Annotated in this window: 108 protein-coding genes and 2 pseudogenes (1 of these 110 only partly in view); 69 read left to right on the top strand and 41 right to left on the bottom strand. The window is 68.1% G+C overall.

Translation table 11 applies throughout. From position 1 onward, the window contains the following. The 5 genes from ACXC9Q_RS05730 to ACXC9Q_RS05710 form a co-directional block, all read right to left on the bottom strand. Positions 1-1,088, bottom strand: partial view of a glycine C-acetyltransferase gene (locus ACXC9Q_RS05730; protein ID WP_457055414.1) — the 5' portion only. Its footprint begins 97 nt before the window's first position; the window shows 1,088 of its 1,185 coding nt (coding positions 1-1,088); it begins with the start codon at positions 1,086-1,088; its stop codon lies beyond the left edge, outside the window. After that, positions 1,085-1,639 carry a cysteine hydrolase family protein gene (locus ACXC9Q_RS05725; protein ID WP_457055413.1) on the bottom strand — a complete coding sequence of 185 codons (555 nt, stop codon included), beginning with the start codon at positions 1,637-1,639 and terminating at the stop codon, positions 1,085-1,087. Before ACXC9Q_RS05725 ends, ACXC9Q_RS05730 begins: the two co-directional genes overlap by 4 nt. Next, positions 1,636-2,964: an MFS transporter gene (locus ACXC9Q_RS05720; RefSeq protein ID WP_457055412.1), complete on the bottom strand. Its 1,329-nt coding sequence runs from the start codon at positions 2,962-2,964 to the stop codon at positions 1,636-1,638. The genes ACXC9Q_RS05725 and ACXC9Q_RS05720 overlap by 4 nt, the downstream gene beginning before the upstream one ends. A 63-nt stretch (positions 2,965-3,027) precedes the next feature. Then, positions 3,028-4,743 (bottom strand): hydantoinase B/oxoprolinase family protein, encoded by a 1,716-nt coding sequence (locus ACXC9Q_RS05715; protein ID WP_457055411.1) that lies wholly within the window; start codon positions 4,741-4,743, stop codon positions 3,028-3,030. Continuing rightward, a complete protein-coding gene (locus ACXC9Q_RS05710) occupies positions 4,740-6,818 on the bottom strand; it encodes a hydantoinase/oxoprolinase family protein (protein ID WP_457055410.1) in 2,079 nt (692 codons plus the stop codon). Before ACXC9Q_RS05710 ends, ACXC9Q_RS05715 begins: the two co-directional genes overlap by 4 nt. Positions 6,819-7,067: 249 nt before the next feature. On the opposite strand from ACXC9Q_RS05710, the gene ACXC9Q_RS05705 reads away from it, so the two are divergent. The 3 genes from ACXC9Q_RS05705 to ACXC9Q_RS05695 are packed head-to-tail and all read left to right on the top strand — an operon-like array spanning position 7,068 to position 12,724. Next, a complete protein-coding gene (locus tag ACXC9Q_RS05705; protein WP_457055409.1) occupies positions 7,068-7,604 on the top strand; it encodes a hypothetical protein in 537 nt (178 codons plus the stop codon). Beyond that, on the top strand, positions 7,605-9,809 hold the full coding sequence (locus ACXC9Q_RS05700) for an MFS transporter (RefSeq protein ID WP_457055408.1): 2,205 nt from the start codon (positions 7,605-7,607) through the stop codon (positions 9,807-9,809). Then, entirely contained in the window at positions 9,806-12,724 is a 2,919-nt protein-coding gene (locus ACXC9Q_RS05695; RefSeq protein WP_457055407.1) for an ABC transporter permease subunit, read from the top strand. Before ACXC9Q_RS05700 ends, ACXC9Q_RS05695 begins: the two co-directional genes overlap by 4 nt. A gap of 12 nt (positions 12,725-12,736) precedes the next feature. Here the strand turns inward: ACXC9Q_RS05695 and ACXC9Q_RS05690 are convergent, their stop codons facing one another. Then, a complete protein-coding gene (locus tag ACXC9Q_RS05690) occupies positions 12,737-13,570 on the bottom strand; it encodes an SDR family oxidoreductase (protein WP_457055406.1) in 834 nt (277 codons plus the stop codon). A gap of 126 nt (positions 13,571-13,696) precedes the next feature. On the opposite strand from ACXC9Q_RS05690, the gene ACXC9Q_RS05685 reads away from it, so the two are divergent. The 8 genes and pseudogenes from ACXC9Q_RS05685 (at position 13,697) to ACXC9Q_RS05650 (ending at position 22,030) form a co-directional block, all read left to right on the top strand. After that, positions 13,697-14,224 (top strand): hypothetical protein, encoded by a 528-nt coding sequence (locus ACXC9Q_RS05685; protein ID WP_457055405.1) that lies wholly within the window; start codon positions 13,697-13,699, stop codon positions 14,222-14,224. A 46-nt stretch (positions 14,225-14,270) separates the two neighbouring features. Continuing rightward, complete coding sequence (locus tag ACXC9Q_RS05680) at positions 14,271-15,605, top strand: ABC transporter substrate-binding protein (RefSeq protein ID WP_457055404.1); 1,335 nt, start codon at positions 14,271-14,273, stop codon at positions 15,603-15,605. 52 nt (positions 15,606-15,657) lie between these two features. Continuing rightward, positions 15,658-16,503 (top strand): annotated as a pseudogene (locus tag ACXC9Q_RS05675) (serine hydrolase domain-containing protein); the annotation flags it as partial. Positions 16,504-16,640: 137 nt separating this feature from the next. Then, positions 16,641-16,898: a hypothetical protein gene (locus tag ACXC9Q_RS05670; RefSeq protein WP_457055403.1), complete on the top strand. Its 258-nt coding sequence runs from the start codon at positions 16,641-16,643 to the stop codon at positions 16,896-16,898. A 13-nt stretch (positions 16,899-16,911) separates the two neighbouring features. Continuing rightward, the gene (locus tag ACXC9Q_RS05665; RefSeq protein WP_457055402.1) at positions 16,912-18,255 is read left to right on the top strand and encodes a serine hydrolase domain-containing protein; all 1,344 of its coding nucleotides are present in this window, start codon (positions 16,912-16,914) and stop codon (positions 18,253-18,255) included. Positions 18,256-18,290: 35 nt separating this feature from the next. Further along, the gene (locus ACXC9Q_RS05660) at positions 18,291-19,451 is read left to right on the top strand and encodes a dipeptidase (RefSeq protein WP_457055401.1); all 1,161 of its coding nucleotides are present in this window, start codon (positions 18,291-18,293) and stop codon (positions 19,449-19,451) included. Next, positions 19,452-20,849, top strand: a complete 1,398-nt coding sequence (locus tag ACXC9Q_RS05655) for a hypothetical protein (RefSeq protein WP_457055400.1) — start codon at positions 19,452-19,454, stop codon at positions 20,847-20,849. It abuts the gene before it with no gap. Further along, on the top strand, positions 20,846-22,030 hold the full coding sequence (locus ACXC9Q_RS05650) for an acetyl-CoA acetyltransferase (RefSeq protein ID WP_457055399.1): 1,185 nt from the start codon (positions 20,846-20,848) through the stop codon (positions 22,028-22,030). The genes ACXC9Q_RS05655 and ACXC9Q_RS05650 overlap by 4 nt, the downstream gene beginning before the upstream one ends. A 24-nt stretch (positions 22,031-22,054) precedes the next feature. Here the strand turns inward: ACXC9Q_RS05650 and ACXC9Q_RS05645 are convergent, their stop codons facing one another. Next, a complete protein-coding gene (locus ACXC9Q_RS05645) occupies positions 22,055-23,293 on the bottom strand; it encodes an amidohydrolase family protein (RefSeq protein ID WP_457055398.1) in 1,239 nt (412 codons plus the stop codon). A 138-nt stretch (positions 23,294-23,431) separates the two neighbouring features. On the opposite strand from ACXC9Q_RS05645, the gene ACXC9Q_RS05640 reads away from it, so the two are divergent. Genes ACXC9Q_RS05640 through ACXC9Q_RS05610 form a run of 7 tightly spaced genes read left to right on the top strand, consistent with a single transcriptional unit; the run spans position 23,432 to position 32,415 of the window. Further along, positions 23,432-24,127 (top strand): TetR/AcrR family transcriptional regulator, encoded by a 696-nt coding sequence (locus tag ACXC9Q_RS05640; RefSeq protein ID WP_457055397.1) that lies wholly within the window; start codon positions 23,432-23,434, stop codon positions 24,125-24,127. Further along, positions 24,124-25,689: an AMP-binding protein gene (locus tag ACXC9Q_RS05635; RefSeq protein ID WP_457055396.1), complete on the top strand. Its 1,566-nt coding sequence runs from the start codon at positions 24,124-24,126 to the stop codon at positions 25,687-25,689. Before ACXC9Q_RS05640 ends, ACXC9Q_RS05635 begins: the two co-directional genes overlap by 4 nt. A 25-nt stretch (positions 25,690-25,714) precedes the next feature. Further along, complete coding sequence (locus ACXC9Q_RS05630) at positions 25,715-26,908, top strand: acyl-CoA dehydrogenase family protein (protein ID WP_457055395.1); 1,194 nt, start codon at positions 25,715-25,717, stop codon at positions 26,906-26,908. Between the two features lie 13 nt (positions 26,909-26,921). Beyond that, complete coding sequence (locus ACXC9Q_RS05625) at positions 26,922-27,968, top strand: dipeptidase (protein ID WP_457055394.1); 1,047 nt, start codon at positions 26,922-26,924, stop codon at positions 27,966-27,968. Beyond that, a complete protein-coding gene (locus tag ACXC9Q_RS05620) occupies positions 27,965-29,821 on the top strand; it encodes a CocE/NonD family hydrolase (RefSeq protein ID WP_457055393.1) in 1,857 nt (618 codons plus the stop codon). Before ACXC9Q_RS05625 ends, ACXC9Q_RS05620 begins: the two co-directional genes overlap by 4 nt. After that, positions 29,822-30,604 (top strand): enoyl-CoA hydratase-related protein, encoded by a 783-nt coding sequence (locus ACXC9Q_RS05615; RefSeq protein ID WP_457055392.1) that lies wholly within the window; start codon positions 29,822-29,824, stop codon positions 30,602-30,604. It begins immediately after the preceding gene. After that, entirely contained in the window at positions 30,601-32,415 is a 1,815-nt protein-coding gene (locus ACXC9Q_RS05610; protein ID WP_457055391.1) for an MOSC domain-containing protein, read from the top strand. The genes ACXC9Q_RS05615 and ACXC9Q_RS05610 overlap by 4 nt, the downstream gene beginning before the upstream one ends. Before the next feature lies 1 nt (position 32,416). On the opposite strand, the gene ACXC9Q_RS05605 is transcribed toward ACXC9Q_RS05610, so the two are convergent. Further along, the gene (locus ACXC9Q_RS05605; RefSeq protein WP_329477643.1) at positions 32,417-33,181 is read right to left on the bottom strand and encodes a pyrroline-5-carboxylate reductase family protein; all 765 of its coding nucleotides are present in this window, start codon (positions 33,179-33,181) and stop codon (positions 32,417-32,419) included. A 138-nt stretch (positions 33,182-33,319) separates the two neighbouring features. On the opposite strand from ACXC9Q_RS05605, the gene ACXC9Q_RS05600 reads away from it, so the two are divergent. Together ACXC9Q_RS05600 and ACXC9Q_RS05595 are read left to right on the top strand one after the other, a co-directional pair. Beyond that, a complete protein-coding gene (locus ACXC9Q_RS05600) occupies positions 33,320-34,087 on the top strand; it encodes a pyridoxamine 5'-phosphate oxidase family protein (protein ID WP_457055390.1) in 768 nt (255 codons plus the stop codon). Positions 34,088-34,155: 68 nt separating this feature from the next. Continuing rightward, positions 34,156-35,406 (top strand): PucR family transcriptional regulator, encoded by a 1,251-nt coding sequence (locus tag ACXC9Q_RS05595; protein WP_457055389.1) that lies wholly within the window; start codon positions 34,156-34,158, stop codon positions 35,404-35,406. On the opposite strand, the gene ACXC9Q_RS05590 is transcribed toward ACXC9Q_RS05595, so the two are convergent. Beyond that, the gene (locus ACXC9Q_RS05590) at positions 35,407-36,291 is read right to left on the bottom strand and encodes a proline racemase family protein (RefSeq protein ID WP_457055388.1); all 885 of its coding nucleotides are present in this window, start codon (positions 36,289-36,291) and stop codon (positions 35,407-35,409) included. Between the two features lie 170 nt (positions 36,292-36,461). Here ACXC9Q_RS05590 and ACXC9Q_RS05585 point away from each other — a divergent pair, with 170 nt between their 5' ends. The 7 genes from ACXC9Q_RS05585 (at position 36,462) to ACXC9Q_RS05555 (ending at position 45,565) form a co-directional block, all read left to right on the top strand. Continuing rightward, a complete protein-coding gene (locus ACXC9Q_RS05585) occupies positions 36,462-37,445 on the top strand; it encodes an ornithine cyclodeaminase family protein (RefSeq protein ID WP_457055387.1) in 984 nt (327 codons plus the stop codon). A gap of 13 nt (positions 37,446-37,458) precedes the next feature. Then, a complete protein-coding gene (locus ACXC9Q_RS05580; RefSeq protein WP_457055386.1) occupies positions 37,459-38,712 on the top strand; it encodes an NAD(P)/FAD-dependent oxidoreductase in 1,254 nt (417 codons plus the stop codon). A gap of 200 nt (positions 38,713-38,912) precedes the next feature. Continuing rightward, a complete protein-coding gene (locus ACXC9Q_RS05575; protein WP_457055385.1) occupies positions 38,913-40,145 on the top strand; it encodes a serine hydrolase domain-containing protein in 1,233 nt (410 codons plus the stop codon). A gap of 95 nt (positions 40,146-40,240) precedes the next feature. After that, positions 40,241-41,485 (top strand): PucR family transcriptional regulator, encoded by a 1,245-nt coding sequence (locus tag ACXC9Q_RS05570; protein WP_457055384.1) that lies wholly within the window; start codon positions 40,241-40,243, stop codon positions 41,483-41,485. 122 nt (positions 41,486-41,607) lie between these two features. After that, positions 41,608-43,938 (top strand): molybdopterin cofactor-binding domain-containing protein, encoded by a 2,331-nt coding sequence (locus ACXC9Q_RS05565; protein WP_457055383.1) that lies wholly within the window; start codon positions 41,608-41,610, stop codon positions 43,936-43,938. A 7-nt stretch (positions 43,939-43,945) separates the two neighbouring features. Continuing rightward, on the top strand, positions 43,946-44,422 hold the full coding sequence (locus ACXC9Q_RS05560; RefSeq protein ID WP_457055382.1) for a (2Fe-2S)-binding protein: 477 nt from the start codon (positions 43,946-43,948) through the stop codon (positions 44,420-44,422). Between the two features lie 6 nt (positions 44,423-44,428). After that, positions 44,429-45,565 carry an XdhC family protein gene (locus tag ACXC9Q_RS05555; RefSeq protein WP_457055381.1) on the top strand — a complete coding sequence of 379 codons (1,137 nt, stop codon included), beginning with the start codon at positions 44,429-44,431 and terminating at the stop codon, positions 45,563-45,565. A 4-nt stretch (positions 45,566-45,569) separates the two neighbouring features. Here ACXC9Q_RS05555 and ACXC9Q_RS05550 read toward each other — a convergent pair whose 3' ends face one another. Together ACXC9Q_RS05550 and ACXC9Q_RS05545 are read right to left on the bottom strand one after the other, a co-directional pair. Further along, the gene (locus tag ACXC9Q_RS05550; protein ID WP_457055380.1) at positions 45,570-46,409 is read right to left on the bottom strand and encodes an alpha/beta fold hydrolase; all 840 of its coding nucleotides are present in this window, start codon (positions 46,407-46,409) and stop codon (positions 45,570-45,572) included. A gap of 38 nt (positions 46,410-46,447) precedes the next feature. Then, a complete protein-coding gene (locus tag ACXC9Q_RS05545) occupies positions 46,448-47,869 on the bottom strand; it encodes an FAD-dependent oxidoreductase (protein ID WP_457055379.1) in 1,422 nt (473 codons plus the stop codon). 180 nt (positions 47,870-48,049) lie between these two features. Between ACXC9Q_RS05545 and ACXC9Q_RS05540 the strand changes: the two genes are divergently transcribed. Then, positions 48,050-50,161: an ATP-binding protein gene (locus tag ACXC9Q_RS05540; RefSeq protein WP_457055378.1), complete on the top strand. Its 2,112-nt coding sequence runs from the start codon at positions 48,050-48,052 to the stop codon at positions 50,159-50,161. A gap of 59 nt (positions 50,162-50,220) precedes the next feature. Here ACXC9Q_RS05540 and ACXC9Q_RS05535 read toward each other — a convergent pair whose 3' ends face one another. Beyond that, complete coding sequence (locus ACXC9Q_RS05535) at positions 50,221-50,802, bottom strand: dihydrofolate reductase family protein (RefSeq protein WP_457055377.1); 582 nt, start codon at positions 50,800-50,802, stop codon at positions 50,221-50,223. 143 nt (positions 50,803-50,945) lie between these two features. Here ACXC9Q_RS05535 and ACXC9Q_RS05530 point away from each other — a divergent pair, with 143 nt between their 5' ends. Genes ACXC9Q_RS05530 through ACXC9Q_RS05520 form a run of 3 tightly spaced genes read left to right on the top strand, consistent with a single transcriptional unit; the run spans position 50,946 to position 52,131 of the window. Continuing rightward, positions 50,946-51,281 carry an ArsR/SmtB family transcription factor gene (locus ACXC9Q_RS05530; RefSeq protein ID WP_457055376.1) on the top strand — a complete coding sequence of 112 codons (336 nt, stop codon included), beginning with the start codon at positions 50,946-50,948 and terminating at the stop codon, positions 51,279-51,281. Next, the gene (locus ACXC9Q_RS05525; RefSeq protein WP_457055375.1) at positions 51,278-51,736 is read left to right on the top strand and encodes an SRPBCC domain-containing protein; all 459 of its coding nucleotides are present in this window, start codon (positions 51,278-51,280) and stop codon (positions 51,734-51,736) included. Before ACXC9Q_RS05530 ends, ACXC9Q_RS05525 begins: the two co-directional genes overlap by 4 nt. Beyond that, complete coding sequence (locus tag ACXC9Q_RS05520; RefSeq protein ID WP_457055374.1) at positions 51,733-52,131, top strand: DUF6855 family protein; 399 nt, start codon at positions 51,733-51,735, stop codon at positions 52,129-52,131. The genes ACXC9Q_RS05525 and ACXC9Q_RS05520 overlap by 4 nt, the downstream gene beginning before the upstream one ends. Before the next feature lie 5 nt (positions 52,132-52,136). Here the strand turns inward: ACXC9Q_RS05520 and ACXC9Q_RS05515 are convergent, their stop codons facing one another. Beyond that, positions 52,137-52,604 carry a MarR family winged helix-turn-helix transcriptional regulator gene (locus ACXC9Q_RS05515; protein WP_457055373.1) on the bottom strand — a complete coding sequence of 156 codons (468 nt, stop codon included), beginning with the start codon at positions 52,602-52,604 and terminating at the stop codon, positions 52,137-52,139. A gap of 84 nt (positions 52,605-52,688) precedes the next feature. Between ACXC9Q_RS05515 and ACXC9Q_RS05510 the strand changes: the two genes are divergently transcribed. Both ACXC9Q_RS05510 and ACXC9Q_RS05505 read left to right on the top strand, forming a co-directional pair. Further along, positions 52,689-53,351, top strand: coding sequence for a hypothetical protein (locus ACXC9Q_RS05510; protein ID WP_457055372.1), 663 nt, complete (start codon positions 52,689-52,691; stop codon positions 53,349-53,351). Between the two features lie 149 nt (positions 53,352-53,500). Continuing rightward, a complete protein-coding gene (locus tag ACXC9Q_RS05505) occupies positions 53,501-53,788 on the top strand; it encodes a site-specific integrase (protein ID WP_457055371.1) in 288 nt (95 codons plus the stop codon). A gap of 82 nt (positions 53,789-53,870) precedes the next feature. Here ACXC9Q_RS05505 and ACXC9Q_RS05500 read toward each other — a convergent pair whose 3' ends face one another. After that, a complete protein-coding gene (locus tag ACXC9Q_RS05500) occupies positions 53,871-54,329 on the bottom strand; it encodes a hypothetical protein (RefSeq protein ID WP_457055370.1) in 459 nt (152 codons plus the stop codon). A gap of 113 nt (positions 54,330-54,442) precedes the next feature. On the opposite strand from ACXC9Q_RS05500, the gene ACXC9Q_RS05495 reads away from it, so the two are divergent. Beyond that, the gene (locus tag ACXC9Q_RS05495; protein ID WP_457055369.1) at positions 54,443-55,432 is read left to right on the top strand and encodes a phosphotransferase family protein; all 990 of its coding nucleotides are present in this window, start codon (positions 54,443-54,445) and stop codon (positions 55,430-55,432) included. Between the two features lie 47 nt (positions 55,433-55,479). On the opposite strand, the gene ACXC9Q_RS05490 is transcribed toward ACXC9Q_RS05495, so the two are convergent. Both ACXC9Q_RS05490 and ACXC9Q_RS05485 read right to left on the bottom strand, forming a co-directional pair. Further along, on the bottom strand, positions 55,480-55,611 hold the full coding sequence (locus ACXC9Q_RS05490; RefSeq protein WP_457055368.1) for a hypothetical protein: 132 nt from the start codon (positions 55,609-55,611) through the stop codon (positions 55,480-55,482). A 128-nt stretch (positions 55,612-55,739) separates the two neighbouring features. Continuing rightward, positions 55,740-56,714, bottom strand: a complete 975-nt coding sequence (locus ACXC9Q_RS05485) for a LysR family transcriptional regulator (RefSeq protein ID WP_457055367.1) — start codon at positions 56,712-56,714, stop codon at positions 55,740-55,742. Positions 56,715-56,821: 107 nt separating this feature from the next. On the opposite strand from ACXC9Q_RS05485, the gene ACXC9Q_RS05480 reads away from it, so the two are divergent. The 3 genes from ACXC9Q_RS05480 (at position 56,822) to ACXC9Q_RS05470 (ending at position 58,203) form a co-directional block, all read left to right on the top strand. Next, the gene (locus ACXC9Q_RS05480) at positions 56,822-57,133 is read left to right on the top strand and encodes an EthD family reductase (protein WP_457055366.1); all 312 of its coding nucleotides are present in this window, start codon (positions 56,822-56,824) and stop codon (positions 57,131-57,133) included. A gap of 109 nt (positions 57,134-57,242) precedes the next feature. Then, complete coding sequence (locus ACXC9Q_RS05475) at positions 57,243-58,088, top strand: PhzF family phenazine biosynthesis protein (RefSeq protein ID WP_457055365.1); 846 nt, start codon at positions 57,243-57,245, stop codon at positions 58,086-58,088. After that, complete coding sequence (locus tag ACXC9Q_RS05470; RefSeq protein ID WP_457055765.1) at positions 57,979-58,203, top strand: hypothetical protein; 225 nt, start codon at positions 57,979-57,981, stop codon at positions 58,201-58,203. Before ACXC9Q_RS05475 ends, ACXC9Q_RS05470 begins: the two co-directional genes overlap by 110 nt. Positions 58,204-58,316: 113 nt before the next feature. On the opposite strand, the gene ACXC9Q_RS05465 is transcribed toward ACXC9Q_RS05470, so the two are convergent. From ACXC9Q_RS05465 to ACXC9Q_RS05440, 6 genes are all read right to left on the bottom strand, one after another. Next, positions 58,317-59,795 (bottom strand): glycoside hydrolase family 3 protein, encoded by a 1,479-nt coding sequence (locus ACXC9Q_RS05465; RefSeq protein ID WP_457055364.1) that lies wholly within the window; start codon positions 59,793-59,795, stop codon positions 58,317-58,319. A gap of 39 nt (positions 59,796-59,834) precedes the next feature. After that, positions 59,835-60,515, bottom strand: coding sequence for a hypothetical protein (locus ACXC9Q_RS05460; protein ID WP_457055363.1), 681 nt, complete (start codon positions 60,513-60,515; stop codon positions 59,835-59,837). 132 nt (positions 60,516-60,647) lie between these two features. Then, a complete protein-coding gene (locus ACXC9Q_RS05455; RefSeq protein WP_457055362.1) occupies positions 60,648-60,848 on the bottom strand; it encodes a hypothetical protein in 201 nt (66 codons plus the stop codon). A gap of 157 nt (positions 60,849-61,005) precedes the next feature. Beyond that, positions 61,006-62,652 (bottom strand): APC family permease, encoded by a 1,647-nt coding sequence (locus ACXC9Q_RS05450; RefSeq protein WP_457055361.1) that lies wholly within the window; start codon positions 62,650-62,652, stop codon positions 61,006-61,008. A 20-nt stretch (positions 62,653-62,672) separates the two neighbouring features. Further along, positions 62,673-62,918, bottom strand: coding sequence for a hypothetical protein (locus ACXC9Q_RS05445; RefSeq protein WP_457055360.1), 246 nt, complete (start codon positions 62,916-62,918; stop codon positions 62,673-62,675). Between the two features lie 45 nt (positions 62,919-62,963). After that, complete coding sequence (locus ACXC9Q_RS05440; protein WP_457055359.1) at positions 62,964-63,890, bottom strand: HAD family hydrolase; 927 nt, start codon at positions 63,888-63,890, stop codon at positions 62,964-62,966. A gap of 182 nt (positions 63,891-64,072) precedes the next feature. Here ACXC9Q_RS05440 and ACXC9Q_RS05435 point away from each other — a divergent pair, with 182 nt between their 5' ends. From ACXC9Q_RS05435 to ACXC9Q_RS05415, 5 genes are all read left to right on the top strand, one after another. Next, positions 64,073-65,377, top strand: coding sequence for a hypothetical protein (locus tag ACXC9Q_RS05435; protein ID WP_457055358.1), 1,305 nt, complete (start codon positions 64,073-64,075; stop codon positions 65,375-65,377). A 32-nt stretch (positions 65,378-65,409) separates the two neighbouring features. After that, complete coding sequence (locus ACXC9Q_RS05430) at positions 65,410-66,234, top strand: bestrophin-like domain (protein ID WP_457055357.1); 825 nt, start codon at positions 65,410-65,412, stop codon at positions 66,232-66,234. Then, a complete protein-coding gene (locus tag ACXC9Q_RS05425) occupies positions 66,218-66,868 on the top strand; it encodes a hypothetical protein (protein WP_457055356.1) in 651 nt (216 codons plus the stop codon). The genes ACXC9Q_RS05430 and ACXC9Q_RS05425 overlap by 17 nt, the downstream gene beginning before the upstream one ends. A 131-nt stretch (positions 66,869-66,999) precedes the next feature. Next, the gene (locus tag ACXC9Q_RS05420) at positions 67,000-67,434 is read left to right on the top strand and encodes a DUF7144 family membrane protein (protein ID WP_457055355.1); all 435 of its coding nucleotides are present in this window, start codon (positions 67,000-67,002) and stop codon (positions 67,432-67,434) included. Further along, positions 67,421-68,140: a neutral zinc metallopeptidase gene (locus ACXC9Q_RS05415; RefSeq protein ID WP_457055354.1), complete on the top strand. Its 720-nt coding sequence runs from the start codon at positions 67,421-67,423 to the stop codon at positions 68,138-68,140. Before ACXC9Q_RS05420 ends, ACXC9Q_RS05415 begins: the two co-directional genes overlap by 14 nt. Positions 68,141-68,149: 9 nt before the next feature. On the opposite strand, the gene ACXC9Q_RS05410 is transcribed toward ACXC9Q_RS05415, so the two are convergent. Together ACXC9Q_RS05410 and ACXC9Q_RS05405 are read right to left on the bottom strand one after the other, a co-directional pair. Further along, the gene (locus tag ACXC9Q_RS05410; RefSeq protein WP_457055353.1) at positions 68,150-68,863 is read right to left on the bottom strand and encodes a hypothetical protein; all 714 of its coding nucleotides are present in this window, start codon (positions 68,861-68,863) and stop codon (positions 68,150-68,152) included. Between the two features lie 116 nt (positions 68,864-68,979). After that, entirely contained in the window at positions 68,980-71,331 is a 2,352-nt protein-coding gene (locus tag ACXC9Q_RS05405; RefSeq protein ID WP_457055352.1) for an arylsulfatase, read from the bottom strand. A gap of 176 nt (positions 71,332-71,507) precedes the next feature. Here ACXC9Q_RS05405 and ACXC9Q_RS05400 point away from each other — a divergent pair, with 176 nt between their 5' ends. Beyond that, entirely contained in the window at positions 71,508-72,776 is a 1,269-nt protein-coding gene (locus ACXC9Q_RS05400) for a cation:proton antiporter (protein ID WP_457055351.1), read from the top strand. 239 nt (positions 72,777-73,015) lie between these two features. On the opposite strand, the gene ACXC9Q_RS05395 is transcribed toward ACXC9Q_RS05400, so the two are convergent. Then, positions 73,016-73,495, bottom strand: a complete 480-nt coding sequence (locus ACXC9Q_RS05395) for a DUF6325 family protein (RefSeq protein ID WP_457055350.1) — start codon at positions 73,493-73,495, stop codon at positions 73,016-73,018. Positions 73,496-73,531: 36 nt separating this feature from the next. Further along, complete coding sequence (locus ACXC9Q_RS05390) at positions 73,532-73,831, bottom strand: hypothetical protein (protein ID WP_328521073.1); 300 nt, start codon at positions 73,829-73,831, stop codon at positions 73,532-73,534. A gap of 222 nt (positions 73,832-74,053) precedes the next feature. On the opposite strand from ACXC9Q_RS05390, the gene ACXC9Q_RS05385 reads away from it, so the two are divergent. From ACXC9Q_RS05385 to ACXC9Q_RS05375, 3 genes are all read left to right on the top strand, one after another. Beyond that, a complete protein-coding gene (locus ACXC9Q_RS05385) occupies positions 74,054-74,557 on the top strand; it encodes a DUF1269 domain-containing protein (RefSeq protein WP_457055349.1) in 504 nt (167 codons plus the stop codon). 14 nt (positions 74,558-74,571) lie between these two features. Continuing rightward, positions 74,572-75,051: a hypothetical protein gene (locus ACXC9Q_RS05380; RefSeq protein ID WP_457055348.1), complete on the top strand. Its 480-nt coding sequence runs from the start codon at positions 74,572-74,574 to the stop codon at positions 75,049-75,051. A 122-nt stretch (positions 75,052-75,173) separates the two neighbouring features. Further along, the gene (locus ACXC9Q_RS05375) at positions 75,174-75,656 is read left to right on the top strand and encodes a DUF7144 family membrane protein (RefSeq protein WP_457055347.1); all 483 of its coding nucleotides are present in this window, start codon (positions 75,174-75,176) and stop codon (positions 75,654-75,656) included. Here ACXC9Q_RS05375 and ACXC9Q_RS05370 read toward each other — a convergent pair. The 3 genes from ACXC9Q_RS05370 to ACXC9Q_RS05360 form a co-directional block, all read right to left on the bottom strand. Next, a complete protein-coding gene (locus ACXC9Q_RS05370) occupies positions 75,634-77,337 on the bottom strand; it encodes a SulP family inorganic anion transporter (RefSeq protein WP_457055346.1) in 1,704 nt (567 codons plus the stop codon). The genes ACXC9Q_RS05375 and ACXC9Q_RS05370 overlap by 23 nt on opposite strands. Before the next feature lie 15 nt (positions 77,338-77,352). Continuing rightward, positions 77,353-78,840: a DUF2252 domain-containing protein gene (locus ACXC9Q_RS05365; protein WP_457055345.1), complete on the bottom strand. Its 1,488-nt coding sequence runs from the start codon at positions 78,838-78,840 to the stop codon at positions 77,353-77,355. A gap of 143 nt (positions 78,841-78,983) precedes the next feature. Next, positions 78,984-81,338: an arylsulfatase gene (locus ACXC9Q_RS05360; protein WP_457055344.1), complete on the bottom strand. Its 2,355-nt coding sequence runs from the start codon at positions 81,336-81,338 to the stop codon at positions 78,984-78,986. 232 nt (positions 81,339-81,570) lie between these two features. On the opposite strand from ACXC9Q_RS05360, the gene ACXC9Q_RS05355 reads away from it, so the two are divergent. The 4 genes from ACXC9Q_RS05355 to ACXC9Q_RS05340 are packed head-to-tail and all read left to right on the top strand — an operon-like array spanning position 81,571 to position 84,140. Beyond that, complete coding sequence (locus tag ACXC9Q_RS05355; protein ID WP_457055343.1) at positions 81,571-82,869, top strand: diacylglycerol/lipid kinase family protein; 1,299 nt, start codon at positions 81,571-81,573, stop codon at positions 82,867-82,869. After that, a complete protein-coding gene (locus ACXC9Q_RS05350; protein ID WP_457055342.1) occupies positions 82,869-83,087 on the top strand; it encodes an amphi-Trp domain-containing protein in 219 nt (72 codons plus the stop codon). Before ACXC9Q_RS05355 ends, ACXC9Q_RS05350 begins: the two co-directional genes overlap by 1 nt. Positions 83,088-83,100: 13 nt before the next feature. After that, a complete protein-coding gene (locus tag ACXC9Q_RS05345) occupies positions 83,101-83,685 on the top strand; it encodes a phosphatase PAP2 family protein (protein ID WP_457055341.1) in 585 nt (194 codons plus the stop codon). Continuing rightward, positions 83,682-84,140: a DUF6069 family protein gene (locus ACXC9Q_RS05340; protein ID WP_457055340.1), complete on the top strand. Its 459-nt coding sequence runs from the start codon at positions 83,682-83,684 to the stop codon at positions 84,138-84,140. Before ACXC9Q_RS05345 ends, ACXC9Q_RS05340 begins: the two co-directional genes overlap by 4 nt. Here ACXC9Q_RS05340 and ACXC9Q_RS05335 read toward each other — a convergent pair. Next, positions 84,134-85,843: a SulP family inorganic anion transporter gene (locus tag ACXC9Q_RS05335; RefSeq protein ID WP_457055339.1), complete on the bottom strand. Its 1,710-nt coding sequence runs from the start codon at positions 85,841-85,843 to the stop codon at positions 84,134-84,136. The two genes, ACXC9Q_RS05340 and ACXC9Q_RS05335, sit on opposite strands and share 7 nt — an antisense overlap. A 149-nt stretch (positions 85,844-85,992) precedes the next feature. Here ACXC9Q_RS05335 and ACXC9Q_RS05330 point away from each other — a divergent pair, with 149 nt between their 5' ends. Next, the gene (locus ACXC9Q_RS05330; RefSeq protein ID WP_457055338.1) at positions 85,993-86,421 is read left to right on the top strand and encodes a DUF7144 family membrane protein; all 429 of its coding nucleotides are present in this window, start codon (positions 85,993-85,995) and stop codon (positions 86,419-86,421) included. Positions 86,422-86,432: 11 nt separating this feature from the next. Here the strand turns inward: ACXC9Q_RS05330 and ACXC9Q_RS05325 are convergent, their stop codons facing one another. After that, positions 86,433-87,047: a hypothetical protein gene (locus tag ACXC9Q_RS05325; protein WP_457055337.1), complete on the bottom strand. Its 615-nt coding sequence runs from the start codon at positions 87,045-87,047 to the stop codon at positions 86,433-86,435. Between the two features lie 9 nt (positions 87,048-87,056). Then, complete coding sequence (locus ACXC9Q_RS05320) at positions 87,057-88,214, bottom strand: AI-2E family transporter (RefSeq protein ID WP_457055336.1); 1,158 nt, start codon at positions 88,212-88,214, stop codon at positions 87,057-87,059. A 186-nt stretch (positions 88,215-88,400) separates the two neighbouring features. Between ACXC9Q_RS05320 and ACXC9Q_RS05315 the strand changes: the two genes are divergently transcribed. The 6 genes from ACXC9Q_RS05315 (at position 88,401) to ACXC9Q_RS05290 (ending at position 95,114) form a co-directional block, all read left to right on the top strand. Continuing rightward, positions 88,401-88,919 (top strand): hypothetical protein, encoded by a 519-nt coding sequence (locus tag ACXC9Q_RS05315; protein ID WP_457055335.1) that lies wholly within the window; start codon positions 88,401-88,403, stop codon positions 88,917-88,919. Positions 88,920-89,024: 105 nt separating this feature from the next. Continuing rightward, positions 89,025-89,435 carry a DUF7144 family membrane protein gene (locus ACXC9Q_RS05310; RefSeq protein WP_457055334.1) on the top strand — a complete coding sequence of 137 codons (411 nt, stop codon included), beginning with the start codon at positions 89,025-89,027 and terminating at the stop codon, positions 89,433-89,435. Positions 89,436-89,448: 13 nt separating this feature from the next. Next, positions 89,449-91,515 (top strand): phage holin family protein, encoded by a 2,067-nt coding sequence (locus tag ACXC9Q_RS05305; protein ID WP_457055333.1) that lies wholly within the window; start codon positions 89,449-89,451, stop codon positions 91,513-91,515. Between the two features lie 47 nt (positions 91,516-91,562). Beyond that, complete coding sequence (locus tag ACXC9Q_RS05300; RefSeq protein ID WP_457055332.1) at positions 91,563-93,158, top strand: phospholipase D family protein; 1,596 nt, start codon at positions 91,563-91,565, stop codon at positions 93,156-93,158. A gap of 1 nt (position 93,159) precedes the next feature. Then, positions 93,160-94,248: a hypothetical protein gene (locus ACXC9Q_RS05295; RefSeq protein WP_457055331.1), complete on the top strand. Its 1,089-nt coding sequence runs from the start codon at positions 93,160-93,162 to the stop codon at positions 94,246-94,248. A 77-nt stretch (positions 94,249-94,325) separates the two neighbouring features. Beyond that, entirely contained in the window at positions 94,326-95,114 is a 789-nt protein-coding gene (locus ACXC9Q_RS05290; RefSeq protein WP_457055330.1) for a YhjD/YihY/BrkB family envelope integrity protein, read from the top strand. 138 nt (positions 95,115-95,252) lie between these two features. Here ACXC9Q_RS05290 and ACXC9Q_RS05285 read toward each other — a convergent pair. Next, positions 95,253-95,390: pseudogene (locus ACXC9Q_RS05285) on the bottom strand (pentapeptide repeat-containing protein); the annotation flags it as partial. 474 nt (positions 95,391-95,864) lie between these two features. On the opposite strand from ACXC9Q_RS05285, the gene ACXC9Q_RS05280 reads away from it, so the two are divergent. Together ACXC9Q_RS05280 and ACXC9Q_RS05275 are read left to right on the top strand one after the other, a co-directional pair. Continuing rightward, positions 95,865-96,356, top strand: a complete 492-nt coding sequence (locus tag ACXC9Q_RS05280; RefSeq protein ID WP_457055329.1) for an RDD family protein — start codon at positions 95,865-95,867, stop codon at positions 96,354-96,356. A 2-nt stretch (positions 96,357-96,358) separates the two neighbouring features. Next, the gene (locus ACXC9Q_RS05275; RefSeq protein ID WP_457055328.1) at positions 96,359-96,796 is read left to right on the top strand and encodes a DUF7144 family membrane protein; all 438 of its coding nucleotides are present in this window, start codon (positions 96,359-96,361) and stop codon (positions 96,794-96,796) included. A gap of 13 nt (positions 96,797-96,809) precedes the next feature. Here ACXC9Q_RS05275 and ACXC9Q_RS05270 read toward each other — a convergent pair whose 3' ends face one another. Further along, the gene (locus ACXC9Q_RS05270; RefSeq protein WP_457055327.1) at positions 96,810-99,242 is read right to left on the bottom strand and encodes a LuxR C-terminal-related transcriptional regulator; all 2,433 of its coding nucleotides are present in this window, start codon (positions 99,240-99,242) and stop codon (positions 96,810-96,812) included. A 442-nt stretch (positions 99,243-99,684) separates the two neighbouring features. On the opposite strand from ACXC9Q_RS05270, the gene ACXC9Q_RS05265 reads away from it, so the two are divergent. From ACXC9Q_RS05265 to ACXC9Q_RS05245, 5 genes are all read left to right on the top strand, one after another. Beyond that, positions 99,685-99,951, top strand: coding sequence for a hypothetical protein (locus tag ACXC9Q_RS05265; RefSeq protein WP_457055326.1), 267 nt, complete (start codon positions 99,685-99,687; stop codon positions 99,949-99,951). Continuing rightward, the gene (locus ACXC9Q_RS05260) at positions 99,938-100,189 is read left to right on the top strand and encodes a hypothetical protein (protein ID WP_457055325.1); all 252 of its coding nucleotides are present in this window, start codon (positions 99,938-99,940) and stop codon (positions 100,187-100,189) included. Before ACXC9Q_RS05265 ends, ACXC9Q_RS05260 begins: the two co-directional genes overlap by 14 nt. 101 nt (positions 100,190-100,290) lie before the next feature. After that, positions 100,291-100,737, top strand: coding sequence for a DUF6325 family protein (locus ACXC9Q_RS05255; RefSeq protein ID WP_457055324.1), 447 nt, complete (start codon positions 100,291-100,293; stop codon positions 100,735-100,737). Positions 100,738-100,747: 10 nt separating this feature from the next. After that, the gene (locus ACXC9Q_RS05250; RefSeq protein WP_457055323.1) at positions 100,748-101,065 is read left to right on the top strand and encodes an SHOCT domain-containing protein; all 318 of its coding nucleotides are present in this window, start codon (positions 100,748-100,750) and stop codon (positions 101,063-101,065) included. Positions 101,066-101,074: 9 nt separating this feature from the next. Further along, positions 101,075-102,655, top strand: coding sequence for an MFS transporter (locus ACXC9Q_RS05245; RefSeq protein ID WP_457055322.1), 1,581 nt, complete (start codon positions 101,075-101,077; stop codon positions 102,653-102,655). On the opposite strand, the gene ACXC9Q_RS05240 is transcribed toward ACXC9Q_RS05245, so the two are convergent. Beyond that, complete coding sequence (locus tag ACXC9Q_RS05240) at positions 102,636-103,082, bottom strand: potassium channel family protein (RefSeq protein ID WP_457055321.1); 447 nt, start codon at positions 103,080-103,082, stop codon at positions 102,636-102,638. The genes ACXC9Q_RS05245 and ACXC9Q_RS05240 overlap by 20 nt on opposite strands. A 335-nt stretch (positions 103,083-103,417) precedes the next feature. Between ACXC9Q_RS05240 and ACXC9Q_RS05235 the strand changes: the two genes are divergently transcribed. After that, positions 103,418-104,833, top strand: coding sequence for a DUF2252 domain-containing protein (locus ACXC9Q_RS05235; RefSeq protein ID WP_457055320.1), 1,416 nt, complete (start codon positions 103,418-103,420; stop codon positions 104,831-104,833). Positions 104,834-104,985: 152 nt separating this feature from the next. On the opposite strand, the gene ACXC9Q_RS05230 is transcribed toward ACXC9Q_RS05235, so the two are convergent. Beyond that, positions 104,986-105,366 carry a PLDc N-terminal domain-containing protein gene (locus ACXC9Q_RS05230; protein ID WP_457055319.1) on the bottom strand — a complete coding sequence of 127 codons (381 nt, stop codon included), beginning with the start codon at positions 105,364-105,366 and terminating at the stop codon, positions 104,986-104,988. 160 nt (positions 105,367-105,526) lie between these two features. On the opposite strand from ACXC9Q_RS05230, the gene ACXC9Q_RS05225 reads away from it, so the two are divergent. Genes ACXC9Q_RS05225 through ACXC9Q_RS05215 form a run of 3 tightly spaced genes read left to right on the top strand, consistent with a single transcriptional unit; the run spans position 105,527 to position 107,949 of the window. Then, complete coding sequence (locus tag ACXC9Q_RS05225) at positions 105,527-106,090, top strand: HdeD family acid-resistance protein (RefSeq protein WP_457055318.1); 564 nt, start codon at positions 105,527-105,529, stop codon at positions 106,088-106,090. A gap of 51 nt (positions 106,091-106,141) precedes the next feature. After that, positions 106,142-106,738 (top strand): GNAT family N-acetyltransferase, encoded by a 597-nt coding sequence (locus ACXC9Q_RS05220; RefSeq protein ID WP_457055317.1) that lies wholly within the window; start codon positions 106,142-106,144, stop codon positions 106,736-106,738. Then, the gene (locus tag ACXC9Q_RS05215) at positions 106,735-107,949 is read left to right on the top strand and encodes a VOC family protein (RefSeq protein ID WP_457055316.1); all 1,215 of its coding nucleotides are present in this window, start codon (positions 106,735-106,737) and stop codon (positions 107,947-107,949) included. Before ACXC9Q_RS05220 ends, ACXC9Q_RS05215 begins: the two co-directional genes overlap by 4 nt. On the opposite strand, the gene ACXC9Q_RS05210 is transcribed toward ACXC9Q_RS05215, so the two are convergent. The 4 genes from ACXC9Q_RS05210 to ACXC9Q_RS05195 form a co-directional block, all read right to left on the bottom strand. Continuing rightward, positions 107,886-108,713 carry a metal ABC transporter permease gene (locus ACXC9Q_RS05210; RefSeq protein ID WP_457055315.1) on the bottom strand — a complete coding sequence of 276 codons (828 nt, stop codon included), beginning with the start codon at positions 108,711-108,713 and terminating at the stop codon, positions 107,886-107,888. The genes ACXC9Q_RS05215 and ACXC9Q_RS05210 overlap by 64 nt on opposite strands. Further along, positions 108,710-109,522 carry a metal ABC transporter permease gene (locus ACXC9Q_RS05205; RefSeq protein ID WP_457055314.1) on the bottom strand — a complete coding sequence of 271 codons (813 nt, stop codon included), beginning with the start codon at positions 109,520-109,522 and terminating at the stop codon, positions 108,710-108,712. The genes ACXC9Q_RS05210 and ACXC9Q_RS05205 overlap by 4 nt, the downstream gene beginning before the upstream one ends. A 35-nt stretch (positions 109,523-109,557) precedes the next feature. After that, the gene (locus tag ACXC9Q_RS05200) at positions 109,558-110,316 is read right to left on the bottom strand and encodes a metal ABC transporter ATP-binding protein (RefSeq protein ID WP_457055313.1); all 759 of its coding nucleotides are present in this window, start codon (positions 110,314-110,316) and stop codon (positions 109,558-109,560) included. 134 nt (positions 110,317-110,450) lie between these two features. Next, on the bottom strand, positions 110,451-111,401 hold the full coding sequence (locus ACXC9Q_RS05195; protein ID WP_457055312.1) for a metal ABC transporter solute-binding protein, Zn/Mn family: 951 nt from the start codon (positions 111,399-111,401) through the stop codon (positions 110,451-110,453). A 138-nt stretch (positions 111,402-111,539) separates the two neighbouring features. On the opposite strand from ACXC9Q_RS05195, the gene ACXC9Q_RS05190 reads away from it, so the two are divergent. Beyond that, complete coding sequence (locus ACXC9Q_RS05190) at positions 111,540-111,974, top strand: nitroreductase family deazaflavin-dependent oxidoreductase (protein WP_457055311.1); 435 nt, start codon at positions 111,540-111,542, stop codon at positions 111,972-111,974. On the opposite strand, the gene ACXC9Q_RS05185 is transcribed toward ACXC9Q_RS05190, so the two are convergent. Beyond that, entirely contained in the window at positions 111,951-112,547 is a 597-nt protein-coding gene (locus ACXC9Q_RS05185; protein ID WP_457055310.1) for a PRC-barrel domain-containing protein, read from the bottom strand. The two genes, ACXC9Q_RS05190 and ACXC9Q_RS05185, sit on opposite strands and share 24 nt — an antisense overlap. Positions 112,548-112,568: the final 21 nt, after the last annotated feature.

Here is a 112,568-nt window from a genome sequence, read left to right as displayed (position 1 = left end):
CGCTCCTCGCCCGCTGGTACGACCGGATGCGACAACGCGAAGGCGAGGACACCATCTCGCCGGAGAGCGGCTGCTACGTCGCGGGCGAGCGAGCCGCCGCCGAGCATCACCGGGATGATGGGGTGCTCACCGGGCAGTACGTCGTACCCGAGATCGCGCAATGCCCTCCGGAGCCAGGCCGAGTTGGCGGCCAGACGTACCCGAAGCTCGGGGTGTGCTCGCGCGATCCGGATCGCTGTCAGTGCCGCAGCGGCCAAGGGCGGTGACATCGCGTTGGTGAAGATGTACGGGCGTGAGACCTGGCGCAGTGTCTCCACGACGGCATGGGATCCGGCGACGAAACCGCCGGCGCCACCGCCGAGCGCCTTGCCCAGCGTCCCTGTCAGTACGTCGACACGGCCGTCCAGTCCGTAGTACTCGGCTGTGCCGGCACCGGTGGCGCCAAGTACACCCGTGGCGTGGGAGTCGTCGACCATGAGCGCCGCGTCGTAGTGCTGCGCGAGTTCGGCGAGCTGCGGCAAGGCGGCGATGTCGCCGTCCATGCTGAAGACTCCGTCGGTGACGATGAGCCGGTGGCGGGCATCCGCGCAGGCGGCGAGTCGGCGTTCGAGCTCGCCGAGGTCGGCATGGCCGAAGACGTGCCGCCGGGCCGACGTCAAGCGGATGCCGTCGATCAGACTGGCGTGGTTCAGCGCGTCACTGAAGACGGCGTCGTCCCGACCGAGCAGGGCGTCGAACGTGCCGAGGTTCGCATCGAAGCACGAGCTGTACAGCACTGCGTCCTCGGCTCCGACCAGGTCCGCGATGGCCGCCTCGAGCTCGCCGTGGATCTCCCGGGTGCCGCACAGTACGCGTCCCGCGGTGACACCGAGTCCCAGATCGCGCAGCGCCCGCTGCGCCGATTCGAGCACCTCCGGGTCGGCGGCGAGCCCGAGATAGTCGTTGGAGGCGAAGTTCACGAGAATCTCCCCGCCGACGCGCAGGGTGGATCCTTGGATGCCTGAGGCAACGAGATCGCGGCGCAACCCGGTGGTCTCCCGGCGTACGTCGAGGTCGGTCCGGAGCCGGTCCAGCAACGTGGCGTTCACGTGTCCAACCCCTTCCAGTCGGTGGAATCGACGACCTCGAATCCGCGGCTGGGAAAGACAGCGTCCATGAAGAAGTCGTGCATCGCCTGGTCGCCGTCGGCGCAGCCGTCTCGCAGTACGGTCACCTGGTAGCCGCGGTCGGCGGCGTCGTAGCACGTCGCGGCCACCATCGCGCTGGTCGCGACGCCGGCGACCACGAGCCTGTTGACACCGGCCGCGCGCAGCACCAGGTCGAGATCTGTGCCGGCGAAGGCGCTCGCGCGGCGCTTGAGTACGACGACGTCCCCGTCGGCGACCGGTAGGTCGACCTCAGTTCCGGGAGATCCCTCGTGGAAGGCGTCCCCGGCCTCGTAGAACGATCTCAGCAACGCACTGTCCGGCGGTACGTCGGTCCCGTTCGCCCGGAAGGCGAAATGCACGAACACCACGAGAACTCCGGCCGCACGGGCGCGGGACAGCACTTCGGTGACGGGCGGGACGACTTGCCGGGCGAACGGATAGTTGCTCGTGATCCCCTGTTGGAGATCGCCGATGATCAGTGCAGTGGTCAAGACCGGCTCCCGTCCAGCCGCTCGATCCGGCGCCCTGTGGTCAGCAGGACACCCATGGCGGCGAGCATGATGATTGCGATGGTCAGTAGTGCGTAGGAGAAGCTACCGGTCGCATCCGCGATGGCCCCGGTGATGTAGGGACCGACGAATCCGCTGAGGTTGCTGACGGAGTTGATCAGCGCGATCCCGGAGGCGGCGGCCGCGCCGGTCAGGCCGATCGCCGGGATCCGCCAGAACTGGGGCATCGCGGAGATGATCCCGGCGACACTCAGGCAGACCGCGAGGACGAACGGGACGCCGCTGCTGGTGAAGGTCGCGAGCACGAGCCCCGTCGCACCACAGGCCAACGGTACGGCCGTCGCCGTGACAGCGGTCTTGCGGCCAGCGAAGTGAGCCCAGGTGAGCAGGGCCACCACGGACACTGCCCACGGGATCGCGGACAGCAGCACGCTGCTGACATCGCCGGCCGGACCGATGCTGTGCGTGATGGACGCGATCATCGTGGGCAGGAAGTACGCCAGCGGATACAGTCCGAACGCGATCGCGAACCACGTCACGGCCATCGCCCAGACCCGGCCGCTGGTCAACGCCTCGCGCAGCCCGGTGAGCGCCCCGTTGGCGCGGTGTTCGGCGGCCTCGGCGGCCAGCGTGTTCTCGATGCCGGCCTTCTCCCGGTCGTCGAGCCAGCGTGCGTCGCCCGGGCGGTCCGGCAGCAACGAGAAGATCAGGACGCTGACGACGACGGTCAGCGCGCCCTCGATGAGGAATAGCGCCCGCCAGCCGGTGATACCGAGCACCTGCTCTCCCCACTTGAGCACCGCGGCGGCCAGGGGGGAGCCGATGATCGCCGACACCGGGGTCATCAGGATGAAGAGCGACAGCGCCCAGGAACGCTGGCGGCGCGGGAACCAGTACGTGATGTAGAGCAGGATTCCGGCGCCCAGACCGGCTTCGGCGAACCCGAGCAGGAGCCGTGCGACGTACAGCGTGGCCTCCGAGTCGACGGCCGCCGTCGCGGCGGTGATCAGACCCCAGGTGATCATGATCCGGGCGATCCAGATCCGTGCGCCGAACCGGCGCAGCATCATGTTGCTCGGCACCTCGACGAGGACGTAGCCGATGAAGAACAGGCCGGCGGCGAGGCCGAGCTGCGACTTGGTCAGGCCAAGGTCACGCGACATCGGTGCGGCGATGTAACCGAGGTTCGCGCGGTCGGTGAAGCTCACTACGTAGGCGAGGCCGATCAGCGGGGTGATCCGGAGGCTGACTTTGCGCCAGGTCTGAGGTGCGACGGAGTTCTGGGTGGTAGCGGCGGTTGAACTCATCAGAAGTCCAATTGGTCGGTGGGGATGATGTTTCCGCGACCCTGGTCGGGCCGCAACGACGCATCAGGGCGTCTTGCTGCGCAACCTGGAGGTGGCGGCGGCATCGATGACGCCGCCTTCGCTGACGACGACGCCGTAGTCCCGGGCGGCCCCCGCGTGCGTGACCTTGCCGTCGAGGACGTCTTCGAGGACCCTTTCCGGGGCGCGCTCAAAGGCAGGACCGTGCCCACCGCCGCCGGCGGTCACATGCCGGTGACGGTCTTCTGCTGTCATCACGAAATGCGGTTTGGAGGCCAGCATTCGTTCGTCCGGACCGTCGGGGTCGAGGATGTTGAGGGATGGTGTCCCCGGCGCGCCGCCGGCCAGCCCGTAGGGCAGGAATATCCGCCGGTCCGACCTGATCTGCACGGTGGCTTCGGGTGCCAGCAGCGTCATGTCCCGGAACGTCGCCAGGCCGCCACGCCAGCGACCTGCTCCACCGGAGTCCGGGAGGTAGCCGTAGCCGTCGATGCGGAGGTGACCTGAGCGTTCCAGTTCCTCGATCGGGGTGTTCGTCAGGTTGGAGCCCAGCGCGCTGATCCCGTCCACACCGTCCCGATCGGGCCGCGCGCCCCAGGCTCCGGCCAACGGATCCCACAGGACGGTGGAGTCGCCGTCGGCCTCGACGATGCCGATCGCGATCCCGTTGGGCCCACCGTCTCCGGCGGCGGGCACCCGGGTGGGGAAGACCGGGGCGAGCGCCCCGAGCACCGCGTCGACGATCCGGAAGCCCACGAGGCCACGGGCAGCGCGTGCGGCCGGCCGCTGTCCGTTCAGGATCGAGGCTTCGGGGATGACGAACGTGAACGGCCGGTAGAAGCCGCTGTTGGCCGGGATGTCCGAGGAGAGGACACCTTGCAGGGCGGCATAGCCGGCGGAGCGGGTGAAGGACTCCGTGGCGTTGAGCGCGGAGTTGACCTGCGGCGCGGAACCGGTGAAGTCGAGCTCGATCCCGGTCTCGGACAGCGTGGCCACCACCCGGATCGGGATCGGGTCCGAGCCGAGGCCGTCGTCGTCGATGTGGTCGGTGAACTCGTAGGTGCCCGGGACCGCCTCGGCCAGCGCGGCTCGCAGCAACGTCTCGGAGTAGTCGAGCAACTCGTCGATGAGGGAGACGAGTCGTTCGGTACCGTGGCGTGCCGCGAGCGCGCGCAGACCTTCGGCCCCGGTGTGGCAGGCCGCCAGTTGGGATTCGAGGTCCCCGCGCAGCAGTTCGGGTTCGCGGACGTTGCGCAGGATCAGTTGCAGGAAGGTCTCGTTCAGGACGCCGGCGTCGAGCAGCCGCGACGGCGGGATCTGCACACCTTCGGCGAAGATGCTGGTCGACTGCACGGCCATCGAACCGGCCGCCCACCCGCCGACGTCGGTGTGGTTGACGACCGTGACCGAGAAGCCCAGCAGGTCTTCGCCGGCGAAGACCGGGGCGACCGCGAAGATGTCCGGCAGGTGCATGCCACCCAGGGACGGGTCGTTGAGCAGGTAGAGGTCCCCTGGCCGGATCGCGCCGCCGAACGCGTCGAAGATCGCCTCCATCGCGCCCGGAATGGACCCGAGGTGGAGCGGCAGGGTGTTGGCCTGGGCGATCACCCGGCCCTGCGCGTCACACAGTGCGGCGGAGAAATCCATGCTGGAGGCAACAAGCTGCGAGTGCGCCGTGCGCAGGATCGTGATCGCCATCTCGTCGGCGAGTCCGGTGACGGCATTGCGGAAGACCTCGAAGGTCACGGCGTCGCGGATCATTCGGGACTCCAGGTGATGACGATGTTGTTGAACCGGTCACGGTGTACTCGCGCACCTGGCGGGACGAGAGTGGTGGCGTCCATGTCCTCGATGATCATCGGACCGTCCACGGGCTCGGTGCCGAGATCGGAGCGCGACACCACCGGCGTACGCACGGTCTCGGCGAACCGGCAGTCGCGGGTCGTGGGCTCGTGCGCCCGGACGACGGGGGAGTCCAGCACGTCGGCGATCGACACGTCGGTCAGCAGCCGGCCGCGGACCCGGAGATTGACCAGCTCGACCAGTTCGTCCGAGCCGGCCCTGCCGTACGTGCGTTTGTGCTCGGCGTGGAACCGGGCCCGTACCTCGGCGAGGAGGTCGTCGGTGAGGTCGCCGTCGGGCACCCGGATGCGGAGCTCGAAGCGCTGGCCGTGATAGCGCATGTCCAGCAGCCGGTCCACGACGGCGCCGGGTCCGAGGTCTGCGCTCACCTTCGTTGCCAGCAGCCCGAATTCCGCGGCGAGCGCGCTCACCTCGGCGAACTCCTCCCGGTACGGCGTGAGCTCGTGGCGTTCGGTGTCGGCGACGAGCAGGCCGAGGCTGCTGAACAGGCCCGGATACACGGGCACGATGACGGTCGAGATCCCCAGCTCCTTGGCCAGGGCGGCGGCATAGAGCGGACCGGCGCCACCGAAGGCGACCATGGTCGCCTCGCGAGGGTCACGGCCACGTTCGCTGGTCACCGCTTTGACCGCGGTCGTCATGCTCGACACGGCCACCTGGTACGCACCGCGCGCCGTACCAGGTACGTCGCCACCGAGCTGCTCGGCGACCGGCGACAGCGACTTCACCGCGAGCTCGGGATGAATCGCGACCCGGCCACCGGCGAGGTCGTGCGGGCTGAGATATCCCAGCGTCACGTTGGCGTCGGTCAGAGTCGGCAGCTCACCGCCCTGGCCGTAGCAGGCCGGGCCGGGCCGCGAACCGGCGCTGGCCGGTCCGACATGGAGCGCGCCGGCGGCGTCGACGGAGATGATGCTGCCGCCGCCGGAGCCGACCTCGGCGATGTCGATCGATGGCGCCCGCACCGGATACCCGGCGCCGGAACTGATGCCACGGGCAACATTCATCCCGCCGCCGACCTCGTAGTCGGCCGAGACGAACGGTTCACCGTGCTCGATCAGGGACGCCTTCGCGGTGGTGCCGCCCATGTCGAACGCGACCACTGTCGACAATCCGATCAGCTGGGCGAGCTTCTGTACGGCGGTGACCCCGGCCGCCGGCCCGGACTCGATGATCTGCACCGGCCGGTGGGCGACGGACGCCGCATCGAGCAGTCCTCCGCTGGACTGCATGACCATCAGCGGGGCGCTCACCTTCACGGCTCGCAGCCCTTCCTCCAGCCGGGTGAGGTAACCGTGCACCGCGGGACCGACGTACGCGTTGACCGTCGCGGTGCTCGTGCGCTCGAATTCGTGCGGCTGCGGGGACACATCGACCGATGCTGTGACATAGACACCGGGCAGCTCGGCCCGCAGCAGTTCGGCGACTCGACGCTCCTCGTCCGGGCGGACGTAGGAGTCGATCAAGCAGAGGGCGACTGCTTCGATGCCGTCCGCTCGCAAGCGCGCGGCCAAGGTGCGGACCTCCTCGTCATCGGCCGGTGGCTCGAGACGCCCGTCGGCCGTGATGCGCTGGTCGAGTTCGTACCGATGCCGGCGTCGCGCGAGCGGCTCGGGCTTGGACCACGACAGGTCGTACAGCACCGGCCGTCGCAGGCGCCCGATCTCCAGTACGTCGCGGAAACCGCGCGTCGTCACCACCGCGGTGCGGACACCGTTCATCGCCAGGATCGCATTGGTGGCCACGGTTGTCCCGTGCAGCATGCCGACGACGGATTCCGGCTCAGCCGACGCCGACGAGAGTACGCCGATGGTCGCCGCCACGACGCCGGAGCCGAAGTCGGGAGGAGTGGACGGGACCTTGATCGGCACGACCTCTCCGGCCGGCCCCAGCGCGATGACGTCGGTGAACGTGCCGCCGATGTCAGCGCCCACTCGCCAGCCGGCCAGTTGCTGATCAGGACTGGGACGCACTGGGATCTCCTTCGCTCGCCGACCAATTGAAATCACAGTAGGAGCGAGTTGAGATATCAGCAAGACCTAGTTGCTGTTTTTCTTCAGACGTGTGATAGACGCTGCGCACCCTGGTCCGATCGCGGGTCTTGCGGGAACCGTTGCGTACCACCATAGTGTATCTGCATACATCAGTGTGCCGATGCGGGCACTGCGCACCACCGGATCACCGAAGACGAAGCTAGATGGTCACCGACGCGGAGGTGCACAGTGGCTGGCGGACGATGGCTTGCGCGGGGTGCGATGGCGATGGCCGCCGTCGTCGCACTGGCCGGATGTGGACTCACCCATCTCGACGACCTGAACTTCCGCGTCGACGACCGGCTCGACTTCGTCAGCCCCGGAGCCCGGTCCACCGTGCAGGCCCCGGTCACCGTCGCGTGGACGATGAAGGACTTCCGGATCGAGGCGCAGGACAGCGAGCCGCCGTCGCGCGAGGCCGGCTACTTCGCGGTCTTCGTCGATCAGTCGCCGATCGAGCCCCGCCACACGCTGGCCGACGTGGCCGACGGCGACGACTTGTGCGAAGGACGGCCGGGCTGCCCGGACAAGGCCTACCTCGTCGATCACGGCGTCTACACGACGACGGCGATGTCACTCGAACTCCCGGTGATCTCAGACATCCCCGGCAGCGAGGAGGAGTTGCAGTTGCACACCATCACGATCGTGCTCATGGATACCTCCGGCCATCGCATCGGCGAGTCGGCCTGGCAACTCGACCTCCGGGCGCGAAAGGTGGGTGCCTGAATGTCCGAGCCGAGGCGGGCTGTCGAGGAGGCCGTGCTCGCAGAGGTCGAGCAGACCAGTACGGCGTTGCGCGACAAGGCCCGCGCCACGCTGGGCGTCACCGGCGACAAGGACACCGAGAGCTTCCGGACCCTGGTGCGGGAGCACGGCCTGAGCTACTACCCGGTCATCGCGCTGGGACTGTTGCTGGCGGCGGTCTCGTTCCAGAGCTATGCGTTCACGGTTCTGACGCCGGAGATCAGCGGCTCGCTGGGCATCTCGATCGCGGCCCTCGCCGGTGCGCGGGCGCTGTACCAACTCGCGATCGCGATCGCGCCGCTGCCGATCGCGGGGCTGTCGCAATCACGCGCCTGGCGGGCGATGATCTGCGTCGGCACCGGGATCGTGTGGAGCGTCATCACCTTGACGACCGGCTTCGTGACCTCGTTGGTCAGCCTCATCGTCATCATGTGTCTCGACGGCCTTTCCACCGGGTCGGCGTACGCGCTGCACGCGCCGTTGGTCGTCGACAGTTACCCTCCGTCGACCCGGGTCCGCGCGCTGTCGGCGTACAACGCGATCGGGACTTTCGGTCAGGCGCTCGTGCCGCTGCTGGTGGGCCTGCTCGCCTCGATCGTCGGCCTGACCTGGCGTGGTGTCTTCCTGGCGCTGGGGTGTGCGTCGATCGCGATGGCCCTGGCTGCCATCGGGCTGCGCGACCCGGGCTTCGGGAAGTGGGACACCGAGCGGTTGCGCGCCGAGGTGCAGGAAGAACACGCTGAGGCGGCAACGACCGGGCTGTCCGCCGACGACGTCGCGCTCGGCTTCTGGGAGATCTGCCGCCGGGTCCTGCTCATCCCGACGAACCGGCGGGTGTATGCCGGGTTCGCCGTGTACGGCGTACTCACGGTGCCGCTCGGGACCTTCATCTCGGTGTTCCTGGACTACCGGTGGAACCTCGGTCCCGGGCAGCGCGGTCTGTTCTTCTCGGCCTTCTTCGGGATCGGTGTCGTCGCGCTGGTCGTCTACGGCGGCCGCGGCGAGAAGCAGTTCCGGCAGTCGCCGGCGCGAGTACTGCGGTCCGCCGGTCTGCTCCTGGCCGTGGCGGTGGTCTTCATCGCGCTGGGCGGGGTGATGCCGGTGCTGGTGCTGATGCTGATCTGCTTCGGAATCGCCGGCGGCTGTATCGGGTTGCTGCACCCGATGCTCGGCATCTCGATGCTGTCGATCGTGCCGGCGCAGATGCGGCCGCACGCACAGGCGCTCGCCGGGATCTTCGTCGCCGTCGGCGGCTCGGTCGGCGCCCTGCTCCTCGGTGGCGTCCAGGATCAGTACGGCGTCGGCGGCACGATGGTCGCCATCGCGATCCCCGGGGTGATCGGTGCGTTCATCATCGCCAGCGCGGGACGGTTCATCGAGGCCGACCTGGACCGGATGATCGACGAGGTGGTCGAGGAGGAGGAGATCCGCCGGATCAGGCGCAGCGGTGGGCGCTTGCCGATGCTGGCCTGTCGCGGCGTCGACTTCTCCTACGGCCAGTTGCAGGTCCTGTTCGACACGAACTTCACCATCGACGACGGGGAGATGGTCGCTCTGCTCGGCGTCAACGGCGCCGGAAAGTCGACGCTGCTCAAGGTGATCTCCGGCGTCTGCCTGCCGAGCGCGGGCAGCGTGCGCTACCGCGGGCAGGAGATCACATATCTCGACGCGGAGCGGCGGATGCGGCTGGGCATCACCCAGATCCCGGGTGGCCGCGCGGTCTTCGGGCCGATGACGGTCGTCGAGAACCTCCGCAGCTACGGCTACACGATGGCCAAGGAGCGGGGGTCGGTCGGGCGCGCGATCGAGTCCTGCTTCGAGGCGTTCCCGCGGCTCTACGAACGCCGCAACTCGCTGGCATCGACGTTGTCGGGGGGTGAGCAACAGATGCTCGGGCTGTCCAAGGCGTTGATGCTGCGTCCGGAGCTGCTGCTGATCGACGAGCTCTCGCTCGGCCTGGCGCCGGTGATCGTCGGTCAGCTCCTCGACATGGTTCGCCGGATCAACGCCGACGGTACGGCCGTGGTGCTGGTCGAGCAGTCGGTGAACATCGCGCTGAACCTCGTTGACCACGCCTACTTCATGGAAAAGGGCGAGATGCGTTTCGACGGCCCTGCCGATGACCTGCTGGCTCGTGACGACCTGCTGCGCGCGGTCTTCCTCCAGGGTGCGGGAGCGGCGCGGTGAAGGCCCGTAAGCCGCTGCTCCACCTCGTGGCCTTCGTGGTCGCGGTCGTCGTGGCGAAGATCGTCTCCGCGATCCTGGCCGGCCACGACGTCATCAAGGCCGAGACACCGATGCCGGTCATCCTGCTCGGCACGATCGTCGGGATGACGTACGGTCTGCTGGCGGTCGGCATCGTGCTGGTCTTCCGGAGCAACCGCATCATCAACTTCGCGCACGGCCAGATCGGCGCGTTCGGGGCGGCGTTCTTCGGTGTCGCCGCGGTGAAGTGGCACATCCCGTACTGGCTCGCGTTCGTGCTGGCGGCGGTCGTGTCCGCGGTGACCGCGGCCGGCGCCGAGGCCGGCGTCGTACGACGACTCCGTAACGCGCCGCGGATCGTGTCCATCGTCGCGACACTGGGCGTCGGCCAGTTCCTGGTCGTCTTCGCGTCGCTGATCAACTCCACCGCGTCCGGGCCGTTGTATCCGCAGCCGACGTGGCTGCCGGTCTTCAACGTCGGCCAGTTGCGCGTGACGCCGGCGTACTCCGGGATGCTGTTCCTGTCGCCGTTGTTCGTGCTCGCGATCGCGTTGTTCCTCAAGCGATCGCGGTTCGGTCTGGCGATCCGCGCGGCGGCGGCGAACCCGGAAGCCGCGCGGATGTCCGGCATCTTCGCCAGCCGGATGTCGACGCTGGCGTGGGCGATCGCCGGCGCGCTCGCGGCGTTCACCGCGATCCTCACCGCGCCGACCCAGGGCTTCGTCGGGGCGGACAGCTTCGGTCCCGCGTTGCTGCTGCGCGCGTTGACAGCCGCCGTCATCGGCCGGATGCAGAGCCTGCCGATCGCCCTGGCCAGCGGCATCGGTCTGGGCATCCTCGAGCAGATCCTGTTGTGGAACTATCCGCAGTCGGGCCTGGTCGAGGTGGCGATGTTCGTGATCATCCTGGTGGCGCTGCTGGTGCAGCGCCGGCGTGGCGGCCGCGACGAGGAGAAGGGCAGCTGGGCCGCGGTGCAGGGCCTGCGCCCGATCCCGGACCGGCTGCAGAGGCTGTGGACAGTGCGTGCGCTAGGCCCGGTCTTCGCCGTCGTGACGATCGCGGTACTCGCGCTCATGCCAGTGTTCATCTCCAACGGTCAGTCGGTGACGCTGACCGGCATCATCGCCTTCGCGATCGTCGGGCTGTCGATCAGTGTCCTGACCGGCCTCGGTGGACAGCTGACGCTCGGCCAGTTCGCCGTCGCCGCGATCGGCGCCGTCGTCTCCTACAAGGTGGCGACCAGCGCCGGTGGTTTCCCGCTCGCACTGCTGATGGCCGGTCTGGCGGCCGGTCTCGTCTCGGTCGTCATCGGCCTGCCCGCGTTGCGCATCCGCGGTCTGATGCTCACCGTGACGACCCTCGGCTTCGCGCTCGCCACTCCCATCTGGCTGCTCGCGCAGCCGTGGATGCTCGGCGATGGCAAGGATCCCGGCAAGCCGGTCGGCTGGCCGCTCAAGGGTCCGCTCGACACCGGCCGCGAGTACTACTACTGCGCGCTGGTGCTGTTCACGGTGGCCCTGGTCCTGGTGTGGAACATCCGGCGCAGTGGCTTCAGCCGCCTGCTCGTCGCGATCCGCGACAACGAGGACAACGCACGCGCGTTCGCCGTCCGGGCGAGTGTCGTCAAGCTCCAGGGTTACATGGTCGCCGGGTTCATCGCGGGCATCGGCGGCGCGACGTACGGTCATTCGCTGTCCACCATCAGCGCCGGGTCCTTCCCGGCGTCCGCCAGTATCGACGTGGTCGTCATGACGGTACTCGGTGGCGTGTCCACGCTAGGTGGTCCGCTGCTCGGTGCGGCCTGGGTCCTCGGTCTGCCGCTGCTGGACATCGGCAACATCGGGCTGGCGGCAACGAAGTTCGGCGCGCTGCTCCTGGTGCTGTGGAAGCCCGGCGGTCTGATCCAGGTCGTCGCGCCGATCCGGGACTGGATCGTGAAGTTCATCGCCCGCCGGCACGGCATCGATCCCGACCCGTTGTACGCCGGCGAGGACGCGGGGGAGACCGGCGCGACCGCTCAGGGGGTTCGGATCAGCGACCTGCGCGTCAGCGAGCCGGACACCGCTGCCTCGAAGCGGGCAGTTGTTCCGGCGGGCACGCCACTGCTCGAAGCGCGCGACCTACGCAAGAGCTTCGGGGGCGTGCGTGCCGTGCGCGGTGTGTCGTTCGAAGTCGCTGCCGGCGAGACGGTCGGACTCATCGGGCCGAACGGGGCCGGCAAGACGACGACCTTCGAGTTGCTCGGCGGCTTCACGAAACCGGAGACCGGCCAGGTGTTCTTCAACGGTGAGGACATCAGCAAGGCCGGCCCGGAGGGACGCGCGCGGCGCGGTCTGATCCGGTCGTTCCAGGATGCCGCGCTGTTCCCGACGATGACCGTGAAACAGACTGTGATGCTGTCACTCGAGCGCGTCCGGCCGACCAGCTTCGTGACGTCGACGCTCGGGGTGACTCTGGGCGAGCGAACGAAGGAACGCCAGGCCCGTGCACTGATCTCCGCGATGGGCCTCGACCACTACCGGGACAAGGCGATCCAGGAACTGTCGACCGGGACCCGCCGGATCACCGAGATCGCCTGCCTGGTGGCATTGCAGCCCTTGTGCCTGTTGCTCGACGAACCGTCCAGCGGCGTCGCCCAGCGCGAGACCGAGGCGCTGGGTCACCTGCTCGCCGAACTCAAGAGCGAGCTCGACCTGACGCTCGTGATCATCGAGCACGACATCCCTTTGATCATGGGGATCTCGGATCGGATCATCGCGATGGCCGACGGCAACATCATCGCCCAAGGTACGCCGGACGTGGTGCGGACCGACCCGCAGGTCGTCGACGCCTATCTCGGCGGCAGCATCACCGCGATCGAACGCTCGGACGTGCGACTGGCCGCGGCCGACCGATGAGGGTGCGCGGGTCTACTCGGTCGGTACGGCGGCCAGCAACGCTTCCATCCGGGCCCGGATCGGGGCGGCGTTGTCCGCGGCCGTGAGGATGTACGGGCGGTCGCGAAGGATCGCGTCGACGACGAGCTCGCCCACGACGGACGGCTGGACGCCCTGATCGCGGACGATGTCCTGGGCCTGGTCCAGGATCGCCGCGATCTTGGCCGAGTGTGCCGGCGCATCTGCCGGACGCAGGCGCCGGGCGTTCTCCACACCGTCGGTGGCGACCGGTCCGGGGCACAGGACGCTCACCCCGATGTCGTGCGGAGCCAACTCCACGCGCAACGATTCGCTCAGGCCGACGACCGCGAACTTCGAAGCATGGTAGAGAAATCCCGACCGGTACAGGAACGAGGTGCTGTCGACGAAGAGACCGGCCGCCGAGGCGGTGTTGACGATGTGGCCGCCGAGCCTGCGCCGGATCATCCGCGGTACGAAGGCCTGGACGCCGTTGTAGACGCCGTTCGCGTTGACGCCCATCACGTAGTCCCACATCGTGTGGTCCATCCGCGACGGCGTGACCGAATCGAGGACGCCGGCGTTGTTGACGACGATGCTCACCGGGCCGAGCTCCGCCTCCACGGTCTCGGCGATCTCGCCGTACCGCTGCCGATCGCGGACGTCGAGCCGGTAGCAGCGCGCGCTGGTCAGCGCCGACAACTCGGCCTCGGCCTGTTCGAGGGCCGGACCGTCGAGGTCGGCCACTGCGACCGCGACCCCACGGCCGGCGAGCGACCGCGCGACGGCCAGCCCGATGCCGCGAGCTCCGCCGGTGATGAAGGCCGTGCGCCCTGCGAGGGAATCCATGGTCTCCTCCTGATTCGCAGCTTCTCGCGGCGCGGATTGCTCGCGAGGCCTTGCGTTCACCCCAGGCGTATCAGCATAGTGTATGTACGTACGACATCGCGTACACCGACTGAAGGAGTTGCGCCCATGCGGATCCGTATCGGTCTCCCCGGGGCTCTCCTCGTCGTCGCACTCGTGCTTTCCGGGTGTGGAGGCAACGATTCGGCCGGGGCCACGAAGGTCACCCCTTCCGCCTCGGCCGGCGGCAAGAGCGAGGGTTCCTGCACGCTGCTGACGCAGGCCGAGCTGGAGGCGAAGTTCGGCACCGCCTTCGGCGACGGCGTGCCGACCCACCAGGAGACCGGTGCCGACCTGTGCGTCTGGACGAGCACGAATGCCTCGCCGGCCAAGACGTTCTCGATCACCGTGCTGCGCCAGGACAGCCTCGACGGCGCGCTCAAATCCAGCGGCCAGACCGTCGCGGAACTGTTCGCGCAGACCAAGGCGGCGTACCCGAAGGCCGTGTCCGTCGACCTCGGCGACCAGGCGTACGCGTCGCCCAGCGAGGTGCAGGTGCTGGACGGCGACACCTGGTACTCGTTCTCCGCGTTCCTCGGCACCGGAAGCGGCGCGCTCGACATTCTGAAGGACCTGGCCGCCCGAGTGGTCGGCTGACCCCGCCGTGCGCGAGTCCGGCGTTGAGATGAAGGAGTCAGGAACCATGATGCGTATTCGGAACGCCGCGCTCGCGGTGTGCGGCGTTGTTCTCCTCGCCGCGTGTGGCGGGGTGCAAGGCAGTGCAAGTCCCCAGGGCGGTGGCTCCGGCTTCACGCCGACGACCTCCGGACCGATCCAGGTCGGGGTGCTGATCACCGACACCCGGGCCGAGACCGCACGGAACGGGGTCGGGATCGTGAGCCCGTACCGCGATGCGGCCCACGCCATGATCGATGCGATCAACGCCCGCGGCGGTGTCAAGGACCGGAAGCTGGAAATCGTCGACGAAGCCATCGACTTCAGCAGTCCCAACCACGACACGGCGTTCGAGGCGATCTGCCAGCGGTTCACCAAGGACAAGAACGTGCAGGCCGTGGTCTACGACGGCCTGATCTACAACGACAGCTTCAACGGCTGCCTGTCGAAGGCGGGCGTGCCGATCGTGTTCATGGGCCAGATGGGGTCGCCGGTGGGCGATGAGACCGATCTCAAGAACTACCCGGGCCTGATCGCCGCGAACGCCGTCAGCGTCGACGACCGGGTCAAGAGCATCATGAACAAGGCCATCGCGGCCAAGTACCTGCCGCCGGGCAGCAAGATCGGTGTGGTCATCGAAGACTGCCCCTACAACGATCGCGTCTACGACGCGACCCTCAAGCCGATCGCCGACAAGGCCGGCATCGAGCTCGTCAAGGCCGGCGTCAAGTGCGCACACGGGTACGCCGACAACGGGCCGACCCTCGCCCTGATCCAGTCGCTCGCACTGAAGTTCAAGTCCGAGGACATCGACAGCGTCATGTTCCTGACGTTGTACGAGAACGGCCTGGTCTACTACTTCGCCCAGGGCGCGCACACGCAGAAGTGGTCGCCGCAGTACCTGCTCTTCCACTCGCAGGGCGGCGCCGGGAGCATGAAGATCTACCCGGTCGACCAGCTGACCAACATGCGCGGTTTCGGCGGCTTTCCCGACCTCGACGTGACCCAGCCGCCGGCGCCGTCCGCGGCCCAGGCCAAGGTGCGCAACGACTGCCTGACGGACGCCCGCAGTGCCGGCCTGGCCGTGCAGAAGATCACCGATCAGATCACCGTCTTCCAGGCCTGCGACGCGATCCGGCTGCTGCAGCAGGGCCTGATCAACAGCGGTGGGCTGGGTGGGACCGAGAAGCTCGTACCCGGGATCGAGAAGATCGGCACGAGCTTCGTCAGCGCCCTCACCCTGAACGGTGCCACCAAGTTCGGGCCCGGCCGGCACACCGGCATGGAACTCACGGCCGTCTCCAGCTACGACCCCGGCTGCAAGTGCTTCACCTACTCGACTCCGCCGGCGCCGATCGGGTGACGCCCACGACGACCGGACTGTCCGCACAACTCTCGAAAGGCGGAGCACCACGATGACCACGACGAGCGAGGCAGCAGTGCACGGACACGTCGAGGAGGGCTGGGGGAAGGTCGCGGACGAGTTCCGGGCGAACTTCGAGGGAACCCCCGGGGAGGTGGGCGCCTCGTGCTGCGTCTACGTGGGCGGTCGTCCGGTCGTCGACATCTGGGGTGGCCTGGCCGACAGCGACACGAACCGGCCATGGAACGAGGACACCATCGCGATCGTCGCATCGACGACGAAGGGCGCCACGGCGATCTGCGCGCACATGCTGGCGCAGCGCGGCGAGCTGGATCTGGACGCGCCGGTGGTCGACTACTGGCCCGAGTTCGGTGCAGGAGGCAAGGAAAAGATCCTGGTGCGGTGGCTGCTGTCGCACCAGGCGGGCCTACCGGTGGTCGACACGCCGTTGACGCTGGAGGAGGCGTACGCCTGGGATCCGGTGATTCGTGCGCTCGAGGCGCAGAAGCCGCTGTGGGAGCCGGGGACGGAGCACGTTTACCACAGCATCACGTTCGGCTACCTGGTCGGTGAGCTCGTACGCCGGATCTCCGGCAAGTCACTCGGCACCTTCTTCGCCGACGAGGTGGCCGGCCCGCTCGGGCTGAACGCCTGGATCGGGTTGCCCGAGGAGCAGGAGGAGAAAGCGGCCCGGATCGAGTACACCGGGCCAGTCACCCTGGAGGTGCTGACCGCCGGGCTGATCGAGGCCACCGGGCTCGATGCCGACACGGTCGCCAGGTGGATCCAGGCCGTCTGGGGCGAGGGCTCGGTCCAGGCTCGCGCCGGCGTGCTCGGCGGCGCGTTCGAGTACAAGGATGACCTCAACGCTCAGCGTGCGTACCGAGCGGCGGAGATCCCGGCCGGGAACATGCTCACGGACGCGCGGTCGATGGCACGGATGTACGCGCCACGGTGGGCGACGTCGACGGCGTCAGACTGCTCGATCCGGCCACTCTCGGGCGGGCGATCGAGGTCCAGACCGACAAGACCCGGATGCACTCGCTACCGGCGGATCTGGACGTGCCGGCCAACCGCTCCTTCTACATGTCGCACGGGTTCTGGCGCTCCTGCCCCCCGCTGCCGATGGCCGGGCCGAACTCATTCGGCCACCCGGGCTCCGGTGGATCGGTCGCCTTCGGCGACCCCGATGCCGAGCTCGGCTTCGGCTACGTCATGAACCTCTGGTCCTATCAGGCCGGCGAGCGGCGGGCACGCAATCTGACCGATGCCGTCCGGGCGTGCCTCGGATGACGGGAGACCTCGCATGACGGACCTTCAGGAGACGGTGCAAGAGCTGGTCGCACGGCACGGGATCCCGGGCGCCGTGGTGGGTGTCCTCGAAGGCGGCCGGATCGAGGCGGCGGCCGCCGGCATCGCGAATCTGAACAGCGGCGTGGAGATGACGCCGGACACACTGTTCCTGACCGGCTCGATCACCAAGGTCTGGACCACGACGCTGCTCATGTCGCTCGTCGACCAGGGGCTGGTCGACCTCGAGGCGCCGGTCAAGCGCTACCTGCCGGACTTCGCCCTCGGCGAGCCCGGCGCCGCGGACGCCCTGCTCGTACGTCACCTCGTCACACACTCGTCCGGCATGGATGCGGCGATCTTCCTCGCCGACGTGGGCGACGGCGACGAAGCGATCGCGAACTTCGTCGACCTGCTGAGCGACAAGGGCCAGTTGTTCGAGCCGGGGGAGTACTTCTCCTACAACAACGCCGGCTTCGTGCTGGCCGGCCGGATCATCGAGGTCGTCACCGGCGAGGGCTTCTCGGACGCGATGCGGCACCGCTTGTTCGCGCCACTGGGTCTGGAACGCAGCATGTTCACGGCCAAGGAGGCGATCCTGCACCGGATGGCCATCGGGCACTATCCAGGTGAAGGCGGCTATGTACCGACGAAGCGGTTCTTGCTGCCCGAGTGCCTCGGCCCGGCGGGTACGACCTTCATCACCACGGTCCAGGACACGCTGACGTTCGTACAGACCCATCTGCCGAAGGGGCCACGCTTCCTCACCGACGAATCGGTCGACCGGATGGCCGCGCATCACCTCGACTTCCCGGTGCCCGCCACCGGCTCGTGCGGGCTCAGCTGGCTGCGCAAACAGCACGGGCCGCGCGTCGTACTCACGCACGGCGGCGGTTCGTACGGCGGCGTCGCGATGGTTGCCGTCGTTCCCGACCAGGGCACCGCGTACGTCGCGTTCGCGAACGGCGGAGCCGGTTCGATGCCGTTTCATCAGGAGCTCGCCGAGGCGATCCTGGAGAAGCGGTTCGGCCTGCCGCCGCAGGACTCGCCCGATCTGTCCGGGCCCGCTGCCGATCCGTCCCGCTACCACGGCGTGTACCGGAGCTGGGGTGGCGAGGTCCGGATCACCGACGACGGCGACGCGCTGTCCTGCGCGCCGAGGTGGACCGAAGAGATTCTGCAGCGGGACCGGCCCGGGTTCCCGGTCGTACGGCTCCGGCCGGCCGGACCCCAGGCCCTGGTCCTGGCCGACCACGCCGGCCAACCGGCATTCGCCTACGGCATCGGCGACGACGGTGCGGGTCACCCGAAGTACCTGTTCGCGATGGACCAACTCACTCGCCGTATCGGCGACATCTGAGATCACTACGGCATACGAGGCTCTGGAGGATATTGATGGCGGAACAGTTCGGCACGTTCGACTTCGGGTTGGACGAGGCCCAGGAGGAGCGTGCCGCGCGGCTGCACCGCGAAAGCGTCATCGTCGACGTCCTGTTCCAGGGCCCGGTCGGGTACCGGGTCTTCGACGACGAGATGAACAAGGAGCTGCGAGCACGGCTGAAGGAGACCCACGACACCCTGGGGACCTTCTCCTACGGTCTCGAGGCGCCGATCCGGCGTGCGTTCGCGGGCCGGATGGACGAGGTGAAGGACCACTGGGACGCCAGCGGCATCACCTGTGGGAACCGGCAGGTGGAGATGTCGGACGTCCGCCACATCCGTGAGCGCAGCTTCGCGTTCGTGCAGAAGCAGTTCGACTACTTTCCCTGGCTGGCCAAGGCCCTGACCGCCGGTGACATCCGTCGTGCGCACGAGACCGGCACCCATGCCGGCCTGATGAGTTCACAGGTCATGCTCGGGCCGTGGCGCGATCTCGACGCGCTGGCCTGGGCACATGACTCCGGGCTGCGGATGTGCCAGCTCACCTACAACAACATGACAGCGGTCGGCGTCGGCTCCACCGAGCGCACGGACGCGGGGCTGTCGGCGTTCGGCGTGGCCAGCGTCAAGGCGATGAACGAGCTCGGCATCATCGTCGACACCGGTCACGTCGGCCGGATGACCACGCTCGACGCCTGCGAGGTGTCCGAGGCGCCGGTCGTCGCCTCTCACACCGCGGCGCAAGGTGTGTTCAACCATGCGCGTGGCAAGAGCGACGAAGAGTTGCGCGCCCTGGCCGCCACCGGAGGTCTGATCGGCATCGTGACCGTCCCGTTCTTCCTGGGCGCCGGACCCTCCGTCACCATCAACGCGATGCTCGATCATGTCGAGTACGTCGCCGACGTCGCCGGCGTGGACCACGTCGCCATCGGTACCGACTGGCCGATGCAGCTGCCCCAGTGGATGCTCAGCGATCTCCTCCAGCCGATCTTCGCCGAGACCGGCTTCCGGCCGGAGGACAAGTTGGTCGCGACGCAGCAGCTGGCCGGGTTCGACGACTACCGGGACTTCCCGAACATCACCCGTGGCCTCGTCGGACGTGGCTGGTCGGACGAGGACATCGCCAAGGTGCTCGGCGAGAACTTCGTGCGCGTGATGGAGGCGGTCTGCGGCTGAATGACCAAGAGACTGCTCGCCTACGCGACCTACCTGCCCCACTACCGACTCACCCGCGGCACGATCAACGCCGCCCTCACCGGTATCCCTCGCGGCTCCGGGGCACGCACAGTGGCGGGATACGACGAGGATGCGGTGTCCATGGCCGTGGCGGCCACTCGTGCACTCGGCGCAGGGGTCGGCGAATCCGATCACCTGTACTTCGCCACGACCAACACACCGCTGCTGGACAAGTCCTGCTCGCTGATCGTGCACGCCGCCAGTGGGATGCACGGTCGAGCCTTCACGTTGGACCTGACCGGGCTGCGGTCGGGCTTCGGTGCTCTCAAGGCTGCCTCCGAGTCCGGGGGCGTCGCGGCAGCCGCGGATCTGCGGACCGGCAGGCCGGGATCCGCTGAGGAGGCCGATGGCGGTGACGGAGCCGCCGCCTTCCTCTTCGGTGACGGTGACAGTGACGGTGACGACGTGATCGCCGAGGTCCTCGGATCGGCGTCCGTGCCGAAAGAGGTCATGGATGCGTGGCGGACGCCCGGGACCAGCTACGCGCTGATCGGCGAGGACCGCTTTGTCGACCACGTGCTGGCACAGGCGGTTCAAGAGGTCGTGACCGAGATCGGCAAACGCTCTGGGCACACCGAGACGCCGACCACGTCCGTGGTGTCTACGCTGAACCGGCGTCTCGCGCGCTCGCTGAGGACTTCGATCGGTTCCGAAGGTGGCTCGGAGGCGCAGGATGCCCACCGCGAGAACACGGGATACTGCGGGGCGGCGGACCTAGGTCTGCTGCTGGCGAGCGCTCTCGACACGGCCAAGGCCGGCGACACGATCCTGGTGGTGTCGGCCGGCGGGGGAGCCGATGCGTTGCTCCTGCGAGTGCTGAAGGACGGCCCGTTCGCCGGTGATCGGAGGCCGGGCGGGGTGGGAAGAGAGATCGGGTATCACCAGTACCTCACGTGGCGTGGCCTGGTCGCGCGAGAACCTGCTCGTCGTCCCGAACGGCCCTCGGTCGCTCCGCCACCGGCGTACCGCAACAGTGGATGGAAATTCGGCCTGTTGGGCTCGCAGTGCCTGGAGTGCGGGAAGGTCTACCTCCCGCCCGCGAGGGTGTGCGCGTGCGGAGCGGTCGATCAGACCAAGCCGTTCAGCATCGCTGATCTCACCGGGACGATCGTGACGCAGACGACCGACTGCGTGTCCGACAGCCCGGCGCCGCCGGCATTGGCAGCACTGATCGACTTCGGTACGACCGGACGTCTCCTGCTCGAACTCACCGACGCGTCACCGGCCGACGTCGCCAACGGCACCGAGGTCGAGATGTCCTTCCGGCGTACGTACGCCGTCGACGACGTACCCAACTACTTCTGGAAGGCCCGGCCCAAGGACAGGAGACCGCAGTGACCGGAAGCATGCGCGACCGCATCGCCATCGTCGGGATGGGGTGCACCAGGTTCGGTGAGCTGTGGGACAAGTCGGCCGACGACCTGCTGATCGAGGCCTCGCTCGATGCGATCGCGTCCGTCCCCGGCCTGCGCAAGAACGACGTCGAGGCTTACTGGTACTCGACCGTGGCCTCGGGCCACGCCGGACTCCCGCTGGCCAAGGCCCTGAAGGTCGAGCGCCCGGTGACGCGAGTGGAGAACTTCTGCGCGAGTGGCTCGGACGCCTTCCGCAACGCCGCCTTCGCGGTGGCGGCCGGGGTGTACGACGTGGCGATGGCCGTCGGCGTGGAGAAGATCAAGGACAGCGGGTACTCCGGCCTGACGCTGAACGTGCCACCAGGCGACAACACCGCCACCGAGGTCAGCAACCCGGCCGCCTATGCGATGCTGCCGGCGGCCTACAGCCGGGCGTACGGCGTGGACCCGGGTGACGTCCGCAGGGCGCTCACCCACATCGCGTGGCGCAACCACGCCAACGGCGCCAAGAACCCGGAGCGCGCGCAGTACACCTCGGTCGTGCCGAAGGAGAAGATCGAGAAGGCACCGAGGATCGCCGGCGACCTCAGCGTGTTCGACTGCTCGGGTGTCTCCGACGGCGCCGCCGCGGCGATCATCGTGCGTGCCGAGGATGCGCTCCAGTACACCGACACGCCGATCTACCTCAAGGGCATGTCCCTGTACGCCGGGATGAGCAACGGCGCAGCCACCGCGGGCGTGCAGCACGCGTCCTTCCCGGAGGTGGTGCAGTGTGCGGCCTCGGCGTACGCCGACGCCGGGATCATCAATCCCCGCGAGCAGATCTCGCTGGCGGAGGTGCACGACTGCTTCACCCCGACCGAGATGATCCTGATGGAGGACCTCGGCTTCTCGGAGCGTGGCCGGGCCTGGCGGGATGTCCTCGACGGTGACTTCGACCTCGACGGCGCCCTGGCGGTGAACCCCGACGGCGGCCTCAAGTCGTTCGGCCACCCGGTCGGCGCGAGTGGCCTGCGGATGATCTTCGAGCTGTGGCTGCAGTTGCGCGGCGAGGCCGGCCCGCGGCAGGTGGCGTCGCCGCGGCTCGGCCTCGCGCACAACATGGGTGGACTTCCCGGCGAGTTCATCTCGTTCGTCGGTATCTTCGGCAACGAGCTGGGCTGAGCCCGCCGGCCGGCGGGCCCGGCCTCAGGCTGCTCGTTCGTCCTTCGCGACCACGCCGTTCTGCAGCACGAGGACGACGCTGTCCGGATCGGCGAACAGCTTCGGGTCGTCCAGCGGATTCCCTGCGAACGCGACGATGTCCGCCCGCTGCCCGACCTCGAGGGTGCCGATCTCGCTGTCGAGTCCGAGCAGGCCGGCGTTCACCCGGGTGGCCGCGATCAACGCCTCCATGGGCGATTCGGCCGCGGCGCGCAGGGTGAGCTCCGCACCCCGACCGGTCTGATCGGGGCCGATGACGTCGGACCCGAGTCCGACCCGGACACCGGCGGCCTTGGCCGCGAGGAGTCCGTCGACCATGGCCGCGCGTACCCGCACCGCTCGCTCGGCGAAATGGCTGGGCAGGCCGAGCCCGTCGACATTCGTGATCAGCGCCTCGACGGCGGCGAGCGTGGGCACGAGGGAGACCTGGCGTTCGGCCATCAGCGCGGCGGTCTCCTCGTCGATGCCGGTGCCGTGCTCGACGCACCGCACGCCCGCCAGGACAGCAGTGCGGATGCCCTCGACGTTGTGGGCGTGGACGGTGACATAGGTGCCTCGGGCCGCGGCCTCGGCGACGGCCACCGCGATCTCCGCGGAGCTGAACTGGGTGTCGGTGAGCTTGTCGTGATTGGAGATCACGCCGCCGGTGACGCAGAGCTTGAGGAACTGAGCGCCGCGCCGGAACGACTCGCGCGCGTTCCTGCGCATCTCGTCCGGCCCGTCCGAGAGCATCGCCATCGTGCGCAGGCCGGGAATCTCCTGGCCCCGCCAGACCTCGGTGGGCTCCCATTCGGGGGCGTAGTGGCCGTGTCCGCCGGTCTGGCAGTGGATCGGGCCGCACTGCACGATCCTGGGTCCCGGAATCTTGCCTGAGGCAACGACGTTGGCGATGCCGGCGTCGATGCCGCCGCAGTCCCGGACCGAGGTGAAGCCCGCGCGCAGCGTATGCGCACAGTTGGCGAACATGTCGGCGGCGAGCTCCGCCACGGACATGCCGTACCCGATGCTCTGCAGGAGCGGGCTGGACAGGCCGAGGTGGACGTGTGCATCGATCAGGCCCGGGGTGAGCGTGAGGCCGGTGCAGTCGACGACTTCGGCCTCGCGCGGTGCGGACCCGCCGATCTGGGCGATCCTCCCGTCGTCGACCAGGATCCCGGCCGGTTCGGGGTCGTGCCCGGTCGCTGTGATGAGGGTGGCGCCGTGCAGCCAGTGGGTGGAGGTCATGGGCAGGGTGCTCCTTCGGCGTTGCGGCGTACGGATTCCTGACGGTCGAACCATTCGCTTACGTACACACATACACTATGCTGATACGCAAAGAGCGGTGCAAGAGGTATCCAGGCAGGACCGGACAGGAGGAAGGCCGTGGCGACACAGCCCAAGGTGCAGAAGTCAGCGCGGTTGGCGCGCGGGGCGCTCGACCGGGAGACAGTGGTCGCCGCGGCGCTCGAGATCGCGGACCGCGACGGTCTCAGCGGAGTCACGATGGCCCGGGTGGCGGAGGCGCTGGGCGGCAGCCCGATGTCGCTGTACCGGCACTTGAGCGACAAACAGGAGTTGCTGGACGCCGTGGCCGATCTCGCGGTGTCCGAGATCCCCGCCATTCCCAAGGACGGGCGATCCTGGCGGGTCCGCCTCGAAGAGTTCGCGCTCGCCTCGCGGACCTGCGCATTGCGCCATCCGGCCTTGGTCGAGATCGTCCTCGAGACCTACGTCCGCGGCCCGGGCGCGGCCGCCGTCGGGCTCGACATGATCGCGATGCTGCAGGAGGCCGGGTTCGACGAGGACTCGTCGATCCGCGGCTTCATGTCACTGCGGAACCACATCATCGGCGCCCTGGCCTGGGAGGTCTCGCGCTTCCGCCGTGGCAGCGAGGAGTTCGCCCGCGAGGTGGACGTCAACTTCGTGCACGAGGACACGCCGGAGGACTCGCCGATGCGGCGGCTGAGCGAAGTGGTCTCCGAGGACCCGGAGGCGCAGTACATGTTCGGCGTCAGCCGCCTCCTCGACGGTTTCGAGGCGGAGCTGCGGCGGATCCGGCGACGGGCCGGGCAGCAGTGATCGCGGAGACGAGTGACCTGTACCGCCGGCCGACCTTCGTCGACCTGGTCTCGCGCTCGCTCCAGCGGTATCCGGACCGGATCGCCTTCGTCACGCCGAGCGGTGAGACGTCGTACGACGAGTTGCGGCGGCTGATCGCCCGGATCGCGGCCGCCCTGCAGGACGGCGGGGTGAAGTCCGGAGACGGCCTGGCCCTGCTCTCGCCGAACCGGCCCGAGGCCTTTGCCGCGCTGATCGCAGCTCAGTCGCTGGGTGCGCACTACACACCGCTGCACCCGATGGGATCGATGGCGGACCACGTCACGGTGTGCGCCGACGCGGGCATCACCGCGGTCATCGCCGACGAGCCGCAGTACGCCGAGCATGCGAAGGCACTTGCCGCACAGTTGGAGACAAGCCCGCAGGTCTTCCTGCTCGGCGGGGGATCGCCGTCCGACGTCCTGGCGGCCCGTGACTCCGACGGAGACATTCCCACCCTGGCACGCGAATCCGACCTCGCCCTGCTCGGGTACACCGGCGGGACGACCGGGCGGCCCAAGGGAGTGATGCTCTCCCACCGTTCGCTGGTCACCCACCTCTTCCTCACGATCGCGCATTGGGAGCTGCCGACCGATCTCCGGTTCCTGGGCTCGACGCCGTTGACCCATGCGCTCCTCGGCATGGTGCCGCCGGTGTTCCACCAGGGCGGCACCGTCGTACTCACCAGGGGCTTCGATCCGGCCGAGTTCTGCGAGCTCGTGCAGACTCACCGGATCACCGCGACCTTCCTCGTTCCGAGCATGATCTACGTGCTGCTCGACTACATCGCCGAGCACTCGGTGGACCTGTCCAGCCTGCAGACGATCCTGTACGGCGCGGCACCGATGGCACCCGACCGGCTCAAGCAAGCGCTCGACGTGTTCGGGCCCGTGTTCGTCCAGTTCTACGGTCAGAGCGAGGCGCCGAACACGGTCACCACGCTCTCGAAGGAAGACCATGACCTGGCACGACCCGAGCGGCTCGCGTCTTGCGGCAAACCCCATCCGGCGTTGGATGTCGCCGTACTCGACGACGACGACCAGCCCTGCGCGGTCGGTGAACTGGGGGAGGTCTGCGTCCGCGGTCCGCTCCTCATGGACGGGTACTGGCAGCAGCCAGAGGTGACCGCGGAGACGCTGCGCAACGGGTGGCTGCACACCGGTGACGTCGGCCGCTTCGACGAGGACAACTTCCTGTATCTCACCGACCGCAAGAAGGACATGCTGATCACCGGCGGGTTCAACGTCTACCCGCGCGACGTCGAGGACGCGCTGGTGACGCATCCGGAGGTCGCGGCCGCGGCCGTGATCGGTGTCCCCGATCCGAAGTGGGGCGAGGCGGTGACGGCCTTCGTGGTCCGAACCCCTGACGCGACCGCGACGCCGGCCGAGCTCATCGCTCTCGTCCGTGAGCTCAAGGGACCGGTGCACGCCCCGAAGCGGCTGGAGTTCGTGGACGCCGTACCGCTCACGCCGCTGGGCAAGGTCGACAAGAAGCAGCTGCGGGCGCGGTTCTGGGCCGAGCACGACCGGGCCGTGAACTGAACCCCCTTTCCCTGAAGGAGAACCGATGAGCACCGAAACCGTCGGGCGGCCCGTCGAGGCCGGCACCCCGCCCGGGCACGAGGGACGGCCGCGCTGGATGGACGACGAGGCCGTCGCACTGGGCGCGGTCGCCCGCCGCTTCTTCTCCGACGAGGTCGTCCCGCACCTCGAGCGCTTCGACCAGCAGAAGCATGTGGACCGCGAGGTGTGGCGCAAGGCCGGCGCGCTCGGCCTGATGTGCTGTGAGGTCCCCGCGGAGTTCGGTGGGGGCGGCGGTACGTTCGCCCACGACGCGGTCGTGTTCAGCGAGCAGGCGCGCTGCGGCGACACCGGGTTCGGCAACATGGTGCACAGCGGGGTGGTCGCGCACTTCCTGGCGGCGTACGGCACCGACGAGCAACGAGCGCGCTGGCTGCCGGGGATGGCGACCGGAGAGGTGATCGGCTCCGTCGCGATGAGCGAACCCGACGCCGGCAGCGACCTCAAGAACATCAAGTCCCGTGCCGTCCGCACCGGCGACCACTACGTGCTCAACGGGTCCAAGACGTTCATCAGCAACGGCGGGCAGTGCGATCTCGTCATCGTCGTCGCCAAGACCGATCCCGCGGCCGGACGGGACGGGATCTCCCTGCTCGTCCTGGAGACGGCCGACGCACCGGGGTTCCGGCGAGGACGTGTCCTCGACAAGCTCGGCCAGCGCGCGCTGGACACCGCGGAGCTGTTCTTCGACGACGTGGTGGTGCCGGCCGGGAACCTGCTCGGGGACGAAGGTGCGGGCTTCCGCATCCTGATGAGCGAGCTGCCCCGCGAGCGGCTTGTCATCGGCGTCGCCGCAGTGGCGGCCATGGAGCGCGCGCTGGAAGAGACGATCGCCTACACCAAGACCCGCCACGTCTACGGTGCGCCCTTGTTCGCCATGCAGCACGTCAAGCTCGAGCTCGCCGAACTGGCCACCGTCGTCCGGACCTCGCGTGTCTTCCTGGACGACTGCATCGAGCGGTTCATCGCCGGCACCCTCGATCGAACGACCGCGTCGATGGCGAAATGGTGGCTGACCCAGAACCAGTGCGACGTCATGGACCGCTGCCTGCAGCTGTTCGGTGGCTACGGCTACATGCGCGAGTACCTCATCTCCCGTCTGTATGCCGACGCACGGGCCCAGAAGATCTACGGCGGAACCAACGAGGTCATGAAGGACCTCATCTCCCGATCGCTATGAGCAGGGGTTGCGTATGACAGATCCGCACTGGCTGCACGACGACGCTGTAGTCGTCGACACGCACAACGACCTGATCGTCCTGGTGGACCATTTCGACCGCAGGGACCAGCCTGATCACTTCGCCCGGTTCTGGCTGCCGGAGCTGCGGGCCGGTGGCGTCGACGTACAGGTCCTGCCCATCTGTATCGAAGAGCAGTTCCAGTCCGAAGGAGCGCTGCGCCGGACGCTGCTGCTCGTCGAACGGATCCATCAGCTCGCCGCGGAGCACAGCGACGACGTGGCGTTGTGCCTGACCGGCGCGGACATCGACGCCGCCACCTCGTCGGGGCGGATCGCCCTGGTGATCGCGCTCGAGGGAGCCCACGGCGTCGGGCAGGACCCGGAGCTGGTGCGCACGATGGCGCGGGTCGGCGTCCGGGTGACCTCGATGGCGCACTTCGGCCGGACCTTCCTGGCCGACGGAAGCGGGCTGGACGAGACCTCGCGCGGCCGCCTGACTCCAGAGGGCATCACCGCGCTCCGCGAGATGGAGGAGCTCGGCATCGTCTTCGACATCAGCCATCTCGGGATCGCGGGTGTCGAGGACGTACTCTCGCTGGCGACCCGGCCGTTCCTGGCGACGCACTCGGCCTGTCTCGGCATCACCGACATCCACCGCAACCTCGGCGACGAACAGCTCAAGGCGATCGCCGAGCTCGGCGGAGTCATCGGAGTCGCGGCGGCCATCCCGTTCTTCATCGATGCGGACGCGCCGACGGCCGATCGCGTCGTCGACCACATCGAGCACATCATCGGGGTCGCCGGCATCGATCACGTCGGCCTGGGCCCGGACTTCATCGACGACTACTACCAGAACGTGTACGGCGGCTGGCTCGGCGAGTGGGCGCTGCCGACCGGCGACCTGGCCTACCGGCCCGCGGAGATCTCCCGCCCGTCGGACCTGCCGAAGATCACCGAGGTGATGGAGCGCCGCGGGTTCGAGGAACAAGACATCCGCAAGGTACTCGGCGAGAACGTCCTGCGCGTTCTCCGTGACGTGATGGGACGCCCGGCCAGATGACCGTGTCAGCTGATCTCCAGTTCGCATTGAGGAGCAAGGACGTCCGGACACCGGCCGAGTTCGCCGCGACCGACATCCGGCTCGAAACGGTGCAGGTGCCGATGCGGGACGGCGTCCGCCTCGCCACCGATCTCTACCTGTCGCCGCGGCTGCCCGCTCCGGTGATCGCGGTGCGTACGCCGTACGGACGCGACGGCGACGCTCTCGTGGCGCCCTTCATCTCGTTCGCACGCCGGGGCTATGTCGTGGCAGTGCAGGACCTTCGCGGTACGGGTGACAGCGAACCCGAGGACCACGACTTCTACATGTTCGAGCCGCAGGACGGGTACGACTTCGTCGAGTGGGTCAGCGCGCAGGACTGGTGCGACGGGTTCATCGGCTCCCTCGGTGGCTCGTACGTCGGTCAGGTGCAGTGGCCGATGGCACGGCATCCGAAGATGACCACGATCGTTCCCGAGGTCAGCGGGATCGGGGTCGGCACCAAGACCGCATCCCTCCACATGGTGGTCAATGCGCTCGCGCACACGATCGGCCACGGCGAGGAGAAGACCGAGGTGCCACACTGGCAGCTCGAGCCGATGATGCTGGACGAGACGTTGTCGACCGGCTTCTTCAACGAGCCTTTCGTCAGTCCGATGCTGGCCGAGCTGGCGGAGTCCTTCCCCGCGATCAAGGACCTGTCGCCGGTGGAGGCGCAGGCATGGTTGTGGGCGCACTACTGCTCGCTGACCTGTGCGGAACGGGCCGAGTTCGTCCGTGGTATCACGGGGTCGGCCCACGTCACCATCGTCGATGCCGAGAACATCGGGCCGCTCTTCGGTCAGGGCATCTCGCTCGACCGGCACACGTTGCCTGCGGTCGACCCCACGCGGCAGGTCGCCGACTTCCAGGCGATCCCGCTACTGCGCACCGGTTGGTACGACTGGTTCATCAACGACGCGCTGGCCACCTTCGAGCTCCTGCGCAAGCACGCCCCCGAACCGCTGCGCTCCAAAGCCCGGATCATCATCACTCCCTCCTCCCACAACTCGATCGGCTACAAGGAGCGGATGGGGGAGCACCCGGAGCTGCAACACAACCACTGGTCCAACGTCGACTTCACGCTGCGCTGGTACCAAACCGTGCGGGACGACGCGGTCGACGAGTGGCCGCGCGTCATCTACTACCTGATGGGCGCGAACGAGTGGCGGAGCGCGGACGACTGGCCGCTGCCCGAAGCCGTCGACACCCCCTTCTATCTCGGGGCCGACGGAATGCTGAGCAGCACGCCTCCGCCGGAGCAGCAGGCTGCGGACGCGTACGTCTACGACCCGCTCGACCCTACTCCGACCGTGGGCGGCAGCATCGTCTCCTGGGTCTATCCGCCCGGGAGCGTGGATGTCAGTGCGGTCCAGCAGCGCGGCGACGTGCTCACGTACTCGACGGAGCCGCTGGAGCACGACGTCGATGTCGTGGGCAAACTTCGCGCAGTGCTCTACGCGAGCTCGTCCGCGGTCGACACCGACTTCGCCGTACGGCTGAGTGACGTAGGGCCGGACGGGCGGGCTGTCCAGCTGCAGAACGGTCTGCTGCGGGCGAGGTACCGCGACCTCGATCGAGGCGCCGAGCCGCTCGTGCCCGGTGAGATCTACCCGCTGGAGATCGACATGTGGGTGGTTGCGAACCGGTTCAAGGCCGGCCATCGGATCCGGATCGACGTCAGTTCGGCCGACTTCCCGCGATTCGACCGGAACACCAACCTGGGCGGCGCGCCGGGAGATCCGGTGCCTGCGACCCAAACCATCTATCGGGATGCGTCGCACCCCTCCCACGTCGTCCTGCCCATCTGCCCGGCCCGCTCATCGGAGCAGTAGATGTCCTACGAGTTTCTGTGCACCGAGGAACGTGGCGCGACCACCGTCGTGACGCTGAACCGGCCACCCGTCAACGCGGTGAACCTCAGCATGTACGAGGAGATCCGCGACCTCTTCGGCCGCTTCGACGAGACGCTGCCCGGTGCGAAGGCGGTGGTGATCACCAGCGCCGGCAAGCACTTCTGCGCGGGGAACGAGCTCGAGGAGTTCCTCACTCTCACCGAGCTCAACTCCGCGGGGCGGATGCGGCTGGTCCGCGATGCCTTCGCCTCGATCTACGACTGTCCGGTACCGGTGGTCGGCGCCGTCCGTGGAGTGGCGCTGGGGACCGGTCTGGCGATCGCCGCATCGTGCGACGTCGTCGTGGCCGGTGAGAGCGCCCGGTTCGGTACGCCGGAAGTGAGCGTCGGTGTGATGGGTGGAGCTGCGCACCTGGCCCGTCTGATTCCCCAACCGATCGTGCGCGCCATGTACTTCACGGCCGAGCCGTGGCCGGCGGCGGATCTGGTCGGGTTCGGGTCCGTACTGCGGGTCGTCCCGGATGGCGACGTACTCGACAGCGCGCTCGAATTGACCGAGAAGATGACGCGGCACAGCCTGGCCGCGCTTCGCCATGCCAAGGAGGCCCTGAACACCGTCGAGTTCATGGACCTCAAGGCCGGCTACGAGTTCGAGCAACGAATGACCGGGCGACTCGCTGCCGAGGCAGACTCCAAGGAGGCGGTGGCGGCGGTCCGCGAGAACCGGGCGCCGGTCTACAGCGACCGGTTGGGACGGTCGTGAGTACGCCGACCGGTCTCGTCGACTCGTTGTGGGTGTACCCGGTCAAGGGTGCCGTGGGTGTGGCGGTCGATGAGGTCGACGTCCTGCCCGGCACCGGCGCGCTGCACGACCGTTCACTGGCGATCGCGCGCGGCGACCAGCCGGTGCAGCCCCGGACGAAGTGGCTGGCACGATCGGCCTTCAAGCAAGTGGCACGCGATCCCGACATGACACAGGTGACGGTGGCGATGCCCGGGCCCGGCGTGGTCGAGCTCCGCCATCGCGCTCACCCAGGCGGGCGGTCGGTGCGTTCAGACCAGGCGCAAGCGGACCAAGAGGCCGTCCTGCGCCAGTGGTTCGGCGAGCCAGGGCTGCGCCTCGTCCACGCCGATGCGGCGGCGTTGTGGGACCTCTCCGACGCCGAACTCTCGCTGATCAACCTTGCCTCGGTCCGCGCCCTCGAGCGGCTCACCGGATGCACGCTCGATCCTCGGCGATTCCGCGCAAACGTCTACCTCGACGGCCTGCCCGCGTTCGCGGAGCTCTTGTGGGTCGGGCGACGCGTCCGGCTCGGCGACTGCGAGGTCGAGGTGATCCGGCCCACCGCCCGCTGCCGCGCGACGTCCGCGAACCCGGCCACCGGAGAGCGGGACATCGAGTTCCCCTCCCTGCTCGCCCGAGCCGTCGGCCACCCGAACCTCGGCGTGTACGCGCGTGTGCTCAAGCCCGCCCGGCTGCGCGCCGGCGCGCAGGTGGTCGTGGGCGGCCGGCCCGATCCGGCTCAGCTCGTCGACGGGCTGCGGGAACGCCGCGAGGTGCCGCAGGCGTGGCCGCGGGAGGCGGAGATTCTCGAGACGGTACGCGAGGACGCCCGGACGATCAGCTTGTGGCTCCGCGACCCCTTCGGTCTACCGGTAGTGGCCGGCCAGCACATCCGGGTGCATTTGCCCACCGCGAACGACGGCCTGACCTGGCGCGCGTACAGTGTCTCCGGCCGGCAGGACGACCGGATTCGGATCACGGTGCGGCTGCGTGGCGAGGTCTCGAAGCGCCTCGCGTTGGTGGCCGGCGGAGACCGCCTGCTCGTCTCGGGCCCGTTCGGAGTCCCGGCGCTCTCCCGGGAGCAGCGGCCGTTGTACCTGGTCAGTGCCGGCATCGGCATCACCCCTGTGGCTGCGGCGTTGCAGCAGCTGGTGGCGGCTGCCGACCGGCGCCCGGTCTCCGTGCTGCACGTCGACGTCAGTCAGCCGAGCGCGACGCTGTGGCCCCAGGTGGCCGAGCACGCTCGGCTGTCCGGCGGGACGGCCGCGCTCTTCGAGACCCGCCCCTCGAACGCGGCCGCACGACGTCCCACCGCGCGCGACCTACTCGACCACCTGCCCAACGAAGGCCATGCCGACGCAGAGGCGCTGGTGTGCGGCTCGACCGAGTTCGTGACGATGGCGTCCACAGCGCTCAGAGCAGCGGGAGTGGACCGGGATCGAATCCATGCCGACCCATTCCTCTCGCCGGCGACCGATCCGCCGGTCCGACGGCCCGCACCGGGTCCCGGCCCGTACTCGGTGACCTACCTGCCCGACGGCACCGCAGCGACGTGGACGGACGCTGATGGCACGCTGCTCGAGCTGGCCGAGCAACACGGGGTGCCCGTGCTCTCCGCCTGCCGGTCCGGCGCCTGCGGCAGCTGCACACTCGACCTCGTGCGCGGCGAAGTCTCGTACCTGATCGAGCCGGCACTCCCGCCGGGTTCGCGCGCGGTACTGGCCTGCTCCGCGGTGCCGACCGGGCGGGTCGTGCTACGGCGGCGAACGCTCGCCGACGACGTGTCGTAGGTCAGTCCACGACGACGGACCCACCCAGGTACGGACGGCTCAGGCGGGTCAGGACGTCGTGGAAGGCGTCCATGAACGCCGTACGGACGTTGTTCCGTTCGAGCGCGGCGACGCCACGGACCGTCGACTCACCCGGTGTGCCGACCTCTCGGCGTACGGCGAGAGTGTCGCCGTCCCGCTTGATCAGGAGCTCGGCCGTGCCGGCCATCGTCTCGAGAAACATGTCTCTCGCGGTTTCGAAGTCAAGACCGTGGCAGACCGCGGCATCGATCGCTGCCTCGGCAAGGACGGCGATGAGGGCGGGCATCACCCCGGCCGTCGCCGTGGCCAGATCCATCTGGCGCTCGGGCAGAACCACGACCGTTCCGAGCCTGGAGAGAAGGTCGACAGCGGGCTCGCCACCTTCGGCTACGGCCACCACGCCTCTGCGGACCTCGACCGGCGTGTTGGGCATCGTCCGTACGACGGTGGCGCCCGGGTAGGCGTCCTGGAGTTGAGCGATGGTGGTCGGGCCCATCATCGAGATCACCAGTTTTCCGGTGGCGTCGATGCCTTCGGCGATCGCCGCCAGCTGGTCGGGACGATGCCCCAGGAAGATGGTGTCCGAACGCCGGAAGAGGTCGGCGTTGGAGGGCATGACCTCTCCGCCCAACTCGGCCACCAGGGCCGCCGCTCGCCCGGAACCGTTGTCTGTCGCGTAGATCGGCTCACCGAGCCCGCGCGCGATCGCACCGGCCATGTTTCCTGCACCAACGAAGCCGAGCATGGGGAATCCTCTGTCAGGCGGAACGAATCGGTCACTGGAACCATAGGTCGCCCGAGCCGCTGCCGACTCCGACAGATGCCGAGCAAGCGGGCGCACTCTTGCGACCGCTGTCGTTGGCATTCGTGGGTGGGGATGTCGATGATCGATGCAGGGACGACGCTGCTGCGAGCGTCGTCCGTCACGCGACCAGATCGCCGTACGACGATCATGAGGAAGGCCGCCCAGATGTCGAGAAGTGATGCGATTGTGGGGCCCGCGAGTCCGCGGGTCCGGGTTCGGCGCCGTCCCGCCCGAGCCTCCTACGACCTCGACAGGGTCCACGAGATCCTGGACGAGTCTCTCATGTGTCACGTCGGCATCGTCGTCGAGGACCAGCCGTATGTGTTGCCCACGCTTCATGTGAGGGTTGGTGATTCGCTGCTCATCCACGGCTCACGCCGGAACCGGATGTTCAACCTCATCGCCGACGGCGCGCCGGTCTGTGTGGAGGCCACAGTTCTCGACGGCCTTGCGATGGGGCGCTCCGTCCTGCAGAACTCGGTGAACTACCGGTCGGTCGTAGTCCTGGGTACAGGTACGGCGGTGGAGGATCCCGACGCCAAGCTGGAGCGAATGCTGGCGCTCGTCGAGAAGTGCATCCCGGGCCGGCTGCCCGACTTGCGACCCCTGACGGATGCCGAGCTGGCCAGTGTCCTGCTGGTGTCCATCCCCCTCGACGAATGCTCCGTCAAGGTGCGCACCGGCGACGGCGACGACGCTGTGGCGGATCGAGGCCTGCCGGTCTGGGCGGGCGAGCTCCCGCTGCGCGTCGTACCTGGTCAGGCGGTCCCGGACGAGCACGTGCCGGCCGGAACGGCCGTCCCCGAGTACCTGCGGTCGTGGGGGCTGGGCAGAACGGGCGTGTGACACACAGCCACGGTTGATGGCGGGGGAGTCCGATGCGACGCCGGCCCGCGGAGGATATCGTCAGCGGTATGACGTCAGAGCTCCAACGGTTGGTTGATGCTCTCGGCCACAAGATTCAGCGCAACGTGACGGTCGACGATGCCCGGATGCGCCAGCTGGCCTTCTCTTCCCACGAGTACGGTCCGGTCGACCGGCTCCGCCGGCAGTCGATCTTCCAGCAACGCGATGTCCGCCCCGAGGTCCTGGCCTGGACGCAGGCGGCCGGGGCACGGACCGCGGTGGAACCGTTCCGGCCCCCGCTCGATCCTCAGATCGGTTGCACCGAGCAACGGCTGGTGGTCCCCATCCGGCGACAGGGCGCACTGATCGGGTATGTCTGGATCGTCGAGGGCGCGACCGGGCTCACCGATACCGAGCTCGAGACGGTTCTGAAGACGATCGACCCGTTGGCCGTCGCCTTGTATCGGGACCAGCTGGCAGAGGAGTTCAGCAGAAGCAAGGCCCGCGAACTGGCGCAGGAGCTGATGGTGGCCGGTGACCCGGCCGCCCGTCAGCACGCCGCCGGCGAGCTCGTGGACGCCGGCTACTTCGTGGCGTCCGAGCCGGTGTGCGTCGTACTGGTCACGCTCGATGCCGACGGTCGTGGACTGTCGGACAGTGAGCGAGACGTGCTGGGTGGTTGGCTCGACCGCACGGGGCGCCGACTGAGCGATCGTCGGCACGTCTGCCTGGTTCGGCGCGAGCATGGGCTCCTGCTGCTGTCGGACAAGGATCCGATGTTCGGCGGCAAGGAGAAGGTCTCGCTGGCGCGCGATCTGGTGTCGAGCATCCTGGCGGATCTGCCCGACAGAGATCCGTACGCCGGAATCGGCAGCCTGGCCGGCGATCTGGCCGATGCGCACAGGTCGTACGAGACAGCACAACGAGCCGTGCGGGTGGCGCGCAGCATGGGCGGCCCGGATCGCGTGGTGTCCCACGAGGAGCTCGGCGTCTATGGACTGCTCACCAGGATCCCGGACCGTGAACTCGACGAGACGTGCCTGCCGCCCGGCCTGCTCCGGTTGATGCGATCAGGTCCGAAAGGGGCCCAACTGGTCGACACCCTCGAGGCGTTCCTGGAGAACGCGGGAGACGTACAAACAACGGCGGAGCAACTGTTCGTGCATCGCACCACGCTGTACTACAGACTCCAACGCATCGAAGAACTGACCGGCGCGCGGCTCTCCGACGGGGAAGACCGCCTCATGTACCACCTGGGCCTGAAGATCGCGCGGCTGATCGGTGTCAGACATCCCCGTGGCGATGATCCAGAGGCTTGACTACACCATCTCGACAACGCCGCTGAGCACGATGTTCAGCCCGTCGGTCGTGCTGTCGGCTCCCTCCGCGATCGAATGCGCTTCGAAGGAATAGCCGAAGAGACTTTCGTGCACCAGGTGCGATCCCGGCCTGACGTCGTCGTCTTCGACGGCGAGGACGTAGCGAACGCAGGTCCCCGTTCCACAAGGACCACGGTTGAGCACCGAGTCACCCCAGATGACGGCGCTGCGGGTCGACGATCCGGCCACCGGCTCGGTGATGAGCAGCATGTCCGGCGCTTGCAGCTCGCTCGACGTACTGGCGTGCCGACGGAGCCAGCGCAGTAGGTCGCTCCCGGTCACCGTGAGCTCGTCGAGCGAAGATTGCTCGAACCGGATGCCGAGGTCGTCGGCGCTGACGGCTGCGAAGCGGTTGCCTCCGGCTGTGACTGACCTGATCCGAAGGAACTCGTCCTCGTATTCGACCTGCTGAACCACCGATGCGGGCACCACTGCCGGCATCTGGATCGCGATCCGCCCGGACCCGAGATTGCTTCCCACGATCTGACCGCCCGACGTCTCGAACGTGACCGAGGGGTACACGTCCGGATTGGTGCACGCGTACGTCGCGAACAGCGTCGCCTCGCCGCATCCACCGAGCGGCCCTGCCGCGGCGACGAATCGCAGCCCGTAGTCGGCGCAGCTCGTCGATGGCGCGACCACCACCGCGACAATCGCTGACGGGTCACTTCCTCGCGTCTCGAAGTAGTCGACGCGGATCAGCTCCAGCCACCGTGCGAGCTCGGCGGCTTCATTGTGCTCCGGCGGGGTCAGGTCGTAGCAGGCGACGGGCTGTCCCTCACTGGTGCCCTCGGCAACGAATTTGGCACTGGTCAACTCGGTCACGCCCCGAGTCTGGGCCGGTGCCTCCGGACCCGCGACCTACAGAACGAGGAGAGCGGGTCGCCGGCTTACGACGAATGGAGAATGCCTCGTCGCGGGCGGACGAATAGCGTGGTCAGCTGGGCAACCGCCGGCTCTCGTGCTCGGCGGCGATTCGAGATGGAGACGTCGGGATGCTGGTACTGACCGCCGCGGACGTACGCAGGGCGTTTCCCCTGCGCGACGCCGTCGAGTTGATGCGCTCGACGATGGTTGCGCATGGCATGGGAGAGGTGTTTCAGCCGGCTCGGGTGGTGCTTCAGCCGCCGGCCCTCGATGGGTCCGTGTGGCTCAAGCCCGCATCGGTTCAGGGGGATGCGGGCGGTCTCGGGGTCAAGGTGCTCACCATCTTTCCTGGGAACCAGCACCGTGGCCTGGAGGTGATTCAGGCGTTCGTTGCTCTCCTCGATCCCGCGACGGGCGTGCTGCTCGCGCTTCTCGAGGGCGGCGTCGTGACCGAGCTCCGGACGGCCGCCACCTCGGCAGCCGCAACCGATCTGCTGGCCACCCCGGACGCAGGCGATCTCGCCATCATCGGCGCGGGAGTCCAGGCGCGGAGCCATCTGCTGGCGATGGCCGAGGTCCGCGAACTCCGACGGATTCGCCTGTGGAACCGTACCGAGGAACGGGCGCTCGAGTTCGTCCGGTGGGCTGAATCTCACGACTTCGATGTCGAGGTGTGCCGCACCGTGCAGGCTGCTGTGGACGGAGCGGACCTGATCTGCTCCGTGACATCGTCCACGGACCCCTTGATCGACGGAGACTGGATCTCACCGGGGACCCACCTGAACGCGGTCGGCGCCTTTCACCGGGACGGTCGCGAACTCTGCTCCAACCTGGTTCGTGATGCGGCTGTGTTCGCCGTAGACAGCCGCGAAGGCGCCTTCGCCAATGCCGGCGACATGCTGATCCCGCTCGCCGAAGGCGCACTGGCCGAGTCGTTCGACCCTCCCGAGCTCGGCGAGTTGCTCGTCGGTGCCCGGGCCGGGCGGACAGCCAAGGACCAGATCACCGTGTTCGAGTCGCTGGGACTCGCGATCCAAGACGTCGCGGCGGCGGCATCGATCGTCGCGCGTGCGCAGCGTGAGGGCGTCGGCATCGTCATCGACTTCTCGTGAGAAGCAGACGACCGTGACCAAAGAGGTGACCGTGGTCGGCGGCGGGGCCATCGGCCTCGCCACTGCCTACTACCTCGCGCAGGCGGGCGCGGCGGTCCGGGTGATCGAGGCCCGTCGAACCGGGAGCGGGGCTTCGTGGGGCAACAGCGGCTGGATCGCGCCCTCGTTCGCTGGACCGATACCCGCGAAGGGTCTGGTCAGCTACACGATGAAGTCGCTCCTGGACCCTGCATCGCCGATCTACTTCGCCCTGCGAGCGGACCGCGACTTCGTCCACTGGTCCTGGAAGTTCTGGCGGCACTGCAACGACGGAGCCTTCCAGCGCGGAATGCATGCGACGGCCAAGCTGGGCGAACGCACCCATGCCCTGTACTGCGAGCTCACCGCTCGCGGAATCGACTTCGGAATCCAGCGGGCGGGGATCCTGATGGTCGCCCTGAACGCCGCGTCTCTCGAGGGTGACCTCGACCGGCTGAGGGTCTTGTCCGCCTACGGGTACCCGTTGCCCGACGCAATCCTGACCGGAGACGAGCTTCACGAGGCTGAACCGTTCCTCTCCGACGATGTCGCCGCCGGGTTCGTCATCGAGGGCGAGGCGCACGTCGACCCGGCGCGGATAGCCGGCGGATTCGCGGACGGCCTCGTCCGGGTCGGGGGAGAGATCCTCGAGGGCACCGAGGTCATCGGGATCGACCACCGCAATGGGCGAGTGACCGCGTTGCGCTCTTCGTCGGGAAGACTTGAAGTCGACGACCTGGTGCTCGCTGCCGGGGCCTGGACCGAACCGCTGGCGCGGATGCTCGGCGTCAAGCTCTTGATGCAAGCCGGCAAGGGCTACAGCTTCTCTGTGCGTCCCCGGACTCAGCCGCTGCGGCCCATCCATTTCGGTGAGTCCAAGGTGGTCGTCACGCCGTTCTCCGACGGCAAGGTGCGCGTTTCCGGAACGATGGAACTGAGCGGCATCAATCTGAACCTGGACCGGCGCCGCCTCCGCGCCATCCAGGTCGGGGCGCGCAAGTACATGGCGGAGTGGCCCGACGGCACCGTCGACGACGAGTGGGTCGGAATGCGGCCGCTCGCCGCCGACGGCCTGCCGATCCTGGGACGCCTGCCGGGTTTCGAGAACGTCTACCTGGCCACCGGGCACTCGATGTCGGGCATCACCTTGGCCCCGGCGACTGGCTTCTTCCTGTCCGAACTCATCATGACTGGCCAGGCGGCCGACCTGCTGAAGCCTTTCGCACCCGGACGCATCACGCGTCGCTGAGATCGTGGGGTGCTTGTTGAGAAAACTTGATGCCTCTGCGTTGAGATCTTAAGAAGATCATGATGAATCTCAACCACGCTCCGTAGGGACCACCAGTGAGCTGACGCCGTGTCAGTGCGGTGACTGCTCGGCGTCAGGGCGGCTGACGATCGTGGTCGCCAGGAAGACCGAACAACTCTCGAAAGGGCGGTAATAGCAGCATGAACACACCGAACGTGCACGGGCACGTTGAGGACGGCTGGGGGAAGGTCGCGGACGCGTTTCGCGCCAACTTCGAGGGAAACCCCGGCGAGGCGGGCGCGTCGTGCTGCGTCTACGCGGGGGGTCGCCCGGTCGTCGACCTGTGGGGCGGCTTCGCCGACAGCGCGTCCAAGCGGCCGTGGAACGAGGACACCATCGCCCAGGTCGCCTCCACGACGAAGGGTGCCACCGCGATCTGCGCACACCTGCTGGCGCAGCGCGGTGAGCTGGACCTGGACGCCCCGGTGGTCAAGTACTGGCCGGAGTTCGGGGCAGCGGGCAAAGACCAGATCCCAGTGCGCTGGCTGCTGTCGCACCAGGTCGGTCTGCCGGTCATCGACGGACCGTTGACGCTCGAGGAGGCGTACGCCTGGGATCCGGTGATCCGGGCGCTCGAGGCACAGAAGCCGCTGTGGCAGCCGGGCACGGAGCACGTCTACCACGCGATGACCTTCGGCTACCTGGTCGGTGAGGTCGTGCGCCGGATCTCGGGCAAGTCGCTCGGCACGTTCTTCGCCGACGAGGTGGCCGGTCCGCTCGGTCTGCACGCCTGGATCGGGTTGCCCGAGGAGCAGGAAGAGAAGGTGGCCACGATCGAGTACGCCGCTCCGTTCACGCTGGAGGAGATGACCGAAGGGATCATCGAGACCACCGGACTGGACGCGGACACGGTCAACGCCTGGATGACCTCGGTGTGGGGCGAGGGCTCGGTCCAGGCCGCCGCCGGCACTCTCGGCGGCGCGTTCGACCCGACCTCCGACTACTTCACCAAACGTGCCTGGCGGGCGGCCGAGGTTCCGGCCGCGAACATGGTCGCCGACGCGCGGTCGGTGGCCCGGATGTACGCCGCCACGGTGAGCGACGTCGACGGCATCCGGCTGCTGGAGCCGGCCACGGTCGAGCGGGCGATCGAGGTCCAGACCGACAAGACGCGGATGTACGGGCTCCCGCCGGGCCTGGACATCCCGGCCGACCGCTCCTTCTACATGTCGCTCGGGTTCTGGCGGTCCTGCCCGCCGCAGCCGATGCTCGGACCGAAGTCGTTCGGCCACCCGGGCTCCGGCGGATCGATCGGCTTCGCGGACCCCGACGCCGGGGTCGGCTTCGGCTACGTGATGAACCTCTGGTCGTTCCGCATCGGCGAACCGCGCGCGTCGAGCCTGGCCGCCGCAGTCCAGGCCTGCCTCGGCTGAACCGCCGTACGGCGTACCGCGACGGGGCTCCGGCGGTGTCCGGAGCCCTGTCCGGGCTGTGAGGTGTGGCGACGGTGTGCGATGCTGTGCCGACTATGAGTGAGGTGGCACGGCGGTACGTCGCGCGGCCGGTGGCGCCGCGGACTGCGGAGTCATTGGCTGGGAGCGTCTTGCTGCAGCTGAATGCGGTGACCGACGCGCTGGTGCGAACCATCTATGAGCAGAACCCTGCCTATCGTGAGGTGAACTCGGTTCCGCCGGATGACCTGTGGCAGTCATGTCATGACAACGTCGCCCGGGTTGTGCAGATGGTCGCCGACACGGACTGTTGCCCGAGCCGGTCCGCGACCGACGACTACTTCGACGCGGCGCGGGAGACGGGACGGCGCCGGGCCGAGCAGCGGATGCCGCTGGATGACGTGCTCCGCTCGTTCCGGCTCGGCGGGCGGCTGGTCTGGGAGGCGCTGATCGACGAGGCCCGCGCGCAGGGCGTGGTCGACTCCGATGCGCTGCTGGATGTCGCGAGCAAGGTCTGGGAGGTTGTCGACAACACGTCCTCGCAGGTCGCGGCCGCCTATCACACCGCGGAACGCCAGCTCGTCCGCGCCGACGAGCGACGCAGATCGACGCTCTGGGAAGGCTTGCTGCACGGCCGAGGGAAGGACCGGGCTTTCATCCAGGAAGCGGCAACGGTCCTCGACGTCCCCGTGGCCGGCCCGTACGCGGTGGTGGCGATCGACAACCTCGTCGACGACGACTGCACGACCGCTTCGCTCAAACGGCGGCTGGCCGGCGTCCGGGTCGGCTCGGCGTGGCAGGTACGGGCCCACACGGTCGTCGGATTGCTTGCCCTGGGCACGGAAGTTCCGGACACAGTACTCCGGTCGCTGCGCGCCGCCGTACGCGCGCCTGCCGGCGTGTCTGGCGTGGTATCCGGGCTTGCCAACGTGGGCGTCGCGTACCGTCAGGCGATGCTGGCCCGGCGAACTCTACCGGTTGGCCAGGTCGGGGTTGCGTCGCTGACCGAGCGGCTACCAGAAGCCTTGCTGCTCAGTGCCCCGGAGCTGGCCGAACAACTCGTCCAAACGTGGCTGGTGCCGCTCATGGAGGTGCCGCCGGCCGAGCGGGAACTACTGCTCGACACCCTCGAGAGGTGGGTGGCGGCAGGCGGTTCGGTCCGCGGCACAGCAGAGTTGGCGCATTGCCACCGCAACACGGTGATCAACCGGCTCCACCGGATCCACCAGATCACCGGACGCGACCTGACCGACGCCGCCTACCACCTGGACCTCGGCCTCGCGCTCCGTGCCATCAGGCTGTTTCCGCCGCAGAGCAGCTGATCCCTCCGCTGTGCGTTGTGCACAGTCAGGCTGGGCCAAACGTAGGCGTTGTGGCCATGCCGCGACGGCTTCCGCGCTGTCAGACTGCGTTCCCAGCATTGGTCGAACACGGAGGAATCTTCATGGCCGAACACCGTCGGTCGCCGGACGAGTCAACAGAGCAGCGCGGCCGGCTGGGCCGCCGTCGGGTCCTCGGGTACCTCCTCGCCGCGCCGACCCTGGCGGTCGGGGTGAGCTGGATCGCCGACTCGGCCGACCCGCGGCCGGCGGATGCCGCGGTTCCCTCACTGCCGCAGCCCGAGGACATCTTCGACCTCGGCGATCTGCAGAACCTCGCGGCCGCGCCCACGTCCGGCCTGATCTCGGTTGAACTGAAGACCGACGGCACCGCGTTCTTCGCCGTACCCCGGGCAGAGGTCGGCCAGGGCGTGACCACGTCGATCGCGATGATGGTCGCCGAGGAGCTGGACCTGCCGATGGACAAGATCACCATCGGGCTCGCCGACGCCCGGCCGGAGTTGCTGATGAATCAGCTGACCGGCGGTTCGAACTCGATGCGCAGTATGTACATCCCGGTCCGCACGGCCGCTGCGATCGCTCGGCAACGCCTGGTGGAAACGGCCGCCGCGCAGTGGAGTGTGGCCGCAGGCAAGCTGACCACTCGCGATGGTGTGGTGAGTGGGCCGAGCGGACGGACGGCGACGTACGGATCGTTGGCCAAGGCCGCGGCCAGTTCCCGGACGATCACGGTGTCCGCCGAGCTCAAACCCCAGTCCGAGTTCACCATCCTCGGGCGCCCGCACAACCGCGTCGACGCTCTCGACATCGTCACCGGCCGCAAGCAGTTCGGAATGGATCTGCAGGTCCCGAACGCCAAGCCGACGATGGTGGCCCGGCCACCGACGATCAACGGCACGGTGAAGTCGGTCAACAATCTCGCCGCCGTCCGCGCGATGCCCGGCATCACCGACGTGGTCGCCATCACCCACGGCGTGGCGATCCGGGGCGAGACGTTCGGTCAGTGCATCGACGCCATCCAGGTGGTCGATGCGACCTGGGGCCCGGGGACGGTGGACGACGAGTCCGATGCCACTGTGCTGGCGAAGCTGCGCGCGGCTCAGCTGCCGATGGCCGTGCCGCCGCTGCTGTCGAGCACGATCGACGCCGAGTTCGTCTTCGCCTTCGCCAGCAACAGCCCGCTCGAACCGGACTGCGCGATTGCCGACGTCCGCTCGGACAGCGCGGAGATCTGGGCCAGCCTCAAGGTGCCGATCGTCGCCCAGGAGGACATCGCCAAACGGCTCGGCCTGCCGATCGACGCGGTGAAGGTGCACGTGATCCAGGGCGGTGGCTCGTTCGGCCGGCACCTCTTCCACGATGTGGCCGCCGAGGCGGCGGAGATCTCCCAGAAGATGGGCAAGCCGGTCAGATTGTCCTGGTCGCGCACGGACAACTTCCGCCAGGGACGCGTCCACCCGATGTGTACGTCGCGCGTGCGGGTGAACTACCTGGCCGGCAACGTGCTCAGCTACGAGCAGCGGCACACCAGTGTGCAGACCGAGTTCGGTCACGGCCTCGGCGAGATGATCACCTCGACCGCCGCGCATCTGCCGGTCGGCGGGAACCTCTCCTTCGCCGAGACGATCTTCGCGCTCAGCCAGTCCTCGCAGTACAACTTCGGTGTCACCACGCAGTTGCTGAACGAGATCCCGTTGAAGTTCAACACCGGCAGCATGCGCAACATCTACTCGCCGAACGTGGTGTGTGCCGAGGAACTCGTGGTCGACCGGCTCGCGGCGAAGCTGGGCCAGGACCCGGTCCGGCTCCGGCGCAACTTCCTGAAGGACCAGCGATTGCTGGCGGTGCTGAACAAGGCTGCCGAGGTTGGCGACTGGGGCAAGACGATGCCGAAAGGCATGGCGCAGGGTGTCGGGCTGCACGCGGAGTACCGCGGCGCGGTCGCGACCCTGGTCGAGATCGACTGCCGGCCGGAGACGGTGAACAGGCCGATTCCGGACGGCGTGAGCGGCCCGCGAGTGACGAAGGCGCTGATCGTGGTCGATCCAGGTTTCTGCATCAACCCCCGCGGGCTGGAAGCCCAGATGATCGGTGGCCTGCAGGACGCCATCGCGCTGGCGCTGACGTCGAGCCTGCACATCAAGAACGGCATGCCTCTCGAGGGCAGTTGGGACAACTACTTCTACACCCGGCAGTGGAACACGCCGCAGGACGTCCAGGTGATCATCATGCCCAACACCAGTGACAATCCCAGCGGCGCCGGCGAGCTGGCGGTGGCGCCGGCCTTCGCCGCGATCGCGTGTGCCTACGCCCGCGCCACCGGGACCATGCCGACGTACTTCCCGATCAACCACGGCACGCTCGGCTTCGAGCCGCTGCCGCTGGAGCCGTCCACCCCGCAGTCACCGACCGACGGTCTCGACCACACCTTCTGAGGAAGTCATGGCAACGCACACTTTCAAGCTCAACGGCCAGCAGATCAGCGTCGAGGCCGAAGGCAACGTTCGACTCCTGTGGGTTCTGCGCGACCTGCTCGGCGTCACCGGCCCGAAGTACGGATGCGCGCTGGAGGTCTGCAAGTCCTGCACCTCGCACATCAACGGCAAGGCGTTCAACCCGTGCTCCGTGCAGGTCAAGGACATCGAGCCGGCCGACGAGATCACGACCATCGAGGGCCTGCCGGCGACCGTCGGCAAGGACCTGCACCCGATGCAGCAGGCCTGGCTCGACCATGACGTGGCCCAGTGCGGCTACTGCCAGCCCGGCCAGATCATGGCGGCCGTGGCCAAGGTCAAGCAGGCCCACGCGGAGGGCCACGAGATCACCGACGCGGACCTGGACGAGCTGCGCAACATCTGCCGGTGTGGCACTTACTCCCGGATCCGTGAGGCCGTCAAGGCCGGCGCCGAGAACATGTGAGGCGACGTGCGTGACCTGCTCCCGCACCTGCGGCAGTGGTACGCCGATGGCGCGCCGTTCGCAGTGGCCACCGTGATCGACACGTTCCGCTCGGCGCCTCGCCAACCGGGCGCGGCGATGGCGGTGTCTGGCGACGGCGTTGTGGTAGGCAGCGTGTCCGGCGGCTGTGTTGAAGGCGACGTGTACGAGGTGGCTCGTGAGGTCATCAAGACCGGCCTCCCGACTGTGCGGCGGTACGGCGTCTCCGACGATGACGTATTCGCTGTGGGCCTGACCTGTGGGGGAGTGATCGAGGTCTTGGTGCAGCCGGTCGACCTGGCCGCGTTCGCCGAGTTCGATGCGGTTGCCGACGCGGTCGGCTCAGGTCGGCCGGTCGCTGTCGCGACCGTGGTCACGCCCGGAGAGCGCCTGGGGCAGCGATTGATCGTCTGGCCGGACGGAGTGACTGGCAGTCTCGGTGACTCGGGCCTGGACGCCGCCGTTGTCGAGGACGCCGTGGCCATGCTCGATCAGGGGGCCACCGCGATCCGGTACTACGGCGCGCAGGGGGAGTGTCAGCGTGCCGAGATCGCAGTGTTCGTCCAGGCCTTCACGCCCCCGCCGCGGATGTTCGTGTTCGGCGCGATCGATTTCGCTGCCGCGGTGGCTCGGGTCGGCAAGTTTCTCGGCTACCACGTGACGGTGTGTGACGCGCGCGGGGTGTTCGCCACTCGGCAGCGCTTCCCCGAGGCGGACGAGGTGGTGGTGTGCTGGCCCCACCGTTTCCTCGCGGAGGCGCTCGAACAGGGCCTCGTGGATCGGCGCAGCGTGTTGTGCGTGCTGACCCACGACCCGAAGTTCGACGTGCCGTTGCTGGAAGTGGCGTTGCGCACCGAAGCCGGCTACATCGGCGCGATGGGATCGCGCCGTACTCACGAGGATCGGCTGTCCCGGTTGCGAGCGGTGGGTGTGACCGACGCAGAGCTCGCCCGGCTGTCGTCACCCACCGGTTTGGATCTGGGCGCCCGGACCCCTGAGGAGACCGCGATCTCCATCGCGGCGGAGATCATCGCAGCCCGATCGTCGGCCAGCGGACAGCGCCTGTCGACGACCACGGGGCGGATCCACGGCGAACCCGCGGGACGGGCCGCAGGCGTGGCCTAGACGATCACGAGTACGCCGCTGTGGGAGCCGGGAGGCTGGTCAGGAAGTCGAGCAGCAGGCTGTTCACCTGGCCGGGTGCATCGAGTTGTGCCCAGTGGCCGATGCCGTTGATCCGCTCGTACCGCCAGGGGGCGTCGATGAAAGCTGCGGTGCCGGTCAGCGCCTTTTCGGTGATGGCAAGATCTGCGCTGCTCCAGATCCCCATGGTCGGTGCCTGGATGCGCGGGAGCTCGGTCGACGGCCGGATCAGCGATTCCGGCGGCAGGATCGCCCGGTACACGGCGAGACTCGCGGTGAGGGCCTCGGGGTCGCGGAGGTGTGCGATGACGGAGTCGATGTCCGGGTGCCGGCTCCAGTTGCGCAGGTTGGCGAAGTCGTTGGCCGCGAGCCAGCGTTCGGCGATGCCCGGGAACTGGAACAGCAGCATGTACCAGGACTTCTCGCGTTGTTCCCAGCCTGCGGCGGCGAACGCGGCCGGGTGGCCGACCGACAGGCAGGTCAGGCTGGCGACCCGTTCGGGCGACACTGCCGCGAGTACGGCGCCGATCGCACCACCCCAGTCGTGGCCGACGACGTGGGCCGGGCCTGTCCCGAGGACGTCGAGGAGACCGATCAGGTCGCTGACCATCGGCATCATTCCGTAGCTCGCGACGGTGCCGGGTTTGTCGGACTGACCGAAGCCGCGGAGGTCGGGCGCGATGGTTCGATAGCCGGCCTCGCCAAGGGCGGTGATCTGGTGACGCCAGACCTCGTGGCAGTCGGGCCAGCCGTGGAGCAGGAGGACGGGCTCGCCGTCGCCGACGTCCGCTACCTCGAGGATTGTTCCGTTGATGTCCAAGCGCATGGCGAGCTCCTTGCCGGGTTCAGTTGGGTGCGGTGGCGTCAGCGTGGGGCGGCGATCGTGGCGAGGAGTTGTGCGCGGTTGGGGCCAGGGGTTGGGTATTGAGGGGCGTTGGCGCCGAGCGTGAGGACCTTGGCGACCATGCCGGGTGCTGCCAGGGCCTCCGGGGGAGTGCAGAGCATCGACGCGACGGACCCGTAGGCACGCAGTACGTCGGGATCTTGTGGTGCGGCCGCGTACAGCGCTTTGGTCATCGCCCAGCTCGCGTCGGATGTCTGATAGGTCTCGCCGGCCACGTCGGCCGCGATCTCGTTCAGGCGGTGCCGATCGAAGGCGAGGGTCATCCGGTACAGCGGGGTGACTGTGCTCTCGGTGACCTCGTCGAACCGGCGTACCAGCTTCTCCGGCTGGTCCGGGCCGACGTCGCGGAGCAGGTCGCGGAGTGCGCAGGCGTGCAGCATCCCGATCGACGCGCCGCGCCCGAGCGACGGGTTGGTGCACGCCCACGCGTCGCCGATCGCGACGAGCCCGGTGACCACCGGTTCGCCGTCGACGACGTACCGGTGGTAGCGGTCCTCGATGCCGGCGATCACCTGGACGTCGGTGATCGGGTCGGCCTCGCCCCACTGTGCGGCGGTCGGGTAGAGCTTCAGCGCGGCCTGCCAGGCGGCGGCGTCGCGCAACCCGCGCAACTGCTTGTCCCGGGCGGACGTGGTGAACCCGACGCCCCAGGTGCCGTTGTCCGCGGGGAGGGTCAGGACGGACAGGCTGTCGAAGTGCTGGAGTAGTGGGCCCAGGACCGCGGGACGGGACCCGTCCGTCGAGCGGAAGTGGCGGGCGTAGTACACGAATCCTGAATCTTCGCGCCCCTCGTGGGGGCGGCGGCCGCCGGCGGACTCGATCATCGCGCCGACCGGCGACCGCCGGCCGGTGGCATCGACGACGAGATCGGCACGCAGTACTGCGCCGCCGTCGATCATGACACCGGTCACGTGTGGTGCCGCTGCGATGATGGCCGGCCCGGTGAGCAATCCGGTGACCTTGATACCGCGGCGGATCGAGACACCGTGGGTCCGCTCCGCGACGGTTGCGGCTGCTGCCTCCAGGACCGGGCGTCGGGCGGTCACCGTCTCGAACCGCTCGTCGCCGTCGCGCCGGCCGCCGGTCATGGCGGCGGGCAGTTGGTCGAACACGTTCACGCGGGAGCCGCCGAAGGCGATCAACTGCTCCAGCACGGCCGGCAGTTCGCGCTGCATCAGCGTTCGCCAGCGCGGCAGCATGTAGTGCAACTGGCGGAACTGGTTGACGCCGGGTCGTTGCCACTCGAGCCAGACGTTCTCGGCATCGTCGCCGGGCGGGGCCTCGTCGCGTTCCAGGATCGTGACGCTGTGGCCGTCGCGGGCCAGGAGCATCGCGGTGACCAGGCCGTTCAGGCCGGCGCCCAGTGCGAGGATTTCCGCCATGTCGCACCTCCGGAGCTGTCTCAGTGCGGGCAGCGTGCGGCATCGACCTGCTCACCTTCCAGACCAATCACTGTCCAATCGCTGTCCGAACGCCGTACGAGCTGTCCGTCCGTCTTGACCGCCGGCCAGGCGAGGGGCAGGTTGGACTGAGGGTGCTCGGAGTGCCGGAGGGGGTAGCGCATGACGAGCCGTGGCAAGTCGACGCCGGCGGCACAGCTCGGTGCGATCACGGTTGCCGATCGGCTTCGGCAGGCGCGCCGCCGCCGGTTCGTGGGGCGGACCGGTGAACTCGAGTTGTTCCGGACTGCGTTCAAACCGGGCGAGTCCGGCTTCACCGTGTTGTTCGTCCACGGTCCGGGAGGGATCGGGAAGACGACCTTGCTGAGCGCTCTCGCTGAAGCCGCCGAGGAGGCGAATGCCACGGCAGTGCGGCTGGACGCCCGGACGATCGAGCCTTCGCCGCCCGCGTTCTACGCTGCACTCGGCGCGGCTCTCGGCGTACCGGACCGAGGAGCACCCCTGGAGAGCCTCGCCGCGCGCCCGCGCCCGATTCTCTTCATCGACACCTACGAGCAGTTGATGCCGCTGGACAACTGGCTGCGGGAGGAGTTCCTGCCGGCGCTCCCCGCGGACGCGCTGGTCGTGGCGGCCGGGCGGACGCCGCCGTCGCCGCAGTGGGCCAGCGATCCCGGCTGGGGTGAGCTGTTGCGAGTGGTTGCCCTGCGCAACCTGCAACCCGACGACGCGCGCGCCTACCTGCACGCCGCGGGTGTGTCCGAGGACTTGCATGGACGGGTACTCGAGATGACGCACGGTCATCCGCTCGCACTGTCCCTGCTGGTCGACGTCGTCGAGCAGCATCGAGGTGCCCTCGCGCCGGGCCTGTCCCTGCAGGAAACGCCGGACGTCGTTCGGGTGCTGCTCGAGCACTTCGTCGAATGGGTCCCCAGCCCACGGCACCGGGAAGCGTTGGAGGCCTGCGCGCACGCCCGGTTCACCACGGAAGATCTGCTGCGCACCGCGCTCGGCGGCGACGACGCCCATGAGCTGTTCGGCTGGCTGCGTGGTCTGTCGTTCGTTGAGGAGGACCAGTACGGCGTGTTCCCGCATGATGTGGCGCGGGATGTCCTCGACGCGGACCTGCGCTGGCGGGACCGTGCGTCGTACGTCGACCTGCACCGGCGGGTACGGCGGCACCTGGTGGAACAGGCACGTCGTACGACGGGACTGGAACAGCACCGCTGGTCCGCCGACATCATCTTCCTGCACCGCAACAACCCGCTGATGCGGAGCTTCTGGGACTGGGAGACGTTCGGCCAGGCGTTCCCGGACGAGCTCCGCGACGAGGACCGCGCTCCGATCCTCGCGATGACCAGGCGGCACCAGGGAAGCGAGCAGGCCGAGCTTGTGGCGCACTGGATGGAGCATCCTGCGGCGAAGTTCGTCGCCTTCCGCGCCGGTGCCGGCGACCCGATCGGCTACGCCGGGGAGATCAAACTGGAGCTGGCCGGCGAGTCCGACCTCGCCGCCGACCCCGCCGCCGCGGCGATCTGGGAGTACGCACAGCGACACGGCCCGCCGCGGCCGGGCGAGACCGTGTACGCGGCCAGGTTCTTCATGGATCGCGAGGCCTACCAGAAGCCGTCGGCGTCGTACAACGTGATCACCGCACGGCACGTCCAGCACGTGCTCACCAGTCCGGGACTGTCCTGGGACTTCATCGCGTGTTTCGAGGAGGCAGCATTCTGGGAGCCCTTCTTCGCCTACATCGATTACCACCGGGCCCACGAGGCGGAGTACGACGTCGGCGACCATCACTACGCCGTGTTCGCCCACGACTTCCGGCGGCTGGGGCCGTTGGACTGGCTGGAGCTGATGGCCGATCGGGAGATCGGCGCCCCTGCCGGACCGCCGACCGGCGCCGACCCGGAACTGGTGCTCTCGCAGCCCGAATTCGCCCTGGCGGTCCGTGCCGCCCTGCGGTCGCTGCACCGGCCGGATCGGCTCGCCGGCAATCCGCTCCTGCGCTCCAGGCTGGTCCGCGACCACGGAGACTCATCCGCCGACACGCTTCGTGCCCTCGTCCAGGAGGCCGCTGAGTCACTCCGGGCCGACCAGCGTGACGACAGACCCTTCCGGGCTGTCGACCGCACCTTCCTCCGGCCCGCCGCCACCCAGGAACGCGCCGCGGAGGTGCTCGGCCTGCCGTTCACCACCTACCGTCGCCAGCTCGCCCGGGGCGTCGACCGCATCATCGACTGGCTGTGGGCCCGAGAAGTCCATGGCCCATAGGGCGCATCGCCCGGAGCTCGGCGAGGTGCCCTGGAAGTTGCTATGGGCAAATACCGGACTCAGACGCGGAGGGTGGGGCGGTAGGTGAGCTCTTGGGTGTGGCCGTCGAGGGTCCGGCTCTCGAGCAGTTCGAGGTCGAAGTCGGCGGCGCCCTGGAAGATCGGCTCCACCCCGGTTTGCCCGGTGATCACCGGGAAGATCGTCACCTGGATGCGGTCGACCAGGCCGGCGGCCATCAGCGCACGATTCAGGGACAGGCTGCCGTGTGAGCGCAGCGGCACGTCGGACTCGTCCTTGAGCCGGGTGACGACGTCGACGGCGTCGCCGCTCAAGACGGTTGCGTCCGGCCAGTCGAGGGGTCCTTCGAGGGTCGTCGACACCACCGTTGCCGGCAGGTTCCTCATCCGGGTGACCCAGGGGTCGCGGACCTCGGACTCCGCGGTGCTCGACGCCAGCATCTGCGCGAAGGCCCGATACGTGGTGGCTCCGAAGATCATCCGCTGCTCCGCGCCGTACACGGCAAGGCGATGCTCGAGCAACTCGGGGCCTTGCTTGCCCCAGTAGCCGCCCCAGTCGCCGCCGTCGTACGAGCCGAAGCCGTCGAGGCTGGAGAAGATGTCGAAGGTGTAGGTCGCGGTCATGATGTCCTCCTCGCGTACGGCGGCGCCCTCGCGGCGGCCGCTCACCCCTGCTACGAAGACAGCGGCCCCGATCCGACACCGCCTCCGTCCTTCAGGAGATCGTAACCAGGTGGTTACCGTAACCGATGGGTTACAGTTGAGGCGTGGTGACAGAGGCGGGGCGGGATCCGTTCTCGGCGTTGGGAGACCCGACCCGGCGGCGGATCCTCGAGTTGCTGGCTGATGCGTCGCGTTCGGTGGGGGAACTGGCCGAGGAGTTGCCGATCAGCCGGCCCGCTGTGTCGCGTCACCTGCGATTGCTCAAGGAAGCAGGTCTGGTCGAGGAAGCACCGGAGGGCACGAGACGGATCTATCGCCTCCACGAATCGGGCGCCGAGGTCGTGCAGGCGTACCTCCTGCAGGTGTGGGGCGAGGCGGTTGGGCGGTTCAAGCTGCTGGCCGAGAACACGCGGCCGCCATCACGCGGGGGAGCGCCGTGATCAAGCCGTTGCGGGTCGAGGTCGTCCTGGACTGTTCTGTCGAGCACGCGTTCGCGACGTGGACGGAGCGGTTCTCGTCGTGGTGGCCCCGTGGCCACTCGGTCAGCGGTGACCCGGCCGCGGTCACGTTGGAGCCGCAGATCGGTGGGCGCATCTACGAGCGCACCCGTGACGGCGAGGAGATCGACTGGGGACTGATCACCGCGTGGGATCCCCCGCACCGGCTGAGCTACCGGTGGCACCTTCGCCGACCATCCGCCGAGGCCACCGATGTCGAGATCCGCTTCGTCGCCGTACCCGGAGGTCGAAGCAAGGTGGACATCACGCACACGGGCTGGGAGCGGCTCGGGGCTGAGGCAGAGCACTGGCGCGACGCCAATGTCGGCGGCTGGCGGGGGCTCCTCCCGCATTTCGTGGCCGCCTGCAACCCCACAACTGAAGGAGTACGACAATGAGCGGTACCTCGGAGGATCCCTGGGTTCTCAAGACACCACCCGGTACGTCGGAGTACACGATGCACCGCGACGACACCGCGGAACCGGCTGAGCTCGTGTGCCGGGTCGGCTCGACGAAGCTGCGGTATCTCGCCCGCTGTCTCGACGACGTCCCCGCGATGCTGAAGGCACACGGTGACTGGATGGAGCTGGGCAGCGCGGACGAGGGTAAGCCGGCGAAGGACGGCACGCTGGAGGCTTGGGCGCGCTCGGCCGACAACCCCGTCGGCGGCTGGTACGGCCTCCGCAACGGATACCGCGGCCGCTTCGCGATGTACATCCCGCCGCTGCTGGAACTGCTCGGCCTGGTCGAACTCGAACACAACCCCCGCAACAACCGCATCCGCGTCCCCTGACGGGTTCAGCTTTTGGGCGGGGCGGGTGCGAGGAGCTTGACCATCAGCGCGATGAACTGACGGCGTTGCGTGGCGGTCAGGGGGGCCAGGACTTGCTGCTGGATGTCGTCGATGACCTCGTCGAGCTCCAGGAGTTGGGCGACTCCCGCCGGGGTGATGGTGACGATGTTGCGGCGCTTGTGCCCGGGGTCGACAGACCGCTCGACGAGCCGGCGTGACTCGAGCTCGGTCAGGGCCGCCGTGACGTCGCTGCGATCGATCCCGGTCCCGCGGCCCAGCTCGGCCTGGCTCGCGGGTCCCCACTCCTCGAGCGCGGCCAGCAGGCGGTAGTGGTAGCTGCGTAGTCCGTGGCCGTGCGACTCGAACCCGGCGGCGAGGAGACCCGACGAGCGCGCGAAGGTCCGGCTGATGAGCCAGGTCGGACGATCCTTGACGCGGGCGGGAGTACGGCTCGGCGGGTGATCCATCGGCATGGGCCGACGATATCAGTTGTTGGCGCGGCCAACACTTGCTATGTTGGCAACACCAACACTCAAGCACTCCGGGGAGACCGGCTCATGGACGCAGCAAGGACCAGCATTCTGATCATCGGCAGGAGCCCGGGCGTGATCCTCGAGGCCGCCGGCATCCTGCGGGACAAGGGCTTTCACGCCGACGCGACCAACCAGTTCGACGAGGTGCTGACGGCGTACGACACCACGCAGTTCGATGTCGTCGTGTTCGGCGGGATGGTTCCGGCCGGCACCAAGCGGTACCTCAGGGAGGAGATCTCCAAGGGCAACGGTCACGTGACCTTCGTGCAGGGACTCGGCGGCATCGCAGGCCTTGTCGCGGCTCAGGTCGAGGGCGCGATCTCGACTGCCCAGGACGACAATGACGTGGCCTATGACACGACTCAGCGAACGGTGCAGCTCACCTTGAAGGAGCCGTCCCGAGTGGTCGTCGAGGCTTGGTGGGCCACGTCGTTCACGCCACCCGAACCAACGAGCACCTCGATGCGCGTAGTCGACTCCCATTTCGATGCGGGGGAGCACCTCATTCCGCTCCCGGCCGACGTGCCGACCGTCGCGTCGTTCGTCACCGTGTCCGCCGGGCCGGCCGTCCGCGCCTTCACGGTCGGCGCGATGCCGGAGGCAGTACGCCGCATGGTCCCAACCGGGGACCCATCCCAACCGCCCGCCCTCCCACCAGTCCGGCCAGTAGCAACCCACACCAACTGACAAGCGTTATGGTCAGTTAACTGCACTATCTGGGGCTGAGGTTGGCCGGCTGAGCTGGTCTTGGTGATGATCTGCACCGTGGTCGATGAGATGCGGTCGTACGGGACCTGATCGAGGGACGGGCTGTCCTTCCTCGGATCGGTGCGGTGATGGCTGGTGCGGTGGAGTCGCTGCCGCGGGCGGTGGTCGATGCGGCGGGCCGTGAGGTTGATCCGGTGAGTCGCTATCTGCGTGATCTCGCGCTGGGCGATGCCAGTTCGGCCACTGGGCGAAGCTACGCGCACGATCTGTTGCGGTGGTTCCGGTTGCTGTGGTTCCTCGATGTCGGGTGGGAGCAAGCGACTGAGGCTGAGGTGGCGGCGCTGGTCGGCTGGCTGCGGGCGGCACCGACCCGCAACGTCGCCGGTCGGATCGGGTTGCTCAGGCGGGTGTTGTGAATGCCAGGACGGGAAAACCGACGTTGGCCGCTGGGTATGCGCCGGCGACGATCGCGCACGCCTTGACGGTGGTGCGCCAGTTCTACGAGTACCACCGCCACTTTGCCAGGGGGCAGTTGCTGAATCCGGTGCTGGAGAGCGCGAGCCGCCGGGCGCGGCTCGCGCAGCGTTCGCCGCTGGAGCCGGTCGTGCCGTTTCGCCGGGCGCGGCTGCGTCCGAAGGCATCGAGGAGCTCCTGGAGCTGTCCCACCTGAGCATCCGCAACTACCAGCGCACCAACGGCGAAGTCATCGCCTTGCTGGTCATCGCGCCGTCCAAGGCCGATCGCGAACGCGTCATGCCCATGTCGGCCAAGCTGTTCCATGCCGTCGCCCAGGTCATCAAACGCCACCGCAGCCAGCACGGCACTGTCCCTCTCGCGCACAGCTACGACCCTCACGTCCAACGCCGCCAGCACGCCAACGCCCAGGCTGGCACGGCGAAAATCGAAGGCATCGACCTCACCCTCACCTTTCTCCGCAGCAAACGAGGACAGACCCAACGCGCCATCAGCCTCGGAATGCCCACCACGGCACCGGCCAGGCAGAAAGCCTAGAACGGGCGCGGCCAGGCCGCGCGTTAAGGAGAGGATCAAACGAAGCAGCCCGTCGTACTGTGATCCGGCTGCAGAGAACCAAGCCCGGCAACCACAAGCCGCGGCAAGAGGGCGAAGGGATACGGGACAGAATGAGCACCGCTGCTGAGGAGTACCCAGAGCTGCCGGCCGAGCTCCTGGACGACGTGGCCAGCGTGGTCGGGGCAGAGGTCACTCTTCTCAGTCGCCTACCCGGAGGCTTCGATGTGGGTGCCATGCGCATCCAGTTGGCCGGAAGGGCAAATGCAGTGCTCAAAGCATGGCCCCGGGCACGCCCCAACCAGCTGGACGAGTCGTTGCGAGCCCAGAGAGTGGTCGAGCACATGCGTAGGCGCGGCTATCCCACCCCGGCCTGGCTCGGAGTGGGGGCCACAGCCACTCATGTATGGCATCTCATGGACTTCGTTGACGCGGCTCCCGCGCCAGAGCTGACCCCGTCCCTCGTTGAGCAGCTGATGGAGATCATCGAACTGCAGGCTGGCCAAGCCTCCGAGCTCTACGACCACTGGTCGTACGCCTGGCGGCTCGCCACCGGTCAGGAATCCGGTCAAGACTTAGCTCCGAGTTTGTCGAGGGCTGTCGCCGGGCTTTCGGGGTATTCCTCCGTGGTGTCGGCCTTGGTCGAGCGCCTGCGGCTCGTGTGTGGCGACGTCCCACCACCACGAGAGGCACCTGACATGGTCCATGCCGATCTCAAGCCCGACAATGTCTTGGTCCGTGACGGAGCGGTGGTGGCGGTCGTGGATATCGGGAACGCAGGTAGCGGCACGCGGGCGACTGATCTCACCACCCTCCAGTGGCACACCTTCCAGGATCCGCTGGACGGTGTCCGAAGGCGGCTGTGGACGAGAATCCTCGACCTGGTCGACTGGGAGGGGGCAGCGGTGCTCGCAGCTACACAGATCCTCGTGATGCTCGAGTTCCCTATCCGTCACGGGCGCCACGATGTCGTTCCAGGGGTGGTCAAGCGCGGCCATCGCGCCCTCGACGAGCTGAACGCGCTTCGCTAACTGTCGCCGGTGGAGATGGTGTGCGAAATGGGGACCTCCGACTGCTATCAGCCGGCATAACGCGCAACATCCACCTTGAGGCCGAGAATGGCGCACTCCGTGAGTTCGTCGAGCAGCTCCAGTCCCGGGTCGGCGAGCTGCAGGAGCTTGCGGCTCCAGAAGTTCCAGCCCAGTACCACGCTCGCGACGCAAACACATTCAGTTCAATGTCCCAGAGGAGTTCGATGCAGGTGCGAGCTGCTCGACGTACGCCGGGTCCTCGTGCGGCAGACATAAGGACGGCCGAGGAACTACGCACCGCTGCGCGTCAGTCCGGCAGCCAGTGCAGCTCGTGTGCCAGGGCTTTGGCGACGGTACGGATGCGGCGGTGTAGTGGTGACTGCACGCGCGGGAGGACCAGGTGGATCGTCAAGGTGGGTGCGCCCTGCAGCGGTCGCCACGTGAGACCGGCCGGTAGTGCCGTGACCGCGGCTTCACCGGCCGGGGCGAGGGTGAGCCCGTCGCGTAGGTCGCGCTGAAACATGTCGAAAGAGACTGCGGGCGTGTGGAATCGGGGGTTTGGCCGGGTGTCGCGGAACAGTGCGGACAGCTGATCGTGGATCACGGGGTTGGCCGTACGGTCGGGGAGTCGCAGCGGATACGCGGCCGCATCGGCGATCTCGATCTCCGGGTGTTCGGCCAGCGGATGATGCTGTGCCAATTGGACCCCGACGCGCGTACGCCGCAGCAGGAACCGGCGCACGCCACGACCCGGCTGCTCACCGCGGGTGATCCCCGCATCGATGCGGCCGTCGGCGACCGCGGGGGAGATCTCCGGTGTCGCCATCGGGACCGCGCCGACCTGGAGTCCCGGGCTGCTGCGAATGAGCCTGTCCACCAGGGCCGGTGCCGTCTCGGCCCCCGCGCTGAGGCTGTATCCGATGCGCAGCGTGCCCAGTTCACCGGCCCCCGCATTCCGGGCGGTGTCCCATGCCCGGTCCAGCGCCGCCAGCGCGGGCGGCGCGGACTCCGCCAAAGCCGCACCAGCCGTGGTCAATACGACGCTACGCGTGTTACGAACCAGCAGGCTCGTACCGAGTTCCGCCTCCAATCGGCGCATCCGGGCACTGAGTGCGGGCTGCGCGATACCGATCCGTGCGGCCGCGCGGGTGAAGTTCAACTCCTGCGCCAGCACCAGAAAGTACCGCAGGCTCACCGTATCCGGCGCCACATGCCCTCCCTGTCGATTGATAACGATCCGTTCTGAGTCTATCCCGTTCCGGTCTTTCCCTCGACCACACATCAAGCCCTAACCTGCGCATATGACGATTCAACTGACCGCGGTAGTGGACCCACCTCCGCCCTCACCCGAATCCCTATGTCCCGCACCGAGCAATGCAGGAGGCAGTCATGCATAAGTTGCTGGTCCTGTATCCCAAGCCCGCCGACCCTGACCACTTCCGCGACTACTACGTGACCAACCACCTTCCACTGGTCATGAATTGGCCCGGCCTGCTTGCGTGGCGCTACAGCTTCGACGTGGCGGCGACCAAGGGAGAAGCGCCGTATTTCGCGGTCTTCGAAGCCGACTTCGCTGACGCCGCCGCCTTGGCCGCGTCGCGGGAGTCGCCGTACGGCCAGCGGGCGGCCGCCGATGTCGTCAACTACGCCACCGGCGGTGTGGTCGTCATCGACTATCCGGTGCAGGACGGCGCCGGCTGAGGCAGGCCGGTACGCTCCGGGACGCGTTCGGTCGGCCGTTGCGGCCAGGTCCGGCTATCGGCGGACGCCGTTCGCGGTTGCCGGTTCGTTGAGCGTCAAAGGTGGGCAGATGTCCTGGCCGGATGTCACGGTGGTTGATGCGTGCGTGCGGCGCGACGGCCGGGGCGGCAGCCCCACGGCCGTCACCGACGACGACCCGGCGGCGACGGACGCGGACCGGCGTGCGGTCGCTGCTGCGGCCGGCACCTCGCACGCGGCGTTCCTCGGCCCGGGGCCGACGCCGGACGGTGGCCGGCCGGTCCGGTTCTTCACCGCCACCGCCGAACTGTCCGGCTGCGGCCACGGCACCGTTGCCGCGCAGGCCGTCCGGTTGACCCGCACCGCGCTGGGCGAGCTGAACGACCGCCAACACACCGGCGGGCGCACGTTCGACACCGTCGCGATCCGCCGCCCCGCCGGCATCGAGGTGTGGTTCGACCAGGGCCTCGTCGCGCTGCGTCACCCGGCGCCGGACGAGCGCGCCGCGATCGTCGCCGCGCTCGGGCTCACCGCGGACGATCCGCATCCGACCGACGCGCCACGGATCGCCGCGCCCGGCGCACCACGCATGCTGGTACCGGTCCACGACCGGTCGGCGCTGCTCCGAGTCTGCCCACACCTCGGCAGGCTGACAGCGGCGTGCCGGCGGTACGGGCTCCTCGGCCGTTTCGTGTACGCACCGCCGGTGGGCGACCGACCGGGTGCGGCGCGGATGTTCGTGCCGGCGGTACGGGCTCCTCGGCCGTTTCGTGTACGCACCGCCGGTGGGCGACCGACCGGGTGCGGCGCGGATGTTCGCGCCGGCGATCGGTGTCGACGAGGACGTCGCCAACGCCAACAGCACCGGCTGCCTGGCCGCCCACCTGCTCGACACGACAGGGGCGCAGACGGTCGCGATCGAGGTGGAGCAGGGTGACACCCTCGGTCGACCGGCCAGCGTGCTCGCTTCGGCCCGACGCGGGCCGGCGGGCATCACGACCCGGGTCGGCGGGTTAGCGGTGGTCCGCGACGGACACCGAGGCGACGACTAGACCGTCCTCTTCTGCGATCCGCGCATGGGGCTGGGGCTGTCCGCTGCGGTCAAGCGTTGGCACCCGGTGACCACTGGCAACGATCGCGACACAGGGACTCCCACACACGGCCGTTAGTGCAGAGAAGGACCCAGCAACCGGTGGGTGGCGGTTTGGGCGCAGACCTGGGCGCTGCCGAAGGTTTGGATCCAGCCGGCGAAGGCGGAGTAGTCGGTGCCAGGGACGCCCATGTCGACCACGATCATGTCGGGGTGCTGGGTCTGCAACTCGCCGATGAGTTTCTCCTGCCAGTCGAAGCGGTGTGCGCCCCTGACCAGCAGTACGACCTGGCTGTCCGCGCCAAACTCCGACCGGAACTCGCCGACGCCGGCCCGAGCCATCCCGGGTCCGTTGTAGGTCTGGCCCGACAAACCGATGCTCTCGACAACCTTCCCGGCGTCGCGTAGCAGTTGCTCGACACCCCAGCCCGCCGAGCCGGCGGCGGGGGAGTGGGTCGGTTCCAGCCGGATGATCAGTACGGCGTTGCTCCGCAGTACGGGGTCCCCGTGAGTCACCGCGACCTGGTCCGCAAGCCGCTGACCGAGCGCGTTGTCCCGCAGTGCGACATCCGCCTTGGGTCGGGTCCCCAGCCGAGCCAGTCGCTCGTTGGCGCTCCGCAACCGCTCCACTGGCAGCCGTCCACTCTCGACCGCCTCGACCAGAGCGGCGGCCGCCACGTCCACGTCGTCGAGGAACGCCCACGCTCCAAGGCAGAGCGCGTCAGCCCCGGCCTCGATCGCACGTACGGCGGCCTCCGGCAGCGGCGCCACGTCGGCGATCCCGTACATCTCGAGGGCGTCCGTGATCACGACCCCGTCGTACCCGAGTTCTCCGCGGAGGATGTCGGTGAGCAGCACCTTGCTGATCGTCGACGGTACGTCGTCCACCTGTGGCACCAGATCGTGCGACACCATGATGCTGTCGACGCCGGCCGTGATCGCCGCCCGGAACGGATCGAGATAGCTGTCCAGCAGTTCAGCGCGGGAGACATCAACGAGTGGGGTCGCGAGGTGCGCATCCGTGCCGCTGAGACCGTGGCCCGGGTAGTGCTTGGCGCAGGCGCTGACGCCGGCTGCCTGCAGGCCTTCCACCCAGGCGGCGGTGTGCCGGCTGACCAGGTCGCGGTCGGAGCCGAAGCAGCGGATCCCGTTCGGGCTCATCGGGTTGACGGCGGTGTCGACCGCCGGCGCCAGGTCCCAGTCGATCCCCGCCTCGACCAGCGACAGGCCGATCTGGAAGGCGGCCTTCCGGGTCAGCTCGAGGTCGTCAAGCTCGCCGAGCGCCCGGTTGCCGGGCATCGAGAAGCCGCCGTGGTTCTCCAGCCGGGTGACGTCGCCGCCTTCCTCGTCGATCGACAACAGCACATGGTCACGCAGCCCGTGCAGCTCCGAGGCCAGCCGCTGGAACTGGTCGCCGTCGACGATGTCCTTGCCGAAGATCACGAACCCGCCGAGGCCGGCCTCGATCCGCGGTCCCACCCAGTTCGGCACCTTGGGCCGACCGAGCGCGGGGAACAGTACGCCGTACGCGAGCCGGTCGAGCTCTGAGTTCACTAACATCCTCCGGTGGGGACGGCGCCGCTGGTGACACCATCATGACGGGTTTTCCGTCTGCTCCGCGGCGACTTCACGGGTTGCCGGACGGGTGACGAGGATGACTACGCTGACGACGAGAACCCAAGCGGGAAACACCAGTTGGGTCCACTTGTGTTCACCGGCTGCCACAAGCAGCGTCACTGCGACGAGACATCCGAGAATCACCAGCCACCGGGGGAATGCTGAAGTGCGCAGACCCGCGGTAGTCACCGAGAGGGTGAACACTGCGGCCATGCGCATTGCGTAGACGGAAACAAGCGTCTGCGTGCTGCTGCGGCCAAACGCCCAGACATCGACGTTGAGGTCCGGTCCCGCGAGCATTGCCGTCAGGCTGGACGCAGTGACGGCGCCAGTGAAGAGCATGGCCAGGAAGAGAAGCCCACTGCCCAGGAAGACGGTGGAGAACAGCCGGTCCTCGACGTCGCCGAGCTGATCACGAAGGACGCCGATGAACCACAGAAAGGCGATTCCGGCAAACGGCACCAGATGCAGGCTGATCCGGATCAGCCTACGTTGCGCTGTGTCGGACTCGAGCGACTGAAAACTGCTCTCGGACAGTGCGATTCGTAGCATCGTCAACGCTGCCAGGAGCAGCACCGCAAACACGATGCCCGCGATGGCTGCTGACCGTCGACTTCGCCAGAATCGTGCCTCCAGCCTCGGTGCGTCGGCGTTCATATCGTCCCTGCCTGTGCAGTCAGCAGGAAAGCTTGCCGAAGCCCATCAAGCCACCCGAACCCACGTGATCGAACCATGTGCCCCTCCCCGTTCGTCAAGCTACGCCGAAGCGGCCTCCACAGGCAACGGACCTCAGACGATCGGTGCCGGGTGGTCCAGGGTGCGGCGTGAGTGGAGGCTGTGGCGTGACCAGACGATGATCGAGGCGAAGAAGAGGAGTGAGAAGCCGACCAGCAGTGGCCAGGCGAGTGGCTTCGAGGAGTCGAGTTGGTCGTGGGCTCGGAGGGTGGCGAGCAGGATGGAGCCGACCATCAGGATCTCGACCTCGAGCATTCGCTGGAGCGTCGACCAGCGGGGGTCGCTCCAGATGCCGATTCCGGCGCCGCCCAGCCCTCGTCGTCATCAGCGCCCCCGTCCTCGACGATCGACCGGGCGGTCACGCCCGTCAAGAGGGATGAGCGACAGGTAACGTCGAGCAAACTCGGCGGGGTCAGTGGATTTCGGACTCTTCTGGGACCACTACCTGGTCGATCATTTGCTGGATCTGGGCGGCTGGCAGGGCTACTGCCCTGGCCCAGTAGTAGATGACGAGGCTGAAGACTGCGACGACGAGCATGTCCCACCAGAGCGGGAACCACGGGTGCTTGAGTGGGCCGAAGTCACTGAGGTAGACGATCAGGCCCATGCCGACCAGGTAGACCGGTAGCCACTGGGCGGCCCGCAGGTCGAGCTGAGGGGTGATCGGGTTGAGCTTGAACACGCGGTTGGCGATCAGGATGACGTAGCCGATCAGGATCGCGACGCCGAGCTTCCAGTCGGTGGCCCAGCCGGACCAGAGGATCAGCAGGTTGGCGACGACGAAGGCGAGTGGCGACATCCAGGCTGCGCCGGGCAAGCGGTACGGGCGGTCGGCGTGGGGCAGGCGGCTGCGGAAGACTCCGAGGGAGAGCGGTGCTCCGGCGTACATCAGCACGCTGGCGCTGGTGATGAGTCCGACCAAGGAGCGCCAACTGGGGAACGGCAGGAAGCAGATGCAACCGATCACGAAGGCGGTGATCAGTCCGACCCACGGCACGCCGCGGCGGTTGGTGCGCTCGAAGGCGGACGGGATGTAGCCGTTGCGGCTGAGGCCGTAGGACACCCGGGAGCTTCCGGTGATGTAGATCAGGCCGGTGCCGGCGGGGGAGATGACGGCGTCGAGGTACAGGATCGTGGCAAGCCAACCCAGGCTGACCAGGCTTGCGAGCTGGGCGAACGGGCCGGTCAGGGTGTTGAACGCGGCGGTGGCCCAGGTGCCCTTGATCTGTGACGCCGGGAGCGCCGCGATGAACACGATCTGCAGCAGGATGTAGATGATCGCGCCGATCACGATCGAGCCGATCACCGCGCGCGGAATGTCGCGTTTCGGGTTGCTGCTCTCACCGGCGAGTTGATCGGCCTGTTCGAAGCCGAGCAGGGCGAAGATGATGCCGCTCGTCGAGACCGCGGACAGGATGCCCTTGGCGCCGTACGGGTTGAAGCCGTTGGCGGCGGTGAAGTTGCTGCCGTGGAACTGGACGATGGCGAGGACGAAGATCGTCAGCAGTGGTACGCCGACCTTCCACCAGGTCGCCGCACTGTTGGTGTGCGCCAGCATCCGGATGCTGAGGAAGTTGATGGCTGTGATGATCGCCATCAGGACGACCGCTACGGCGATGCCGGAGGGGGTCAGGACGTGTTGCCCGCCGGTGGTCTTGATCCAGCCGCTCGCGAAGGAGTAGTGCTGGCCGTAGGTGATCATCGCGAGCACCTCGATCGGTGCCACCGTGGCGGCCTGCAGCCAGGAGAACCAGCCGAACGAGGCGCCGGCGGCTCCGCCGAAGGCGTAGTGCGGGAAGCGTGCGGTCCCGCCGGAGACGGGATACATCCCGCCGAGCTCGGCGTGTACCAGCGCGAGAATCAGGATCGCGACAGCACCGATGACCCAGGAGATGATCGCCGCGGGGCCGGCCGTCGAGAGCGCACCTTGCGCTCCGAACAACCATCCCGATCCGATGATCGATCCCTCTGATGCCCAGATCAGTCCGATGAAGCCGATCTCTCGCTTCAGCCCCGGCCGCCCGCGGCGCGCGGACGGTGTCGCCTCAGATATGGCCATGAATCCCACGATGGTCCGCCCTAACACGCCGGTGCAGTGACGCTGGCGGTACTCCCGAACCCCCTGCTAGCCGGTAGTTGGCCTTCGTAGAGGATCCGGTCGTGATCGATGATCACCACGCGCCGGCAGAGCCGCTCGACGTCGTCCATGTCGTGGGTGGTCAGGATGACCGTCGTACCGCGGCCGGCGTTGACCTCCGCGACGAACTCCCGGATCTTGCCCTTGGCAACGACATCGAGCCCGACCGTGGGCTCGTCGAGATACATTCGCCGACGGGCAGCGGATACGGTGAGGACCGAAATAAGAGCTGCTTAGAAGACCTTTGCCCAGTCGTTTTTCATGCTGACGACGGTCCAGCCGGCCGCGGAGGCGCGGTCGAGCGCCTGCTCCGCGCCGGACTTGTACTCGAACTCCCGCTCGGCGTCGTCATGCAGCACCAGCAGCCGCAGGAAGGGCTTGTCGTCATGCTGGGTGAATTCGAGCATCGGGACGTCGCCGTTGGAGTTGCCGCCGGCGAGCACCGGCCGTCGTCCGGTCCGCGACCAGATCCGCACCGGCTTCTCCGGCCCGTCGTCGAGGTAGTCGGCCGCAGCCACGCGCATGATCGTGCCACCGTGCTCGTCCGGCTTGTAGGCGAGCGCAGTACTGCTGCCGATCACCCGCTCGCTCGGTACGGCGTACACCTCGTCGGTGATCGGTCGCATGAAGTCGCGGCCGCCGCCGGAGACGATGTAGTTCGAGAAGCCGTTGTCCGCCAGGTAGGCGAGCAGCTCGACCATCGGCGCGTAGGCGCACTCGAGGTAGCCACGACCGAGCGTGGGATGGCGAGCGGCGCGGAGGAACTCCTCTGCCCTCGCTGCGAAAGCGTCGACGCTGATTCCCCCGTGCGCTGCCAGGACGCCGGCCGCCAGCGTCTCGACGTTCGTGTCATCGCCCGCATAGTGCTCGGCCATCACTTTGCCGAACCAGCCGTAGTCCTGCTCAAAGGCGGCTTTCCAGGGCTGGCGCTCCCGCAGGTCGGGGTCCGCCTCCGCCATCTCGACGAGGCGACGCAGAATGAAGTCGAGCTGGATAGGCATCGGCTTCTCGCACCACAACGTGCCGTCGTTGTCGAAGACCGCCACCCGGTCCGCCATCGCCAATCCCGGTCCGGAGCCGTCGCCGCGGGCCCGCCGTACGAAGTCGACGATCGCGTCCTTGCTCCGGCTCTCGTTCCAGCTCGGCAACGGATCGGGCATCCCCGGCCTCCTTTCGTACGACGGGTCAAGGATCGCCGCGGCCACATCAGGAGCGCCTCACCCCCGCTGGGTGATTCCCCCCTCAGCCGGCCGAGCTTCATCCGTGCGGGGTGAGGTCCCGGACGGCCGCGGCGGCGACGATCGAATCTCCGACGTGCAGCCGACACTCGAGGAGTCACAGCATGTCTGACCCGGACGCCGCGCTGTCAGCTGGTCCAGAACGCAGCGTGACCGAGGAGGCACCCACCGCGAAGCAGTCGTCCAAGGGGCGGTCGGCCGCGGTGATCATCTGCGTGGTGCTGGCGGCCTTGCTGACGACACCGGCGGCGATCGCGTACTGGGGACAACGCACGCTGAACGACACCACACGCTACGTGAACACCGTCGGCCCGCTGGTGAACTCGCCAGAGGTGCAGGACGCCATCGCGACAAAGGTCACCGACACGATCCAGAAAGAGGTCGACGTCGAGGCACTCCTCAACCAGGTGTTCTCCGGTGTCATCACCGACCGGCCCCGGCTGCAGCGACTGGTTGGCCCGCTCGCGGCTGCGATCAACAGTTTCATCGACCGCCAGGTCCGGGAGTTCCTCGCCTCGGACCAGTTCGCCGACCTCTGGACTGCGGCCAACACCCGGGCGCAGCAGTCCCTCCAGCGCGTGCTGAAGGGGGATCAGTCCGGCGCTGTTCAGCTGCAGGGTGATCAGGTCGTCCTTGACCTCTCCGACGTCATCGATCAGGTCAAGCAACGCCTCGTCGACCGGGGGCTCACGATCCTGCAGAACGCGCCGATCCCCAACGTCGACAAGCAGATCGTGTTGATGGATGCGCCGCAACTGAAGCAGATCCGGACGATCTACGCGTTCGCGAACCCGCTGGCGCAGTGGCTGATCGTGCTGGTGGCGGGTCTGTATCTGGCCGCTCTGGTGCTCGCGCGCCGGCGTCCGCGGATGACGGTGATCATCGGGGCACTACTGGCGTTGAACGCGCTGCTGGTCGCGCTGGCGCTGTCCGTCGGGCGGCAGTTGTTCATCGACGCGTTGGCCGGTACGACGTTCGGTCCGGCGAGCAGGATCTTCTACGACCAGTTGCTCTCCTACCTCGAACGCGGCCGGCAAGTGTTCTTCTGGCTGGGTCTGAGCCTCGTGGTCATCGGCTGGTTCGCGGGATCCAACCGGTACGGCACCGCCGTTCGCAATGGCGTGACCGGCGGTCTGGAAGGTATCGGGGGAGCCTTGGCCGACACCCCGGTCGGCGGCGCCGGCCGATGGGTCGCGGCGAACGTCCGGTGGTTGCGGGTCGTCGTCGCCCTGCTGGGAGTCGTCGTCCTGCTCTGGGGCAACAATGTCTCGCTGTCGCGCCTGTTCTGGTCACTTGCTCTGGTGGTCGGGTTGCTGGCTGTTCTGCAGGTCCTGGTCGGGGCCGGCCGGACACCAGTTGCCTCCGGCCCCGTTGCGCCGCCTGGAGCCGTACCCGGAACCGCGAAGTAGCCGGCTGTGACAGCGGCGGCAGGCGGGCGGCCGTGAACCTCGTCTGGGCCGCACTCGTCGCGATCCTCGTGACCGCGGTCACCGTCACGGCGATGCTCCTCGTGCGCAGGCGGGCGCCGGAGGGCAGCTACTTCACCGACGGTGACCGCGCCTCGGGCGTCTTCGGTGTGCTCGCCACCGGGTTCTCGGTACTCCTCGGCTTCATCATCTTCCTGTCGTTCACCTCGTACGACCAGTCCCGGTCCGGGGCCGAGACCGAGGCGACGATCGTGGCGCAGCAGGTCGAGACGGCCCAGTTCCTGCCTGACAAGACCGCGACGGCGCTCACCGGCGAACTGATCTGCTACGCGCGAAACGTCGCCGGGCCCGAGTGGAATGCCGTGGACACAGGCACGCTCGGGAGCGCCGTCAACCCGTGGGGCGTGGAGATGTTCCGGACGATCTCGGCCGTCAACCCGGTATCGGCGACCGAGCAGTCGGCGTACGACCGGTGGATGGATCAGACATCCCAACGGGAACAGGCGCGCATCGACCGGGTGCACGGGGCAGAGGGGATCATCCCGGCGCCCTTGTGGCTGGTCCTGGGGGTGATCTCCGCGGTGCTCTTCGTGTACCTGTTGTTCTTCGCCGACCGCGCCGAGGGAGCGCTGACGCAAGGCCTCCTGATGGGCAGCGTGACGCTCGTCATCACGCTCCTGCTGTTCCTGCTCGTGTTCTTCGATCATCCGCACGGCGGGGGAGTGGGCAGGCTGCAGCCGACGGCGATGGTGCGAACCATCAACCTGATCGATGCCCAGCTGAAGGTCGTCGGACTCAACGTGACACCTCCGTGTGACGACCATGGCAACCCCCGCTGAGGAGCCGGCCGGCCGTGGCCGCACCTTGCAGGAGGTGCTGGTCACCGTGCTGCTCGTGGTTGCCGCCCTCGGGACCTCATGGAGCAGTTTTCAGGCCACCCGGTGGAACGGCGAGCAGGCCAAGGCGGCCGGTCGCACGAACGCGATCAGGATCGACGCTGCCCGGGCTCAAGGCCTGTCCCAGTTCCAGAGCCAGGTGGACGTCGCCACGTTCATCGCCTGGGCGGACGCTGATCGCCGAGGTGAGCCGGCCGTCGCCGCCTTCTACGCAGCGCGCTTCCGGCCGGAATTCCGGCCCGCGTTCAGCGCCTGGATGGCGACCCGCCCGTTCACGAACCCGAGTGCGCCGCCGACGCCGTTCGCCATGCCTCAGTATCAGCCCGCGTCGCGGCAGGAGGCCGCACGGCTCGACGCGGCCGCCGCGACCTCCGCGGCCGTGGTCCTGCGGGACCTCCAGATCGCCAGCGACTACGTGCTCACCGTCGTTCTGTACGCCGTGGTCCTGTTCTTCGCCGGGATGAGCACCAGGATCAAGAGCCACCGCCTGCGGTGGATCCTGGCCGGTGCCGGCTGTCTCGTCCTGGTCGGCGCCATCGTCTGGATCGCCACCTTCCCGATCAGCTTCGAGGTCTGAGCCGGGTCGCAGTCGTCCGCTGTGGATGATGCCGGACTCGACGTGGTTCGTCAGCCTGGTGTCACTCCGCGGTGGCGGAGCGGTCCGATTACGCAAGGCGTAGCGGCGAGAGAACAGGGGAGTGAAGCACAGTGGCACAAGGCGCAGCGGCATCGCATTACGACGCGGCGGGCGAGGAACACGAGGTCAGTGGCTGGGCGGTCGGGTTCATCCTGTTCGCCGGCCTGATGATGATCATGTCCGGAGGCTTCCAGATCTTCTCCGGTCTGGTGGCTTTGTTCGAGAACGAGTTCTACGTTGCCACCCGCAACTACATGTTCCAGTTCGACGCGACCGCGTGGGGCTGGATCCACCTGATCGGGGGCCTGCTGGTGTTGCTGGCCGGTTTCGCGGTCATCGCGGGCCAGACCTGGGCCCGGGTGGTCGGCATCGTCCTGGCCATCCTGAGCGCACTGGCGAACTTCGCCTTCATCCCGTACTACCCGTTCTGGGCACTGACCGTCATCGCGATCGACGTCTTCGTCATCTGGGCGCTGGCCGCGCACGGTCGCGATGTCGCTGCCTGACGGCACCCACAGAAAGCGCACCGTCCTCGGGTGGCTGACGATCGCGATGATCGCAGCCGCCTGCGGTGCGCCGACCTCCGCCCCGCCGGAGGGGGCCACCACCGAGACACCGCCAACGACGTCGACGGATCAGACCGTCCCGGCGGTCGACCGGGAGGCGATGAAGGAGGATCAGGACACCGCCGTCAAGGCGGTGGACTCGTTCTGGCACCGCCACTTCACCCAGCAATCCGGACAGCCGTACCAAAGTCCCCGCGTTGCCGGGTCCTACATCGGTACGCACGGACCGCCGTGCGGTGGAGAACCGGAATCCGTGCCGTTCAACGCCGTCTACTGCCGGCCGGGTGACTTCGTGGCCTGGGACGACGATCTGATGGCGGCCGGCTACAGCCAGATCGGCGATGCGTGGGTGTACCTGATCATCGCCCACGAGTGGGGCCACGCGATCCAGGCGAGGCTGCGCAGCGACCGGGTCTCGGTCGCGGCCGAGCTCCAGGCGGACTGCCTCGCCGGGGCCACGCTGCAAGGAGCAGCCGACGACGGCCTGATCACGATCGAGCCCGGCGACAGCGAGGAGATCGCCAAAACCCTCGCCGCGGTCGCCGACGACTATCCCTGGACCAAGGAGAGCGATCACGGGAACGCCGAGCAGCGGACCTCCGCGTTCAACACCGGCGTGGAAGGCGGCGTCCAGGCGTGCATCTGAGCCGCTGACTCAGCTCGCCCGGCGCCGGGCGTCCTCGACGTACGGAAACGGGTTGCCGGACGCCCGTGCTCCAGAGGCGAGCCACGCCGTGAGTCCCTCCGGCGATCGCCGCTGGAGTTCGTCGAGGTACTTCTGCCGCTGGTCGACGATGGCCAGCCGTATCGCCGCCGAAGGGGCAGTCTCGAGCAGGCGGAAGCTCCGGCGCCAGGCCAGGCACAAGGCCTGATCGTCGAGGGAACCCAGCTCTCGCGCCGCGTCGTCGGCGGGACCGTCCGCGGATGGCGTCGCGGGGACGGCAGATATTGCCGGCTCCGGCTGACGGGCGGGAGGATCCCCCTTGGCGTGCCTTCGCGAGAATTTCGCTGTGAGAGCCGGCGTGGTCACTGCGAGTGCCACCACCACCAGGACGCCGGCGAACTTGAAGACCGCGATCAGCCCCACGGCGGCCGGCGTGATGAGCGCGCCGGCGCAGGTGACCCGAAGGATCCTGGGCACCTCGGCCTTCCCGTCCGCTCCCCACATGGACGAGGCGACGACGGCGGTCGACATCCCGACCACGACCGCGCTGATAATGGTTCCGCCCACTCCCCAGCTGGCGATCGCGCAGATGAGCCCGACCGTGGTGGCCAGGTAGATACAGCACGTCCGGACACTCTGACCCTTGCTGCGGAGGGCGCCGGAATCACGCCCCCCGGCGCCTGATGACCGCGTCGACTCACTCACGTTGTCGTTCCTTTGCCCCGGTTCTCGACTCCCCATCGAGTTCACTCAGACGAAAGCATGCCTCGCACCGGCAGGTCCGCGCCTCCTCCGTCCGGGGTGAAACGCACCCGGCACAGCTATTGCCGGGCCAGGTGGGCTCGCAACTCGAGCTCGGGATCGTGGATGAGCTCACCGCTGACGTCGATGACGGCTTTGCGGATGGCGCCGGTGAACTTGAACGGGCTGGTGTAGTCCGGGGTCACCGGGGAGCCGGCGTTGGCGCCGCACGTGAGGGCGCCGGGATTGATGACGAACGGTGTCGTCACGGCCGCATCGGCGGTGGCCACGAGGGTTCCGTCGACATACAACTGCAGGTGTCCGGGCGCACCCTTTCCGTTGGGCAGGTCGGGTTTCCCCGTCGGCTCGAACTCGAAGCGGAGCTCGTGTTCGCCGGGCGGGACCGGGTCGGGTGACGACACCTCGAAAAGGCTCCTGCCGACGTAGTTGTGGACGTAGTGCAGCCGCTGGTCCTTCATGTACAGCGAGTAGCCGCCGGCCGCGGTGCCTTGACAGAGGAGGACTCCTTCCGCGCCACCGTCGGGGATCTCGACGAAGGCCGTGATGCTGTGCGGCCTGTTCAGGACGCGCGGACCCGCGGAGAACGGAACCGGCTGGGTGTTCGGCCGGATCGTGTACTGATCACGCGGGGCCGCGATCAACGGCTTTTCGCCGATCAAGCGTGCCAGCCCACTGCCGTCGATCGGCAGGACGCCATGCTTGCCGGCCTCGGCGTACCAGGTGGAGATGAGCGCGATGAGCCGATCGCGATGGTCGGCCGCCAGGTTGTGGGTCTCGGCAGGGTCCTCCGCGACGTGATAGAGCTCCCAGCCTTCACTGTCGAGCTGAGACAATCTCGCCGCACTGATCGGCTGGCCGAAGCCGACGCCCGCCTCGGCGAACGAGGGTCCGGGCCACGGGCAGACCGCCCGCCACCCGTCGTGGTCGATGGCACGGTGGCCCAGCATCTCGAAGTACTGGGTGTGATGCTTGCTGGGCGCCGCCGCGTCGTCGAGAGCATGCGCGAAGCTGACCCCGTGCAGCGGCGCCTGCGTGACACCGCGGATCGTCGGCGGCGGTTGGGTGCCGAGCAAGTCCAGGACGGTCGGCACCATGTCGATGAGGTGCGCGTACTGATTGCGGACCTCGCCTCTCGCCTTGACACCGGCCGGCCAGGAGACGATGAACGGGTCGCAGGATCCGCCCCGGTACGTCTCCCGCTTCCAGCGCCGGAACGGGGTATTGCCCGCCCAGGTCCAGCCCCACGGATAGTGGTTGAAGTGTTTGGGGCCGCCGATCTCGTCGATGACCTTGAGGCTGTCCTCGAGCGACTCCGGAGCGTTGTTGAAGAACTGTGCCTCGTTCGTGGTTCCGGTCGGACCACCCTCGGCGCTCGCCCCGTTGTCCGAGATCACCATCACGATCGTGTTGTCCAGCTCGCCCTGCTCGCGCAGGAAGTCGAGCAGCCGGCCGAGGTGGTGATCGGTGTGACTGAGGAAGCCCGCGAACACCTCCATCATGCGGCTGAACAGCTTGCGCGCCTCGGCCGGTTGCGACTCCCAGTCCGGTACGTCGGGGTCGTGGCGGGACAGCTCCGCGTCGGCGGGCATGATGCCCAGTTCCTTCTGTCGTGCGAAGACCTTGTCCCGGTAGGCGTCCCAGCCCTCGTCGAAAGCACCCGCATACTTGTCGGCCCACTCCTTCGGCACATGGTGTGGCGCATGGGTGGCCCCGAAGCACAGGTGCAGGTAGAACGGCTTGGCCGGGTCGATCTGCTTGGCGTCGGCAATGAACTCGATCGACTTGTCGACCAGGTCTTCGGTGAGGTGGTACCCCTCCTCCGGCGTACGCGGCGGCTCGATCTGGTGGTTGTCGTACACGAGCTCGGGATACCACTGACTGGTGTCGCCGCCGAGGAAGCCGTAGAAGCGCTCGAAACCGCGCCCCAGCGGCCAGCGGGTGTAGGGCCCCGTCGCTGTCTCCTGATTGCTCGGGGTCAGGTGCCACTTGCCGATCATGAACGTGCTGTAGCCCTGCTCCACCAGCATCTCCGACAACATCCCGTTCTCGAACGGGATGACCCCGTTGTAGCCGGGGAAGCCGGTCGCCAGCTCGGTGATCGCGGCCATGCCGTTGCTGTGATGGTTCCGCCCGGTGACGATGCAGGACCGGCTCGGCGAACACAGTGCCGTGGTGTGCATGTTCGTGAACCGCAGCCCGGCGGCGGCCAGCGCGTCGAAGTTCGGTGTCGCGATCGGACTCCCGTAGCAACCCAGCTGACCGAAGCCGGTGTCGTCCAGCACCACGAACACCACGTTCGGGCTCCCGGCCGCCGCCCGGGTGAGGGACGGCCACGCCGGACTCGACTCATCGGTCGTCCGTCCCACCACACCGGTGAACGGAGTTCCGGAGGGATACTCCTCGATCGCCACGACAACCCCTCTTTCACTCGAAACGCAGTACGGGGCGGACTCTCCAGCCGACGATGCCAGCCTGCTGACCGTTCGAAACCCTCTCCGGCGGATGAGGTGGGAGCTGGGCGACGGATGTCAGGGTGTGGAGGAGCCAGTCCGAGCTGTACGCGATTCGGCAGGGCGGAGGCGGGGCGGTGACAGAGGGCACGTTCGCGGTGCTCGCGCTCCTTGTCCTTGCCTGGGCGGTGACCTCGGATCTCCTGGCCCGCCTGAACATCACCGGTCCGCTGGTGTTCGCCGTCGCCGGCTATGTCTTGGGAAACCCTGACTGGGGCCCTCTCACGGTCAACGTCGAGGCCCCGTCCGTCCATTTGACCGCGGAGCTGACGCTGGCACTCCTGTTGTTCTCGGACGCTGCCAGGGTGAACCTCTCGAGGCTGAAACAAGATGCCCGCCTGCCCGGCCGGCTGCTGGCGATCGGTCTTCCCCTTTCCGTGATCCTGGGCTCTGTCCTGGCCGCCTGGTTCTTCGACGATTTCACCTGGGCACTCGCAGGATTCGTGGGCGCCACGCTCGCTCCCACCGACGCTGCGCTCAGCGCACAGGTGATCAACGACCGCCGGATCCCCATGCGTCTGCGTCGTGCACTCAACGTGGAAAGTGGACTCAACGACGGCATCGTCACACCGGTCGTCACGTTCACGCTGGCCCTTGCCGCCAGCCAACTCGGGACCGGAAGTCACGACAGCCTCGCCCACTACGCCGGCAGTGCGCTGCTCGAACTCGCCGTCGGTCTCATCGTGGGCCTGGCGGTCGGGCCCGCGAGCGCCAGGCTCATGACCGTCGCCTCCCAACGGCACTGGATGACAACGAGCGCAGGGTTGCTCGCAACACTCGCGGCCGCACTCAGCAGCTTCGCCCTCGCTGTCACGCTCAGCGGCAACGGATTCATCGCGGCGTTCGTGGCCGGCATCGCCTTCAGAGCAGCAGTGGACGAGAACGTCGTCGACGCGGACCACGCCGTCGAGCTACCGGAGCTTCTCGGTGAGATGCTGGCATTCGCCGTCTGGTTCCTCTTCGGAGCCGCGCTGGTACCGATCGCCGTGCACAACTTCGACGTCACGCTCCTCGCGTACGCCGTACTGAGCCTGACCGTGGTCCGCATCGTGCCGGTCGCCCTGGCTCTGCTCGGAACGAAGCTGGATCGCAGTACCGTCTTGTTCGTGGGATGGTTCGGGCCGCGCGGCCTGGCCTCGGTCGTGTTCGCGCTGCTGGCAGTCGAGCAGCTCGGCGAAGCCCCGGTGGTCGAGCATGCCGTCGCCGTCGTCGCGCTCACCGTGCTGGCGAGCGTCGTGCTGCACGGTGTCACGGCCGGTCCGTTCGGCAGCCGCTACGTCCACCTGGAGCAGGCGGGCGACGATGCGGGCACCGCCCCCCGATCACGACGGACCACCCACCGCTAGCGGTATCGCCAGCTCAGTCCCGACGGTCCTCTCGGCGGTCGCCTCGGTCGTCCTGGCGGTCGTCCCTGCGGTCGCCTCGGTCGTCCTGGCGGTCGTCTCTGCGGTCGTCTCTGCGGTCGCTTCGCCGGTTGACCCCGTGGACGACCACTGCTGCTGTCGCAGCCGTGGTGGCTACTCGGGCCACCGGGCGGCCCCCGGTCACACCGGAGCTGCGCATCCGTCGTCGTGCGAGAGGCATGTCAGTCACCGTCCTTGGCGAGTCGTTCGTCGTCTTCCTCGAGCACTGCCAACAGGGCTTGGACCGGGATCCGTCCGCTGGCGACCAGTTGTCCGCCGGCTCGCCGTACGGCCGACCCGAACGGTGCTGCCCAGAGGTTCTCCCAGACGAGGACAGCAGCGGTGCTGCCCGGCTCCACGGCTGCCGCGATCGAGGTCACGTCGTCTTCGCTGAGCAGCATGGCCAGTTCCGTCTCGTAGGTGCGCAGGGCCCCCAGCTCGGAGTCGTCGAGGTCGGAGAGCTCGAAAGCTTCCAAGGTGCCGTCCGCGTCCTTCTTCATGAGCAGAAGATCCAGGACGCGCACGATGTTGCGCTCGACCAGGGTCTGCAGCTCGGGCACGATCTCACCCTTGAACCTGCTTCCCGGGAACTCGACCACGATCCAGTCGACCGGCCCCAGCTCGTCAACCACATCACTCGTCGCGCTGCTGGTCTCAGTCACGGCACACTCCTCATCTCAACGGTCGGTGGTGTCGGGTCACGCCTGGGCGGTGCCCGGGTAGCCGGGGGCCGCGCGGCGTTGGGTCCAGCCGGAGCCCCAGTGCACGACGTCGAGGATGGCGGCCAGGACGATCCAGAACCAGTCGCCGCCGCTCAGGCCGCCTCCGGTGTAGAGGATGACGTACATGAGCGTCGCGAAGGGCAGGAAGATGATGCCGAGGAGCGGCCAGATCCACGTGTCGAAGGCGGAGTCGACCAGGTTGGGGCGCGCCACCCACACGATGAACAGAGCCAGGCGTGGAAAGACCCCGGCAAGCAGAACGAAGAAGCACCCCATGGTCATCCCTCTCGCGCACGCCTGATCGCCGCAGTGCGGCGATGGTGGACTTGGATCGTTGCGCGCGGGCCGACGGCGAGCCTCATCCTGGCGGGGTGAATTGGTCCGGGTGTGCCGCGGCTAGTCCGCCCGGGGTGAGGTGTTCCGGCCGGGACCGGAGGCATCGTCGGGACGAGATGTACCCCGGACCGCGTGCGGTCGCCCGATCAGGAGGAGAGACCCGTGGGATCTGACAGCAACGCTCCCGTCGACCTGTACATCGCCGCTTACATGGACGCGGATGCGGCGCGAGGCGATTGGGACGCGATCAAGCAAGCCGCGTCGGACGATGTCATCAAGGTCGACGGCCTCGTCCTCGTCAGCCGCGACGCTGACGGCAAGATCAACGTCGACGACGATTTCCACACGGCCCGCAAAGGCGCCAAATGGGGTGCGGTCGGTGGCGCGGTGATCGGCCTCATCTTCCCACCCAGTCTGCTGGCCGGCGCGGCGGTCGGTGCGGGCGCGGGGCTTGGCATCGGCGCTCTCAAGTCCCACCGGGAGAAGGCGGCGATCAAGGCCGACGTCGAAGACACCTTGCCGCCGAACAGTTCGGGCATCGTGGCGCTGTTCGAGGAAGTGTGGGTGGCCGACGTCGACAAGGCGCTGTCGCACGCGGACAAGGTCACCAAGAACGAGGTCGACGCGGACAGCGCGACGGAGGTCAAGGAGGCGGCCGGCAAGTAGTCCGGGGAGAAGCGATGCCGCGAATCGGCGGACGTCGATCGATCGTCGCCGCGCTGGTGACCGTTGCCCTGCTCGTCGTACCGATGGCTTGCAGTGACAGCTCGACGCAGGGCCAGTCAGGTCCGTCAGTGACGGTAGCTCCGCCGGCGACGAGTGCGCCCACGACCGACTGTGCGGCCGCGTCCGCACTGAAGTCCTCGCTGGCGGACCTCGCGAATGTGAAGCCCCTGCAGGACGGTCTCACCGCGCTGACCACCGCGATTGCCAACGTCAAGAGCAGCCTGGGTGTCGCGGTAGCCGCGGCATCGGCTGCTCTGCAGCCTGCCGTCCAGAGTGTCAAGGCGGCGTTCTCACAGTTGGAGACCGCGGCGAGTGGCCTGAGTGCGGACAACCTTCGGCAGCAGGCGCCGCAGATCAACTCGGCGCTCCAGCAAGTCGGCAGCGCGGCCACGTCGTTCGCCACCACGCTGACACAGAGCTGCCCGGCAGGCTGATCGCTGCCTGTCATCAGCTCATCCCTGGTGGGTGAGGCGCGCCGCGGGTGGCCCGGGCCAGCATTCAGGTGCGAGCCGCCGCCGATTCCGCGGCGGCCGACGCTACGAGAGGAGATACCACGATGGCTGCGAAAGGTGGCGCGGTGATGGCCGGCTCGGTCGTGTTCGCCGGATCGCTGCTCCTGGTGGTCGGATTGGTCAACATCTTCCAGGGAATGATCGCGCTGTTCTCGGACGAGCGTCTGGTCGTGACGCGGAACAACTTCGTCATCGTGGACGTGACCGGCTGGGGATGGTTCCTGACGATCTCCGGGCTGATCATGATGGCCGTGGGCGTCGGCCTGCTCGCGGTGCAGACATGGGCCAGGATCGCGGGCATCGTCGTTGTCGCCCTGCACGCCGTGACGCAGATCGCCTGGATCGGTGCCTACCCGGTCTGGTCCTTGCTGATGATCGCACTGGACGTCGTCATCCTGTTCGCGCTCACCGTCCGGTGGTCCGACGTACGAGACCGGCTCGGAGACACCGGCGTGGAGGCCTGGGGTGGCGAGCCGGCACCCGACATGTCGGCCACCGAGCGGACTACGCCTCCGCTCCAGCGTTGAGAGCCGCAGATCCCGGGTCGGCGCGAAAGGCGCGGAAGGTGTCGGCGACCGTCCGGTAGATGTTGCCCTCGCCGATCTCGGCCAAGGTCCCGTACGAGCGGAGCGTGGCCAGCAGCTGGGTGTCCGGCCGGACGAGCACGAAACGGGCGTGGTGAGCCTGGCAGTAGTTGACGAGATTGGCCAGGGTCACCCCGGCCGAGTAGTCGATGTCGTCGATCGCGCCGCAGTCCAGCGCTACCCAGCGGACCGGATCGGGAGCGGTGGCGATGATCAGTTCCAGATGGTCGGCGAAGCGGTTGGCGTTGGCGTAGAAGAGCTCCGCGTCGTAACGGAAGACCACCAGCCCGGGCAGGCTCTGCACGCCTGGCCGGGCCGCCAGGTACGTCGGCTCGCCGGCCTGGTCCTGACCGATCACGTAGTCGCCCGGTTTGTACTGCCGCCGGATGATGTCGAGCATCGAGAGGACGACGGCGAGGACGATTCCCTGCTCGACGCCGACGGCGAAGACGGTGACCGTGGTGATCACCGCGACCACGAACTCGTTCCTGCGCCGGATCCACAGCCGCTGCAGGCCGGGGATGTCGATCAGGCTGACGCCGATGAGGAAGACGATCCCGGCGAGCACCGCCTTGGGCATGTCCACCAGCAGCCCGGTGAAGAACAGCGTGAACAGCAGTACGACGGCCGACATCGTCACGTTGGCGAGTTGGGTGCGCCCTTTCTGCTCGTCGAGGATCTGCGTCTTGGTAGGGCTGCCGTTGACCACGAAGGTGCCGCTGAGGCCGGCGGCGAGACTGGCGCCGCTGAGCCCCAAGATGTCCCGGTTGATGTCGACGGCGTCGCCGTGCCGGAACGCGAAGCTGCGGGAGGTGGCGGCGCTCTGGGCGATGATGAGCACGAAGCAGGACAAGGCGGTCGGCAGCACCTTGGTCACGTCCGACCAGGAGATGGCCGACGGCAGGCCGATCGGTGGGAAGCCGCCCTGGACGGCGCCGACCACGGCGACGCCGTGCGCCTGTGCATCGGTGAGCGCGGAGATGGCGGTCAGCAGTATGACGGCGACGATGGCTCCCGGGACGACCTGGACGAAACGCTTGAAGATCCGGATGATCACGATCGTGCTCAGCCCGAAGGCGAACGTGGCGAGCTGGATCGAGGACAGCGAGCTGATCCAGTGCCACTGCTGTTCGAACCAGTTTCCCTTGCCCTTCGAGATGCCGAGCAGGTCCGGAATCTGCCCGGACAGCACCTGGATGCCGACGCCGGTGAGGAATCCGATCAGGACGGACGTGCTCAGGAAGTCTCCGATGAAGCCCAGCCGCAGCAGCCGCGCGACGATCAGGAGACCGCCGCAGACCAGCGCTGTGAGGCTGGCGAAGGCCAGCCAGTCGGGCGATCCGGGCGTGACCCCGGCGATGCCGAGGCCGGTCAGGCCCGCGGCGAGCACCGCGGCGGTGGCCGAGTCCGCCCCCACCACGAGCAGCCTCGAGGAGCCCAGCAGAGCGAAGAGCAGGGTGGGGAAGATGACCGTGTAGAGCCCGGTGACGATCGGCGTGCCGGCGATGGACGTGTAGCCCATCACCTCGGGGATCGCCACCGCCGACAGCGTCAGGCCGGCGATGATGTCGCGCGCCACCCAGGGCCGCTGGTATCCACGCAGCGACTCTGGGATCAGCCTCATGTCGTCTTGCGGTGGTCAGACGTTCTGGATGGCCTCGATTCGGTTCGAGCTGATGGCTTTGGTGAAGTCTGCGAAGTCCTGGTCGTTCTGGGCTGCGTAGCGTTCGGAGAAGTCGGTGATCGACTTGTCGAAGGCATCGTTGTCGCCGAGGTAGGCAGCGATGGACACCGCGTCACCCGATCGTGCGTGTGCACGGGCCAGGGTCCATCCGCACGTGCGGGCGTAGAAGTCCAGCGTCGCGGGCGCCATCAGCTCCACGAGCGCTGAGCCCTTCATGTCGCGCAGTTGGCGCCAGTAGAAGTAGCGGTCGGCCTGAACCCCTTTGGACCAGCCCAGGAAGATGTCACTGCTGGCCTGCATCAGTCGCTGGCCCTGGACCACTCGCTCGCCCGCCTGCCTGAACCTGCTCTTGGCCAACGGTCCTTCGAGAACCGACCTGGTGGCTTCCTTGACCTGGAGGAACAGCGGATCGCCGCGGTCACGACCCTGCAGCAGGACGATGAACGCTCGCGTTCCGACGCTGCCGACGCCGACGACCTTCCGGGCCCAGTCGATGATCTCGAAGCGCTCCAGCAGCTGCCGGACGTCGGGCCGAAGCGTGGAACGGTAGTCCCGGAACAGGTCGATGACGACCTTCTCGAGATCCCCGGGATCTACGCCGTACGTCGTGTGGAGGTCGCGCACGGGGACGATCACTGGCGGGACACTGGTGATGCGGTAGCGGCCGTCGACCTCTTCACCGAGCTTGGACAGCGCCTGATCGCTGTTGCGGGAGTGGGCCTTCTGCGCGTTCTTCTCGAAGCGCTTGTAGGCCTCTTTCCGCTCCTTCGGCGTCATCCCGCTCGTACTGTCGCCGGTGCTCTTGTGCTTGCCCTTCTTGGACTCCTTGCCCTTGCTGTCGGCTTTGGCCAGCAAGGCGTTCACCGACTGGTTGATCTGGTCCTCGGAGATGTGGGCGTACCACACGTCGAGAGTCTTCATGGCGGCGAACTCGGCCATCGCCTCCCGGTAGGAGGTGACACCGGCCTTCGTGATCGCCCGAGCGTCCGAGTCCGAGAAGCCGTTGTTCTGTGCCGCCACCATGAGGCTCGCGGCCAGCCGTTTGACGTCGTACTCGAACGGCCCCGGAAGGGTCTCGTCGAAGTCGTTGATGTCGAACACCAGGTTTCGCTCCGGCGAGGCGAAGACGCCGAAGTTCGACAGGTGGGCATCTCCACACAGTTGGACCTGGAGACCGGAAGTGGGTGTCTCGGCAAGGTCGACCGACATGATCTTGGCGGCACCGCGGTAGAACGTGAACGGCGAGGCCACCATCCGGCCGTGCCGTACCGGGACCAGATCGGCGTCGCGCCGGGCGTTCTGTTCCTCGATGAGCGCCACCGGGTCCGGCCGGTCCGCGGCGGGCACCCACCCTGTGTGACTGTCCGGCATCGCTCGGGTGCGAGCCTCTAGTCCGCGCGCATACCGCTCGTCCAGAGTCGGATGTTCAACCTTCGTCGCCATGATCGGCCGCCTTTCTCTCCGTTGCCGACGATTCAGCAGGACTCTGGTCGCCGCATCACCCCTGAGGGACGATCAGGCTCCGCCTGCCGGAACGACACCGTGGCCCGGCGGGCCGGGCCACGGTGAACTCGTCCGGGGAGGTCCTACTCGCGCATCAGCATCAGAGCGGCTTCGCGTTCGAGGTCCAGGTACGGATCGCCGCTGACGTCGACAGCGACCCGGTTGATCGTGCCGCCGGTGAATGTGTGCGGCGGTGCACCGGGGTAGTCGTCGGTGACCGGCTCTCCGCTGTGCCGGCCGACGTACAGGCCTGAACCGGCGATGGCGAAGGCCCCGAGTTGGGTCTTGATGTGTCCCTCGCCGACCTTCTCGTCTCCGTGGTACAGCGAGAGTGTTCCGGTGGCGGCGTCAGGGTCCATCCCTTGCTTCTCGAAGGACGCCGACAAGATCAGGTTCTCGCCCGTCGGGATGTCCTTCGTCCCGACGATCTGCTGCTCGATCGCGCCGACGAAACTGTTCACGTAGTGCAGCCGGTTGTCCTTCACGTACAGCGCGTGGCCACCGAACCTGGCGCCCATCGCGAAGAGCACACCTTCGGCTCCCGGTGCGGGGATGTCGACCAGCGCGCCGATCGTGAAGGAGCGGTTGCGGGTGTTGACCGCCTGCCACTCCGAGACCGGGGCAGTGTCGGGGTAGTACACATAGCGGTCCTTCGCGGCGGTCAGCTGGGGCCGGGGGGTGGTGAGGATCTCCACCGCGGAGCGGTCGTCGAGCGGGAAGGCGTTGTTCGCGCCGGCCTCGGAGAACCAGATGTTCACCAGCTCGCGCAGTTTGTCCGGCTGGTCCGCGGCGAGGTTCCTGGTCTCCGACCGGTCGGTCTCGACGTGATAGAGCTCCCACTCGTCGGCGTTGAAGTTGCCCCAGCCGGCGATGGTCGGGTGGGTGGTGACCGCCTTCCAGCCTTCGTGGTAGATCGCGCGGGATCCCAGCATCGAGTAGAACTGGGTCCGTCGTCCGGACTCGGCGGATGCGTCGTCGACACTGCCGCGCATGCTCATCCCGTCGAAGGCGCTCTGGGTGTGTCCCTTGATCGTCTCCGGCGCGTCGACGCCGAGTACGTCGAGAATCGTCGGAACGATGTCGATGGCGTGGTGGTACTGATGGCGGAGCTCGCCGCGTGCCCGCGCGCCCTTCGGCCAGGAGATGATGCAGGGATCCGAGGTGCCGCCACTGAACTCGTAGCGCTTCCACATCTTGTACGGCGTGTTGAACGCCATCGCCCAGCCGTTGGGGTAGTGGTTGTAGGTCTTCGTGCCACCCAGGTCGTCCAGCTTGGCGAGGTTCTCCGCCAGGTCGTCCTCGATCCCGTTGGCGAACTTCATCTCGTTGACCGAGCCGTTCGGGCCGCCTTCGCCGCTCGCACCGTTGTCGGACACGACCACGACGAGGGTGTTCTCCAGCTGCTCGGTCTGCTCCAGGTACGCGAGCAGCCGGCCGATGTGGTGGTCGGCGTGCGCGAGGAATCCGGCGTACACCTCGGCCATCCGGGCGAAGAGGCGCCGCTCGTCGGCGTTCAGCGTGTCCCACGGGCGGGTGTAGTCCAGCGCCGGGAACGGCTGGTGATCCGGGCCGCTGCGCGACTCGGGGGTGCCGATCGGATTCACCGGCGGCAGTTCGGTGTCGGCCGGCACCAGACCGAGTTCCTTCTGGCGCGCGAGGGTCTCTTCCCGCATGGCCTCGTAGCCCTGGTCGAAGCGGCCGGCGAACTTGTCGATCCATTCCTTGGGCGCGTGGTGGGGTGCGTGGGCGGCGCCGGGTGCGTAGTACAGGAAGAAGGGTTTCTCCGGAGCGATCGCCTTGGTGTCCTTGATGAACTCGATCGCCTTGTCGGTGAGGTCGACGGTCAGGTGGTAGCCCTCCGCGGGCGAGCGCGGCTGATCGACCGGGTGGTTGTCGTAGACCAGGTCGGGGTACCACTGGTTCGTCTCGGCCCCGAGGAACCCGTACCAGCGTTCGAAGCCGCGGCCGCTCGGCCAGTTCCGGCGCGTCGCCGCGAGGTTCATCTCGTCGGTGGGGCACAGGTGCCATTTGCCCACCATGTACGTGTTCCAGCCGCGCTCGCCGAGGATCTCCGACAGCATCCCGTTCTCCGGTGGGATCGTGCCGCTCGCGTTCGGGAACCCGATCGCCGCCTCGGTGATGCAGGCCATGCTGTTGCGCGTGTGGTTACGGCCGGTGAGCAGACACGACCGGGTCGGCGAGCACAGCGCCGTCGTGTGCCACTGGGTGAAGCGCACCCCGCGCTGAGCGATCGCGTCGATGTTGGGGGTCTCGATCGGGCCGCCGTAGCAACTCATGGCCGAGAACCCGACGTCGTCCAGGACGATGTACACGACGTTCGGCGCACCCGAGGGGGCCTTGGCCGGCTCGAACGGCATCCAATCCGGTACGGAGTCGCGGATATCGACATTGATCGTTCCTCGGAACGGCACAGGCATAACATTCACTCCTTGCTGGTACTGACAGCAGTTGACCTCCTGTCAGCCTCGGTCGCCCCGGAATCCGAGTCGCCACCCGCCGCGGATGAACCGGTATGCCCCCGTGACAACGGGCGGGTAGATCATCCGGGCTGTGGGATGCCTCGAGGGTGGGAGCCGGACAGGATGGCCGTGGTGTCGAGGCTCGGCGCTGAAGCGGAGATTCTGAGGGCTGGCCGATGGGGTGGAAATCGTGAGGCGGCGGATTGCGGCGGTGGTCGCGTTGGTGGTGGGGGCGGCGACGCTGGTGTTCGGTGTCGTGAACGCCGTGAATGAGTTTCCGCGCGGCCTCATCTTCCTGGCGTGCGTGGTGATCGCGGTCGTAGCGGCTTGTTACGGCGTACTGCGGCGAGGGATCGCGCGTACGGCCGGGTTGCTCGTGGCCGGTCTGGCGCTTGTCGGTGCGCTGCTCGTCATTGTCCTGGGTGGGGACTTCGGCCGCGACCTTCTGCTCCTCGTGGGACTGCTGGTCACCCTGGCAGCCACCCGTGCCAGCTTCACCTCCCACGTGGATCTCCCGTCCGCGCCGGCCCCGCAGCATCCGGTGCTGTTCTACAACCCGAAATCCGGTGGCGGGAAGGCAGAACGCTTCGCGGTCGCCAAGGAAGCGCGCGACCGCGGGATCGAGCCGATCGAGCTGAAGCGCGGGGACGATCTCGAGACCCTGGTCCGCGGCGCGGTCGCGCGGGGCGCCGACGGACTCGCGATGGCCGGCGGGGACGGCTCGCAGGCGGTCGTCGCCGCGGTCGCCGCCGAACTCTCGCTGCCCTACGCCTGCGTGCCGGCCGGCACCCGCAACCACTTCGCGCTCGACCTCGGAGTCGACCGTGACGATGTGGTCGGTGCGCTGGACGCTTTCGTCAACGGCGGCGAGCGCTTGGTGGATCTCGCCGAGGTCAACGGGCGGGTGTTCGTCAACAACGTGTCGCTCGGCGTGTACGCCGAAGCCGTCCAGCGCACCGGCTACCGCGCGGCGAAGATCCGGACTCTGCTCGACACCGTGCCCGACGCCCTCGGCGCCGGGGGCAGCGACCTCGATATGCGCTGGGCGGGGCCGGAAGGGCAGGAACACCGCGGGGGAGCCGCCGTGCTCATCTCCAACAACCGCTACCGGCTCGGTCGTGCGGTCGGTTCCGGCACCCGTCCGAGCATCGACGACGGTCTGCTCGGCATCACCGTCATGGGCGCGCCGGCGGACGAAGCTCAACGCCGCCTTGAGCGTCCTATGCGCGAGTGGACGGCTGCGTCCTTCCAGGTCGATGCCGATCGGCCCCTGCCGGCCGGCGTCGACGGCGAGGCGCTCATCTTCGACGCGCCGCTGCGCTTTCAGATCCGGCCCGGAGTTCTCCGGGTCCGTATCGCGCCCCAGCACCCGGGCGCATCGCCGTCGGCGATGCTTCCCGAGGGCCTCCGCGACGGCCTGGCCGCGCTGGTGCGCATCGCTCTCGGCCGCGACCGGCACTCGGCAAGCTCAACCCCTGGGAGACCGTAATGGATCTGATCGAGATCCACGAGAAGGAGCCGATGAGCCGGGAGGCCGCCGCGGCCCGATTGCGCGCTCTTGCCGACAGCCTCACCAAGGAGAACGATGTCCAGTTCGACCGAGGCGGCCTGCGAGTCAGGGTGCATGTTCCGGACGAGGTGTTCCTGAAGCTCGAGTTCGAGCTCGGGGACGACGGGAGCGAGCTCGAGGTCGAGCTCACATGGTGACGGAAACAGTTGCGTGATCGGCTCATCGCACCGGCTCTCTGCCTACGACCGCGCGCTGTACCGGTCGGTGGCAGAACTGCCCACGCCCGTCCTGGACGAGCCGCTACGACGGGTGTCCGACTTCGCCAACTTCTCCAAGCCATGGTTCCTGGCGGCCGGCGCCCTTGCGCTGTTCGGCGGCCCGCAAGGCCGGCGGGCCGCGGTCGCGGGGCTCGGGGCGATCGGGGCGGCGTCGTTCCTGGTGAACCAGCCGCTCAAGAAGATGGTCGGTGAACGCCACCGGCCCGACCGGGTCGGCCTCGGCGTCCCCGTGCAGCGCTGGGTGCGCATGCCCTCGTCGGGATCGTTTCCGTCCGGACACTCCGCGTCCGCGGCGGCCTTCGCCGTCGCCGTCGGGGACGTTGTACCCGCGCTTCGGCCGGCACTGCGCGGGGCGGCGGCGGTCGTCGCGTTCTCCCGGGTGTACACGGGCGTGCATTACCCGAGTGACGTTCTGGTCGGCGCGACTGTCGGGGCGCTGTTCGGACGCCTGGCCGGACGGCTGGCGCTCCGCGGCGACCCACCGAAGCCAGCCGAAGACAAGGAGCACACGTCATGACAGTTCAACCCACGCACGGCGGTGCGAACGCGATCGCCGCCGGCCGGCTCTGGGCGGGAGGCGCGGCCACGGCCGTCGTCGCCGCACTGATCGCGGTGGTCGGCATCCTGCTCGCGCGCGGCGTCTTCGACGTACCCATCCTGGCACCCGAAGGCGAGGGCACCTGGGGAGACGCGGACACGCTGAGGTACGCGTTGTACTGCGCTGCCGCGGCGCTGGTGGCCACCGGCCTGCTGCATCTGTTGCTGATCTCCACGCCCCGGCCCCTGCAGTTCTTCAGCTGGATCATCGGGCTGGCCACGATCGCCGCGGCACTCCTCCCGTTCGTCGCCAACGGCACGACGGCATCGAAGGTTGCGACGGGACTGATCAACCTCATCGTCGGGATCGCCATCGGCACCCTGCTGACCGGAGCAGCGCGGTCGGCCATGCGGGACCGCCGTACCACTTACTGACCGGAGCTCGGCGGTCGACGCCGCACTGCCCAGGCCTCGGCCTCCCGCAGGGCTTGCGTCGTCGATTCCCCGACCACTTCGGTGGCCTCGAAGACGCCGACCGGGGCCACCCCCTGGCGGTCGGTACGATGCAGCAGGTCGGCGACAGCGTGGTCGACCCCGCTGAGATACAACCGGCCGCCGACGGCGTCGAGGGCGGTGGCGTAGTCGTCCACGACCTTGACGAACGTCGCCCCAACGGCTGTCCGGCCGCGCATCCGCAGTACGACGGTTGGTGCCTCGGCGCCGGCCGGGTCGGGCAATTTGGCCTGGAGAGTGCGCGAGCCGGCGTACAGCAGGCTCCCGTACACGTCGAGGACAGTCGCCCGATAGCTGGGCAGCTTCGGGGGAGCCGGGTGTTCGCTCCACCGGCCGTCGCCGATCGGCGACAGTTGGACGACCTTGAGGTCCGACGCCTCCTGGTTGAGCTGCAGCAGCAGCGAGAGGGACACGCCGATGCCGACCGCGGCGGCGATCGGCAGGAACAGCGTTGCGCAGAAGGTCGTGACGACCGCGATCTGCGACGTCGGGCCGGTGCGCAGGATCGACACCAACTCGCGCGGCCGCAGCGACTTGGCCGCCGCATAGATGAGCACGGCCGCCAGTGTCGGCATGGCGACAAGCCCGATCACCTGGGAGAAGGCTGCGAGGATCGCGATCATCCACAGGCCTGAACAGATCGCCGCCCACCTGGTGCGGCCGCCGACCGTCTGGTTCAGGGAGGTCTGGCCCACCGAACCGCCGACCGGCAGGCCGCGGAAGAAGCCGGCCGCGGCATTGCCGATGCCCTGGGCAATGAAGTCCCGGTTCGGGTCCGAGGCGGTTCCGTCCCGGTTCGGAGCGGCGTCGGCGACACCACTGCCCTGCACGAGGACGATGGCCGCGACCGCCAGTGCGCCGGTGATCAAGGAGAAGGACAGCTGGCCGAGGTCGGGCAGCTGCGGCAGCGGAATGCCGCGAGGAATCTGTCCGGTGTCCTTCACGAGGGTCACCTGGTCGGCGCCGGCGAGGGCCAGGCCGGCGGTTGGCACGGCGAGCGCCACCAACGCGCTCACCCTCGCCAGCGGGGTGCGGGACAGGCCGACGAGGATCGCGAGCGCGGCGAGGCCCGCGAGCAGCGATGGGAGGTCGATCTGCCCGGGGTGGAAGACGTCCATGGCCTTCGTGAGCGCGACGTCGCCCGTGGCGTTCGCGCCGGCGAGGCTGGGCAGCTGACTGAGGATGATGTTGACCGAGATCCCGGTGAGGAAGCCGGTCATCACCGAGTGTGACACGAAGCGGGTATAGCGCCCCAACCGGGCGATGCCCGCCAGGATCATCACCAGGCCGGCGATGATCGTCAACAGCAGCAGGGCTTGCGGCCGGTCCGCGGGGTCCACGCCTTCCAGGGCCGATCCGGCGGCCAGGGCCCCGGCCGTGGTCGTGGTGATCACCATCAGTTGGCTACTCGTCGCGAATCCGCCCGCGACCGGAGCGGCGAAGCTCGCGTAGAGGCCATGGATCGGGTTCACGCCGATGAGTGCCGCGGACGCCATCCCGTTGGGAACGCTGCTGATCGCGCCCGGCAGACCGGCGATCACGTCCGCGCGCAGGTTCCGTCGCTCGGGACGGATCGATCGCAGCCACCGCAGCAGCGGGCGCGCGCTCACGCGGTGACCGGCCACGCGCGTCTCCCTCCGCGATCGAGGGTCTGATGGCTGCGAGCCTAGGGGCTGAGCGGCGGCGGCATCTCACCCTGGATGGACGATGCGGTGCGGGGGATCGGCGGGCATCGTCATCACCGTGGGGGCGAATGACCAGAAGGGGTGGCACCATGACACACGGCGAATACGGTCCGATGGACGACCTGGAAGTGGAGCAGGATGTCTCGAGCGGAGCGGTGGGCGGCGTCGCGTTCGCCGCGACCTTGACGGCGATGATCGGTTCGTTCTCGATCGTGGCGGGGCTCGCCGCGATTCTCGGCGATGACTACATAGTCAACAACCGGCGCTACGCGTTCCACCTCTCCGTCACCGGGTGGGGGTGGATCCACCTGGTGCTGGGCATTGCACTCGTCGTGGTCGGGATCGCGCTCTTCGCGAACAAGAGCTGGGCAGGGTTGGTCGCGATCATCTTCGCCGGGCTGACCGCCCTCGACTACTTCTTCTTCATTCCCTACCAGCCGGTCTGGTCGATCGTGGTGATCGCGCTCTGCGTGTGGGTCATCTGGTCCGTGACAAAGGCGCGAGAAAGCCGGGTCTGACCCGGTCGGCGTCAGGGTCTGCGCGCAGCCGTCGCGGGCCGCCGTCCCCAGTGCGTGCGGCGGCTGAGGGCGCGGACGAAGAACTCGCCCAGCTGATAGTGCGGATCGGTCGCGGTGGGGACCGACTCGGGGGAGCCGAACGCCACGTCATCGATCGTGAGCCGGGAACCCCGGCTCAGCGCGTCGTGATAGCCGACGAGTCGCCCGTCCACGCGAAGGTAGGTCTTGCCGCTGGTGTGCCAGTCGAATCTCAGTTCCGCGAAGTGCGTGCTGGGGTTCGGGAGCTGGCCGATGTCGTGCCAGACGCGGTGCAGCCGGACCCGGACCAAGGCCTGGCGGGTGGTCAGTGGTTCGAGGCTGAGGTCGAAGTCGTCCCCGAGGCGAATGATCCGCAGCGACGAGCTCACGGTCCGGCCAGGGTGTTTGATCCGCAACTGGCAGCTGACCCCGATCACCTCCACCAGGGGAGTGTCGAGGACGTAGTGGAGACTGCGGCCCGGTGCGATCAGTACGGTGCCCTGGGACGGACTCAGCGCCAGCGAACTCGGCGACAAGCTGCCCGGCAGACCCTCGAGGGACCGGATGTTGTGGTCCGGGAACTCGCGCAGCAACACTGAGCGCCACATGGCGATCCCCTATCCGGCTTGCTCGGCCACGGCGACTTCGGCAGACGGTAGGTCGGCCCGTTCCGCGGTCGGCGTGTCCTTCGGGGCACCGGAGATCAGGCCGCTGAGCCAGCGAGTGGAGGGGTCCGCGTCCAGGAGCAGGGCCTTGACCAGGAGCGTCAGCGGGACGGCCAGGATGGCGCCCAGCGGTCCGAGGATCCAGGCCCAGAAGACCAGGGAGAGGAAGGTGAGCGTCGTGGACAGACCGACCGAGTCGCCGACCACCTTCGGCTGGATGATCGACTGGATGATGAAGTTGATGACGCTGTACGCCACGATCACCCACAGAAAGGTCTCCCAGCCCTGGTCGAGCAGCGCGAGCAGCGCGGGCGGGATCACTCCGATGAAGAACCCGACGTTCGGGATGTAGTTGGTGATGAAGGCGAGCAGCCCCCACAGCCAGGGCAGCGGGATGTCGAGCAGGTAGAGGACTCCGACATCGAACACGGCGACGACCAGCCCGAAGACGGTGGAGACGATCAGGTAGCGCGTCGTACCGCGCGCGAAGCCGATCAGGGCGCCGGTGACGTCCGGCCTGACCCGTGTCGCCTCGCTCAGGCGGTCTGTGAAGTGGGTGGCGTCGATGCCCATGAAGAACAAGACGATGACGATGAACCCCAGGTTCGAGACGACCCCGAGGAGTCCGGTCAGCCAGCCTTGCAGGACGTCGAAGAGGGCCCCGAGGTCGATCTTCCGCAGGGCGGCCTGGAGTTGCTCGTCGCCGATTCCACGGTCTGCCAGCCAGCCGTGGACATCGTCGACCATCGCGGCGAACTTTTCCTCGTACGTCGGCAGGAGCGTCGCCAGCTTGGCGACGGAGAAGGCCAGCGCGGCTGCCACTCCCAGCAGGAAGGCGTTCACGACCACGAGTGCGATCAGAGCGGCAAGCCACCCCTTGACTCCTCGCCTGACCAGCAGCCGGCGCAGTGGAGTGACAGCGATCGTCAGTATGAGCGCGAGGAAGACGGGTCCGACGATGCCCGCGAAGCCGCGCAGTCCAGCGGCCGTCACGACTGCGGCTCCGGTGCCGAGGAGGACGACGACCCCGCGCGGAAGCGCCGAGGGGGCAGCAGTCGACTCGGCGGCCGGAACCCGGTCGTCGGGGGACTCCGTGGAGCCTGCGGACATCGTCGCAACCTCTCTCTCCCGACCCACCCGGGCTTCGAAGATCGCTCAGATCGTTGCGGGCAGCATCACCCACCCCGGATGATCCTTCGCGTCATCCGATCAGGGTGAGGTGGTGGCGTACCTCGCTGCGGGACGCTGCTCCTGATCCCATGGCACTGACCTGAGCGACACGGTGAAGGAGGCCGCATGGGTGACGGGCCGACGGCGGACTCGGCCACCGCGCGCCAGGAGCGTTCCCCGTCCGACTACGCGGGGGCGATCTACGGGTCTCTGCTGGCGGCGTCAGTGGTGGCCGGCACAGGCCCCGGGCATCAGCCTCCGAACCCTGGCCAGTTGATCGCGCTGCTGCTGGCGACCGGCGTGGTGTTCTGGCTGGCCCACGTGTATGCCCACCTGGTCGGAGAGAAATCATCCCGAGCCCTCATGTCCCTGACGGAGTTCCGCGTCTGTGCCAGGCGGGAGTGGCCGATTGTGCAGGCCGCCGTACCTCCCGCGGCAGCGGTCGGCATCGGTGTGCTCCTCGGGTTGTCGGACGCCGGCGCCGCGTGGCTGGCGCTGGCGGTGGCGGTCGGATCCCAGTTGGGATGGGCGCTGTACGTCGCTGCCAAAGCTGGCGCCACCAGGGGCCGCCTGGTGGCCGCGGGCGTCATCAACCTCTTCCTGGGCCTGGTGATCGTCCTGCTGAAGGCCGCCTTGACTCATTGAGGCCGGCGCGTCGTCCGCCAAGGGTGACGCGGCGGCCGTCGGTGCGGTCCTACTGTCGACGCGCACTCGACATCCGTCGAGACCGAGCAGGAGGGGTGGACACAGATGACCGGCAACCGCGCTGTCGAGCCGCAGGCAGAGTCGGGCTGGGCGATGAGCGGAGTCGCCTTCGCCGCCACGATGATGCTGCTGATCGGCGCCTTCCATGTGATCGCCGGCCTCGCCGCGATCCTGAACGACGAGTACTTCGGGGTCGTCCGGGGCTACGCCTTCCATCTGGACATCACCTCCTGGGGCTGGATCCACCTGGTCCTCGGCCTGGCGCTCATCGTCACCGGCATCGGTCTGTTCTCCCGAGCGGTGTGGGCAGGTGTGATCGCCCTGTTCCTGGTGGTGCTGAGTGCGATCGACAACTTCTTCTTCATTCCCTATCAGCCGTTCTGGGCGCTGCTGCTGATCGCACTCGACGCGTGGGTGATCTGGGCGCTGACGCGTCCGCGCGCACTGCGGTCCTGACGGCCGGGCACCCGTGGCCACCCCGCTGGTCCGGACTGGCGATCTCGGCCGGATCGTTGCCACCTATGTCACCTCGGCGCTGGCGCTGGCCTTAGCGGCCGCCGTGCTGCCCGGCCTGCGGTTCTCGTCGTTCCAGCAGTTGCTCGCCACGGCCGCGGCGGCCTTGCTGGTCGGTGCGCTGGTGCGCCCGGTCCTCGTCGCCGCGAGTGCGGCGATCGGCTGGCTCGCGGTGCTTCTGCTGGCATTTCTCGGGCAGGCCGTGATCCTCGCGGTGGCGCTCACGCTGATCCCGGGCGTCGAGGCGGACTCGTTCTGGGTCGTGCTCGCCGCCGCCTGGATCGTGGCGGCCGCGACGACGATCGTGGCGTGGCTCTGCACCTCCGGTACGCCGGAAGCCTTCACCGCGGCCCTCGTCCGCCGGACCAGGCGGCGGCGCACACCGGTCGACGATCCTGAGGTTCCCGGCGTCATCTTCGTTCAGCTCGACGGCGTGCCCTTCCCGGTTCTGCGCTGGCAACTCCAGGCCGCCACCCTGCCCACCGCGGGGCGCTGGATCCGCGACGGCGGATATCGGCTGGTGGAATGGACGCCGGTGCTGCCGCCCACCACGCCGGCCAGCCAGTTGGGGATCCTGCACGGTCGTATCGACGGCGTCCCCGCGTTCCGCTGGTACGACCGGGCTCTCGGGCGGGTGCTCGTGGCCAATCGCGCCGCCGATGCCGCCGAGATCGAGCGCCGTGCCTCGGACGGCCGCGGTCTGCTGGCCGACGGCGGTGTGAGTATCTCCAACCTTTTCAGCGGTGACGCCGAGCGGTCCGTGCTGACGATGAGCAAGATCGAGCTCAAGCGGGGTTCCGCAGACACGCGTCGCCGCGTCGCCTGGTATCTCGCCCGGCCGGACGGGTTCGCGGGCAGCCTGTTCGGGGCGGTCGCGGAGATCGCCCGGGAGCGGTTCGAGGCCCGGCGCCAGCGCCGCCGCGACGTTCGTCCACGGGGACACCGTGGCTGGCTGTTCGCCGGCATGCGGGCTGTGACGAACGTCGTACTGCGGGACCTCAACACCGCGCTGGTGGCCGAGGAGATGATTCGTGGCACGCGGTCTGTGTATGTCGACTATGTCGACTACGACGAGGTGGCTCATCACGCCGGCTGCTTGCGGCCGGAGTCGCTGGCCGCGCTCGATCGGCTCGATCACGTGCTGGCGTGCTTGGAGGAGGTCGCCGCGGCAGCGCCTCGGCCCTACCGGCTGGTCATCCTGTCGGACCACGGGCAGTCCCAGGGAGCGATCTTCGCCGACCGGTACGGAGTCGACCTCGCCGCTGTCTGCGCACAGCTGACGGCTGCACAGGTCGAAGCCGTCGAGCAGCCGGTCGAGGGATGGGGTCGCCTGAACGGACTCCTGGCCGATCTGTCCGGAAGTGACTCGAGCCGGGGGCGGGCCGCCCATGGCGCGGCACTCCGGGTCCAGCGCCGCTCCGCGCCGCCCACGGTCACCGCCGCCTCGGACCTGGTCGTCCTCGGGTCGGGAAACCTCGGTCTGGTCTACGCCGCCGAGGAACGCCGGCTGACGATGGAGGACATCAACGGTCGCTGGCCGGCCCTCATCCCGGGGCTGGTGAACCATGAGGGGATCAGCTTCGTCGCGGTGCTGAGCACGGAGCACGGGCCGCTGGTGGTCGGGCCTTCGGGTCTCCACCGGCTGTCCGACTCGAAGGTGACGGGGGACGACCCGCTGGCGCCGTTCGGGCCGCTGATCCCGGCCGACCTGCTGAGAGCGGTGTCGATGCCCGAGGCACCTGATCTGTACGTGAACAGCTCGGTCGACCAGGACACCGGCGAGGTTTCCGCGTTCGAGGGTCTGGTGGGCTGTCACGGTGGAATCGGCGGATGGCAGGGACGGGCGCTACTCCTCGCCCCGCCCGACCTGGTGATCCCGGATCAGCCGATCCGCGGCGCGGACGAGCTGCACCGCGTGCTCGTCGGCTATCTCGAACAGCTCGGGCAACGCGGCGGGATCTCTCGCGACGGCGCGACCCAGCTATCACCGCCGGACCGACGGAGACTCACCCACAGAGGATGAGCAAACCTGAGCGGCAGGCGGGCAACACTCGACCGAGGGGTGTCACGATGATCGACCAGACTGCCGGTAAGTGGTTCCTCCGCCCGGGCGAGCGCGGTAATCCCGGCACGGACATCGACCGGGTCGGCGACGTGGACGGATCCTGGGTCGAGGGCAACCTGGTCCGGCCGCTGATCCACGGCGCGACCTACTTCCGCCGGCTGTACGAGGAGCTCTGCGCGCTGCAGCCCGGCGACCGGGTGTATTTCACCGACTGGCGTGGCGACGCGGACGAGAAGTTGCTGCCCGACGGCCCGGCGATCGGGACTGTCCTGGCCGACCTGGCCCGATCGGGAGTCGAGGTCAGAGGGCTGTTGTGGCGATCGCATTCGGATTACCTGCAGTTCAACGCAGCGGAGAACCGGCGGTTGGGAACGAAGCTCAACGAGGCCGGCGCCGAGGTGCTGCTCGACCAGCGCGTCCGGTGGATGTCGTCGCACCACCAGAAGCTGGTCGTCATCCAGCACAAGGGGCGACGGGAACTGGATCTCGCGTTCGTCGGCGGCATCGACCTGTCCCATCAGCGCCGGGACGACGGCGAGCACCTGGGGGACCCGCAACAGGCACCGATGGATCGCAGGTACGGCGACCGCACACCCTGGCACGATGCGTCGCTGGAGATCCGCGGACCGGTCGTCGGCGATCTGCTCCGCACCTTCATCGAGCGCTGGGACGACGGCCACCCGCTGGACCGGCGGACGCCGTACCGGATGGTCAGGCATCGGCTCGCCCGGATGCCGCGCCATCCGAAGCCGCTGCCGGAGGAGTTCCCGGATCCGCCGCGGGCCGGGCCGCACGCCGTACAGGTGCTGCGAACGTATGCCCACAAGCGTCCCGGCTTTCCGTTCGCCCCCGAGGGGGAGCGGAGCATCGCCCGTGCGTACGGCAAGGCGTTCGGCAACGCCCGGAGCCTGATCTATCTGGAGGACCAGTACCTGTGGTCCGAGCTGATCGCGCAGGGCATCCACGATGCCCTCGAGCGGTCACCCGAGCTCCGCGTGATCGTCGTCGTGCCGCGATACCCGGACGCCGACGGTGCGGTGAGTGGACCGCCCGCTCGCTTCGGTCAGCTGCGCGCTGTGCGGATGCTGCGGCGAACCGCGCCCGAGCGCGTCGGGATCTACAACCTGGAGAACGCCGCCGGCTCACCCATCTACGTGCACGCGAAGATCTGCATCGTCGACGACGTGTGGTTCACCTGCGGCTCGGACAACTTCAACCGCCGCTCCTGGACCTGTGACAGCGAACTCACCTGCGCGGTCCTCGACCCGACTCCCGAGGTCGGGGAGTTCGTGACCGAGGGCACCCGCCGGCTCGCGCGAGAGCTGCGGCTGGAGGTGTGGTCGGAGCATCTCGGCCTGCCGCGCCGCAACCTGGCGCGCCTCGACCTGCGGGCGGGCTTCGACCTGTGGCAGCGAACCGCCGCGGACCTGGAAGCCTGGCACGCCGGTGGCCGCACCGGCATCCGGCCACCCGGACAGATCCGCCCGCACGAGCCACAACCAGTGTCCCGGTTCCAAGCGCTCTGGGCGGAACCGATCTATCGGCTGATCTACGACCCGGACGGCCGGCCCCGCCGGATGCGCCGGCGTGGGGAGTTCTGACATGAGTGTCGAGTTCGTGTTCTGGACCGTTGTCCTGGCGCGCTTCGCGCTGCCGCTGTTCATCCCGAAGTTCCCGCTGCCGGCGATCATCGCCTGCCTGCTGCTCGACGGCGTCGACCAGTCGATCTTCCAGTGGTTCGGTTTCGACCCGCCGTTCTACCAGAGCTACGACAAGGCGATGGACGTCTTCTACCTGTCCATCGCCTACCTGGCGAGCCTGCGGAACTGGACCAACCCGGGAGCGGTGAAGATCAGCCGCTTCCTGTTCTTCTTCCGCCAGATCGGTGTGGTCGCGTTCGAGCTCACCGGCGCGCGGGCGCTGCTGTTGTTGTTCCCGAACACCTTCGAGTACTTCTTCATCGCCTACGAAGGGGTACGGACCCGGCGGAACCCGTTGCGGTACAGCTTCAAGTTCTGGGTGATCGTCGCCGCCGCGATCTGGATCTTCGTCAAGCTGCCGCAGGAGTACTGGATCCACATCGCCCAGCTGGACCTGACCGACACGATCCGGGACGTGCCCTGGTTCCTGCCGGCGCTGATCGTTGCCGTGCTCGCGCTGCTCGCGGTCCTGTACTTCTTCGTCCGGCCGCGGCTCAGCCCGGCAGACTGGGCCTGGCGGTTCCGCGCCGATCCGCTGCCCGAAGGAATCGACGAGGCCCACGAGCGGGCCGCGTACCAGGCTGCGCACCGCAAGGTTTTCGACAGCACAACACTGGAGAAGACCTTCCTGATCGGCCTGATCAGCATCATCTACGGCGAGGTGCTGCCCGGCGTCGAGTCGAGCAACCTCGAACTGTTCCTCGGGATCGCGGTCTTCGTGGTGATCAACGCCGCGATCGGCCTGTGGGCGGCGAAACGCGGCTACTCGTGGGACTCCGCGGCGGTCTCGTTCGGGGTCGTCTTCGCGACGAACGTCGTACTGGTGGTGCTGGCCGACGTGTTGCTGTCCCGGGGACCGGGCCAGCTGCACCTGGTCGACGCCCTCTTCTTCATCTTCCTGTTCAGCATTCTCACCACCCTGTACGACCGGTACCGCCCGATCGCCGACTACCGCGCCGCCGCTACTGATCGGACGGGAGCCGAGCGCTGACGGGTAAGCGACTGGAGGCGGTCACTCGGCGGCTGGAGCAGACGTTCCTGGGCCGGTGTGTCGAGTCGTTCGTGGCCATGCGCGGCATCGACCGGGCGATGGTCATCGCCTCGCAGGCGCTGACGGCGCTCGTTCCGTTGCTGCTACTGGTCTCGACGCTCGCGCCGGCGAACCGTCGCGACGTCGTCGCGCAGGGACTCATCAGGAAGTTCGAGCTCAGCGGCAACGCCGCCGCGGCCGTTCGGGAGGTGTTCACCCGGCCTCCGGGTGGATCGAACATCGGTGTGCTGAGCGTGGTGATCCTGGTCTTCTCGGGAGTGTCGCTCGCCCGGCGGGTGCAGCGGATGTACCAGGATGCCTGGCGGCTCGACAGTGTTTCGGGCGTTCGTGGGTCGCTCACGACGTTCGTCGGCCTGGGCGCCCTGCTGCTGCAGATCGCCTTGCTGTATCTGGCCCGCTCGGCAGTGCGGGCGATCCCGATGAACTGGTTGCTGAGCGTTACGGCCTCGATCGTGACCGGACTGGTGCTGTGGATCTGCATCCCGTGGCTGCTGCTCGACGGCCGCGTCCACTGGCGACGACTCGTGCCGACCGGAGTGGTGGCGGGCCTCTGCGGCGCTGCCTACAGCAGTGCGACCACGATCTACATGCCGCGGATGATGGAGACCAACAGCGAGCGGTACGGCCTCTTCGGGGTCACGCTGGCTCTGGTCGGCTGGTTGCTGGCTGTTTCGCTCATCCTCGTCATGGCGACCGTGGTCGGGGCGGAGTTCGACCGCAGCCAGGGCTGGTTCGCGCGCCGCGTGCGTACCTGGCTCGGAATCGAGGCTCACCCCGGGCCGGGCGTTCTCCCCCACCATGGATGAGGTGGCGCCAGGCGGCGGGACGGAGCATGGTCGCGTGGGTACATCAGAGCAGCCGGGGAACTCGTCTGACGCGCCGTTGGGTGACGTTCCACTGAGTGACGCGCCGTTGGGTGACGTTCCACCGAGTGACGCGCCCACGAGTGACGTTCCACCGAGTGAAGCGCCGTTGAGTGACGTGCCACCGAGCGAAGCGCTGCTGGGTGACGTGCCGCCCAGTGAAGCGCCCCTGAGTGACGCGCCGCCGCTGGGACCGCAGGCGATCCGCGTGCTCGACACGGCCGTCGGGGCCTCCCTGCTGGCCGCGGCAGTCGCGCAGACGGTAGGGCGCCGGGTCGGGGGCGCTCTCAGCCCGGTCCGACGCCGGGTCGGGGGAACTGTCAACCCGGTCGCCGTCGTGATCCTGCGGCCGCCGATAGTGGCCGAGCGGTACCAGCCAGCCACCTGGCTGGAGGGACTGGCTCAGCGCGGTGGCCGGGAACGTGTGGAGCTGGAGCGTCAGCTGCTGGCCGTGGTGGACTGGATGGTTCCCGCGGTGGCAGCGGAGGTGCTGAAGCGGATCGATGTGGCCGGGGTGATCGCGGAGGTCGATCTCGCCGAGATCATCCGGCAGTCCTCCGGATCCGTTGCCTCCGAGACCGTCCGCGGCGTCCGCATGCAGAGCATCTCCGGTGATCAGGCTGTCGGCCGCGTGGTGGCCCGGCTGAGGCTGCGGCGCGGCCGCAAAGACCCCGAGATGACGCCAACGCAACCATGAGAACGGACGAGTACGTGTCGATCGTCCCGCATGAGGCCGAGCCGTACCAGGGACGACGAGCGGGCCTCGTCACCCGGTCGATCGCCGCTGTCATCGACACGCTCGTGGCGGCGGTGGTGCTGGTGGCCGGCTATGTGGGCGTCAACGGGCTGAGGTTCCTGATCGATCCCCGCGGCTTCCAGTTCAGTGAAGCCTCGCCGCTGCCGGGTATCACGACCGGGCTACTCATCCTCGTCGTCTACCTCACGGCCGCCTGGTCGATCACCGGACGAACCTACGGCTGTCAGGTGATGGCGTTGCGGGTGGTCGACCATCGCGGGAGGCCGCTGCGGCCGCTCGTCGCGCTGGGACGGGCCGTCTTCTATGTCGTGTTCCCGCTCGGACTGCTGTTGTGCGCCGGCGGCCGCCTGCACCGCTCTGTGCAGGACCTCGTCCTGCGGACGTCGGTCATCTACGACTGGCTACCCGGACAACCGTGGAGGAGATGACCGTGGCGGACACCGGCCAGCGGGCCGCGACTCCGACAGGGGTCTGGATCGGCCCGATCGTCTTCGCCGGGGTCATGATGATCATTCTCGGCTTCTTCCACGGCTTCCAGGGCTTCGTTGCCCTGTTCAACGACGCGTTCTACGCGGTCCGGGAGAACGGTCTCGCCATCCACGTCGACTACACCGCCTGGGCCTGGACGCACCTGATCGTCGGCACGATCGTCCTCGTGGCCGGATTCTGTGTCCTCCTCGGTCAGGTGTGGGCCCGGGTCGTCGGCGTGATCGTGGCCGTCCTGAGCGTTGTGGTGAACGCGGGATTCCTCGCCGCGGCTCCGGGCTGGTCGACGATCATGATCGCGTTGGACATCCTGGTGATCTGGGCCCTGACCTTCCACGGTCGTGAGGTGCGGCCCGAGGGCGGCGTCGGCGGCCTTCGGTAGCGAGGCCGGTGGATCAGGCCTCCGGACGTGCGGGCAGCAGTCCCAGCTCCCACGCCCGCCGTACCGCCTCGTTCCGGCGAGACGCACTCAGCTTGCGAAGAATGCTGCGTACGTGGCTGCGAACCGTGTTGACGGAGACGTACATGGTGCTGGCGATCTCTTCCGTGGTCAGCAGCTCGGCGAGGTACTCCAGCACCTCGTGCTCCTTGCTGGTCAGCGAGGCGGTGACGACCAACTCGGTCCGGGGCACTCCCCAGTGGCTGGCGGCGCGGTCGCGACCTTCTGGAAGACTCGGCGCACGGAGCCACGGGTGATGTCTCATCAGCTCACCGCTCGGCTGCAGCAGCCTGCGCACCGACGGTGGCGCCTCCGCGAACGGACGGCGGAGCTGTTCGGGAGCTGCGAGTCTGAGCGCGCGTTCCAGACAAAGCCCGCTGCGGCCGGTGTCTCCGGTCCGGATCGACTCTGCGGCTTGGACCAGCCAGCCGTCCACCTGGGTTTCGAGTGGGACGGCGCGATCCGTGACCGGAGGTGGCGGACCAAGCGGGCGCTCGCCGGCCTCGGCGGCTGCGCGCTGCAGCACCAGGAGCGATCCGACCTGGTCGCGACCCGGGGACTGCTCGATCACCGTGATGGCCTCCTGTGGCTGGTGTCGTGCAAGCAGCATCTTGGCCTCGTCGACGACCATTGCCTGGTCCAGCCAGCCGCCCTGTGCGCCGTACCGGTTGCTCGCGGCCCGCAACTCGGCAGCGGCGAGATCGATGTCGCCGCCGGCCCGCAGCAGCCGGGCCCGAACCAGAGCGAGTACGGCAGCGAGAACTCGTGCGTCCTGACTGGGGCCGGCCTCCGCGGCACGCTGCACCATCTCTTCGGCGCTGGACAGATTGCCCCGGTCCGCATGCACCCAGGCCTCGGCCACGATCGCGGACTGCGGCAGCGCCGATCCGGACTCCGAAAGCGTGGCCGCGTGCGCGACGACCTCCCCGGCGCGCCGCAGATGTCCCCAGACAGCTTCCACCAGCGCCACCATGCCGAGGAGATCGGACACGGTCTCGTGGGCAGCGGCTTCTTCCGCGATCGCGATCCCTTCGGTGAAGGCGGTCAGGGCCGCCGGGAAGTCTCCGCGCTGCAGCAGCACCCGGCCTTTGCAGGCGGCGACCAGTAGCCTCGGTTCCGGATGGGCGATGGCTGATTCCCGCGATGCCGCTCTGAGCTCGGCCTCCGCGGTCAGGACGGCATCGAGCGCAGCCTCGGGCGTCTCGCTCAGGCTTGCGCAGACCGCGTGCAGAACACCGATGGCCAGCTCGGCCGCGTGTCCTCGAGCGGACATCCGCTGATCCAGCCAGTTCGTCGCCTTGCCGAGTTCCGACGTACAGCGATCGACATCGAACGCCGCCAGTGCCCGGGCGGCTCGGACGATTGCGGCCTCGGGACTGTCCACATCGTCGGGATAGCCGGCGAACAGCGTTGTCAGCTGTCGACGGCGGCGCCCGACGAGGAGACCGGCGACGTCGAGATCCTCTACCAGGTATCGGGCTGCGTGACGCCAATCACCGGTCACGATGGCGTGATGGATCGCCTCCAGCGGCTGATCGTTCTGGGCGAACCAGGCAGCGGCGGCGCGGTGCAGCGCAGGGACGTCGGTAGGCCGCTCGTACAGCAGCTGCGCGCGAAGGAACTCTCGGAACAGCGGCTGGTAGCTGTAGCGGTCCGCTGTCTCCGGAACCGGCTGGATGAACGAGTTGCCGTGGGATAGGAACTCCAATGACCGAAGGTCACAGGCGTGCCCGGTCAGCGCTTCGGCCAGGCCCGGCCGGACCTCGTCGACGACGCTGGTCCGGAGCAGGAACTCGCGCAGCTCCGGGGGCTGCGCGTCGAGGACCTCGGTCATCAGGTACGCCGCCACGTTCCCGGCGTCTCCGCGGAACTCGCGGATGACCCGCTGCGCGTCGGGCTTCCCGGCAAGGTTCATGGCCGCGAACATCAGGCCGGCCGGCCAGCCGTCGGTCCGGGCCTGGAGTTCGGTGACGTCCTCGGCGGTCAGTTCGAGCTTGTGCCCGCGCATCAGCGCCGCGGCCTCGCCCGTGGTGAACGCCAGCTCGTCGGCACGGATCTCGGCGACGGTGCCCGCCAACCGGTAGAGGTGCAGGGGGAGCGGCGGGTCGGTCCGCGTCACCAGAACGACCCGGACACGTCCGGCGTTGTCGCGGATGAGGCGATGGAGGGTCTTCCCGAACTCCGGCGTCATCGTCAGGTCGCCGCAGTCGACCAGGAGCACCAGTACGTCGTGATCGCGGCCGTGCGGATCGTCCCGGACGGCCTCGACGATGGCCGCGGATTGGTCGCTGCTGCTCAAGGCGATGCGCCGGACCTCGGCCGGACCTGGATAGCCCGCTGCCCACGCATCCAGCAGCATCGTCTTTCCGAATCCCGCGGGCGCACTCACCAGTGTGAGTGGCCGATGGATCCCGACGCTCAGGCGATCGACAAGACGAGGCCGCGGCACGGTTCCTGGTGGAATCACCCAGGTCCTGGCCGTCGACCTACTCTGACCTTCGAATGGTGCATCCGGTGAAGTACTGCTTCGGTTCCCCGCCCTTGCGTGCTGATCGCTCGGCATTTCCCCTCCTAGCGATATGCGGCATCACGGAACGCTGGGGAGGGCGGTGCGTCGCGAGTCGCACACTCCGAAGAAATCACGGAATCGCCTGTAAGACCAGCGCTTGCCGTCCGATTGCCGGACATTCCGAGACGCGACGAGTCTTAAAATGAGAATGCGAGAAACGCCCGCAACGCGCCCCGCGGGCAGTTCACCCCGCAGGGATGAAGCCGCGACACCCCACCGTTTGCGAGCGTCGAACGCACACGTTGGGAACGGAGTGGGTTCGATGGTCGACGCGACGTACGAAATCCGCGTGGCGGGGGCCGTACCGGAACAGGACCTTCGAGACATGGGCGCCGTGACGCTGGCGGTCGACCAGGTGAACACCGTTGTCTACGGCATCCCCGACCAGTCCGCGCTCTACGGTCTGCTGGCAAGACTCCGTGCCCTGGGCATCGAGGTCGTCGAGGTTCGCCGGATCCTGGACCCTGCCTCACGGTCGACGGAACCGATCGACATCGATCAGGGGGGCGGAGACGATGAAAACACGTGATAGCCGCGGCGCGTCGTACCAGGTGACCGTCCGGGGGGAACTGAAGCCGGCCGTACTCGCGTTCTGCGCCGGCCCGCAGGCCGAACACGAGACGTCCGGAGTCTTCCGGTTGCAGGTCCACGACGATCAGGGCATCGCCGATCTCGCCGCGATGTTGCAGGCCGCGGGCCTCACGATCCTCGGCATCCGCCAGGTCACGCAGTCGGACACACCGTCGCCCGCGAGACTGTCCGCCTGACTTCATCCCGCGCGGGTGATGACTACCGCCCCCAGGCCACGGCAGTGTGGCGGCGAACAGGGCGCGGGGTCGCCACGACCCTGGTGGAGGGATGGAGAGTCATGCCAGACGTAGAAGTTCATGGACCCATCGACTACGTACTCCTCGAGTTCACCGGCAACAAATTGACCGGTCGAGCGGCCGAGGAACTCGTGAACCTCGTCGATCGCGGCATCGTTCATGTGTACGACGTCATGATCGTCGGCAAGCAGGCCGACGGAACCGCCTACGCGGTGGACCTCGCCGAAGCGTCCGGTCAGGCCGGCGGCTTCGCGGACCTCAGCGGCGCCCGGTCGGGAATCCTGGCCGACGACGACCTCGCCGAAGCGGCCGCCGCGATGGAGCCCGGCACCCTGGCGGCACTGATCGTGTACGAGAACACCTGGGCGATCCCGTTCGTCGCCGCTGCCATGGAGTCCGGCGGCCAGATGATCGCCGGCGGCCGCATTCCGGCCGAGGACGTGATGGAAGCACTCGAGGCCCTCGAAAGCCTGGAACCGACGAGTTGAGGAGCCTGACATGCCAGGACTGTTGCGAGGAATAGCGAGGACCGCGGCCGTCGCGGGTACCGCGACGGTTGTCGCCGGTCGGGTCCGGCGGCATCAAGACGAAAAGTTCGCCCAGCGCGACGCCGACACGGCAGCGCAACGCGACCAGGCGTACGCGGAGGACACCGCGCCGCCGGAGGACGCTGCACCGGCGCAGGCCGCTGCGCCACCATCGGACACCACTGCCGACCGCTTGGACCAGCTCAAGACCCTGGGCGAGCTGAAGCAGTCGGGTGTTCTCACGGATGCGGAGTTCGAGGCGCAAAAGGCCAAGATTCTCGCCGGCTGATTCCCCGTCATGACCGAGGAAGTGAGTGGCGTTCCGGCTGGGACGAAGGCCAACCCACGGCTTGCCATCCTGCTCGCGATGGCGATGTTCGTGCTCGTCGTGGACACCTCGATCATGAACGTCTCGATCTCGTCGGTGGTCCACGATCTCGACACGACGGTGAGCGGTGTCCAGTCGGCGATCGCGCTCGAGGCGCTGGTGTCCGCGGCCTTCATCCTGATCGGGAGCAAGGTCGGTGACCTGATCGGGCGCAAGCGCGCGTACCTGCTGGGACTGTGCGGCTACGCGATCGGCGCCTTGGCGATGGCGCTGTCTCAGAGCCTGACGGCGGTCATCATCTTCTGGGCCTTGGTGGGTGGTATCGGGGCATCCCTGCTGCTGCCCGCGATGCAGTCACTGATCCATGGCAACTTCGAAGGCGCGGCTCAGGTTAAGGCCTATGCCCTGGTCGGTGCCGCGGCGGCGCTGGCTGCCGCGGTCGGACCGCTGCTCGGAGGGTTCATCACCACCTACCTGTCCTGGCGGGTAGCGTTCCTGCTCGAGGACGCGGTCATCGCCGTCGTGCTCGTCGGCCAAGGCCTCATCCGGGACGTGCCGTACACCGGGTCCCGGCGGGTCGACGTGGTCGGTGCCATCCTGTCGGTGCTGGGGATGGGTGGCATCGTGCTGGGCATCCTGGTGTGGCAGGAAGGCGGCGAACTCGTTGGTCTGATCCTGGCCATCGGCGTCGTCGGGCTCGTGGCGTTCGGCTATTGGCTGGTGCGGCGCAAGCGCCGGGGCGAGCCGACGCTGATCGACCCGGCTCTTTTCAGCTCCGCCGTCTTCAAGCTGGGCATCTCCCAGCAGATGCTCCAGCAGATCGCCCTGGGCGGCACCATGATCGCGCTGCCGATCTATCTCCAGATGGTTCTCGAGTACAACGCGATGGAGGCCGGCCTCACCCTGGCGCCGCTCTCGCTCAGCATGTTCGGGATGGCGATCCTCGCGGAGAAGAAGGCGGGCGGGCGACGCCCGAGCAGCATCGTCAGGTGGGGATTCCTGCTCCTCGCCGCGGGCCTGGTGGTGCTGATCCCGATCGTGCCCCGGGCCGACTCCGGCTGGCCGCTCATCCCGCCGCTGATCCTCGCGGGACTGGGGCTGGGCCTACTCGTGTCCCAGCTCAACAACTACACGCTGTCGCCGATCTCCCAGGAACGTGTCAGCGAGGCGGCCGGCGTCAACTCGGCGGCGGGCTCGTTCGGACTGTCCTTCGGTCTGGCGTTCGCCGGTGCCATCATGCTCGCGACGCTGTCCTTCACCTTCACCAACATGGCGGAGTCGAGCAGTGTCCTCGAACCGGGCCAGCAGGAGCAGGTCGCCCAAGCGCTGGACGAAGACGCCGAAGTGATGAGCAACACCGAGCTCGAGAAGGTGCTCGTCAAGCAGCCACCGGATGTCCAGGCGGAGATCATCCGGATCAACACGGACGCGCGCCCCATCGCCCTGCAAGCGGCGCTGTGCATTCCGCTCCTCGCGGCTCTCGCCGGCCTGGTGAACTCCTTCCGGATGGCCCGCCAGAAGGATCCGGCGCTCATTCCCCCCGTTGACTGAGGTTGTGCTGGACGGCACCGAGGAGCGTACGAGCAACCAGACCGACGATCACGAGGTCACCGATCATCTGCACTGTGACGATCGTGCGGGCCGCTGATGACACGCCCACGATGTCGCCGAAGCCGACTGTCGCGAAGACGGTCACGGTGAAGTACAGCGCATCGAGCCGGTTCAACGACTCGGAGAAGTTCGACGGCTGGGAACGTCCCAGCAGGAAGTATGTCGTCGCGAAGACCACGAGGAACAAGGGCACCGACGTCGCCAGCGCGCCGAGCGCCCGCAGGCGAGGATAGGGCGAGCTGGCGATCTGGCGGATCTGCCACACCAGCAGGATGGCCACGACGGCGAGCCCGCCGACGAGGATTGCCGTCAAGGAGCCGTTGAGGTGGCTCATGGGCAGGAGAAAGTAGCCGGCGACGATGACCACGGACACCAGCAAAGACTGCAGCAGCGATCTCATGGCGAGGCGGCGGCGCGTCCGCTTGGGGAGCTGGACGTAGTTGTCCGGCGTACTTCTCACAGTCCCAGTGAAGCCCGAACCCCCGCCGGCCGGTTCATCCGGCGTGGGTGATGCTGGCCGGGATACCCCAGGTGTTGGGTGGAACTCTCGCGGATCGGAGCCGGATCACGCGATTCGGCCACGACCGGAGGGGGCAGGGCAGCATGAGTGCACGGAACACGATGGTGACGACACAGACAGCCTCAGCCCCACCGAGAAAGTCCGTCCGCACCACGAGATCAGTTCGCGCCAACGGTGCATCGGTGTCCGCTGCCCGTCGCCTCGCACCGGCCGACCATGCCCGCCTGGGACTCGCAGCGCGGGCAGCGCTGCCGCCGCGGGAGCAGGCGGAGTTGGTACTGCCCGCGGACCGTCCGGATCCTGTGGCGTTGTTCGAGGAGCAGGCTCGGTCCCGCGTTCCCGAACTTGTGCCGGTGCGCCACGGCAGGATGATGGTGTCGCCGTTCGCCTTCTTCCGGGGCAACGCCCTCGGGATGGCCACCGACCTCGGCGTGGCGCCGGTGTCCGGCCTCGGGGTGCAGCTGTGCGGTGACGCGCACCTGTCGAACTTCGGTGTCTTCGGATCGCCCGAACGGCGACTGCTCTTCGACATCAACGACTTCGACGAGACCATCGCCGGTCCGTGGGAGTGGGACGTGAAACGTCTCGCCGCCAGCCTGTCGGTCGCGGGCCGGGACAACGGGTTCTCGCGGAAGGAGCGCCGTAAGAGCGTCCTGGAGACGGTACGGCGCTATCGCGACGCCAGTGCCGAGTTCGCGACGATGCGAGCGCTCGACGTCTGGTATGCGCAGGCCGACATCGATGAGGTCGAGGAGACGCTGCGCAACAAGCTGACCTCGAGCCGAGGCAGGCGTGTCGACCAGACCCTGCTGAAGGCACGCGGCAGCGGAAGTCTCAAGGCGTTCGCCAAGCTCACCGACATCACCGACGACGGGGTCCGGATCAAGGCCGATCCGCCGTTGGTCGTGCCGATCGCCGATCTGCTGCCCGACGCCGGCCGGGCAGAGCTCGAGACCGGGATCAAGGGCCTGCTGAACCTCTACCGCAGGTCGCTGCCGGCCGAGCGGCGGGCACTGTTCGACCAGTTCGAGTTCGTCGACATGGCCCGCAAGGTCGTCGGGGTGGGCAGCGTCGGCACGCGGTGCTGGATCGTGCTGCTGCGCGGACGGGACGACGGCGATCCGCTCTTCCTGCAGGTCAAGGAGGCCGGGCCGTCAGTGCTCAAGGCGAAGGTGCCCGCCACGCTCAGGCAGCGGTCCCGGCCTCGCAACGAGGGGGAGCGCGTGGTGGTGGGTCAACGTCTGATGCAGGCCGCCGGTGACATCTTCCTCGGCTGGCAGCGAGTCGAAGGTATCGATGGACAGCCCCGCGACTTCTACCTCCGGCAACTGCGGGACATGAAGGGCTCGGCCGCAGTGGAGCGGATGGACCCGCGCGGCATGACGATGTACGGCCAGCTGTGCGGCTGGACGCTGGCCCGGGCTCACGCGCGATCCGGCGACCGGATCGCGCTGGCGACCTACCTCAACAGCGACGATGCCTTCCCCGAGGCGATGGTCGAGTACGCCGAGGCGTACGCCGACCAGAACGAACGCGATTACCAGGCGTTCCTGGACGCCATCAAGACCGGCCGCCTGGAGGCCGAGAGCGGACTGTAAGCGTGGTCACGCCGGCGCGCTGGGCCGGGCGTCGCCGGTCGCCGGGTGCTGTCCGGCGGCCAGTTCGGCTTCGAGTTGAGCCACCCGTTCGCGCAGTCGCCGTACCTCGTCGGGTCGCTCACGGCCGGTCCTCCTCCGCTGTGGATAACGGGTCAGACCGCCAGCGCCTTCGCCTTCAGGGTGTCGAACTCCGCCTGCGAGATCTTGCCGCCGTCGAGCAGCGTGCTGGCCTGGGCGATCTGGTCGGCCGGACTGGTCGATCCCGCAACCTGCTTGATGTAGTCCTCCTGCTGCCGCTGAGCAGCCACCCGGCTGGTGACCATCCGCTCCGACATGCCCTTGCCGCGGACGATGACATAGACCAGCGCGGTGATCAGCGGGAAGAAGAGAAGACAGATCAGCCAGATTGCTTTGACCACTCCTGAGGTCTCGGAGTCGCGGAACAGGTCCGTGATGATCGAGAACAGCATCATCAGGTAGGCGACGAAGACGAAGCTGATGATGATGAACCACACAACGTCCCAGAAACTCATTGCGAGCGTCCTTTCTCGGAGCGCGAACACGTGCCTCAACCGTTGCGTCCGATGACCGGACCGTCCTCACCTTTCCTGGATGATCTTCCGGGCTCCGATCCGGAGAATCATGGGCCTGATCGCGCGACCTGTGCTGCGCGGAGGCCGGGGAGGTCTGGACATGGATCAGGAGCTGTTCACGTCGAGCTGGAAGATGATGGTCGCCCGCGGGGCGATCGGGATCGTGATCGGGATCCTGGCGATCGTCTGGCCGATCGAGACCGCGATCGCCCTGATGGTGCTGTGGGGCTTCTGGGCGTTGCTCGAAGGCATCAGCCTGCTGGTGCAGGCGTTCCGGTCCAGCACGCAGGGGAGCCGGCTGGGACGTGGAGTGCTGGGGGTCATCGCGCTGATCGTGGCGTTCTTCGCGATCTTCAGCCCGGATGTGACGGCCAAGACCCTGACCTGGATCTTCGGTCTCTGGCTCATCATTCGCGGGGTGGTCGAAGTCTTCACCGCCTTCAGCAGTTACCGGCTCACACCGCGGTGGCTGCTCCTCCTGGGCGCCGCCCTGTCGATCCTGCTGGGCGTGTTCTTCGTCGTGAACCCCGGGGGTGGCGTCGTCGGGATCGCGGTCTGGCTGGGTCTGATCGCGGTGTGCTGGGGCGTGGTCTTCGTCGTGACCGGCTTCATGCTGCGCCGCGAACACTCCTGGCCGGCGCCCGCCAACCCGGCACCGGCGTGATGACGTCGTTTGCGGACGGAGATCGTCCGGATAACGTCCTAACCTGAGCGCATGGCCAAGACCAAGGTGGTGCCGGGTGAGCTCACCGTCCGACCGCTCACCCCGGAGACCTGGGCCGCCTTCGCGGATCTCGCGGAGCGGCACAACGGAGTGTGGGGCGGATGCTGGTGCACGTTCTTCCAGACGCTGCACGATGAGAAGACGTTCGAGGCGGCGGACAACCGCACACTGAAGGAGCGGTTGGTGGCGGACGGGCGGGCACACGCCGCGCTGGTGTTCGACGGCGACGTCGCGGTCGGCTGGTGTGAGTACGGCGCACCGCAGGAGCTCCCGAACATCAACCACCGCAAGGAGTACGAGGCCGGGCTCGACGAGCCGCCCGACTACCGGCTGACCTGCTTCTTCATCGACCGGCGGTATCGGCGCCAGGGCGTGTCCGCGGTCGCCCTGCGCGGCGCCCTGGAGCTGATCGCGCAGGCGGGCGGCGGGGTCGTCGAAGCGTATCCGCAGGACACCGCCGGCAAGCAGATCACCGCCTCGTTCCTCTACAACGGCACCAGGAGCCTGTTCGAGCAGGCCGGGTTCGCCTACTCCCGGCCCAAGGGCAAGAATCACTGCGTGATGAGTACGACGGTGGCACCGGCATGAAGGCGACCGAGTTCCAGCAAGCTGGCGGCGTCGAGGACTGGCGGGTCCTCGGCAGCGGCGCGAGCACCTGGTTCGACGCGCCGTCGCAGACCGCCGGTGCGGCGCTCGTCGGCCGCATCGCCGACCTGGCGGCCGGCCGGGCGGACCTGGATCTGCGCGCCGGCGGGGTTCGGGTCCAGATCGGTGCTTCCTCCGATCTCGACGTGGAGCTCGCCCGCTCCGTCTCGGCGGCGGCTCAGGACCTGGGGTTGGCTGCGGATCCAGCCACGCTGCAGACCATAGGGTTCGCGATCGACGCCGTGGACAGGTCCTCGGTGATGTCGTTCTGGCGTACGGCGCTGGCCTACGAGCCGGCCGATGACAACGGCCTGGCGGACGCGCTGCGACGGGACCCGCCGATCTCGTTCCACCGCCTCGACCGACCACGACCGCTGCGCAATCGGATCCACTTCGATGTCAGCCGATCGCCCGAAGCGGTGGACGCGGTCAAGACGGCCCTCGGCACACAGGCATACGGCGCGTGGCAGCTCACGCTCGCCGACACCGAAGGGAACGAGGTCGACCTGGTCCCGGGCGGCGAACTCGCGGAGGGGCCGGAGACCGCCGACTGGCAGGTGGTCTTCGGCGCGATGACCTTCTATCCGACGTCCTCGCCCATGCAGGCAGCCGCGCTCGCCACGGCGGTGGCCGGTCTGGCTGATGACGCTGGCGTGCCGCTGCTGGTGGACCTCCGGCCGGACGGCGTCACGATCGACAGCGGCAAGGATCTGTGGGAGGACGACGTGCCTCGCTTCGCGGCGCTCGCCGGTCGGGTCCAGGCCGCGGCGCACGACTTGGCACTCGCCGCGGACCCGTCGCGCCTGCGCTTCGTCCAATTCGGCATCGACGCCGTCGATGTTCCCGCGGTGCGGGACTTCTGGACGACCCTGCTCGGCTACCAGCACGACCCACGGCCGAACGTGTCCGACATCTACGATCCGCGCCGGCTCAACCCGGTGATCATCTTCCAGCAGATGGACGCAGCGGACGAGGAACGGCGCCGGCAGCGCAATCGGATCCACTTCGACCTCGTCGTACCGGACGACCAGGCCCAGGCCCGGATCGACGCGGCCGTCGCCGCCGGGGGACGGATCCTGGCCGAACCGGCTCAGGGTCGCTGCACACTTGCTGACCCGGAAGGCAACGAGGTGGATATCGTCGCCCCGGCGTAGATGACCGTCGCGGCGGCCAGGATGCCGAAGCTCGGAGGCACGTTCGGCACCGCGTAGCTGAGGGCGAGCCCGGCCCACATCTCGGCGACCGCCAGCCCTGCCGACAGGGCGAGAGCCCGGTAGGGACGATCGATGAGGCGCTGCGCGGCACCGGCGGGAGCGGCCAGCAGCCCCAGCATCAACAACGAGCCCACAGCCTGCGTCGCGACGGCCGCACAGGCGCCGGCCAGGGCCAGAAAACCGAGGCCCAGGAGTCGAACGGGTACGCCGCGAGCAGCCGCCACCGCCTCATCGATCGATGCGAACAGCAACGGCCGGGCGATGGCCACGACGATTGCGCAGATGGCGGCCGCGATCGCCGCCGCGGTCACGGCCTGCGAGGCCGACAGCCCGAAGATCGACCCGAACAGCACGTTGACTCCGGCGCCGCCGTTCGCCGCGCTGCGTGAGGTGGTGTAGACCGTGAGGAAGAAGACGCCAAGGCCGAGGATCCAGCTGAACACGCTGCCGATGGCGACGTCATCGGGCCGACCGCGACCGCCGAGTACGCCGAGCAGCAGCGCAGCGCCGATCGTGGCGGCGAAGAGCCCGAACCGTGGATCGACACCGACCGCCAGGGCGGCGAGCGCGCCGGTGAAGGCGACATGGCTCAGCGCATCGCCGGTGAAGACCTGGGCACGCAGGACCAGGAAGTACCCGACCAGGCCGGCCGCGGCGGCGATCGCCGTACCGGCGAGCAAGGCATGCTGAAAGAACGCCGTCATGCCAGAGCCCGTCGACCGGTCAACGCGAGCACGTAGCCGGCAAAGGCGAAGGTGGCCACGTAGAAGCCGATGGGGTACGGCGAGTAGTAGGCGACGATCAGGCCGGCCCAGGTGACCACGAGGGCGATGAGTACTGAAAGGGCCAGCCCGAGCCGTGGGCTCGCGGTGAGCGCCTGGGCCGTTGCGGCCGGCATCACCAGCAGCGCGAACACCAGCAGACTCCCCGTGATCTGACTGGCGCCGGCCACCGCCGCCCCGAGGAGGATCAGGAACACCAAGCCGAGCAACCGCACCGGAACACCACGCCCGGCCGCGACATCCGGGTCGATCGATGCGAAGAGCAGCGGACGCCCGATCGCGGCCAGCAGAGCAAGTACGGCGATGGCCACCGCGAGCAGCATCCAGACCTGAGTCGCCGTGATCCCCAAGAAGCTGCCAAAGAGCAACGCGGTCACGCCGCCCAGCAGTCCCTTGTACAGCGCCGCGAACAGGAAACCGCAAGCAAGCAGGAAGGCCTGGATCGTGCCCGTCAGCGCGGACTCGTGGCCATCGGCGTCCCGCGGGATCATTCCGATGACCAAGGCCGCCGACACACAGAAGGCGAAATAGCCATACGACGCACTGACGCCGACCAGCGTCGCGCCGGCCGCACCGGGAAACCCGACCACGGCCAGCGTGTGACCGGCGAAGCTCTGCCGGCGCAAGACCATGAACCACCCCACCACCGCGGCGGCGACCGCGACGATCGTGCCCGCCCGGAAGGCGTTGACCATGAACGGGAACGTCCACATCTGCTGCAGGTCAGTCATCGGGTTCCACGACCACGCCTGCCCACCGACCGGCATCATCGGGCGTGCGGGGCGGGGGCGTCGGGTTGCCCGACGACCACGAGTCTGCCGTCGGAGGTTCGCAGTACCTCGATCGCTGTGCGGTAGAGCCGCGACAGGATCTCGGACGTGATGATCTGCTCGGGCCGTCCCGCGATGGCGCCGCCCTCGGCCAGGTAGACGACGCGGTCCAGGCGGGACAGGATCGGGTTGATGTCGTGGGCAACCATCATCACCGTCACGCCCTCCTCCCGGCAGATCCTTCCGACCAGGGCGGCCATCGCTGCCTGGTTCGGGAGGTCGAGGCTGTCCAGGGGCTCGTCGAGGAGCATCAGGTCGGGGCGGCGTACGAGCGCCTGGGCGATGAGCAAGCGCTGTTGTTCGCCGCCTGAGCATTGCCCGATCGGCCGGTGCGCATAGGCGGAGGCGCCGACCAGGTCGATAACCTTGGCAACCCGGGCGGCCTTGCGCCGGCGGCCTGGCAGTGGGACGCCCCAGCGGTCGCCGTCCCAGCCGAGTCCGACTACGTCGATGCCACGGATCCGCAGGGAGGCGTCGAAGCTGCGCCGCTGCGGGAGGTAGCCGATCCGGTCGCCGGCCCGCCCAGGTCGCTCGCCGAGCACACGTACGTCGCCCGCAGCCGGCGGCATGATGCCGAGCAGCACCTTGACCAGGGTGGACTTGCCGACGCCGTTGGGACCCAGCACAGCGACGAACTCACCCACACCGACGTCCAGGTCGACCCCCGACCACAAGGTCCGGCCGCCAACTCGCACCGCTGCACCCCGCAACGAGATCGCGGCGGCCGGATGTGTTGCCGCAGACAACGACCACGTCGGTGTTGCCGCTGGCAACCGTGGCTGCGACGACTGTGGCGTGTCGTGTTGCACCGGTGGAAATGGTTCGGCGGTCATTTGGCTGCGGCCTTGGCGAGGGCTTGTTCGATGCCCTCGAGTTGCCGCACCTGCCAGTCCTGGAAGGACACACCGGCCGGAGTCGGGGTCTCGGTGACTCTCGCGACGGGGATGCCCTTGGCCTCGGCCGCCTTCACCTGCGTCTGCACGTCCGGCGTGCTGTTCTGGCTGTTGTAAACGTAGATCTTGATCTGCTTGCCGGCGATCTGCTGATCGATGAGCGACTTGTCCCGCGCGGTCGGGTCGGTGCCCTCGCTGATCGCGCTCAGGAAAGAGTCCGGAGTCAGCATCTTCAGCCCCAGTCTGGCGGCCAGTGGGCTGACGATGGACTCGGAGGCACCGATCGCCGTGCCCGCATACTTCGCCTTGATGCCGGAGATCAATTGGTTGTACCGAGCAAGGGTCTTGGTCTCGTATTCCGTCTTCAGCGCGTCGAAGTCGGCGGCGTCGGCCGGGTCCAGCGACTTGTAGTCGGAGGTGATCTTCTCGATCACCTTGTGGACGTCGTCGGGGGAGTACCAGCGATGCGGGTTCCCGCCCGGCTGGACGCCGACGAGGTCGCCGATCGTCAGGTCGGTGCGGCCGTCGGTGGGATTGGCGGACAGCAACTTGTCCGCCCAGGCGTCGTACCCGATGCCGTTGACGATGGTGTACCGCGCGCCGGCCACGGTCCGGGCGTCGGCGGCGGTCGGCTCGTAGTCGTGCGGATCCGCGTCCGGATTGCTGATGATGTTCGTGACCTTGGCGTGGTCGCCGCCGAGCTGGGACGCGATGCTGCCCCAGAAGTTCTCCGCCGCCACAACCTGAATCGTCCTGCCACTCGTGGACGAATCGGCAACCTCAGGCGCCGCGGTCGAACACGCCGCAGCCGCCACCACAGTAGTGACGGCCAAGGCGAGCCCCGACAGCCGACGTACGACCGAACGGGATGGCACAACGTTCTTCACAACGATCTCCTCGACCGGCCGGTGCTAGCGTAGATGAAAATGACTGTCATAACCATACGCCTCCGACCGCGCGGTGCAACGCCGGGCCGCCCTCGCCGTAAGGTGGGAGTCAGCTGATGGAACGGTGAAGGGACTTTGATGAGCTTCTTCCACCAGGTCCTGCGCACCCACCAATGGATCTACGAGCACACCGACGGATTTCTCGGTCATCACCTGCTTTTCGGCAACCCCACGCTGCTGCTCCGCACGACCGGCCGCCGGACTGGCGAGGTCCGCACCAACGGGCTCACCTACGCCCGCGACGGCGACGACTACCTGGTCGTCGCGTCCAAAGGCGGATCATCCAAACCCCCGGCCTGGCTGGCGAACCTGACAGCCCACCCGCGCTGCGAGATCCAGATCGGCCGCCGCCGGATCCCGGTCACCGCACGCTCGACGCTGCCGGACGATCCCGACTACGCCCGCCGCTGGACGATCGTGAACTCCGTCAACGCCGACCGCTACACGCAGTACCAGACCAGAACCACCCGTCCGATCGCCGTCGTCGAGCTACGTCCCGTGTCTGATGACTGAAGGCTGGCGGCGGGGTCTGATGTAGGGCCTGTACGGCGGGGGCGCCGGTTGGCGTGCGGGCCGAGTTGGTGTGGGCGCTGGGGTGAGCCGGGGAGCGGGCGAGGGCCAGGGCTGGATTCGGTGGCCGATGACTCTGCGACGCAGTGGGGTGGGGGCGAGCCGGCGGAGGAGGGTGCGGAGGCTGGGGTCGACGCCGACCAGGCGGAGGCCGTCGGGGCTGCAGGCAACGATCACGTCGGAGGCACGCACCTGACAGTGCCGGACGTGATGACTGATCGGGACCATGCCGGCGGCCAAGGGCCGGAGAGTAAGACCGACGGTGCACAGGTACAGGGTCCGGTCGCGGACGCCGGCGATGGCGGCTTCGGGGAGGTAGAACAGTCGGCCTTTGGCGCGGACCAAAGCTCCTTGGATCGGCGGCCGGGGGTCGGTCGTATCGGGGCTGACGAGCAGATCGACGAGCCGGCCGACTCGAAGGCCCGTGCGGTCGTAGACGGAGCAGCCGCGGAGGCCGGCGATCGATATCAGCTCACCGGCGATCTGAAGTGGCGGATTGATCTGCTTCTGCTTCATGACCCTGCTCCTCAGGTACGG

It is taken from the genome of Kribbella sp. CWNU-51, assembly GCF_054073265.1.
The sequence above is the reverse complement of the archived record's forward strand: the minus strand, read 5'-3'. Positions and strand labels throughout refer to the sequence as shown.

Excerpts from the sequence above, each read along its gene's own strand:
- ACXC9Q_RS05720 (WP_457055412.1), bottom strand. The coding sequence starts at position 2,964 with ATGAGTTCAACCGCCGCTACCACCCAGAACTCCGTCGCACCTCAGACC.
- ACXC9Q_RS05715 (WP_457055411.1), bottom strand. The coding sequence starts at position 4,743 with ATGATCCGCGACGCCGTGACCTTCGAGGTCTTCCGCAATGCCGTCACC.
- ACXC9Q_RS05700 (WP_457055408.1), top strand. The coding sequence starts at position 7,605 with ATGTCCGAGCCGAGGCGGGCTGTCGAGGAGGCCGTGCTCGCAGAGGTC.
- ACXC9Q_RS05690 (WP_457055406.1), bottom strand. The coding sequence starts at position 13,570 with ATGGATTCCCTCGCAGGGCGCACGGCCTTCATCACCGGCGGAGCTCGC.
- ACXC9Q_RS05685 (WP_457055405.1), top strand. The coding sequence starts at position 13,697 with ATGCGGATCCGTATCGGTCTCCCCGGGGCTCTCCTCGTCGTCGCACTC.
- ACXC9Q_RS05680 (WP_457055404.1), top strand. The coding sequence starts at position 14,271 with ATGATGCGTATTCGGAACGCCGCGCTCGCGGTGTGCGGCGTTGTTCTC.
- ACXC9Q_RS05670 (WP_457055403.1), top strand. The coding sequence starts at position 16,641 with ATGCACTCGCTACCGGCGGATCTGGACGTGCCGGCCAACCGCTCCTTC.
- ACXC9Q_RS05665 (WP_457055402.1), top strand. The coding sequence starts at position 16,912 with ATGACGGACCTTCAGGAGACGGTGCAAGAGCTGGTCGCACGGCACGGG.
- ACXC9Q_RS05660 (WP_457055401.1), top strand. The coding sequence starts at position 18,291 with ATGGCGGAACAGTTCGGCACGTTCGACTTCGGGTTGGACGAGGCCCAG.
- ACXC9Q_RS05655 (WP_457055400.1), top strand. The coding sequence starts at position 19,452 with ATGACCAAGAGACTGCTCGCCTACGCGACCTACCTGCCCCACTACCGA.
- ACXC9Q_RS05645 (WP_457055398.1), bottom strand. The coding sequence starts at position 23,293 with ATGACCTCCACCCACTGGCTGCACGGCGCCACCCTCATCACAGCGACC.
- ACXC9Q_RS05630 (WP_457055395.1), top strand. The coding sequence starts at position 25,715 with ATGAGCACCGAAACCGTCGGGCGGCCCGTCGAGGCCGGCACCCCGCCC.
- ACXC9Q_RS05625 (WP_457055394.1), top strand. The coding sequence starts at position 26,922 with ATGACAGATCCGCACTGGCTGCACGACGACGCTGTAGTCGTCGACACG.
- ACXC9Q_RS05620 (WP_457055393.1), top strand. The coding sequence starts at position 27,965 with ATGACCGTGTCAGCTGATCTCCAGTTCGCATTGAGGAGCAAGGACGTC.
- ACXC9Q_RS05615 (WP_457055392.1), top strand. The coding sequence starts at position 29,822 with ATGTCCTACGAGTTTCTGTGCACCGAGGAACGTGGCGCGACCACCGTC.
- ACXC9Q_RS05605 (WP_329477643.1), bottom strand. The coding sequence starts at position 33,181 with ATGCTCGGCTTCGTTGGTGCAGGAAACATGGCCGGTGCGATCGCGCGC.
- ACXC9Q_RS05600 (WP_457055390.1), top strand. The coding sequence starts at position 33,320 with ATGATCGATGCAGGGACGACGCTGCTGCGAGCGTCGTCCGTCACGCGA.
- ACXC9Q_RS05595 (WP_457055389.1), top strand. The coding sequence starts at position 34,156 with ATGACGTCAGAGCTCCAACGGTTGGTTGATGCTCTCGGCCACAAGATT.
- ACXC9Q_RS05585 (WP_457055387.1), top strand. The coding sequence starts at position 36,462 with ATGCTGGTACTGACCGCCGCGGACGTACGCAGGGCGTTTCCCCTGCGC.
- ACXC9Q_RS05575 (WP_457055385.1), top strand. The coding sequence starts at position 38,913 with ATGAACACACCGAACGTGCACGGGCACGTTGAGGACGGCTGGGGGAAG.
- ACXC9Q_RS05570 (WP_457055384.1), top strand. The coding sequence starts at position 40,241 with ATGAGTGAGGTGGCACGGCGGTACGTCGCGCGGCCGGTGGCGCCGCGG.
- ACXC9Q_RS05565 (WP_457055383.1), top strand. The coding sequence starts at position 41,608 with ATGGCCGAACACCGTCGGTCGCCGGACGAGTCAACAGAGCAGCGCGGC.
- ACXC9Q_RS05560 (WP_457055382.1), top strand. The coding sequence starts at position 43,946 with ATGGCAACGCACACTTTCAAGCTCAACGGCCAGCAGATCAGCGTCGAG.
- ACXC9Q_RS05550 (WP_457055380.1), bottom strand. The coding sequence starts at position 46,409 with ATGCGCTTGGACATCAACGGAACAATCCTCGAGGTAGCGGACGTCGGC.
- ACXC9Q_RS05545 (WP_457055379.1), bottom strand. The coding sequence starts at position 47,869 with ATGGCGGAAATCCTCGCACTGGGCGCCGGCCTGAACGGCCTGGTCACC.
- ACXC9Q_RS05540 (WP_457055378.1), top strand. The coding sequence starts at position 48,050 with ATGACGAGCCGTGGCAAGTCGACGCCGGCGGCACAGCTCGGTGCGATC.
- ACXC9Q_RS05535 (WP_457055377.1), bottom strand. The coding sequence starts at position 50,802 with ATGACCGCGACCTACACCTTCGACATCTTCTCCAGCCTCGACGGCTTC.
- ACXC9Q_RS05520 (WP_457055374.1), top strand. The coding sequence starts at position 51,733 with ATGAGCGGTACCTCGGAGGATCCCTGGGTTCTCAAGACACCACCCGGT.
- ACXC9Q_RS05515 (WP_457055373.1), bottom strand. The coding sequence starts at position 52,604 with ATGCCGATGGATCACCCGCCGAGCCGTACTCCCGCCCGCGTCAAGGAT.
- ACXC9Q_RS05510 (WP_457055372.1), top strand. The coding sequence starts at position 52,689 with ATGGACGCAGCAAGGACCAGCATTCTGATCATCGGCAGGAGCCCGGGC.
- ACXC9Q_RS05505 (WP_457055371.1), top strand. The coding sequence starts at position 53,501 with ATGGCTGGTGCGGTGGAGTCGCTGCCGCGGGCGGTGGTCGATGCGGCG.
- ACXC9Q_RS05485 (WP_457055367.1), bottom strand. The coding sequence starts at position 56,714 with ATGTGTGGTCGAGGGAAAGACCGGAACGGGATAGACTCAGAACGGATC.
- ACXC9Q_RS05480 (WP_457055366.1), top strand. The coding sequence starts at position 56,822 with ATGCATAAGTTGCTGGTCCTGTATCCCAAGCCCGCCGACCCTGACCAC.
- ACXC9Q_RS05475 (WP_457055365.1), top strand. The coding sequence starts at position 57,243 with ATGTCCTGGCCGGATGTCACGGTGGTTGATGCGTGCGTGCGGCGCGAC.
- ACXC9Q_RS05460 (WP_457055363.1), bottom strand. The coding sequence starts at position 60,515 with ATGAACGCCGACGCACCGAGGCTGGAGGCACGATTCTGGCGAAGTCGA.
- ACXC9Q_RS05455 (WP_457055362.1), bottom strand. The coding sequence starts at position 60,848 with ATGCTCGAGGTCGAGATCCTGATGGTCGGCTCCATCCTGCTCGCCACC.
- ACXC9Q_RS05450 (WP_457055361.1), bottom strand. The coding sequence starts at position 62,652 with ATGGCCATATCTGAGGCGACACCGTCCGCGCGCCGCGGGCGGCCGGGG.
- ACXC9Q_RS05445 (WP_457055360.1), bottom strand. The coding sequence starts at position 62,918 with ATGTATCTCGACGAGCCCACGGTCGGGCTCGATGTCGTTGCCAAGGGC.
- ACXC9Q_RS05440 (WP_457055359.1), bottom strand. The coding sequence starts at position 63,890 with ATGCCCGATCCGTTGCCGAGCTGGAACGAGAGCCGGAGCAAGGACGCG.
- ACXC9Q_RS05435 (WP_457055358.1), top strand. The coding sequence starts at position 64,073 with ATGTCTGACCCGGACGCCGCGCTGTCAGCTGGTCCAGAACGCAGCGTG.
- ACXC9Q_RS05425 (WP_457055356.1), top strand. The coding sequence starts at position 66,218 with ATGGCAACCCCCGCTGAGGAGCCGGCCGGCCGTGGCCGCACCTTGCAG.
- ACXC9Q_RS05415 (WP_457055354.1), top strand. The coding sequence starts at position 67,421 with ATGTCGCTGCCTGACGGCACCCACAGAAAGCGCACCGTCCTCGGGTGG.
- ACXC9Q_RS05390 (WP_328521073.1), bottom strand. The coding sequence starts at position 73,831 with ATGGGGTGCTTCTTCGTTCTGCTTGCCGGGGTCTTTCCACGCCTGGCT.
- ACXC9Q_RS05380 (WP_457055348.1), top strand. The coding sequence starts at position 74,572 with ATGCCGCGAATCGGCGGACGTCGATCGATCGTCGCCGCGCTGGTGACC.
- ACXC9Q_RS05375 (WP_457055347.1), top strand. The coding sequence starts at position 75,174 with ATGGCTGCGAAAGGTGGCGCGGTGATGGCCGGCTCGGTCGTGTTCGCC.
- ACXC9Q_RS05370 (WP_457055346.1), bottom strand. The coding sequence starts at position 77,337 with ATGAGGCTGATCCCAGAGTCGCTGCGTGGATACCAGCGGCCCTGGGTG.
- ACXC9Q_RS05365 (WP_457055345.1), bottom strand. The coding sequence starts at position 78,840 with ATGGCGACGAAGGTTGAACATCCGACTCTGGACGAGCGGTATGCGCGC.
- ACXC9Q_RS05360 (WP_457055344.1), bottom strand. The coding sequence starts at position 81,338 with ATGCCTGTGCCGTTCCGAGGAACGATCAATGTCGATATCCGCGACTCC.
- ACXC9Q_RS05350 (WP_457055342.1), top strand. The coding sequence starts at position 82,869 with ATGGATCTGATCGAGATCCACGAGAAGGAGCCGATGAGCCGGGAGGCC.
- ACXC9Q_RS05340 (WP_457055340.1), top strand. The coding sequence starts at position 83,682 with ATGACAGTTCAACCCACGCACGGCGGTGCGAACGCGATCGCCGCCGGC.
- ACXC9Q_RS05330 (WP_457055338.1), top strand. The coding sequence starts at position 85,993 with ATGACACACGGCGAATACGGTCCGATGGACGACCTGGAAGTGGAGCAG.
- ACXC9Q_RS05325 (WP_457055337.1), bottom strand. The coding sequence starts at position 87,047 with ATGTGGCGCTCAGTGTTGCTGCGCGAGTTCCCGGACCACAACATCCGG.
- ACXC9Q_RS05320 (WP_457055336.1), bottom strand. The coding sequence starts at position 88,214 with ATGTCCGCAGGCTCCACGGAGTCCCCCGACGACCGGGTTCCGGCCGCC.
- ACXC9Q_RS05315 (WP_457055335.1), top strand. The coding sequence starts at position 88,401 with ATGGGTGACGGGCCGACGGCGGACTCGGCCACCGCGCGCCAGGAGCGT.
- ACXC9Q_RS05310 (WP_457055334.1), top strand. The coding sequence starts at position 89,025 with ATGACCGGCAACCGCGCTGTCGAGCCGCAGGCAGAGTCGGGCTGGGCG.
- ACXC9Q_RS05300 (WP_457055332.1), top strand. The coding sequence starts at position 91,563 with ATGATCGACCAGACTGCCGGTAAGTGGTTCCTCCGCCCGGGCGAGCGC.
- ACXC9Q_RS05295 (WP_457055331.1), top strand. The coding sequence starts at position 93,160 with ATGAGTGTCGAGTTCGTGTTCTGGACCGTTGTCCTGGCGCGCTTCGCG.
- ACXC9Q_RS05290 (WP_457055330.1), top strand. The coding sequence starts at position 94,326 with ATGCGCGGCATCGACCGGGCGATGGTCATCGCCTCGCAGGCGCTGACG.
- ACXC9Q_RS05280 (WP_457055329.1), top strand. The coding sequence starts at position 95,865 with ATGAGAACGGACGAGTACGTGTCGATCGTCCCGCATGAGGCCGAGCCG.
- ACXC9Q_RS05265 (WP_457055326.1), top strand. The coding sequence starts at position 99,685 with ATGGTCGACGCGACGTACGAAATCCGCGTGGCGGGGGCCGTACCGGAA.
- ACXC9Q_RS05260 (WP_457055325.1), top strand. The coding sequence starts at position 99,938 with ATGAAAACACGTGATAGCCGCGGCGCGTCGTACCAGGTGACCGTCCGG.
- ACXC9Q_RS05255 (WP_457055324.1), top strand. The coding sequence starts at position 100,291 with ATGCCAGACGTAGAAGTTCATGGACCCATCGACTACGTACTCCTCGAG.
- ACXC9Q_RS05250 (WP_457055323.1), top strand. The coding sequence starts at position 100,748 with ATGCCAGGACTGTTGCGAGGAATAGCGAGGACCGCGGCCGTCGCGGGT.
- ACXC9Q_RS05245 (WP_457055322.1), top strand. The coding sequence starts at position 101,075 with ATGACCGAGGAAGTGAGTGGCGTTCCGGCTGGGACGAAGGCCAACCCA.
- ACXC9Q_RS05230 (WP_457055319.1), bottom strand. The coding sequence starts at position 105,366 with ATGAGTTTCTGGGACGTTGTGTGGTTCATCATCATCAGCTTCGTCTTC.
- ACXC9Q_RS05225 (WP_457055318.1), top strand. The coding sequence starts at position 105,527 with ATGGATCAGGAGCTGTTCACGTCGAGCTGGAAGATGATGGTCGCCCGC.
- ACXC9Q_RS05220 (WP_457055317.1), top strand. The coding sequence starts at position 106,142 with ATGGCCAAGACCAAGGTGGTGCCGGGTGAGCTCACCGTCCGACCGCTC.
- ACXC9Q_RS05215 (WP_457055316.1), top strand. The coding sequence starts at position 106,735 with ATGAAGGCGACCGAGTTCCAGCAAGCTGGCGGCGTCGAGGACTGGCGG.
- ACXC9Q_RS05210 (WP_457055315.1), bottom strand. The coding sequence starts at position 108,713 with ATGACGGCGTTCTTTCAGCATGCCTTGCTCGCCGGTACGGCGATCGCC.
- ACXC9Q_RS05205 (WP_457055314.1), bottom strand. The coding sequence starts at position 109,522 with ATGACTGACCTGCAGCAGATGTGGACGTTCCCGTTCATGGTCAACGCC.
- ACXC9Q_RS05190 (WP_457055311.1), top strand. The coding sequence starts at position 111,540 with ATGAGCTTCTTCCACCAGGTCCTGCGCACCCACCAATGGATCTACGAG.
- ACXC9Q_RS05185 (WP_457055310.1), bottom strand. The coding sequence starts at position 112,547 with ATGAAGCAGAAGCAGATCAATCCGCCACTTCAGATCGCCGGTGAGCTG.